At 58.3% G+C, this 108,012-nt stretch carries 112 protein-coding genes, 1 rRNA gene and 1 pseudogene; 56 read left to right on the top strand and 58 right to left on the bottom strand.

The genetic code is table 11. From position 1 onward, the window contains the following. Window positions 1-280, bottom strand: a 280-nt coding sequence (locus HL45_RS15890) for an aminopeptidase P family N-terminal domain-containing protein (RefSeq protein ID WP_368085945.1), incomplete at its 3' end; no start/stop codon positions are given. A 123-nt stretch (window positions 281-403) separates the two neighbouring features. Between HL45_RS15890 and HL45_RS15885 the strand changes: the two genes are divergently transcribed. Both HL45_RS15885 and HL45_RS15880 read left to right on the top strand, forming a co-directional pair. Continuing rightward, a complete protein-coding gene (locus HL45_RS15885; protein WP_084157047.1) occupies window positions 404-1,654 on the top strand; it encodes an AI-2E family transporter in 1,251 nt (416 codons plus the stop codon). A 133-nt stretch (window positions 1,655-1,787) separates the two neighbouring features. Then, window positions 1,788-2,468: a DUF7504 family protein gene (locus HL45_RS15880; RefSeq protein WP_049972178.1), complete on the top strand. Its 681-nt coding sequence runs from the start codon at window positions 1,788-1,790 to the stop codon at window positions 2,466-2,468. A gap of 14 nt (window positions 2,469-2,482) precedes the next feature. On the opposite strand, the gene HL45_RS15875 is transcribed toward HL45_RS15880, so the two are convergent. Then, on the bottom strand, window positions 2,483-2,761 hold the full coding sequence (locus tag HL45_RS15875; RefSeq protein WP_049972177.1) for a hypothetical protein: 279 nt from the start codon (window positions 2,759-2,761) through the stop codon (window positions 2,483-2,485). A gap of 29 nt (window positions 2,762-2,790) precedes the next feature. On the opposite strand from HL45_RS15875, the gene HL45_RS15870 reads away from it, so the two are divergent. Then, on the top strand, window positions 2,791-3,072 hold the full coding sequence (locus HL45_RS15870; protein ID WP_049972176.1) for a hypothetical protein: 282 nt from the start codon (window positions 2,791-2,793) through the stop codon (window positions 3,070-3,072). 17 nt (window positions 3,073-3,089) lie between these two features. Here the strand turns inward: HL45_RS15870 and HL45_RS15865 are convergent, their stop codons facing one another. The 3 genes from HL45_RS15865 to HL45_RS15855 form a co-directional block, all read right to left on the bottom strand. Beyond that, window positions 3,090-3,830, bottom strand: a complete 741-nt coding sequence (locus tag HL45_RS15865) for a CPBP family intramembrane glutamic endopeptidase (RefSeq protein WP_049972175.1) — start codon at window positions 3,828-3,830, stop codon at window positions 3,090-3,092. Then, window positions 3,830-4,798 (bottom strand): NAD-dependent epimerase/dehydratase family protein, encoded by a 969-nt coding sequence (locus HL45_RS15860; protein ID WP_049972174.1) that lies wholly within the window; start codon window positions 4,796-4,798, stop codon window positions 3,830-3,832. The genes HL45_RS15865 and HL45_RS15860 overlap by 1 nt, the downstream gene beginning before the upstream one ends. A gap of 98 nt (window positions 4,799-4,896) precedes the next feature. After that, the gene (locus HL45_RS15855; protein ID WP_049972173.1) at window positions 4,897-5,577 is read right to left on the bottom strand and encodes an MBL fold metallo-hydrolase; all 681 of its coding nucleotides are present in this window, start codon (window positions 5,575-5,577) and stop codon (window positions 4,897-4,899) included. A 102-nt stretch (window positions 5,578-5,679) separates the two neighbouring features. Here HL45_RS15855 and HL45_RS15850 point away from each other — a divergent pair, with 102 nt between their 5' ends. Further along, window positions 5,680-6,123: a hypothetical protein gene (locus tag HL45_RS15850; protein WP_049972172.1), complete on the top strand. Its 444-nt coding sequence runs from the start codon at window positions 5,680-5,682 to the stop codon at window positions 6,121-6,123. On the opposite strand, the gene HL45_RS15845 is transcribed toward HL45_RS15850, so the two are convergent. Together HL45_RS15845 and HL45_RS15840 are read right to left on the bottom strand one after the other, a co-directional pair. Continuing rightward, window positions 6,120-7,220, bottom strand: a complete 1,101-nt coding sequence (locus tag HL45_RS15845) for a PQQ-dependent sugar dehydrogenase (RefSeq protein WP_049972171.1) — start codon at window positions 7,218-7,220, stop codon at window positions 6,120-6,122. The two genes, HL45_RS15850 and HL45_RS15845, sit on opposite strands and share 4 nt — an antisense overlap. Before the next feature lie 123 nt (window positions 7,221-7,343). Then, entirely contained in the window at window positions 7,344-7,805 is a 462-nt protein-coding gene (locus HL45_RS15840) for a hypothetical protein (RefSeq protein WP_049972170.1), read from the bottom strand. A 97-nt stretch (window positions 7,806-7,902) separates the two neighbouring features. On the opposite strand from HL45_RS15840, the gene HL45_RS15835 reads away from it, so the two are divergent. From HL45_RS15835 to HL45_RS15820, 4 genes are all read left to right on the top strand, one after another. Next, complete coding sequence (locus tag HL45_RS15835) at window positions 7,903-8,634, top strand: sporulation protein (protein WP_049972169.1); 732 nt, start codon at window positions 7,903-7,905, stop codon at window positions 8,632-8,634. A 113-nt stretch (window positions 8,635-8,747) separates the two neighbouring features. After that, window positions 8,748-9,083, top strand: coding sequence for a thioredoxin family protein (locus HL45_RS15830; RefSeq protein ID WP_211250881.1), 336 nt, complete (start codon window positions 8,748-8,750; stop codon window positions 9,081-9,083). Window positions 9,084-9,181: 98 nt separating this feature from the next. Beyond that, window positions 9,182-9,433: a Sec-independent protein translocase subunit TatA/TatB gene (locus HL45_RS15825; RefSeq protein WP_049972167.1), complete on the top strand. Its 252-nt coding sequence runs from the start codon at window positions 9,182-9,184 to the stop codon at window positions 9,431-9,433. 138 nt (window positions 9,434-9,571) lie between these two features. Then, entirely contained in the window at window positions 9,572-9,955 is a 384-nt protein-coding gene (locus HL45_RS15820) for a hypothetical protein (protein WP_049972166.1), read from the top strand. A gap of 1 nt (window position 9,956) precedes the next feature. Here the strand turns inward: HL45_RS15820 and ggt are convergent, their stop codons facing one another. Further along, the gene (gene ggt / locus HL45_RS15815) at window positions 9,957-11,627 is read right to left on the bottom strand and encodes a gamma-glutamyltransferase (protein ID WP_049972165.1); all 1,671 of its coding nucleotides are present in this window, start codon (window positions 11,625-11,627) and stop codon (window positions 9,957-9,959) included. Between the two features lie 86 nt (window positions 11,628-11,713). Here ggt and HL45_RS15810 point away from each other — a divergent pair, with 86 nt between their 5' ends. From HL45_RS15810 to HL45_RS15805, 3 genes are all read left to right on the top strand, one after another. After that, window positions 11,714-12,370 (top strand): DUF1028 domain-containing protein, encoded by a 657-nt coding sequence (locus tag HL45_RS15810; RefSeq protein ID WP_049972164.1) that lies wholly within the window; start codon window positions 11,714-11,716, stop codon window positions 12,368-12,370. Window positions 12,371-12,471: 101 nt separating this feature from the next. Beyond that, window positions 12,472-12,615 (top strand): hypothetical protein, encoded by a 144-nt coding sequence (locus HL45_RS22020; protein WP_233274812.1) that lies wholly within the window; start codon window positions 12,472-12,474, stop codon window positions 12,613-12,615. A gap of 140 nt (window positions 12,616-12,755) precedes the next feature. Then, window positions 12,756-12,965 carry a hypothetical protein gene (locus tag HL45_RS15805; RefSeq protein WP_049972163.1) on the top strand — a complete coding sequence of 70 codons (210 nt, stop codon included), beginning with the start codon at window positions 12,756-12,758 and terminating at the stop codon, window positions 12,963-12,965. 8 nt (window positions 12,966-12,973) lie between these two features. On the opposite strand, the gene HL45_RS15800 is transcribed toward HL45_RS15805, so the two are convergent. From HL45_RS15800 to HL45_RS15780, 5 genes are read right to left on the bottom strand one after another with little or no spacing between them, the layout of a single operon-like run. Beyond that, window positions 12,974-14,287 carry an ABC transporter ATP-binding protein gene (locus HL45_RS15800; protein WP_049972162.1) on the bottom strand — a complete coding sequence of 438 codons (1,314 nt, stop codon included), beginning with the start codon at window positions 14,285-14,287 and terminating at the stop codon, window positions 12,974-12,976. Beyond that, the gene (locus HL45_RS15795; RefSeq protein WP_049972161.1) at window positions 14,284-15,342 is read right to left on the bottom strand and encodes an ABC transporter ATP-binding protein; all 1,059 of its coding nucleotides are present in this window, start codon (window positions 15,340-15,342) and stop codon (window positions 14,284-14,286) included. The genes HL45_RS15800 and HL45_RS15795 overlap by 4 nt, the downstream gene beginning before the upstream one ends. After that, window positions 15,339-16,337 carry an ABC transporter permease gene (locus HL45_RS15790; protein WP_049972160.1) on the bottom strand — a complete coding sequence of 333 codons (999 nt, stop codon included), beginning with the start codon at window positions 16,335-16,337 and terminating at the stop codon, window positions 15,339-15,341. The genes HL45_RS15795 and HL45_RS15790 overlap by 4 nt, the downstream gene beginning before the upstream one ends. Next, window positions 16,334-17,287 carry an ABC transporter permease gene (locus HL45_RS15785; protein ID WP_049972159.1) on the bottom strand — a complete coding sequence of 318 codons (954 nt, stop codon included), beginning with the start codon at window positions 17,285-17,287 and terminating at the stop codon, window positions 16,334-16,336. Before HL45_RS15785 ends, HL45_RS15790 begins: the two co-directional genes overlap by 4 nt. Then, window positions 17,288-18,964, bottom strand: a complete 1,677-nt coding sequence (locus HL45_RS15780) for an ABC transporter substrate-binding protein (RefSeq protein ID WP_049972158.1) — start codon at window positions 18,962-18,964, stop codon at window positions 17,288-17,290. A gap of 163 nt (window positions 18,965-19,127) precedes the next feature. Here HL45_RS15780 and HL45_RS15775 point away from each other — a divergent pair, with 163 nt between their 5' ends. Next, window positions 19,128-19,853 (top strand): helix-turn-helix domain-containing protein, encoded by a 726-nt coding sequence (locus HL45_RS15775; protein WP_049972157.1) that lies wholly within the window; start codon window positions 19,128-19,130, stop codon window positions 19,851-19,853. Here the strand turns inward: HL45_RS15775 and HL45_RS15770 are convergent. Then, the gene (locus HL45_RS15770) at window positions 19,809-20,996 is read right to left on the bottom strand and encodes an MFS transporter (RefSeq protein ID WP_084157053.1); all 1,188 of its coding nucleotides are present in this window, start codon (window positions 20,994-20,996) and stop codon (window positions 19,809-19,811) included. The genes HL45_RS15775 and HL45_RS15770 overlap by 45 nt on opposite strands. A gap of 109 nt (window positions 20,997-21,105) precedes the next feature. Continuing rightward, the gene (locus HL45_RS15765) at window positions 21,106-21,504 is read right to left on the bottom strand and encodes a DUF7344 domain-containing protein (RefSeq protein ID WP_144240107.1); all 399 of its coding nucleotides are present in this window, start codon (window positions 21,502-21,504) and stop codon (window positions 21,106-21,108) included. Between the two features lie 92 nt (window positions 21,505-21,596). Between HL45_RS15765 and HL45_RS15760 the strand changes: the two genes are divergently transcribed. From HL45_RS15760 to HL45_RS15750, 3 genes are all read left to right on the top strand, one after another. Further along, on the top strand, window positions 21,597-22,253 hold the full coding sequence (locus HL45_RS15760) for a helix-turn-helix domain-containing protein (protein ID WP_049972154.1): 657 nt from the start codon (window positions 21,597-21,599) through the stop codon (window positions 22,251-22,253). A gap of 119 nt (window positions 22,254-22,372) precedes the next feature. Next, complete coding sequence (locus tag HL45_RS15755; RefSeq protein WP_049972153.1) at window positions 22,373-24,094, top strand: thiamine pyrophosphate-binding protein; 1,722 nt, start codon at window positions 22,373-22,375, stop codon at window positions 24,092-24,094. An 83-nt stretch (window positions 24,095-24,177) separates the two neighbouring features. Further along, window positions 24,178-25,143 (top strand): NAD-dependent epimerase/dehydratase family protein, encoded by a 966-nt coding sequence (locus HL45_RS15750; protein ID WP_049972152.1) that lies wholly within the window; start codon window positions 24,178-24,180, stop codon window positions 25,141-25,143. A 330-nt stretch (window positions 25,144-25,473) separates the two neighbouring features. Here the strand turns inward: HL45_RS15750 and HL45_RS15745 are convergent, their stop codons facing one another. The 3 genes from HL45_RS15745 to HL45_RS15735 form a co-directional block, all read right to left on the bottom strand. After that, the gene (locus HL45_RS15745) at window positions 25,474-26,154 is read right to left on the bottom strand and encodes a hypothetical protein (protein WP_049972151.1); all 681 of its coding nucleotides are present in this window, start codon (window positions 26,152-26,154) and stop codon (window positions 25,474-25,476) included. Between the two features lie 263 nt (window positions 26,155-26,417). After that, the gene (locus HL45_RS15740; RefSeq protein ID WP_049972150.1) at window positions 26,418-27,014 is read right to left on the bottom strand and encodes an HD domain-containing protein; all 597 of its coding nucleotides are present in this window, start codon (window positions 27,012-27,014) and stop codon (window positions 26,418-26,420) included. Window positions 27,015-27,559: 545 nt separating this feature from the next. Continuing rightward, window positions 27,560-28,270 carry an EthD domain-containing protein gene (locus HL45_RS15735; protein WP_049972149.1) on the bottom strand — a complete coding sequence of 237 codons (711 nt, stop codon included), beginning with the start codon at window positions 28,268-28,270 and terminating at the stop codon, window positions 27,560-27,562. 321 nt (window positions 28,271-28,591) lie between these two features. Here HL45_RS15735 and HL45_RS15730 point away from each other — a divergent pair, with 321 nt between their 5' ends. From HL45_RS15730 to HL45_RS15715, 4 genes are read left to right on the top strand one after another with little or no spacing between them, the layout of a single operon-like run. Next, a complete protein-coding gene (locus HL45_RS15730; protein ID WP_084157041.1) occupies window positions 28,592-29,842 on the top strand; it encodes an ABC transporter substrate-binding protein in 1,251 nt (416 codons plus the stop codon). Window position 29,843: 1 nt separating this feature from the next. Next, on the top strand, window positions 29,844-31,817 hold the full coding sequence (locus tag HL45_RS15725) for an ABC transporter permease (protein WP_049972148.1): 1,974 nt from the start codon (window positions 29,844-29,846) through the stop codon (window positions 31,815-31,817). Continuing rightward, a complete protein-coding gene (locus HL45_RS15720; RefSeq protein WP_049972147.1) occupies window positions 31,817-32,569 on the top strand; it encodes an ABC transporter ATP-binding protein in 753 nt (250 codons plus the stop codon). Before HL45_RS15725 ends, HL45_RS15720 begins: the two co-directional genes overlap by 1 nt. A gap of 3 nt (window positions 32,570-32,572) precedes the next feature. After that, window positions 32,573-33,286, top strand: coding sequence for an ABC transporter ATP-binding protein (locus HL45_RS15715; protein WP_049972146.1), 714 nt, complete (start codon window positions 32,573-32,575; stop codon window positions 33,284-33,286). Between the two features lie 39 nt (window positions 33,287-33,325). Here the strand turns inward: HL45_RS15715 and HL45_RS15710 are convergent, their stop codons facing one another. Continuing rightward, window positions 33,326-33,793, bottom strand: a complete 468-nt coding sequence (locus HL45_RS15710) for a VOC family protein (RefSeq protein ID WP_049972145.1) — start codon at window positions 33,791-33,793, stop codon at window positions 33,326-33,328. A 118-nt stretch (window positions 33,794-33,911) separates the two neighbouring features. Here HL45_RS15710 and HL45_RS15705 point away from each other — a divergent pair, with 118 nt between their 5' ends. Beyond that, window positions 33,912-35,186, top strand: a complete 1,275-nt coding sequence (locus HL45_RS15705; protein WP_049972144.1) for a M24 family metallopeptidase — start codon at window positions 33,912-33,914, stop codon at window positions 35,184-35,186. Window positions 35,187-35,447: 261 nt separating this feature from the next. Here HL45_RS15705 and HL45_RS21835 read toward each other — a convergent pair whose 3' ends face one another. Beyond that, entirely contained in the window at window positions 35,448-35,576 is a 129-nt protein-coding gene (locus HL45_RS21835) for a hypothetical protein (RefSeq protein WP_267879601.1), read from the bottom strand. Window positions 35,577-35,698: 122 nt separating this feature from the next. On the opposite strand from HL45_RS21835, the gene HL45_RS15700 reads away from it, so the two are divergent. Continuing rightward, window positions 35,699-36,703: an LLM class flavin-dependent oxidoreductase gene (locus HL45_RS15700; RefSeq protein ID WP_049972143.1), complete on the top strand. Its 1,005-nt coding sequence runs from the start codon at window positions 35,699-35,701 to the stop codon at window positions 36,701-36,703. A gap of 86 nt (window positions 36,704-36,789) precedes the next feature. Then, window positions 36,790-39,321 carry a penicillin acylase family protein gene (locus HL45_RS15695; RefSeq protein ID WP_049972142.1) on the top strand — a complete coding sequence of 844 codons (2,532 nt, stop codon included), beginning with the start codon at window positions 36,790-36,792 and terminating at the stop codon, window positions 39,319-39,321. Between the two features lie 33 nt (window positions 39,322-39,354). Here HL45_RS15695 and HL45_RS20905 read toward each other — a convergent pair whose 3' ends face one another. Continuing rightward, on the bottom strand, window positions 39,355-39,501 hold the full coding sequence (locus HL45_RS20905; protein WP_158413707.1) for a hypothetical protein: 147 nt from the start codon (window positions 39,499-39,501) through the stop codon (window positions 39,355-39,357). Window positions 39,502-39,533: 32 nt separating this feature from the next. On the opposite strand from HL45_RS20905, the gene HL45_RS15690 reads away from it, so the two are divergent. Continuing rightward, on the top strand, window positions 39,534-39,728 hold the full coding sequence (locus HL45_RS15690) for a DUF5786 family protein (RefSeq protein WP_049972141.1): 195 nt from the start codon (window positions 39,534-39,536) through the stop codon (window positions 39,726-39,728). A 46-nt stretch (window positions 39,729-39,774) separates the two neighbouring features. Here HL45_RS15690 and HL45_RS15685 read toward each other — a convergent pair whose 3' ends face one another. Beyond that, complete coding sequence (locus HL45_RS15685; RefSeq protein ID WP_233274810.1) at window positions 39,775-41,043, bottom strand: MFS transporter; 1,269 nt, start codon at window positions 41,041-41,043, stop codon at window positions 39,775-39,777. Window positions 41,044-41,329: 286 nt separating this feature from the next. On the opposite strand from HL45_RS15685, the gene dpsA reads away from it, so the two are divergent. Then, on the top strand, window positions 41,330-41,875 hold the full coding sequence (dpsA, locus tag HL45_RS15680) for a DNA starvation/stationary phase protection protein DpsA (protein ID WP_049972139.1): 546 nt from the start codon (window positions 41,330-41,332) through the stop codon (window positions 41,873-41,875). Between the two features lie 15 nt (window positions 41,876-41,890). Here the strand turns inward: dpsA and HL45_RS15675 are convergent, their stop codons facing one another. Continuing rightward, the gene (locus tag HL45_RS15675; RefSeq protein WP_049972138.1) at window positions 41,891-42,184 is read right to left on the bottom strand and encodes an amphi-Trp domain-containing protein; all 294 of its coding nucleotides are present in this window, start codon (window positions 42,182-42,184) and stop codon (window positions 41,891-41,893) included. A gap of 82 nt (window positions 42,185-42,266) precedes the next feature. Beyond that, window positions 42,267-42,434, bottom strand: coding sequence for a hypothetical protein (locus HL45_RS21300; protein WP_162833889.1), 168 nt, complete (start codon window positions 42,432-42,434; stop codon window positions 42,267-42,269). A 158-nt stretch (window positions 42,435-42,592) separates the two neighbouring features. Here HL45_RS21300 and HL45_RS21665 point away from each other — a divergent pair. Further along, window positions 42,593-43,198, top strand: a pseudogene (locus tag HL45_RS21665) (histidine phosphatase family protein). A gap of 30 nt (window positions 43,199-43,228) precedes the next feature. Here HL45_RS21665 and HL45_RS15660 read toward each other — a convergent pair. After that, the gene (locus tag HL45_RS15660; RefSeq protein ID WP_049972182.1) at window positions 43,229-43,642 is read right to left on the bottom strand and encodes an EamA family transporter; all 414 of its coding nucleotides are present in this window, start codon (window positions 43,640-43,642) and stop codon (window positions 43,229-43,231) included. Window positions 43,643-43,840: 198 nt separating this feature from the next. Between HL45_RS15660 and HL45_RS15655 the strand changes: the two genes are divergently transcribed. The 3 genes from HL45_RS15655 (at window position 43,841) to HL45_RS15645 (ending at window position 45,971) form a co-directional block, all read left to right on the top strand. Next, complete coding sequence (locus HL45_RS15655) at window positions 43,841-45,196, top strand: PGF-CTERM sorting domain-containing protein (RefSeq protein ID WP_049972135.1); 1,356 nt, start codon at window positions 43,841-43,843, stop codon at window positions 45,194-45,196. A gap of 152 nt (window positions 45,197-45,348) precedes the next feature. Beyond that, window positions 45,349-45,675, top strand: a complete 327-nt coding sequence (locus HL45_RS15650; protein WP_049972134.1) for a HalOD1 output domain-containing protein — start codon at window positions 45,349-45,351, stop codon at window positions 45,673-45,675. A gap of 59 nt (window positions 45,676-45,734) precedes the next feature. After that, window positions 45,735-45,971 carry a hypothetical protein gene (locus HL45_RS15645; protein WP_233274809.1) on the top strand — a complete coding sequence of 79 codons (237 nt, stop codon included), beginning with the start codon at window positions 45,735-45,737 and terminating at the stop codon, window positions 45,969-45,971. 41 nt (window positions 45,972-46,012) lie between these two features. Here HL45_RS15645 and HL45_RS15640 read toward each other — a convergent pair whose 3' ends face one another. Together HL45_RS15640 and HL45_RS15635 are read right to left on the bottom strand one after the other, a co-directional pair. Further along, window positions 46,013-46,429: an SPW repeat domain-containing protein gene (locus tag HL45_RS15640; protein ID WP_049972132.1), complete on the bottom strand. Its 417-nt coding sequence runs from the start codon at window positions 46,427-46,429 to the stop codon at window positions 46,013-46,015. 124 nt (window positions 46,430-46,553) lie between these two features. Next, complete coding sequence (locus HL45_RS15635) at window positions 46,554-48,611, bottom strand: S9 family peptidase (RefSeq protein ID WP_049972131.1); 2,058 nt, start codon at window positions 48,609-48,611, stop codon at window positions 46,554-46,556. A 190-nt stretch (window positions 48,612-48,801) separates the two neighbouring features. Here HL45_RS15635 and HL45_RS15630 point away from each other — a divergent pair, with 190 nt between their 5' ends. From HL45_RS15630 to HL45_RS15600, 8 genes are all read left to right on the top strand, one after another. Beyond that, window positions 48,802-49,770, top strand: coding sequence for an ornithine cyclodeaminase family protein (locus HL45_RS15630; protein ID WP_049972130.1), 969 nt, complete (start codon window positions 48,802-48,804; stop codon window positions 49,768-49,770). 321 nt (window positions 49,771-50,091) lie between these two features. Then, window positions 50,092-50,925 carry a ParA family protein gene (locus HL45_RS15625; RefSeq protein ID WP_049972129.1) on the top strand — a complete coding sequence of 278 codons (834 nt, stop codon included), beginning with the start codon at window positions 50,092-50,094 and terminating at the stop codon, window positions 50,923-50,925. Next, window positions 50,922-51,332, top strand: a complete 411-nt coding sequence (locus HL45_RS15620; protein ID WP_049972128.1) for a hypothetical protein — start codon at window positions 50,922-50,924, stop codon at window positions 51,330-51,332. Before HL45_RS15625 ends, HL45_RS15620 begins: the two co-directional genes overlap by 4 nt. 320 nt (window positions 51,333-51,652) lie before the next feature. Beyond that, the gene (locus HL45_RS15615) at window positions 51,653-52,207 is read left to right on the top strand and encodes a class I SAM-dependent methyltransferase (RefSeq protein WP_049972127.1); all 555 of its coding nucleotides are present in this window, start codon (window positions 51,653-51,655) and stop codon (window positions 52,205-52,207) included. Between the two features lie 190 nt (window positions 52,208-52,397). Beyond that, window positions 52,398-52,589, top strand: coding sequence for a hypothetical protein (locus tag HL45_RS20040; RefSeq protein WP_084157037.1), 192 nt, complete (start codon window positions 52,398-52,400; stop codon window positions 52,587-52,589). Between the two features lie 11 nt (window positions 52,590-52,600). Next, window positions 52,601-53,521: a molybdopterin oxidoreductase family protein gene (locus HL45_RS15610; RefSeq protein ID WP_084157035.1), complete on the top strand. Its 921-nt coding sequence runs from the start codon at window positions 52,601-52,603 to the stop codon at window positions 53,519-53,521. Between the two features lie 60 nt (window positions 53,522-53,581). Next, the gene (locus HL45_RS15605; RefSeq protein ID WP_049972126.1) at window positions 53,582-53,944 is read left to right on the top strand and encodes a DUF6176 family protein; all 363 of its coding nucleotides are present in this window, start codon (window positions 53,582-53,584) and stop codon (window positions 53,942-53,944) included. A 154-nt stretch (window positions 53,945-54,098) separates the two neighbouring features. Beyond that, window positions 54,099-55,091, top strand: coding sequence for a S1C family serine protease (locus HL45_RS15600; protein ID WP_084157033.1), 993 nt, complete (start codon window positions 54,099-54,101; stop codon window positions 55,089-55,091). A 253-nt stretch (window positions 55,092-55,344) separates the two neighbouring features. On the opposite strand, the gene HL45_RS15595 is transcribed toward HL45_RS15600, so the two are convergent. The 4 genes from HL45_RS15595 to HL45_RS15580 all read right to left on the bottom strand — a co-directional run bounded on the left by HL45_RS15595 (window position 55,345) and on the right by HL45_RS15580 (window position 62,090). After that, window positions 55,345-56,586, bottom strand: a complete 1,242-nt coding sequence (locus tag HL45_RS15595; protein WP_049972124.1) for an orc1/cdc6 family replication initiation protein — start codon at window positions 56,584-56,586, stop codon at window positions 55,345-55,347. Between the two features lie 1,875 nt (window positions 56,587-58,461). Then, window positions 58,462-59,181, bottom strand: a complete 720-nt coding sequence (locus HL45_RS15590; protein ID WP_233274808.1) for a hypothetical protein — start codon at window positions 59,179-59,181, stop codon at window positions 58,462-58,464. A gap of 208 nt (window positions 59,182-59,389) precedes the next feature. Further along, a complete protein-coding gene (locus HL45_RS20035; protein ID WP_049972122.1) occupies window positions 59,390-61,132 on the bottom strand; it encodes a response regulator in 1,743 nt (580 codons plus the stop codon). A 232-nt stretch (window positions 61,133-61,364) separates the two neighbouring features. Further along, window positions 61,365-62,090 carry a ThuA domain-containing protein gene (locus tag HL45_RS15580; RefSeq protein WP_049972121.1) on the bottom strand — a complete coding sequence of 242 codons (726 nt, stop codon included), beginning with the start codon at window positions 62,088-62,090 and terminating at the stop codon, window positions 61,365-61,367. A 114-nt stretch (window positions 62,091-62,204) separates the two neighbouring features. On the opposite strand from HL45_RS15580, the gene HL45_RS15575 reads away from it, so the two are divergent. Continuing rightward, the gene (locus HL45_RS15575) at window positions 62,205-62,597 is read left to right on the top strand and encodes a VOC family protein (protein ID WP_049972120.1); all 393 of its coding nucleotides are present in this window, start codon (window positions 62,205-62,207) and stop codon (window positions 62,595-62,597) included. Window positions 62,598-62,641: 44 nt separating this feature from the next. Here HL45_RS15575 and HL45_RS15570 read toward each other — a convergent pair whose 3' ends face one another. Continuing rightward, window positions 62,642-63,340 (bottom strand): ferredoxin--NADP reductase, encoded by a 699-nt coding sequence (locus tag HL45_RS15570; protein WP_049972119.1) that lies wholly within the window; start codon window positions 63,338-63,340, stop codon window positions 62,642-62,644. Window positions 63,341-63,478: 138 nt separating this feature from the next. On the opposite strand from HL45_RS15570, the gene HL45_RS15565 reads away from it, so the two are divergent. Further along, window positions 63,479-63,850: a DUF4112 domain-containing protein gene (locus HL45_RS15565; protein ID WP_049972118.1), complete on the top strand. Its 372-nt coding sequence runs from the start codon at window positions 63,479-63,481 to the stop codon at window positions 63,848-63,850. Window positions 63,851-63,878: 28 nt separating this feature from the next. Here HL45_RS15565 and HL45_RS15560 read toward each other — a convergent pair whose 3' ends face one another. Both HL45_RS15560 and HL45_RS15555 read right to left on the bottom strand, forming a co-directional pair. Continuing rightward, a complete protein-coding gene (locus HL45_RS15560) occupies window positions 63,879-64,937 on the bottom strand; it encodes a TrmB family transcriptional regulator (protein ID WP_049972117.1) in 1,059 nt (352 codons plus the stop codon). A 34-nt stretch (window positions 64,938-64,971) separates the two neighbouring features. Next, a complete protein-coding gene (locus HL45_RS15555; RefSeq protein WP_049972116.1) occupies window positions 64,972-67,035 on the bottom strand; it encodes an alpha-amylase family glycosyl hydrolase in 2,064 nt (687 codons plus the stop codon). A 103-nt stretch (window positions 67,036-67,138) separates the two neighbouring features. Here HL45_RS15555 and HL45_RS15550 point away from each other — a divergent pair, with 103 nt between their 5' ends. After that, the gene (locus tag HL45_RS15550) at window positions 67,139-69,190 is read left to right on the top strand and encodes a glycoside hydrolase family 15 protein (protein ID WP_049972115.1); all 2,052 of its coding nucleotides are present in this window, start codon (window positions 67,139-67,141) and stop codon (window positions 69,188-69,190) included. A 31-nt stretch (window positions 69,191-69,221) separates the two neighbouring features. Here HL45_RS15550 and HL45_RS15545 read toward each other — a convergent pair whose 3' ends face one another. Further along, on the bottom strand, window positions 69,222-70,349 hold the full coding sequence (locus HL45_RS15545) for an ABC transporter ATP-binding protein (protein WP_049972114.1): 1,128 nt from the start codon (window positions 70,347-70,349) through the stop codon (window positions 69,222-69,224). Window positions 70,350-70,541: 192 nt separating this feature from the next. On the opposite strand from HL45_RS15545, the gene HL45_RS15540 reads away from it, so the two are divergent. The 3 genes from HL45_RS15540 to HL45_RS15530 are packed head-to-tail and all read left to right on the top strand — an operon-like array spanning window position 70,542 to window position 73,876. Next, entirely contained in the window at window positions 70,542-71,795 is a 1,254-nt protein-coding gene (locus tag HL45_RS15540; RefSeq protein WP_049972113.1) for an extracellular solute-binding protein, read from the top strand. Window positions 71,796-71,816: 21 nt separating this feature from the next. After that, window positions 71,817-72,809: a carbohydrate ABC transporter permease gene (locus tag HL45_RS15535; protein WP_049972112.1), complete on the top strand. Its 993-nt coding sequence runs from the start codon at window positions 71,817-71,819 to the stop codon at window positions 72,807-72,809. After that, on the top strand, window positions 72,806-73,876 hold the full coding sequence (locus HL45_RS15530; RefSeq protein WP_049972111.1) for a sugar ABC transporter permease: 1,071 nt from the start codon (window positions 72,806-72,808) through the stop codon (window positions 73,874-73,876). Before HL45_RS15535 ends, HL45_RS15530 begins: the two co-directional genes overlap by 4 nt. 13 nt (window positions 73,877-73,889) lie before the next feature. Here the strand turns inward: HL45_RS15530 and HL45_RS15525 are convergent, their stop codons facing one another. The 3 genes from HL45_RS15525 to HL45_RS15515 all read right to left on the bottom strand — a co-directional run bounded on the left by HL45_RS15525 (window position 73,890) and on the right by HL45_RS15515 (window position 75,897). Then, the gene (locus HL45_RS15525) at window positions 73,890-74,111 is read right to left on the bottom strand and encodes a hypothetical protein (RefSeq protein ID WP_049972110.1); all 222 of its coding nucleotides are present in this window, start codon (window positions 74,109-74,111) and stop codon (window positions 73,890-73,892) included. Window positions 74,112-74,195: 84 nt separating this feature from the next. Further along, the gene (locus tag HL45_RS15520; RefSeq protein WP_049972181.1) at window positions 74,196-75,188 is read right to left on the bottom strand and encodes an MBL fold metallo-hydrolase; all 993 of its coding nucleotides are present in this window, start codon (window positions 75,186-75,188) and stop codon (window positions 74,196-74,198) included. Between the two features lie 100 nt (window positions 75,189-75,288). Next, window positions 75,289-75,897 (bottom strand): DUF7344 domain-containing protein, encoded by a 609-nt coding sequence (locus tag HL45_RS15515; protein ID WP_049972109.1) that lies wholly within the window; start codon window positions 75,895-75,897, stop codon window positions 75,289-75,291. Between the two features lie 294 nt (window positions 75,898-76,191). Between HL45_RS15515 and HL45_RS15510 the strand changes: the two genes are divergently transcribed. The 3 genes from HL45_RS15510 to HL45_RS15500 all read left to right on the top strand — a co-directional run bounded on the left by HL45_RS15510 (window position 76,192) and on the right by HL45_RS15500 (window position 77,097). Then, window positions 76,192-76,566 carry a hypothetical protein gene (locus HL45_RS15510; protein ID WP_049972108.1) on the top strand — a complete coding sequence of 125 codons (375 nt, stop codon included), beginning with the start codon at window positions 76,192-76,194 and terminating at the stop codon, window positions 76,564-76,566. A 73-nt stretch (window positions 76,567-76,639) separates the two neighbouring features. Further along, the gene (locus HL45_RS15505) at window positions 76,640-76,825 is read left to right on the top strand and encodes a DUF7576 family protein (RefSeq protein ID WP_049972107.1); all 186 of its coding nucleotides are present in this window, start codon (window positions 76,640-76,642) and stop codon (window positions 76,823-76,825) included. 83 nt (window positions 76,826-76,908) lie between these two features. Further along, window positions 76,909-77,097, top strand: a complete 189-nt coding sequence (locus HL45_RS15500; protein WP_049972106.1) for a hypothetical protein — start codon at window positions 76,909-76,911, stop codon at window positions 77,095-77,097. On the opposite strand, the gene HL45_RS15495 is transcribed toward HL45_RS15500, so the two are convergent. Next, the gene (locus HL45_RS15495) at window positions 77,063-77,740 is read right to left on the bottom strand and encodes a uracil-DNA glycosylase family protein (RefSeq protein WP_049972105.1); all 678 of its coding nucleotides are present in this window, start codon (window positions 77,738-77,740) and stop codon (window positions 77,063-77,065) included. The genes HL45_RS15500 and HL45_RS15495 overlap by 35 nt on opposite strands. Before the next feature lie 92 nt (window positions 77,741-77,832). On the opposite strand from HL45_RS15495, the gene HL45_RS15490 reads away from it, so the two are divergent. Next, window positions 77,833-78,204, top strand: coding sequence for a hypothetical protein (locus tag HL45_RS15490; RefSeq protein WP_049972104.1), 372 nt, complete (start codon window positions 77,833-77,835; stop codon window positions 78,202-78,204). A 19-nt stretch (window positions 78,205-78,223) separates the two neighbouring features. Here HL45_RS15490 and tuf read toward each other — a convergent pair whose 3' ends face one another. After that, entirely contained in the window at window positions 78,224-79,489 is a 1,266-nt protein-coding gene (gene tuf, locus HL45_RS15485; RefSeq protein ID WP_049972103.1) for a translation elongation factor EF-1 subunit alpha, read from the bottom strand. Between the two features lie 196 nt (window positions 79,490-79,685). Between tuf and HL45_RS15480 the strand changes: the two genes are divergently transcribed. Then, window positions 79,686-80,765 carry a zinc-dependent alcohol dehydrogenase family protein gene (locus tag HL45_RS15480; protein WP_049972102.1) on the top strand — a complete coding sequence of 360 codons (1,080 nt, stop codon included), beginning with the start codon at window positions 79,686-79,688 and terminating at the stop codon, window positions 80,763-80,765. On the opposite strand, the gene HL45_RS15475 is transcribed toward HL45_RS15480, so the two are convergent. After that, a complete protein-coding gene (locus HL45_RS15475) occupies window positions 80,762-80,965 on the bottom strand; it encodes a hypothetical protein (RefSeq protein WP_049972101.1) in 204 nt (67 codons plus the stop codon). The genes HL45_RS15480 and HL45_RS15475 overlap by 4 nt on opposite strands. 106 nt (window positions 80,966-81,071) lie before the next feature. Here HL45_RS15475 and HL45_RS15470 point away from each other — a divergent pair, with 106 nt between their 5' ends. After that, complete coding sequence (locus tag HL45_RS15470) at window positions 81,072-81,302, top strand: hypothetical protein (RefSeq protein ID WP_049972100.1); 231 nt, start codon at window positions 81,072-81,074, stop codon at window positions 81,300-81,302. A gap of 31 nt (window positions 81,303-81,333) precedes the next feature. Here the strand turns inward: HL45_RS15470 and HL45_RS15465 are convergent, their stop codons facing one another. Next, the gene (locus HL45_RS15465) at window positions 81,334-81,609 is read right to left on the bottom strand and encodes a helix-turn-helix domain-containing protein (RefSeq protein WP_049972099.1); all 276 of its coding nucleotides are present in this window, start codon (window positions 81,607-81,609) and stop codon (window positions 81,334-81,336) included. A 119-nt stretch (window positions 81,610-81,728) separates the two neighbouring features. Between HL45_RS15465 and HL45_RS15460 the strand changes: the two genes are divergently transcribed. Together HL45_RS15460 and HL45_RS15455 are read left to right on the top strand one after the other, a co-directional pair. Then, the gene (locus tag HL45_RS15460) at window positions 81,729-81,926 is read left to right on the top strand and encodes an HVO_2901 family zinc finger protein (protein ID WP_076431659.1); all 198 of its coding nucleotides are present in this window, start codon (window positions 81,729-81,731) and stop codon (window positions 81,924-81,926) included. 136 nt (window positions 81,927-82,062) lie between these two features. Continuing rightward, entirely contained in the window at window positions 82,063-82,503 is a 441-nt protein-coding gene (locus HL45_RS15455) for a hypothetical protein (RefSeq protein ID WP_049972097.1), read from the top strand. Between the two features lie 54 nt (window positions 82,504-82,557). On the opposite strand, the gene HL45_RS15450 is transcribed toward HL45_RS15455, so the two are convergent. From HL45_RS15450 to HL45_RS15425, 6 genes are all read right to left on the bottom strand, one after another. Next, entirely contained in the window at window positions 82,558-83,640 is a 1,083-nt protein-coding gene (locus HL45_RS15450; protein WP_084157029.1) for a glutamate-cysteine ligase family protein, read from the bottom strand. Window positions 83,641-83,803: 163 nt separating this feature from the next. Next, on the bottom strand, window positions 83,804-85,636 hold the full coding sequence (locus HL45_RS15445) for an SLC13 family permease (protein WP_049972096.1): 1,833 nt from the start codon (window positions 85,634-85,636) through the stop codon (window positions 83,804-83,806). A gap of 327 nt (window positions 85,637-85,963) precedes the next feature. Next, on the bottom strand, window positions 85,964-88,399 hold the full coding sequence (locus HL45_RS15440) for an Eco57I restriction-modification methylase domain-containing protein (RefSeq protein ID WP_049972095.1): 2,436 nt from the start codon (window positions 88,397-88,399) through the stop codon (window positions 85,964-85,966). 113 nt (window positions 88,400-88,512) lie between these two features. After that, entirely contained in the window at window positions 88,513-88,785 is a 273-nt protein-coding gene (locus HL45_RS15435; RefSeq protein ID WP_049972094.1) for a DUF7521 family protein, read from the bottom strand. Continuing rightward, window positions 88,782-89,153: a winged helix-turn-helix domain-containing protein gene (locus HL45_RS15430; RefSeq protein WP_049972093.1), complete on the bottom strand. Its 372-nt coding sequence runs from the start codon at window positions 89,151-89,153 to the stop codon at window positions 88,782-88,784. Before HL45_RS15430 ends, HL45_RS15435 begins: the two co-directional genes overlap by 4 nt. Window positions 89,154-89,273: 120 nt before the next feature. Beyond that, window positions 89,274-91,904 carry a heavy metal translocating P-type ATPase gene (locus tag HL45_RS15425; RefSeq protein WP_049972092.1) on the bottom strand — a complete coding sequence of 877 codons (2,631 nt, stop codon included), beginning with the start codon at window positions 91,902-91,904 and terminating at the stop codon, window positions 89,274-89,276. Between the two features lie 208 nt (window positions 91,905-92,112). Between HL45_RS15425 and HL45_RS15420 the strand changes: the two genes are divergently transcribed. Together HL45_RS15420 and HL45_RS15415 are read left to right on the top strand one after the other, a co-directional pair. Beyond that, window positions 92,113-92,742, top strand: a complete 630-nt coding sequence (locus HL45_RS15420; RefSeq protein ID WP_049972091.1) for a hypothetical protein — start codon at window positions 92,113-92,115, stop codon at window positions 92,740-92,742. Between the two features lie 18 nt (window positions 92,743-92,760). Continuing rightward, a complete protein-coding gene (locus HL45_RS15415) occupies window positions 92,761-92,961 on the top strand; it encodes a hypothetical protein (RefSeq protein ID WP_049972090.1) in 201 nt (66 codons plus the stop codon). Between the two features lie 8 nt (window positions 92,962-92,969). On the opposite strand, the gene HL45_RS15410 is transcribed toward HL45_RS15415, so the two are convergent. Beyond that, window positions 92,970-93,326 carry an SPW repeat domain-containing protein gene (locus tag HL45_RS15410; RefSeq protein ID WP_233274807.1) on the bottom strand — a complete coding sequence of 119 codons (357 nt, stop codon included), beginning with the start codon at window positions 93,324-93,326 and terminating at the stop codon, window positions 92,970-92,972. Window positions 93,327-93,504: 178 nt separating this feature from the next. On the opposite strand from HL45_RS15410, the gene HL45_RS15405 reads away from it, so the two are divergent. Further along, window positions 93,505-93,990 carry an acyl-CoA thioesterase gene (locus tag HL45_RS15405; RefSeq protein WP_049972089.1) on the top strand — a complete coding sequence of 162 codons (486 nt, stop codon included), beginning with the start codon at window positions 93,505-93,507 and terminating at the stop codon, window positions 93,988-93,990. A 15-nt stretch (window positions 93,991-94,005) separates the two neighbouring features. On the opposite strand, the gene HL45_RS15400 is transcribed toward HL45_RS15405, so the two are convergent. From HL45_RS15400 to HL45_RS15375, 6 genes are all read right to left on the bottom strand, one after another. Next, on the bottom strand, window positions 94,006-95,001 hold the full coding sequence (locus tag HL45_RS15400; protein ID WP_049972088.1) for a ribonucleotide-diphosphate reductase subunit beta: 996 nt from the start codon (window positions 94,999-95,001) through the stop codon (window positions 94,006-94,008). Window positions 95,002-95,027: 26 nt separating this feature from the next. Then, the gene (locus tag HL45_RS15395; RefSeq protein ID WP_049972087.1) at window positions 95,028-97,535 is read right to left on the bottom strand and encodes a ribonucleoside-diphosphate reductase subunit alpha; all 2,508 of its coding nucleotides are present in this window, start codon (window positions 97,533-97,535) and stop codon (window positions 95,028-95,030) included. Next, complete coding sequence (nrdR, locus tag HL45_RS15390) at window positions 97,532-98,062, bottom strand: transcriptional regulator NrdR (protein WP_049972086.1); 531 nt, start codon at window positions 98,060-98,062, stop codon at window positions 97,532-97,534. Before nrdR ends, HL45_RS15395 begins: the two co-directional genes overlap by 4 nt. 329 nt (window positions 98,063-98,391) lie before the next feature. Beyond that, window positions 98,392-99,006, bottom strand: a complete 615-nt coding sequence (locus tag HL45_RS15385) for a class I SAM-dependent methyltransferase (protein WP_049972085.1) — start codon at window positions 99,004-99,006, stop codon at window positions 98,392-98,394. Between the two features lie 169 nt (window positions 99,007-99,175). Further along, window positions 99,176-100,948: a Rieske (2Fe-2S) protein gene (locus tag HL45_RS15380; RefSeq protein ID WP_049972084.1), complete on the bottom strand. Its 1,773-nt coding sequence runs from the start codon at window positions 100,946-100,948 to the stop codon at window positions 99,176-99,178. Between the two features lie 63 nt (window positions 100,949-101,011). After that, window positions 101,012-101,608: an AsnC family transcriptional regulator gene (locus HL45_RS15375; protein ID WP_049972083.1), complete on the bottom strand. Its 597-nt coding sequence runs from the start codon at window positions 101,606-101,608 to the stop codon at window positions 101,012-101,014. Window positions 101,609-101,811: 203 nt separating this feature from the next. On the opposite strand from HL45_RS15375, the gene HL45_RS15370 reads away from it, so the two are divergent. Then, entirely contained in the window at window positions 101,812-102,009 is a 198-nt protein-coding gene (locus tag HL45_RS15370; RefSeq protein ID WP_049972082.1) for a heavy-metal-associated domain-containing protein, read from the top strand. Between the two features lie 91 nt (window positions 102,010-102,100). Further along, window positions 102,101-103,105 carry a uroporphyrinogen decarboxylase gene (gene hemE, locus HL45_RS15365; RefSeq protein ID WP_049972081.1) on the top strand — a complete coding sequence of 335 codons (1,005 nt, stop codon included), beginning with the start codon at window positions 102,101-102,103 and terminating at the stop codon, window positions 103,103-103,105. A 95-nt stretch (window positions 103,106-103,200) separates the two neighbouring features. Here the strand turns inward: hemE and hemG are convergent, their stop codons facing one another. From hemG to HL45_RS15345, 3 genes are all read right to left on the bottom strand, one after another. Continuing rightward, window positions 103,201-104,511, bottom strand: coding sequence for a protoporphyrinogen oxidase (gene hemG / locus HL45_RS15360; protein ID WP_233274806.1), 1,311 nt, complete (start codon window positions 104,509-104,511; stop codon window positions 103,201-103,203). Continuing rightward, window positions 104,484-105,533 (bottom strand): ferrochelatase, encoded by a 1,050-nt coding sequence (gene hemH / locus HL45_RS15355; RefSeq protein ID WP_049972079.1) that lies wholly within the window; start codon window positions 105,531-105,533, stop codon window positions 104,484-104,486. Before hemH ends, hemG begins: the two co-directional genes overlap by 28 nt. Window positions 105,534-106,397: 864 nt before the next feature. Further along, window positions 106,398-106,718: a winged helix-turn-helix transcriptional regulator gene (locus HL45_RS15345; RefSeq protein ID WP_049972077.1), complete on the bottom strand. Its 321-nt coding sequence runs from the start codon at window positions 106,716-106,718 to the stop codon at window positions 106,398-106,400. 1,060 nt (window positions 106,719-107,778) lie between these two features. On the opposite strand from HL45_RS15345, the gene HL45_RS15340 reads away from it, so the two are divergent. Continuing rightward, window positions 107,779-108,012 (top strand): 16S ribosomal RNA (locus HL45_RS15340); the annotation flags it as partial.

Genomic DNA, 108,012 nt, shown 5'->3' with positions numbered 1-108,012 from the left:
CGACGTCGCCGACGAGTTCGAGCGGATCGTCCCCGTCACTCCACGTTCGGATGTCGGACACCCACGATTCGTCGGCGATTTGCTCGCCGTACATGTCCGGGACGACGAAAACGGGGTCACCGGAAACCGGGACGAACAGGAGGAGGTGTCGTTCTCCGGGGTGTTCTTCGAATCCGGAGACGTAGAAGAGATTCGTACTTGGGAACAGAACGGCGGCGTCGGCATCGACCGTTCTGAGTCGCTGTTGACACCGACGGGTTCGTTCCGCGAAAGCGTCCATCATGGATGATGCTGTCGCGGGGTGTGCGTAAATATCTCACTTATTCGGCGGTTCGTGCGGGATTGGTTTTTCGTGCTCTACCGACCCGGAGCCATATACGCCTGAGAACCGTAGCTCTGTGCGATGAGTGGAGAGGAGGGGCAACTGCGCGAGCGTGCCCGTCTGGCGTGGTGGGTCGTCGGCGTCGCTTTCGGAGTGGTAATGTTGTTCGTTTTCTACGCCTTCGCGGGGACGTTCGCACTCGGTCTGTTCATGTACTACGCCACGCGGCCCATTTACGACCGACTGGAAGCGCGACTGGGCTATCCGGGCGTCACCGCAATCGCGTCGCTGTTCGCAATTTTGCTCCCAATCCTCCTGTTGGTCGCCTACGCCGTGGCGGTCAGCGCGCTGGAAGTCGTGAGAATCGCGGGGAACTCGATTGCTGGCTACGAGGGCGTGCTTCAACCGTATCTCGACCTGTCGTCGCTGACGGTTCGCCCACAGCGAATACTCGAACTCGCACGCGAAAATCGAAGCGTGTTCACCCAACTTGGCGGGACGGAACTGCTCGGTGGCGTTGCAAACATGGCGAGCGCGTTCGGACTCACGCTTTTGCAGTTGTTCGTCGCGCTGGCGTTCGCGTTCTACCTGCTCCGAGACGACGACAAACTCGTTCGGTGGTTTCGTCACCGAATCGATGGCGAGCAAGAGACGGTCTACACCTACGGAAAGGCGGTCGATAGCAACCTCCAGACGGTGTACTTCGGAAGCATCCTCCACGCATTCGTCATCGCGCTCGTCGCCGGAATTGCGTACAACCTCGCCAACGTTGTTGCCCCGGCGGGCCTGTCGATTCCGCTCCCAACTTTACTCGGACTGCTGACGGGAATCGCCAGCCTCGTGCCACACATCGGGACGAAACTCGTCTACGTTCCAATCGCGCTGTTGCTCCTCGTTCGTGCGCTCGGCGACGGAATTACCGCCCTCTGGTTTCCGCTCGCGTTCGTCGTGGGGGTCGTCCTCGTGTTGGATGTCGCGACGGAAGCAATCATCAGACGCTACACAGGAGGAAGAACCGTACACGTCGGCCTGATGCTGTTCGCATACATTTTCGGCCCGTTGCTGTTCGGATGGTACGGACTGTTTATCGGGCCGTTACTGCTCGTACTACTCGTGCAGTTCAACCGTATCGTGCTTCCGGAACTGATGCAGGGGGAGTCGATTCCGGCGGCGTATGCGGGCACTGATTCCGTGTCCGGCGAACGCGCGGCGGTGGACGAATCGGAAGTTCGGGATGAACTGGACGGGCAGGACGAATCAGAAACGGAGTCGAACAAAACGAAGGCGAGGGAAACAGAGCCAAGCGGAACAGGGCCGAACGGGGGGCGATGAAAGCTGACCGAGGAAACTGCGGACGGACGGCCGTGCAGTATGCCGAGAATAACCGAAACATCATTAAAAGGATCCATAATTTTTCTTTAAATTAGTAAGAGCTTTATTATTATCCGTCGGAGTGTCAGTACAGATGCCATTCGTGCGAGAGGGCGGTCGGAACGAGGATGACTGCGACTTCGACATCGCGCTACAAGCCTTGAAACGACAGGGATGTACCCTGTTGGTGACGGGTGCGGTGCCGGAGTACGTCACCGCGCAAGCGACACAGCGACTGCTCGGCGACCCGCACCGTGACCGCAAACGACTCCTCGTGTTTACCGATGCGTCTCTCAAACACGTAGAGCGCAGTCTCCCGCCGAACGTGCGACGAAGCGACGAGAGCATCGAAATCATCGAATCTACCGGAGACGACCGTTCGATACCACCGGAAAGCCAATTCATCGGAACTAGCGACTGCGAGGTCGGCCGTCTGCAAGACGAACTCGCGCACGCAATCAGCCACTTCGATACCGTTGCCGACGGACTCGACCCTGCGGAACTCAGAGTCTGCATCGACTCACTCGAATCGATACTCGAAGCCAACGACCGTCCCGAAACGATTCGATTTCTTCGCGGGACTTCGGCGCTGGTTCGCGGCGTTCGCGGCATTCAACACGTTCATCTCCCCGTATCGGACGAATCGCCGGTAGTAACGGAACTGTCTCCGCTGTTCGACGCGCGTATCGAACTCCGAAAACGGGACACGCTGGTTGCAGAACAACGGTGGCACGTTCCGGGACACGACATCACGACGACGTGGTCACAGTTGTAGCGTAGCCGTGAGTATCAGTACTGTTCTCGTTCCAACTCCTCCAGATGGTGTCGGATACGCTTGAATTTGGAGACATCTACGAAAGCGTACTCCGCGCCGCCGAAGAAGGAATCCGGGATTTCGGAGTCGGTCAACAGCAGTTCGGGGTCTGCATCGACGTGGTTCACCTTTTCGAAGGGGATGACGCGAGCAAGCGGTGGGTCATCGTTAAGGCAGACCACGGCGTTTTTTTGCACGAGTACGGCGTCGTACTCCTGTGCCTCGTATTCGTCCACTGCGAAAACCGTCGGCATGGGTAGTTCGACGTGGAGTGGGATATTAAATGGACGCAACGGAACTCGACCGACGACTGCGCGAGGAGTTTGACCCGCCCGAGGGAGCGCGACGAGTAGTCGTTCGACAGGCGCGCGACCTCGTCGATTCGGGCGAGTATCGAACGGACGCTGGCGTCGAACTGACCGCGGAAGCAATTATTTCGAATCTACGAGACGCTCCCGAAGAGCAGTCGCTTCCCGAAAAGTGGAACTGGTGGATGGGGTCGCTGGGTATCGCATACGGCGGTTACACGGAGTTTCTCATCGTCCGATGGGAGCGAACGAACTGAGAAACGAAGGCGAGAAATCAGGAGGGAAGTTGGCCGGTCGTCATCAGATACGCCAGTCCGAACTGAAGTGCGTTGAACGCGCCGTGAATCAGAGACGGAACGACGAGATTTCTCGTGTACTCGTAGGCCGCACCGAGAATCGGCGAAAGGACGAACAGGATGCCGAGATAGACGAGGACACCCGTATCTTGGCCTTGCAGCGAAAAGACGTGGACGAACGCGAAGATGAGACTCGCCAGCGCGATGGCGGGCCAGCGGCCGAACGATTCGCGGAGTCGTTCCTGAACGACTCCGCGATAGAGCAGTTCCTCACCCGGGCCGATAAGCAGGAACGAGAGCGGAATCAGGAGGAGAAAAACTCGTGGGTCTTGCTCCCCGAGCGTGGCGATTTCGTTCTGTGCCGACTGGATGCCGAAGGTTGCGAGGACGATAGAGACAGCGATGAGGCCGCTGTAGAAGACGACGAAACCACCGACAGTCCAGCCGAAATCGCGGATGGTCGGAACTCGAACCTTGATGTAGTCGAACCCTCTGCCGGTGTATCGCAAATACGCCAGCGCGAACAGGCCGAAGGCGACACCTTGTCCCATGACGATTGAAACGGCCACCGTGAGAGACGGCCGGTCGAGGACCGGAACGCCGACCGCGAGAAGCACGCCTGCGGCGAACAGGACGAGAACGACGGCGAACGCATAGCCACCGAATCCGAGACCGATGGCGGCGAACAGCGCCCGCGAACGCCGATTCCACAGTTCCATTATCGTGCCCCCTCGAACCACGCGACAGTTCGGTCGATGCCCGTTTCGTAGTCGATCTGTGGTTCGAATCCGTCTCGTTCTCGAATCGCATTCCCGTTCATCGTCGTATCATGTGTGAAAACGTGAATAATTTCGCTCAGTACCTCGATTCGATCGCTGAACAGGGCACCGCTCCGAAGCAGCCACGTCGGAAGTCCCCTGACTCGTCCGTTCGTTCCGACCATATCGTAGACCTTTTGCGCGAAAGCGCTAACCGTCGTCGGTTCAGTTCCGACGGTGAATCGGCGGTCGGCCTCGACCCACCGCGACGAGTCCTCACGGAACGAATCGGCCACGGAAATCAGCGCGCGGGCCGCGTCCTCGATGAAGACGAACTCGTGTGGAACGTCTACAGGAGCGGGAAACAGCACGTTTGTATCGGCGATGGGACGTTCGAACAACGGGCGCGCGAGGTCGTTGGTCACACCCGGGCCGTAGAAATCCGGCAGGTGGACGACCGTCGCCGGAAACGGCGCTCGAAACAGCATCTCTTCGGCCTCGGCTTTGATTCTCGCCACGCGGGACGGGGGGTCGATTGGTGTGTCGGGCGAAATCGGTGGCGCTTCTGTCAGGGATTCTCGAACCGCAAACACCCACGTATTTCCGGGGTAGACGACGTGCGTGTCGGCATCACCGATGGCGGCGACCAGCAGGCGCGCCGATTCGAGCGTGTGATAGTAGTTCGTGAGCGGGACATTGATGCAGTGAAAAACTACGTCCACGTTCCGAACCGCCCGGCGCACGTTCAGCGGAGTGAGAACGTTTCCGCGAACGATTTCGACGCGAAGGCTCGGGAAGCGCTCGCGGAAGCGTCGTTTGCTTCGGACGAACACCCGTATCTGGTCGTCCGGGTTCGATTCCAGCAGTCGTTCGACGACGGCACTCCCCAGTGCGCCAGTCGCCCCTGTGACGAGATAGCGTACCCCCATTCGACTCTCCGAAGTATGATTCGGCTTCGAGGGTACTGACCTTTGTGTAAGAAAAGTTTTATTTTCGGCAAGGAGGAATTTCGATTTCGTGACGCTCGTCACAGCCGACGGACGAGGTTCAAAAGCACGTCCGAACCATCGCGCAGAATCGGCGTCCCGTGGCCCATACAGAGCACGTCGATTGTCGGAACCAATCCGGCGAATCGGCGGATACTCCGTCGAATTTCGTGAGTGTCGTAAGAGTCCCACCATTCCGGGGGCGTCAGCGCGCCGTTGCGCTCCCAGACGAGGTCGCCGACCAAGCCGACTTCCAAATCATCGTGAACGTAGACGGTATGTCCCGGATTGTGGCCCGGGGTGTGATACGCCCTGAATCCACCGATTTCTGCGCCGTCTTCCAACGGCAGGATTTCGAACCGCTCCGGAATCGGGACGAGCACGCGAGCGAGGCGATGGAACGCCCCCTTGTGGTGGAACAACGGCGGGTCGTAGGTTCCGGAAAGCAGGTCGGCATCGCGCTGGCCGACGAACACGGGCGCGTCGAGGTCGGGCAGGTTTCGAAGGCCGCCGATGTGGTCGATGTCGTAGTGCGTAACCAGCACGCGGTCGATGTCCGCGACTTCGTAGCCCGCGTCACGGAGTTCACGGCGCACGCCGAACCACGGCAGGCCCGCATCGACCAGCGTCACCTCGCCGTCGTCCACGAGAAAGGCGTTCGCACCGAAGACGGGAAAACCGAGTTCGAGCAACCAGACGCCTCTCGTGAGTTCCTGCGCCATACATCCGCTACGGCGGACAGTGACTTAACACCCGGAGGCCGAATCGGCGAGAAAAGCAACCGCGTCGAAACGCCTTCCCACGTCGAAGGCTAACCGTACGCCATGCGCGTCAAAGCCGTCGGTGCGGGCGTGCTGGTCGAACTCCTCGCGGTTGCGGTGGGTGCGACCCTCCCGCTCCCACCGGACGTCCGAATAGCCGCCGCACTCGCGCTTCTCACCGTCGGACTTGTCGGCGGCTACGTCGCCGGACGAGTCGCCGGTGGAAACTGGCGCGATGGTATTCGCCACGGCCTGTTCGCCGGAGTCGTCGGCGGTATCGCACTCGCGCTCGTTCTCGGCTACACCATGGCGACGCCGGGGAGTGAGGTCGGCGCGCTCTGGGGGTTAAACTACCTCATAGCGACGAGCGGAATTCCGACCGATTTGGCCGCGGTGTACGACCGACAACTCGGAATCCTATTTCCCGCATTGGCGGCGCTGCTGGTCGCAATCGAAGGCGCGGTCGCAGGTGGTGCGGCCGGAAGCGTCAGTGTGGAACCGCCCTAAGGCGTCCACCGGAATATTCGGTCGTCCTCGCTCGCCGGTGACCCGCGACCGTCTCGGTTGCTCGTGGTGAAGTAAAGACCGTCTGGGCCAGCCACGACGCTTCGGATGCGGCCGAACTCACCGTCGAACAGTCGCTCGTCCGATTCGACCGTTCGGCCGTCGGAATCGAACGTGACTCGGTGGAGGTGTTCGCCCGCCAGTGCGCCGAAGTAAAACGCCCCGTCGTAGAACGCGGCACTCGCGGGGGCGATTGTCGGAGTGTACGACGCGAGCGGGTCGGTGAATGGCGGGTCGTCGCTCTCGCCGGTAACGACCGGCCAGCCGTAGTTGTTCCCTGCCTCGATACGATTCACTTCGTCGTCCGTGTCCGGGCCGTGTTCGGTGCTGTAGAGGACGCCCGTTTCCGGGTGGAACGCGAGTCCTTCCGGATTCCGGTGGCCGTAACTGAACACCGCTCGTTCGCAGTCGGGAACCGACCCGTCAGGTTTGAGTCGCAGAATCGACCCGTGAAGTGTCTCAGGGTTCTGAGCCATCTCCGGTTCGTCCGCATCACCGACCGTCGCGTAGAGGTAGCCGTCCGGCCCGAAGGCGAGACGTCCACCCGTATGTCGCTGTGCGCCGGGAATACCGTTGAAAATCACGGCTTCGCGTTTGAGTTCGCCGTCTGCGAGACGGTAGCGAAGAATTCGCTGTGAAATTCCCTCGTTCTCGTACGTTTGGAAGAGAAATACGGTCTGCGTGGTCGGGAACTCCGGATGGAGCGCAAGACCGAGCAGGCCACCTTCGCCGACGACGTTCGTGTCATCGATTTCGGCGAGCAGTTCGACGCCGTCGGAACCGAGTCGGTTGACGCGACCGGTTCGTTCCGTAAAGTAGAGCGTTCCATCGGGAGCGAAGTCGGTACCCCACGGAACTTCGAGGTCGGTGGCGACTGCCTCAACCGCAGAGTCTTGCTGTGCGACTCGACCGTCGAGTTCACTGATTGGGGAGGAAGTCGTTTCGGGGTCTGCCCCGGAGGTTGTGTTGCCGGTTACGACGCCAACCGAGAGGAGGACACCCGTGCTGGCGAGAACCTTACGTCTGGTACTGAGTGGCACGAGGGGAACGATACAGCTTACCGAGTTTAATTTTTTGGCTGATTGCTTTGATTTATTTTATGAATTGTTGGAGATGTGCCGAGCCGTATTGCACTATTCCACACACATCTACGAACACGGAATCTACTTGAGTTCGACCGAAACCGCGGTTTCCGGGTCGTTCGCTCCGCGAACGTACCGATTGTGACCATCACGAACCACATCGAAAACCCGGAACGAAATTACTAATCGACCTGCCGAAACCGTCGCCCGGAGAACCGGGCCGCGACTGGTTATCGCAACGTATGGTGGCGCGGGAACCGGCGCGGCCTGCATCGAGAATCCGCCAGCGGATATCGCTCCGGAGAGAACCGTCGGGAACTCCGCCAGCAGACCGTATTCGCGGAGTGTGCGTGAAAGCGGTTCGACAACCGCCTCTCGGTCGGTCGTCGAACGTTTTCTGTTGGTTGTCACATTCGTTTCGTCAGCCGTCGCCTCGTCGTTCCACGACTCGGCGACGGAATCCGCACAGCAGAGGAGAGACGTGACAGTTTCCGTGTGCTCCGAGAGGACGTATCTTCGGGCGGCTAGTTCCGGGTCGGTCATCGTTCGAAAACGAGTTATGGGAGTACAAAGTCGTGCCGAACGATAGCTACCCACATTGAGAAAACTTATATCCGAAATGGACAGAACTACCGATGGAATGAAACGAATCCTTTCCCGCGTTGGAGTTGGCTCCGCTCGCGTCGATACCATCCTCCCCAAAACTACGCTCACCGCAGGTGAGTCGGTCGAAGCCGAAGTTCACGTCGAAGGTGGTACGACAGAACAGGAAGTCGATGCAATCTACTTCGCCCTGCTGACTCGATACAAAACCGATGACAGCACCAGAACTGGCGTCATCAACAAGTTCCAAGTCGCCGACCCGTTCACTATCGGCCCGGACGAGGAGAAGACCTTCCCGATTACCATCGACGTGCCCGTCGATACGCCCGTGACGGTCGGTCGGACGAACGTCTGGCTCGAAACCGGTTTAGACATCGACTGGGCGGTTGACCCCGACGACGAAGACCCGGTACAAATCGACCCCGGCCCGCAGCTTTCGACGTTCCTCGACGCGCTGGATTCCCTCGGCTTCACGCTCCGAACCGCCAAATGCGAGAAAGCGCCGGGAAGCATCTTCTCGGGCAAGTTCGTGCAGGAATTGGAGTTCGTTCCCCACTCCGGGCCGTTCTCGGGCAAACTGGACGAACTCGAAGTCGTTCCGACGGAAACCCAAAACGGATTGGAAGTTAAGTTGGAAATCGACCGACGAGGCGGTCTGCTCGCCGAAATGGCGGACATAGACGAGCGATGGACACAGCTTTCGTTTACGAACGAGAGCGTGAGCCAAATCGAATCGAAACTCCGTACCGAAATCGAGCGACACGCCTGACTGACGCGGTCAGCCGCGTTCCGTAAACATCCTCTATTAGGAGAGAACAACGATTCAGTCGTTCTCTCCTGAAAATCGAACGCGACAAATGCGGTCGCTTCGTATCCTCGACCGTGAGCGACAGCCCCGAAAAGCCGCTTCGAGTGGAAGATGGCGATGACCTCGCCGAGGTCATCGCCGACCACGACCTCGTGTTGGTCGATTGCTACACGAAAGGATGCACGCTTTGTCAGGCCATCGAACCGGTGGTCGGCAACGTGGCTCGCGTAACCGACGCAACGGTGGTGATGGTCAACCCCGGAAACGACCTCTCGCTGGTGGAAGAGTACGATATTCGGAGCGTTCCGACCCTCCTCCTGCTCGAAGACGGCGACCTCATCGGGCGAATGGCGGAGGGCTTTCAGGGAACTGAGGCAGTGGTGAAGTTCGTAGAAGAAACCACGAACTGACTGCTCGATTTCGTGCGTTACTTTTACACAATATGTATGTTATCATCTATCGAAGGGCAAAAAGCCTATAAATACCCACGTGTGATTGTTTATCACAGATGGTAGTTGAAACGATTCCGCTGTTCGGGCCAATTCCCGGTGGGATGGAACTCGCGGTGATTCTGCTCATCGCAGTCCTTCTCTTCGGTGCTAACAAGATTCCAAAACTCGCACGCTCGACGGGCGAAGCGATGGGCGAGTTCAAGAAAGGGCGTCAGGAAGTCGAGACCGAACTCCGCGAGATGCAGGAGTCCGACTCGACGACCGAGACGAGAAACGATTCGGCCGTCGAAGCGGACGCGGAAGTTTAAACGGGTTCGGGGGGACTGGGAACACCCGGCCCGACGGTGTTTTTCGAGGAAATTCGACGGTGAGTGACGACGATACGAAGACGGCAATCTCGCCGCCCGACCACAACGGAAAAGTCACTCACCCGCCAACAGAAGGGTATGGCCGACGACACGACAGAGGCAGACGGCGAGGAATCGAGCGAGAGTTCAGCGGAGTCGGGGTCGGGACTCAAAACGCTCTTGCTCCTCGGATTTTCGTTCATCGCGGGCTACCTTTTCGCAAAGAAGGGGAGCAAGCCGAACCTGCGCGAAGAACTCGGCGACCTCGGGCGGAGCGGCGGGCCGATGGAAATCGAAATCGAAGATACGGACAGCAGTTCCGAGGCGGAAGACGACGAATGGGACGTGGAGGAAGCGGAAGACGACGAAGGTGAAGAGGCCGAAAGCGAAGACGGAGAGGAGACGGAAGAAACAGCGGACAAAGCAGAAACTGAAGAAGAAGAGACAGAAGACGACGAAGAAACCGAAGACGACGAAGAGTAACTCAGTAACCGGTTGCAGTCCCGTCTTTTCTCGGTTCGGTTGCGCCGGAGATCACGCCGTTTTCGTTTCGCACGATTTGCGCGCCGCCAAAGAGCGACGGCGGAAGCACTCGCACGTCGTGTCCTTTTCGGACGAGTTTCGACGAGAGATTGCCGTCAGTTCGTCCTTCGACTGCGAGCGTCCCTTCTTCTCGGTAGCGCCAGCGCGGGTAGTCCAGCGCGGCCTGTAGCGGCATGTCGTAATCCACGATGTTCGAGATGACCTGCGCGTGGCCCTGTGGTTGCATGTACCCGCCCATCACGCCGAAGGCGGCCCAGTCGTCTTCGCCGAATTTGACGAGTGCGGGAACGAGCGTGTGAAACGGTCGCTTTCCGGGTTCGAGGCTGTTCGGATGGTCTGGGTCGAGCGAGAACGACGCCCCGCGATTTTGGAGGGCAATTCCGGTGTCGCCAGCGACGAGTCCCGAGCCAAATCCGGCGAATCGGGAGTTGATGTAGGAAACGACGTTGCCCTCGTCGTCCGCAACGCAGAGCAGGACGGTGTCGGCGTCTTCCGCGTGGGCATCCGGAACACCGAAGCTCACGTCGTGGTTCGCCGTTTCACCGACGTGTTCCGCCCGTTTTTTCGCCCACGAATCGGAGGCGAGCGGCGGGATTTCCTCGTATTCCGGGTCGGTGATGTATCGGTGACCGTCGTGGAAGGCGAGTTTCATCGCTTCCGCGAAGGAGTGAACGCGCTCCGGCGAATCGAGTGGGTGGTCACCCGCACCGATTTCCTCGGCGATGTTGAGCGCTTCGAGGGCGATGAGTCCCTGATTGTTCGGCGGGAGTTCGAAAATCTCGGCTCCTCGATACGTCGTCGAAACCGGGTCGATGAACTCGGGTTCGAACTCGGTGAGGTCGTCCACCGTCAGGAAGCCGCCCTGTGACTGCACTTCTTCCGCAATTTTCTCGGCGATGTCGCCTTCGTACAGCACGTCCGCACCCTCCTCCGCGATTCGGCGAAGGCTTTCGCCGAGTCGCGGCAGTGTCATCGTTTCGCCGACTTTGGGAGCATCGCCGTCTTCCAAAAATGCTTCCCGCGCGTGGTCGGAGGTAAAGAGGCTCTCCGCACCAGTCCAGTGGGATGCGATAACTTCCGAGACGGGGTAGCCACCGATTGCGTAGTCGATAGCAGGTTGGAGCGTCTCACCGAGCGAACAGTTTCCGAGTCGTTCGACAGTCGCCTCCCACCCCCGCGCAGTTCCGGGAACAGTTACCGCGTGCGGACCGAGAAACGGCATTCCGAGGTCGTCCGTGTCGTCGGTGTCATCGACTGCATAGCCGCGGTTTTCCGGATACCATTCCGTCGGGTCGTCGTGGGTTTCGATGGCGGAACGAACGTTTTCGATGGTCGCGTCGGCGGGCGCACCGCCGCAACTTCGCATCGCGCCGACCTCGCCGTCTGCGGTTCGATAGAGTGCGAATACGTCTCCGCCAAGTCCGGTGCTCGTCGGTTCGACGACGTTGAGTGCCGCGGCGGTGGCGACTGCGGCGTCGAACGCGTTGCCCCCCTCCTGAAGAATAGAGACGCCTGCCTGCGCCGCAAGGGGTTGGCTCGTTGCGACGATTCCGTTCGGCGCGTAGGCGGTAGAACGTCGAGACGTGAACCGGTCTAAATCTGGTTTCGTCATACCATGCCATACTCGGAAGGAGGCCTAAAGTGCCCACCAAATAGTTTCGGGGGCGGGCTTAGGAGAGGCTGGTGCAATGAGAACGTATGACGTTCTCGATTTGCGTCCGTGAGGAAACAGACGAGGGAACCAGTTTCGGGGTCGCCGTTTCGACCGATGCACCGGCTGTCGGGGCGCTAGCGCCCTGTATCAACCACGATGGCGTTATCAGCACGCAGAGTTTCGTCAACGTGCGACTCGGACGGCGTGGCATCGCGCTCCTTCCCGATATCGCCGTGGACGACGCCTTGGAGGGACTGCTCGAACAGGACGACCACAGCCATCTCCGACAGGTTCACGGACTCGACGCGCGCGGCAACTCCTTCGCCTATTCAGGCGATGGCTGTGATGGCTGGTTCGGGCATCAGGTTCACGAGGAGCACGACCTGACTGTCGCCGGAAATATGCTCGTCGGCGAGGAGACGCTGGACGCAATGGTTGAAACCTTCGTCGCAGAGGACGGCGAGGACGACCTCGTTTCCCGACTCATCGACGCGCTGGCCGCCGGAAAGGAAGCAGGTGGAGACAAGCGCGGTCACACGTCCGCGGCGGTGATGGTGAAGGCTCCGCAGACGATGGCCCATCACGATTTGCGGGTCGATGCACACGAGGAACCAATCGCGGAACTCAGGAGTGTGTACGAAACCGCGAAAGCCGCGAGTGACGGATTCAGCGAGTCCTCGAAGGAGCGGATTTTCGACTGAAAATCCGCAAACAGGCGGATATTCGTTAGACATCAATTGTCATACTCATCAACTATATTTATAAATAAAAATAATATATTCATCTCGAATACATCGCTCTCATGGATTTACAACTCGACGGAAAGCGGGCCTACGTGATGGCGGCAAGTAGCGGTCTGGGTCGCACAGTCGCGGAAGAACTCGTCCGGGAGGGTGTACCGTGTGGTCATTTCGTCTCGGAATTACGGGTTCGTTTTGCCGGTTGACGGCGGATGGCACCGGCACTCGTTTTAGCTGATTGGAGGCGGAAGTACGCCGTATTTTCCGAAACGGATCGTGTCGGTCAAACATGCTAAATTTCACGCAAGATTTATCCCGCAGATACGCCTCTTGCTGAGTGTTAGCGATGAGCCTGTTCAAAAATCTCGGTCGAAAAGTCGAGGAGTTCAAGAAAACCTCCGAGTCCGTGGCGGCCGAGGAGGCGAAGTACGAGTGTGAAAACTGCGAAAAGCGGTTTTACATCGGGAAATCCGAGTGTTCAAACTGTGGTGGCCGCGTGGTTTCACTGGCCGATGAATCGGAATCGGCCAGTTCCGACGAGGAGCAAACAGAGTAGAACTCCGGCTAATTTCCGGACTCGACGCGATGACAGGCTGCGATATGACCCTCATCAGCCGACACTGACTGCGGCGTTTCCCGCTCGCACGGCGAGGGAAAGGCCGTAGTTACGACATCCTCCGCCCGCTCGCGCTGTTCAGTTGCCAGCGCGTCTACAGCCTCCCAAACTGCATCCGCCGCGTTCGGCGGCAGGTCTGCCGGAGAGCAGGGAAGCAGCTGCTCTGCGAGATACGACGCGACGGTTTCGTCGTCGGTATTTTTGCCCTCCGCCGAAAGCCGAGTTTTGGCCGCGTCGGGGTCGAGTTCGCCCGACAAGACGCGGTTTCGGAACGTAAATGCGGCCCGGAAATTCTCCTCGGTTCCGGCCCACTCTTCCGGCGGAATCACCATCGGACAGCGCGTGTGGAACCGGCATCCGGATGGCGGGTTCAGCGGTGAGGGAACCGTTCCTTCGAGGATGATTCGCTCGTCGCGGTCGCCGGGGTCGATTCGCGGCACTGCCGATAGCAGTGATTTCGTGTAGGGGTGCTGTGGATTATCGTACAGTTCCTCGACGGGCGCGGTTTCCACGATTTTGCCGAGATACATCACCGCCACGCGGTCGGCAACATGGCGAACGACGCTCAAGTTGTGCGCGATGAAGACGAGCGACAGACCGAACTCGTCTTGCAGTTCGGAAAGTAGATTGAGGATTTGGGCCTGCACGGACACGTCCAGCGCGGAAACCGGTTCGTCGGCGATGATTAGTTCGGGTTCCAACGACAGCGCGCGAGCGATGCCGACGCGCTGTTGCTGGCCGCCCGAAAACTGGTTCGGGTAGCGGTCGATGTGGGCCGGTTTGAGGCCGACTCGCTGGAGTAGTTCTTTCGCGCGTTCCAGTCGTTCCTCGCTGTTTTCCCCGATTCCGTGAACCTCCATTGGTGCGGTGAGTATTTCGCCGACCGTCTGGCGCGGGTTCAGCGAGGCCAGCGGGTCTTGGAATATCATTTGGAGGTTTCTACGGAACGGGCGCATCTCGCCCGCCGACAGTTCGGAGATTTCCTCGTCGCGGTAGGTTACCGACCCCGCCGTCGCGTTGTGGAGGTTGAGAACCGTCCGACCGAGGGTCGATTTGCCACAGCCAGATTCGCCGACAATTGCGAGCGTTTCGCCCTCGTGAACCGTGAGGTCAACACCATCGACTGCTCGGACGCTCCCCGTGTCGCCGACCAATCTATCGAGGACGCCGCTGGACTGGTCGAAATGTTTTTTCAGTCCGCGCACGGTCAGGAGCGGTTCGCCGTCGGTTCGTTTTTTCTGTCTGGTCGTCTGCATGCTCATAATCGTTCCTCCTGTGGCCCGCGGCGGAGGCAGGCCGCGACGTGGCCGTCGTCTTTCGTTCCGTACTCCGCCGAACTTCCGACCGGTCTGAAATCAGGGTCGATTTCGTAACACTCCCGCGTCGCCTCCGGACAGCGCGGTGCAAAGTGGCACGCGAAGGGAATATCGATGAGGTCGGGGACGTTCCCCTCGATTGGTTGCAGTGCCTCGGTCGGTGCATCGAGTCGAGGCGTGCTGGCAATGAGTCCCTGCGTGTAGGGATGCTGTGGATTGCGGAACAGTTCTCCCGTCTCCGCACGCTCCACGATTTTTCCGGCGTACATCACGTTCACGCGGTCACAGACCTCCGCGACGACCGCGAGGTCGTGCGTGATGAGCAAAATTGCCGTGTCGAATGCGTCTTTCAAATCCCGGAGTTCGTCCAGAATCTGGGCCTGAATCGTTACGTCGAGCGCCGTCGTCGGTTCGTCCGCAATGAGCAAATCCGGTTCGGCGGCGAGCGCCATGGCAATCATCGCCCGCTGGCGCATGCCGCCCGAAAATTCGTGCGGAAAGTCGGTCGCCCGACTTTCCGGTTCCGGAATCTCGACGCTTTCTAACATCTCGATGGCCTTCCGCCACGCCTCGCCGTTTTTCGAGGAGCCGATGAGTTTGCGTTTGAGTTCGGCGGGGAGGCTAATCGACTCGCCGACTGGTTGGTGGAGGCGAACCATTTCCGCAATCTGCTCGCCGACGGTCAGCGTCGGGTTGAGGCTATTCATCGGGTCTTGGAACACCATGGAAATCGTCCCGCCGCGGATTTCCCTGCGCTCCGATTCGGGCAGTTCGAGCAGTGAATCCCCGTGTAGTCGGATGTCACCACCCGCGATTTCGCCCGGCTCTTCCACGATGCCCATGATTGTGTCAGCGAGGACGCTCTTTCCAGAGCCAGACTCGCCGACGAGACCGACGATTTCGCCGGGTTCGATTCGCAGGTCAACCTCGTTCACGGCGTCAACCGTTCCTCTCGGCGTCGGGAATCGAGTGTGCAGATTTTCGACTTCGAGGAGGCTCATCTGCTCTCTACCTCCCCTTCGCTCACGTCAAACACGTCGCGCAGGCCGTCGCCGAGCATGTTGAACGCGAGTACCGTCAGCATGATTGCGAGGCCGGGCATGACGCTAATCCACCACGCATCGCCGATGAACTGCCGTCCGTCCGAGAGGAGCAGGCCCCACGTCGGGGTCGTCGGCTTGACGCCGAGTCCGAGGAAGGACAGGCCAGCCTCCGCGAGGATTGCAAGCGGAATCATCAGCGTCGCCTGCACGATGAGCGGCGCGACCGCGTTCGGCAGGATTTCGCGGGTCATGATTCTGCGGTTGCTCATGCCGATTGCGCGGGCCGCCATGACGTACTCCTCCTCGCGGAGCGACAGCACCTCACCCCTGACGAGGCGGGCGAAATCGTCGATGTACGCGATACCGATTGCGATGACGACGTTCGTGACGCCCAACCCGCCGGAGAGGGCGATGATACCGACACCTAAGATAAGTTCGGGAAACGCCCACTGGAAGTCCACGTAGCGCATCAGCACGCTATCGACCCATCCGCCGTAGAATCCGGCGAGGAGGCCAATCGCCGTGCCGAGCGTGAACGCGACTGCCACCGTCGCAAGCGCAACGAGAAGGGAAACGCGCGCGCCGTAAATCATCCGCGAGAGGACGTCGTGGCCGAACGAATCGGTTCCGAGTGCATGCCAGACGCGTTCAGTTCCGGGGTCGTCATCATAGTTTCCTTCCGAATAGCTGTTTGGCTCCTGCATGAAGCCGAACGTGGCTTCCGGGTCGTGGGGTGCGACGTAGGGTGCGAACACCGCCGTAAAGATGAACAGGACGACGACGATGGCCCCGAACAGGGCCATCTTGTCTTCCAGTATGCCCTCGACGACTCGCTGTCGGGTGGTTTTGTGTTCTTCGTACTGTTCTTCCTCCTGATATTCGGGTGGAACGTCGGACGGCCCGGGTTCGGCGGGCGTGTTCGGGCCGACGCCTGGTTCAGTGTGTTCCGTCATTGTGAGCCTCCGTAGCCGATGCGCGGGTCGATAACCGTGTAGATAAGGTCAACCGCGAGGTTCGTGAACACCATCACGGCGGCGACGATGAGGATGACCGCTTGCGTCACCGGGTAGTTTCTGTCGAGCATCGAATCGACGAGCAGTCGCCCGAGACCTTGGATGCCGAAGACCAGTTCGACCGTGACACTGCCGACCAAAACCAGTGCGAGTTGGATACCTGCGACGGTAATCACGGGAATCATCGCGTTCTGGAGCGCGTGTTTGTACAGCAGCACGCGGTTACTGACGCCTTTCGCGCGGGCAGTTCGAATGTACGGCTTGGTCAGCACTTCCAGTAGCGACGAGCGCATCATCCGCATCACGACCGCGGCGTATGGCAATCCGACCGCGATTCCGGGGAGCAGGATGCGCTCGAACCACGGCACGAAGCCCTCGCTCAGTGGGGTATAGCCGTACACCGGAAGCACGCTGAACCAGACGCCAAACACCAACGCCAGCAGGATGCCGACGAAGAAGGCTGGCATGGAGACGCCAAGGAACGCCGCCACCGTGGCGACGTAATCGACACCTTCGCCCTTGCGAGTCGCGCTGATGATACCGGTCGGGACCGCAATGCCGAGGCCGACGATGATGGCGAGGATACCTATCGAAAGTGTTCTCGGCGCGGCTTGTCCCATCAAGGTTGTAACGGATTGACCGGTGCTGAGGCTTTGGCCGAAGTTCAGTGTGGCCATGTCCAACAGCCAGTCGAAATACTGCACGTAAAGCGGCCTATCGAGGCCGAGTTCGGCGCGGAGGGCGGCCACGGCCTGCGGCGTGGCCTCCTGTCCGAGCATGGTTCGAACCGGGCCGCCCGGAATCATGCGGAGGCCGAAAAACACCGTGGTTGCAACGAGCCACATGATGAAGCCAGCGTGAACTACCCGTTTTGCGACGTACTGGCGCATCTACTCCTCGACCCACGTTGTGTGGAAGTTACGCAAGAAGGGGATGTGGGTGAAACCCTTCATGGTGGAGCGTTTCGCGGCGATGTCGTTCTGGTGCATCAGGTAGGCGTGTGGAACCTGCTTGATGAGGTGGTCTTCTAACTCGTGAAGCGCCTGTTTACGTTTCTCGCGATCTAACGCCGTGCGCTGTTTCGAAAGCAGGTCGTGGGCTTTTTGATTCTCGAAGTTCACCCAGTTCCAGACGCCGCCGTCGTCCGGTTTGCGGTAGAAGTTCCAGAGCGACTGGTCGGGGTCTGGGTCGCCGACACTGCCGCTGATGGTCGTGTCGTAATCGCCGGTTTCATAGCGCTCCCAGTAGGTCGAACTGGTCACCTGTTCGATGCTGACGTCGAACCCGGCTTTGTTCAACTGCTGGCGCATCGCCTTCGCGGCGCGAAGGCTACTTTGGTCAGTGAGGATGTGGAACGACGCCCCTTCCGCACCGGCCTCTCGGAGGAGTTGTTTCCCGGCCTCGGGGTCGTACTGCTGGTCGGTCGGTTTGTCGTCGCGCCAGACCCAGTTGGTCGCCTTGTTGATAGGCCCGGTGTCGGGGAGCGCGTTGCCGAAGTAGGCCGCGTTCACAAAGGCCTCGTTGTCGATGGATTTGGCGATACCCATGCGGGCTTTCTGCGAACTGAACGGCTCTCTGCGCTGGTTCATGGCGAAGCCATACCAGTTGATACCCGGCGCGTCGAGTTTTTCGACGCCGTTCGCTTGCTCCACCTTCGAGACGTTCTGGAGCGGAATGAGGTTCGCAAAGTCGATGTCGCCGCTCCGGAGCGCGTTCACGAGGGTCGCGGGTTCCGGAATCGGCCTGATGTCGATGCCGTCCAAGTAGGGAAGCGCGTTGCCTTCGCTGTCCGTTTCGAAGTACTCTTCGAAGGCATCGAGAGTGACGCCGGAACCGATTTCGTGTTCCGTCACTTTGAACGGGCCGGTACCGACCGGTTTCGTTTTGTACGCTTCCGCGCCCATCTCCTCGATTGCATCCTTGCAGACGATTGTCGCCGCGCGACCGGGGCCTCGCGTGAGGTAGATGAGGGCGGGAGCCATCGGTTCCGCAAAGTTGAGTTCGACCGTGTAGTCGTCTTGGACGACGACGCCGTCGTCGTCCAGCGGTTTGAGCGATTCCAACTTCGAGGCCGCGGGTGCTTCCTCGGAAATCGTTCGGTTGATGGTGTACTCCACGTCCTCGGCGGTGAAATCCGACCCGTCGTGGAATTTCACGCCCTCGCGGAGGTTGAACGTGAACTTCGTTCCGTCGTCGCTGACCGTCCAGTCCTTTGCGAGGTCGCCGCGAATCGTGAGGTCTTGTTTCAGCGTGACGAGGCCGTTAAACACGTTTGCGGCCACTTGAAAATACTGTCCGACGCTGATGAACGGCGGATCTAACACGTCGATACTGCCGGTGAACCAACCGGCGCTGAGTCGGCCACCGCGCTGACCCTCCGAGGGGACGCCGGTCGTTCCGTCGCCGTTTCCGCTCCCGTCACCACTGCCGCCACCGCCATCGCCACCGTCACCGGTACAACCGGCCAAACTGGTGATACCTGCCGCGCCGAGGAGTTTCATCGTCGTCCGGCGGTCGACCACCGGCCCGCTCACGTCTTCGTCCGAGATTTTGCCACTAGTTCCCATAGTACATTGGTACACACAAGCAAACCCACTTCGTTATACACCCGAATATATCCGCATTCCAAAATTGTCGGATGAATTTGCGATACAACAATAGTATAATCAGTTACTATTTTAACTATCTCAATGCGAAGCTTCACTTCGTTCGGTTTCGTAAACTACGCGCATGCGAGAAGTGACGCTCCGGATTCGCCACCACGGCGAACCCGAGAGCGACATCAGCGCCGACTATCCAACAATTACGATTCGCTCCGTCTCCTCGATGACTGGAAGTGCTGCCGAGCGAAAACGCATCATCGAGCTAACCGGCCCGGAATCCGCCATCGCTGGATTCCTCGATGAGTTCGCCGCCGCACCGGCAGTGTTGAAAGTGGATCCGTTGACGCCACTCGACGTTCCCCGCGTCCTCGTGGCCGTCACCATCGACAGCTATCAGTGGGACAGCATTTCACAGCGGTTGACCGATTTGGGCGTCCACTACCGAACTGGGGCAACCATCACGGCGGGGTGGGAGCAGTGGACGCTATTTTTGGATGAATCCGATGATTTGAACGAAATCGTCGTCTCGCTCGAACGAGCAGGCAACGACACCGACCTCGTCAGGAATGTCGAAGTTGACCAAGTAGGAGAACAAGAACAGTTGGAGTTCTCCCGCGTGCTGTCCGAACTAACCCAAAGACAGCGCGAGGTGCTCGGAACGGCCATCGGACTCGGCTACTATCGCCCGAAAAAGGAGACGAGTATCGAGGACATCGCCGACACAGTCGGGATAGCATCGACGACGGCGTGGGAGCATCTCGCCCGTGCGGAGGGGAAAGTGATGGACGAAGTTGGAAAGCATCTCGCCTCAACTGGCGCTCGGGCCTCTGAACGCCAGCAGAGTTCCGAGTAGGGACGCCACGACTGCGAATCCAGCAAGGACGGCGAAGAGCACGGTCGAGGAGAAGTACTGGAGAACGACGCCAGCGATTGTCGCGCCGAGCGCGCCGACACCGAAGACACCGAGATAGGTGTAGCCGTAGGAAATCCCGCGTGCTTCGGGTGGCGTGTACTCTGCAACGGTCGCCTGATAGAGCGGTTGCACGACGAACAGACAAAATCCGAGGACGAAACTGACCGCGAGCAGTGGCGCGAGTCCGGCGTTCGAGGCGGGCACGAACACGAGTGCGATGACCGCCAGCAGTCCGAACGCCACCGCGATTGCGCGGGCGTTCTCGACCCTGTCGGTCAGTTTGCCGCCGACGTACTGTCCAGCCATTCCGACAGTCAGCAGACCGGCGTAGAGGTATCGTGCCGGTTCCAGCGATTCCCCGGCGAAATCGACAGGAGCGAACATCGGCAGGTCACCGAGCAGGTCGGGGAGGAACGTCAGTACGCCGCGGTAGTACAGTCCGGACATCATGACGACGCCGAAAACGGCGATGAACCATCCGGCGAACAGGGTTCGGGACGTGCCGAGGAAGTCGGAAAGGGAGGAAACCCCGCCGTCGGCGCGGGTTTCCTGTCCCTCGACCGCCGCGGATTCGTCGATGTCGGTTCGAAACGCGAGAAACGCCGCGATGAGGGCTGGAACCGCAAGGATTCCGACGACGGTTCGCCAGTCGAACGCGAGCAAGAGGAGCGTCGTCGCCAAGGGGCCGAAGGCGATGCCGAAGTTTCCGGCCATGCCGTGATAGGCGAACGCGCTTCCGCGTTCGCTGACGCCTTTGCTCAACAATGCGAGTCCGGCGGGATGGTAGACGCTGGCCGAAAGCCCCCACAACACGAGCGCCAACGCGACCACTGGGAGCGTTGGCGACACCGAGAGCAGGAGGAACGACCCGGCCATCCCGAACAGACAGAGGACGATGAGGCTACGCGAGCCGTAGGAATCGGAGAGGACACCCCCCGGGAGTGCCCCGAGTCCGAACAGTGCGTAGCCGACGCCCACGACGATACCCAGCGTTCCCGTCGTGGTGCCGAACTCCGACAGCCAGACGGTGAGGAAGATGGGAAAGGAGAGTTCGTAGGTGTGAACCATCGCATGTGCGAGCATTGCGAGTCCGACGATGGTTCGGTCGTTACTGTTCACAGTGGGTGTTGGTTCGGTATCGGTTATAAAAGGTCGCCCGAATCGAATCGGGGGCACGCCCAAATTACCGGTTCTATCCTGAAATCCGGCGGTTTTCCATCATCCAGTCAGCGAGGTTGTCAACGGGAAACTCCCCGTATCGCGTCGTCTTACTTTCCATATCGTATTCGATGATACCGAAATCAGCCAGTTTCGGCAGATGAGTGTGATGAAGCGCGATTGCGATACGGTCGTGGCGTGTCGCCGCTGTCTCGTCTACCGTCACGTCAACGTTCGGCGTTCCCGATACGAACTGACCGACGAGTTCCTCGAACGAAAATATCTCGTCGTCCGATTCGACCATGTAGACACACAGGCGACGCCGCCGTTCATTGCTGAGAATTTCAAACAACTTGTTGATTGTCTTCGTCTCGATGTTCACGTTCTCTCTCCATCCTCTATCACTCTCGCAGGCGGAATAACGAATCTGCATCAATATTCGTAGTCTTTTTAACCCTTCACTGTCAATTGTTAACAGAGGACACCGGATAGCAATCTCCGGAGATAAAAGCTGGGGAGATTAGAATGATACTCGTCGAATTTCGGCTCGATTATCCGGTTTTGCGGGATGCGTTAAGCCGTGCTCCCAAAATGAAGCTTACGTGGGAGCAATCGGATCGAACCGATGAAGGCCGACACAAACTTCTGTTCTGGACGGAAGGCGGCAATTTCAAGGCGTTCGAGGACGCGCTCGAAGAAGACTCTACCGTCACAACTCCATCCCGAACGATCGAACTTGGCGAACAGCGGTTGTACCAGACCAAATTGAAAGAAGAAGCACGACGAACGAGTATCTATCCTCTCTTGGTCAACGAAGCGAGTATTTTACAACGAGTTACCGCGACGCACGACGGATGGGAGTTCCGCGCGGCGTTTCCCGACAGGAAAGCATTTAGCCGGTTTCGTGATTTCTGCCGAGAGCACGAAATAGGATTGGTCGTCCACCGCTTTTACGAGGAGCGAGAACATCCCGACACGCCCCGGTTTGGACTAACTGGCGTACAACGAGAGACGCTGATTATGGCCGTCGAATGCGGGTATCTGGAAATTCCGCGAAAGAGTTCGCTCGCGGATTTGAGCGACGAGTTCGACATCTCCGAAACGGCGGCGTCGGAACGGTTCCGCCGTGGAGTGAAAACGCTCATCGAGTGTACGGTGTATTCCGACAACGAACAGTCCTAATCACGAAACGCGGTAGCCAGAAGTCCACACCGGAAACGCGGCGCGGCGTGAGGATAGAATAGTATCCAACCGTCGTAACCGACAGAACAAAGAGACGGGAGTGGATGGCTTCGACTAGCATGACAGGTGTTGACGACACCGACGGGGAAACGACGAGCGAATCGCTGGTTTCCGTACTCGAATCGCTGGGCGTAGAGTACGTTTTCGGCTACCCCGGCGGACGAGTTATCGAACTGCTAGACGACCTCCCAGAATCAAGCGTGGACGTCGTCCGACCCCGCGACGAACGCGAGGGAAGCGTTATGGCCGAGATGTACGGTCGCCTGCACGGGAAACCTGCGGTTCTCGCCGGACAGGGGCCGTGGATTGGAAGCCTCGGCGTCATCGGACAGATGGAGGCCCGACTCGCCTCCTCGCCGATGGTCGTCCTGACCGAGGCGAGCGAGCGCGGCGATTACTCCACACTCGCACCGTACCAGCAGTCCCGCGGCGACTACGGCGGCCTCTCGCTGCCGAAAATTCTGGACGGCGTGACGAAAGAACACTGGTTCCCAAGAACGCCGACCGAAACCCTTCGGAGCGTGCAGTTGGCGTTCAAACACGCGACGGCGGGTCGGTCGGGACCAACGGCCGTCATTTTGGACGGGAACGCGATTACCGACGACGTGCCGAGCGACCCGGTGCCGCCGGTGTGGGACAGCAAAGAGCAAGTCAAAAATTGGGAGTCGAAACCGACCGACGGCGACGTAGCGAAAGCGAAGGAGGCGCTCGAATCCGCCGAACGTCCAGTCATCGTCGCCGGAAACGGCGTTCACTCCGCGAACGCCTACGACCAACTCGAATCCGTCGCGGAGGACTACGATGCAGTGGTCGCAACGTCCTATCTGGGCAAGTCCACGATTCCGGAAACCCACGACCTCGCGACGGGTGTCATCGGGTCGTTCGGTCACGAAGGTGCGAATCAGGTGGTTAGCGAGGCCGACACCCTCCTCGTCGTCGGGTGTCGGATGAACCCGATGGACACGAACTGGCAGGCGTCGTCGTTCATCCGCCCGGACGAGCAGACCATCATTCACGCCGACATCGACACCCGAAACGCGGGGTGGGTGTACCCCGCCGACGTAGGACTGATTGGGGATGCAAAAGAGAGCCTTCAGGCCCTTTCTGACGCCGGAAGCGCGAGCAACGACTGGGCACAGAAGCGCGCCGAGAAGGCGCGCGAATCCTTTTTCACCGAGAAATGCGAGAGCGACGCCTCGCCCATCAAACCACAGCGCGCAGTCAAGGAAATCGAGGCGTTGGTTGACGAGGACACCATCGTCACGGCTGACTCCGGCAACAACCGATTCTGGCTGTTGAACTACTTGCAGACGCCCGGCATTCGCACCTACTTCGGCAGTGGCGGCGTGGGCGGAATGGGCTGGTCTGCCCCCGCCGCGGTGAGCGCCGCCATTTCGACCGACAAGGACGTTATCAGCGTGGCTGGCGACGGCGGGTTCACGATGACGATGACCAGCGTTGAGGTTGCCGTCGAATACGGCGTTGCTCCGACGTTCGTCGTGCTGAACGACACCAGTCTCGGCATGGTGCGCCAGATGCAAGAAGAAGACGGCGACATTGCGGGGGTCGAGTTCCACGACACCGACTTCGTGAAAGTGGCGGAGGGCTTCGGTGCCGATGGAACCCGCGCGACGACGCCGGACGAACTGGCCGACGCGCTACGGGAAGGAAAGGAAAGCGACCTACCCTTTGTCATCGACGCGCGAATCGACCGCGAGGAGGACATGGCCGAGCAGTTGCAGTCCTCTTTCTACGCCGAGGTCGGCGGACTGCACGAGTGATATTGAAAATAGTCATATCGACAGGCAGCGGTTCCTGACAACGGGAAGAAAACCTTTTCCTCTCACCCCGTGACTGAAAAATCATGGCGCAAAGCGAGACGGTACTCGTCACTGGTGGGACTGGCTTCATCGGGTCGTACACGGCAAAAGACCTCGTGGAACACGGCCACGACGTGGTCGCATACGACCTTTCGACCGACACGCGCATTCTGGAGAAACTCGGTGTCGCCGACGACGTGGAAGTCCGTCGCGGCGACCTCTCCGACCCGACGGACGTGATTCGAGCGGTAAAAGAAACCGGGGCGACGCGAATCGTTCACCTCGCGGCGCTCCTCACGACCACGGCGCGCGAGAACCCGCGGCTCGCAATCGACGTGAACGTGCAGGGAACGAACAACGTGTTCGAGGCGGCGCGAACCCTCTCCGACCAAGTCGAGCGCGTGGCGTGGGCATCCAGCGCGGCGGCGTTCGCTCCGCCAGCAAACTACGACAACGGCTGGGTTACGGAAGACGACCTCGTCTACCCCGACACGCTCTACGGCGCGACGAAGGAGTTCAACGAACATCAGGCGAAGGTGTACTTCGAGGATTACGGCCTCTCGCACGTCGCCCTGCGGCCGACGGTTGCCTATGGTCCCTACCGCGAAACCGGTGGCTCTGCGTTCCTCGCCAACATCATCGAAAAACCCGCGCTCGGCGAATCGTTCAGCGTGGAGTACGGCGACCAAGTCATCGACTGGCAACACGTCGAGGACATCGCGCAGGCGTTCCGCCTCGCGGCATTCGCACCCGAGAAGGACATCGAACAGCGTGTCTACAACGTTCGCGGAACCGTGGCCACGATTCGAGAGGCCGCGGAAACGGTCGAGAAAATCATGCCCGACGCTGATTTGGAGGTCTCCGACGAAGGCGAACTGCCGTGGACCCAAAAACTCGACATGACCGCGATTCAAGAAGAGTTGGGCTACGACCCGCAGTACGACTTGGAAAGCGGCTTCCGGAAGTACATCAACGTCCTTCGGGAGGAGAACGGACTGGAAGCGGTCTGAACCGGCGGATAATCGGAGACGCTGCCGCTTTTTTGAGATTGTAGAGATACGGTAAATTCGAGTACGAGGCTGCCGTTGGAGATTGTGGAAATCAGTTTAGAAACCCATCTGGGAATATATCTGGAAATATATCTGGAAACCTGTGTAGATAGCTGTCTGGAAAACTGTTGCGAGAAGAATCGAAATGGGGTGACGATTAGCTGGCGATTCGACTCAATCGGGTCGGTCGCGTTATTGAATTTGTACAACCCACTAGCACTCGATGGAGCGGTTATAAACCGAGAAATGGGAAAGCAGCACACAACAAACAGTTTCGTTCGGTTGTTGTACTTATTGACAGTTGCAGTTGGTTCCCTGTTGATAGCAGTTCGTTCCGTAAATTCCTTCGTCACAGCACTGTTCTTCGATTTCGGTGTAGACGGCGTGGCACTGCGGGTTACTACTACCCGGATTGAGGCAGAACCAGTCACACTCGTCATTGGTACAACTCGTTTCCGTCCAACAAACGACTTCACCCTGCGTGCTGACATCCTTCGTCGGGTCAACGACGGTTTGTGTTTCGTCGGCTTTTGAATAAACGACTGCATAGCTTCGGTCGAGTTGCGGTTGAACGTAAAGACCGATTCCGTAATCGTCCGTATCTTTCGAAATCATGATGTGTGCAGTCGTTTTTCCATCCTTCCGGAACGCAGTCACTCCGGTACCTTCTTCTTCATCTCTGGCGCTCAAGCGAGCACCTTCGGGTGCTTCACCGAGGTCGAACTCGTCCACGGAAGCAGTCGAGATGTATCCCGCTTCCGCGAGTTGCGTGATGACATCTCTCGTTCGTTCTTCGACGGTAGAGCGGAGTGTTGCCGAGGTGTACCGAGCTTTGAGTGTCTGTACCTCGTCCTTCGCAACTTTTCGCCCGGACTGTGCAGAACCGACACCGGCACCGCCGACGGCAGTAGCCGCGATACCTAGTGATTTGAGAACGGAGCGTCGATTGATTCTGTCATTACTGTTTGACATCTTCGATTCGAAGTGTTCTTATAGATATATAATATTTTCGTTTTCGATATTAATTTATAAAATATATATTTTAATATACTTCTGATTAGAAATAATTGGTGAAATGTTCAGTCGGGAAAATACAGCTAAAGTCACAATATAAAATTTCTATGAAGTATACATATATTGCCATCCGGGTAGCTTATCAGAAATAGACGTACCGTTCAACTGAGGACTGTTGTGCGGAATGACACTGTCCAAGTTCGTCCTCACCGACGAAAACGTTACTTCTGCGTCTGGCTGTACTCCTTCACCCACTCTTTCAGCGTAATCCCCATCGCGGACTGGGTAATCGCGTTCGAACTCGCCGAGTTCGCGCTTTTGACCAGTTCGGCTTCAAGGGTGCGCTTTGGAACCTCGCCGAGGAAATGCGGAATCGCGCGCTGAACCGCGAGCGGGCATCCGACTTCGTGGGCCAATGCGTACCCGGAAATCGAGTGCGGAATTTCATCGCTCGCGTAGGTCTGGTCGGGCGAGAGCAGGGTTTCGTCGTCCACGAAATCGACGTATTCGTAGCACTTGCCGACGTCGTGGAGCAGACACGCCGCGATGATAACGTCCTCGTCGGGGTCGGCACCGTGAAAATCGCGCTGTTCTTCAGCGGCACGCATGGCGATTCGGGTGACTCCGCGGACGTGTTCGACGTTCGTCACCTCGTGGATGTTCCACGCGTAGGGGATGTCGGCGATGTCTTTCCACCCGCCGCGTTCAAGGCCCAACGTCCATGCCTCGATGACTTGCTCTCGCAGTTCGTCGTCCTCGATGGACTGAAGTTCGGGATAGGCGTCTTCGACCTGTTCGCGGTAGTTTGGAGTGGTCATATCCTGTTGTTTGTGGGCCGGTACCTAATGGTTCGTGCATTCGAGGAGAGGTGGAATAGAATGATTGCGATGGAATCGAGAACTGTGGTATAGAACCGTGTTTGTGAGACTGCTGGTAACAAATCACAACTCCAATGAAACCGCACCGTCCCGCAACCAACCACAGACCTCCCCAACCGACTCATGCGCTCACTTCGTTCGCGCAATCGTCCCTCGCGCGAAAACTGGCAGGCCCGAGGACATTTCGTCCGAGGGCCTGCCGACGCGCGCGCCAGTGGGTTTGTGAAGATGCAGGTGCTATTTGATTTTCATTGTGGCGCGCGAAGGCGACGGTAGTCGCCCGCGCGAGGGATGACTGACTGAGCGGAGCGAAGAAAGGAATCGGTTGGGGAGGATGTGGCTGTCGCGGTGCGGATGCGGTTATTTGTTGACGTGATTTGCCACCAAGATATTAGGAATTAGTCAATTATTTCGATGAAAATTCGACCGGAGTGGGCGACTACTAACGATGCACAAAGAAAACGCCCGGGCGAAAAACCTAGTCGCTACTCTTTCTGAACGGTTTCTTTGCCGATAAACCGCGGCCTGTCCTCCAGCGCGAGGAAGTTGTTCACGTCTTCGCGGGCCTCTTTCGCCTTGCCTTTGTCCGGGTCGTAATCCCGAGAACCTTCACTTCCGAGCGCGTCGTGCAGCGCGTCCAAATCCTCGAAGTAGAGTTCCGCGATGCCGTCGAATTCGGATTCTTCGGGTGTTACCGGAAGCACGGTATCGTACTTCACGACGCCGTCGATTTCGCGGGCGATTTCGGTGTGATTGGTCTGCCAGTACTCCACAAACTCCTCGTGGGACATCCCCTCCTGCCGGACGAGGAAGGCGGAGTGTTTGTACAAGCCGTCGGTGTCGCCATCGACTTCGTCTTTCTGCGTGACGACTTCGCCGATGAATCGCGGGCGTTCTTCCAGTGCGAGGAAGTTGTCTACGTCCTCGCGGGCCTCTTTCGCCTTGCCTTTGTCTGGGTCGTAGTCGCGCGAGCCTTCGCTCCCCAGCGCGTCGTGCAGCGCGTCCAAATCCTCGAAGTAGAGTTCGGCGAGGCCGTCGAACTCGGCGGCGTCGGGCGTGACGGGGAGAACGGTCGAATATTTCGTGACGCCCTCGATTTCGCGGGCAATTTTCGTGTGATTGTTCTGCCAGTAATCCACGAACTCGTCGTGCGTCATCCCGTCCTTGCGAACCAGCAACGCGACGTGTTTGTACATACCACCCGAAGGCAGGATTCGACGTGTGATAAAACACGCGAAGTATGTCGATTCGAGTGAACGTAGGCGATGGGAGAACGAACTGTGGCGTGAACGTAGACGGTGAAACGGACATCGGTGTGAAAACTGACACCGTCGTATCCGATGTTTGACGGAAGAAAACAACGCGGAGAAACGATAGCAACACCAAACAGCGGCAGAGAACACAATATCCGAACTATCTCGAATCCGAGTAAAAGCAATAGGACAATTCTGTTCACATGAAAACAGTCAATCAATTATATACAATCATTTATTATCCACCCCTTGTTCCTTGTTGCCATGGCGGATAGAAATCCGGGGCAGGAGAACAGATTCGAAACGACTCGCCGCGCCGTGTTGGGTGCGGTCGGGGCGGGGGGACTCGCAGGTGTCGCTGGCTGTCTCGGCGACATCGGTGGTGGGGGAGGCGGCGACGACACGGTAAAATACGGGATGCTCAACCCGATGACGGGGCCGTATGCCGGACTCGCCGAGGAACAGCGGAAGGGTGCGGAACTAGCGGTGGAAAAGGTAAACGAGAGCGACGACTACGATTTCACCATCGACGCAGAATACGGCGACACCGAGGCAAACCCCGAAGTTGGCCGTCAAGAAGCCCAACGGATGGTCGAACAGCACGGCGCGTCGTTCATGATGGGTGCGATTTCGAGTTCCGTTGCATTGGGACTCAACGAGTTCGCAAGCGAAGAAAGCGTCATCTACTCCCCCGGTGCGGCGGCCATTCCGATTACGGGCGAAAACTGCAACGAATACGTGTTCCGAAGTGAGACGAACACGGCACAAATCGCAGAAGCCTGTTCGGAATGGACGCTCAACAACCTCGGAAGCAACGTCTGGTTCCACATCGCGGATTACGCTTACGGGCAATCGGTGCTTCGGGAATGGCGCTCGCGGATGGAAGATTCGAGCGCGAACTTTTCGGAAGCGGGCGTCACGCGGGCACAACTCGGCGCGAAAAATTTCGATTCGTTCATCAGTCAGATGAAAAACTCCGACGCCGACGTGGTCGTCGTCGGTTCAACCGGCGGCGACCTCATCGAGTTCCTCAATCAGGCGAGCGCGCAGGGACTCACGGGCCAAAAAGAAATCATGACCACGACGGGGTCGTTCCAAGTCGTTCGCGGCGCACTCGGCGAGAAAGCCGACGGCATCTACAGCGGAACGCGATACGTGCCGCAACTCGACTCCGGCACGAACCAAGCGTTCGTTGATGCCTACACGAGCGCGAACGAGGGCGAACCCGGAAGCTTCGCACGAGTCGCCTACGACTCCATCACGATGGTCGCAAACGGTATTAAAGAGGCCGGAAGCACCGACCCGGACGACGTCGTCGAGACGCTTCCCGGGCTAACGATGCCATCGCTGCTCGGCGAAAACGAGTTCCGGAGCTGTGACCACCAAGCGAAAAACCCGGTCTGGGTCGGACAGAACGTCTACAACGGTGGCAACATGGCCGACGTGGAACTCATCACCGAGGTCAACGGCGACGATGCCATCCCGGCCTGCGACCAAACCGGCTGTCAGCTCTGATATGGCGGGAGCAGTTCTCGAACAACTACTAAACGGTCTCACAATCGGGGCGGTGTACGTCCTGTTGGCTGCAGGTCTTTCCATCATCTTCGGCGTGATGGACGTCATCAACTTCGCTCACGGCGAGTTCTTCGCGCTGGGCGCGTACCTCGCGTTCGCCATCGTCGCCGCCGGTTCCGGCGGCGCGATATTCTGGGTCGCGCTCCTCGTTGCGCCGCTCCTCGTCGCACTCATCGCGACGGTCATCGAACGCGGTACCATCCGACCGCTGTACGGCAGAAATCCGCTGTATCACATCCTGCTCACGTTCGGATTGGTGCTCATCTTCAAAGACACCATCTCGTTCATCTGGAGCGACAACCCGAGGCAGTTCGCACAGCCACCCCTGCTTCGAGGCCCGATGGACGTGCTCGGCTTCAGCTACTCGAAGTACAGCTTCTTCATCATCGCCGTCGGCGTCGTGATGGCCGTCGGAACGTGGCTCCTGTTGAATCGCACCCGATTCGGACTCGTCGTCCGCGCGGGTGCACAAGACCGAGAGATGGTTCGTCACCTCGGCATCGACATCGACCGCTACTACACGCTCGTCTTCGCCTTCGGCGCGTTCCTCGCGGCGCTCGCCGGAATCGTCCTCGGGGCGAAACAAAGCGTCAACCCCGGAATGGGCAACTCCGTCATCATCCCCGCCTTCGTCATCGTCGTTCTCGGTGGCTTGGGCAGTTTCCGCGGTGCGGTCATCGGCGGCTTCGGCGTCGGCATCATCGAGACGTTCTTCCGAAGTCCGCCGTTCGGACTCGACGCGGTGCTTCCGAACCTCGAAGGGCTGGTCGTCTTCTTGCTGATGATTGGCGTCCTGCTCGTCCGACCGCAGGGCTTGTTCGGAAGCCCCGAATGGGAGGCGGAGGGCGGTGGCGGCAAACTGCTGACCGGCGGTGGCGGCGGCGTGCTGGACGACCAAACCCGATTCCGACTCGGCGCGGCCGTGGTCGGTCTGCTCGCGCTCGCACCCCTCGGAATCGGGGTGCTCTACACCTCGTACGAGGTCAATTCGCTTCTGCTTACCATCCTCGTCTGGGCGCTGTTCGCGCTCAGCCTCGACTTCGTGATGGGCTACGCCGGACTCGTCTCGCTCGGCCACGTCCTCTTTTTCGGACTGGGAGCCTACGGTACGGTTCTCACGGTCGAAAACGGGATGCCATCGGTCTTCGTCGCGCTCGGGGTCGGAATCATCGTCGCGGCAGTCGCCGCGTGGGTCGTCGGCCACCTCTCGATTCGCGTTTCGGGCGTCTACTTCTCGATGATTACCCTCGGCTTCGCGGAGTTGTTCTTCCAACTCGCGCGAAAAGCGGACTTCACCGGCGGTAGTGACGGCCTGTTCGGCTTCGACCCAGTGTACGGCCTCATGGGCGGGCCGGAAGTCGGCGACGTCGCCTTACTCGGCGACATCGAGTTGTTCTACTACTTCGTGCTCGCCGCCGTCATCGGGTCGTATCTGTTCGCCCGACGGATGATGAACGCGCCGTTCGGAAGCGTATTACAGGGCATCCGCGAGAGCGAGGAACGCGCCTCGTTCATCGGCTACGACGTGACCGCCTACAAACGGCGGGCGTTCGTCATCAGCGGCGGCCTCGCGGGACTCGCCGGAGGACTGTTGGCAATTCACACCGGCGGGGCATCGCCGTCTGTTCTCGCGTGGATAAAATCCGGCGAGGTCATCGTGATGACCATCCTCGGCGGAATGGGAACCCTGTACGGGCCAATGGTCGGCGCAGGTGTCTTCTTCGGTCTGCGAGAAGTCCTCCAATCGTTCACCGCGCAGTGGCAGGGCGTCCTCGGACTCATTTTCGTCCTGTTCGTCATCTACGTCCCGCAGGGCCTCGTTTCGGTTCCCGGGATGTTCTCCCGGTACACGAATCAGGAGGCTGGCGGCGGCCCGGAACCGGTCGCTGACGCCGACTCGGAGGTGGGCAACTGATGGCGCTGCTCGAAACCGAGAATCTGACCCGTCAGTTCGGCGAACTCGTCGCAACGGACAACGTGAATCTCGCCGTCGAAGCGGGCGAGTTCCGGAGCGTCATCGGCCCGAACGGGGCGGGAAAGACGACGCTGTTCAACCTGATTACCGGCGCGCTCTTTCCGACCTCGGGACGAGTCATATTCGCGGACGAGGAAGTGTCGACCCTGCCGCCGCACGAGCGCGTTCGGCGCGGAATCGGGCGGTCGTTCCAAATCACGACCGTCTTCGGCGGCCTTTCGGTTCGGGAGAACGTCCGACTTTCCGCACAGGCGGTAGCCGGAGAGTCGATTACGGCGGGCAGTCAGATGTTCCGCCCGGCGGACAGTTTCCCCGAAATCAACGAGCGCGTCGAGGACGTGCTTTCCCAAATCGGACTCGGGACGCGGGCGGACGAACAGGCTGCTGCGCTCGCCTACGGCGACCGCCGCAGACTGGAAATCGGGTTGGTTCTGGCGACCGACCCGCAGGTCGTCCTACTGGACGAACCCACTGCCGGAATGAGCGTGGAGGAGACGCAAGCGACGATGGCACTCATCGACGAGGTGCTGGCCGACAGGACGCTCCTGCTCATCGAACACGACATCGACCTCGTCATGAACGTCTCCGACCGAATCACGGTGTTGAATCGCGGGCGGGAACTGGCCACGGGAACGCCGCAGGAAGTCGCGGAAAACGACGAGGTGCAAAAAGCGTACCTCGGAGGTGTGTGAATCATGCTCTCAATCGAAAATCTACGCGCGGGCTACGGCGAAACGGAAGTACTGTCTGGCGTCTCGCTCGACGTTCCGGAGGGCGAAGTCGTCGCGCTTATCGGGCGAAACGGCGTCGGGAAGACGACGACGCTTCGAAGCATCACGGGCGCGCTTCCACCGACGGCGGGAACGATTCGGTTCGACGGCGAGGACATCGCCGGACTCTCGCCGGTCGAAACCGTCAAGCGCGGTGTCGCGCTGGTGCCCGAAGAACGCCGGGTGTTCCCCGGTCTATCGGTGCGGGAAAATCTCGCCGTCGGAAGCCTCGGCGGCGGCGACGCCACGCACCGAAAAACGGTCGAAGAGGTGCTGTCTGCTGGCGCGTTCGAAAATCTACAGGAGCGCCAAAACAGCCGCGGCACCGACCTCTCGGGCGGTGAACAACAGATGCTCTCCATCGCTCGGGCGCTGGTCTGCGGTGCGGAGTTGCTCATGCTGGACGAACCGACAGAGGGGCTTGCACCCCTCATCGTGGAACGAGTCGAAGCCCTCATTCGCAACCTGAACGAAGAAGGAATCACGGTACTGCTCGTGGAGCAGAACGTCGCCGTCGCGCTTTCCTTGGCGGACAGGGTGTATCTGCTAGACCAAGGCAAAATCGTCTTCGAGGGAACGCCCGAGGAGTTGGAAGCAGACGAAAAGCTGATGAACAAACACCTCGGAATCAGCGTATAGCGGTCGTTTTCGAGTTCTTCTTTCTTAGCCCTGAAACAACTATCCGACTCGACTCTCGTTGATGAACAACTCCTGTGGCGAAAGCCGTTCTTCGTGATAATCGTCGTGGTACTCCATCAACTGGAACAGCACGCCGGTCGGATTTCGCGGCGAGACGAACGCCTCCGTCCACGTGTCGAACTCCGCCCGGTCGATGACGCGAATGTCGTTTTTCTGGAGTGATCCGATGATGGCATCGATGTCCGCGACTTCGAGCGTGACGTGGTGAAGACCCGGCCCGTTCGCGTCGAGGAAATCGGTGAGAAAGGTGTCGGCGGCGATGGGTTCGATGAGTTCCAATCTGGATGCGTCGCCGAGTCTGTAGTATGCCCAGTTAAAGCGGTCTTCGACGGACTCAATTGAAATCCGCTCGCATCCGAGCGCGAAGAGGATGGGTTCGGCCTGCTCGACGGATTCGACGGCGATGCCGACGTGGTCTACCCGAATCGGCATGTCATGTGTTTGCATTGGCTACGAAAACGAAAGCAGGTGTCTTGAATCAGTAGGCGGAACGCATCGCGAACAGCGACAATTCATCACGGACGTTTCGGGAAATTTCATAACGGCGCTCCGAGTAGCCTCCTGCATGGGATTCTACCAACGCGATTTCATGGAAGGAACGCGCGGGACGATGGGCGTCGATTGGGAGGAGCGAATCGACATGCAGCGGATGCGCGAGGAGCGAAAGGAGCGCGCCCTCGAACGAATGCAGGAGGCTGGACTGGGGAGCATGCTCCTCATCAACGACCCGAACGTTCGGTACGTGACCGGACTGGCCATGACGGGCGGGTCGGGCGCTGACCACTACACCCTGCTGACCGAAAACGGCGACATCGTCCACTGGGACACCGCAGACCACGCGAGCAACCAGCGATTCAACTGCCCGTGGCTTTCCGACATCCGCTACGCCTGTCCCGGATTGGGGAACGTCCCGCGGGCCTCGGGCCGCGATTCCGCCCGTAACTGGTTGAAGGACAAGATGGCCGGACTCGTCTACGAGGCGATGGAAGAGTACGGCGTGGCGAAAGAACCGATGGGCATCGACATCGGCAACGGCGCGCTCATCTCGAAGTTCGAAGACCGCGGCGTGGACGTGCGCACCGAGGAATGTGCGAAGGTGATGGAGAGCGCGCGCAAGGTCAAAACGCGCGACGAAATCGAATGTCTGCGGATGGTCGCCGCGCTCTGTGAGGCCGGATTCCAGCGGATTACGGAAACCGCCAAGCCCGGCAAACGCGAATCCGAGGTTTGGGGCGAAGCCACGCGCGAACTCTGGAGTCTCGGCGCGATGGTACAGGGCGGCTATGTGACTTCGGGACCGAACACGTGGCCGAAGCATCAGGCGAACACGACCGACCGAATCATGCGTCCCGGCGACCTCGTCTACGCCGACTTCTACAACATCGGCTTCATGGGCTATCGCTCCTGTTACTACCGAACCTTTAGCTTGGGCGAACCGACCCAAGCCCAACAGGACGCCTACGAAATCGCCCGCGACAACCTCTACGACGTGCTGGAGCGCATCGAACCCGGCGCGACCACAGACGAGATTTCGCAGGGCTTCCCCGACATGGAAGGCGAACACGCAGACTGGTACGACGCCACCGACCACTGGCAGATGACGACGAACCACTGGGCGCACGGCCTCGGCCTGCAACTGTACGAAGTCCCGCTCATCTGGCGCGGCATCTCGCCCGACCACCCCATCGAAATCGAGGAAGGCATGACCATGGCCGTCGAGACGATGGAACCCGCAGACCGGCAGGGCGTGCGCGTCGAGGAGATGGTCGTCGTTCGGGAGAACGGCGTCGAGATTCTGAGTCAGTGGCCCGTCGAGGAGATTACCGAGATTAGCCACTAAGCATACAGAAAGACGATTTAAACGGGTATTCAGTATCGTTTGTGGATTTTTCGTTGTTGTTTGGAAATGGGATTCCGACTTTGATTTGCCGAGGCGGTGGCAGAAAGATAGATTGGTTACAGTGTTACTAGCTGATACCAACAACAAATAACCCCAACCACAATGAGAGAGTCATATAGAACACTGCTGAGTTGTCGCCCGAAAAGTGCACAGGGAAAGTAGTTCGCGCTATCGAATAATCGACGAAAACCACCGCTAATACTACGCGACGTAATACAACAAGGCGAACAGCAACACAATCATTCCAACGAGCACCACTGCGGGTTTGAATATGTTGAGAATCGAGTCATCCGGCTTTTTCGGGCCGGTGCTGGTGCTTGGACCATTCATATGGTTCTAGAACCAACGAAATACGGTATAAGTCTTGTGTGGATAAAAATTCAGCTCGAAACAAAACCGGCGTGAGATTCATCCTTATAAACCATTAAGGCGACGGCCTGCGATTTGCGACCATGAAGCTCGGGACAGGGCTGTTCACCTGCCAGCGACGACCGGACGACGACCGCTCGATGACCGAGATTTACGACGAAATGCTCACACTCGGCGAGACAATCGATTCTGCCGGACTCGACAGCATGTGGGTGTCGGAACACCACTTCGCCGAGGACGGCTATCTCCCGGCGACGATGCCCTCGCTCGGGGCACTCGCCGCCCGCACCGAGAACGTTGAACTCGGGACGTGCATCGCGCTCGCGCCGCTTTACGACGGCGTCCGACTGGCGGAGGACGCCGCCACGGTGGATTTGCTCGCGGATGGCCGTCTCACGCTCGGACTGGCAATCGGGTCGAATCCACGCGAGTTCGAATCGTTCGGCGTTCCACGAGAGGAACGAGTGGAACGCATGAGCGACCTGACGAAACTCCTGCGAGCGTCGTGGTCGGAGGGGGAACTCGACTACGACGCGGAGTTTCACGACGTGTCCGCCGACGTGAGCGTGACGCCGAAACCTGAATCCGACGTTCCGGTCATGTTCGGTGGGTCAGTCAAACCCGCGGTTCGGCGCGCCGCGCGGGTCGCGGATGCGTGGTGTGCGCCCTCCTCGATTTCCGTCGAAGGCGTTCGCAAGCGCAAGGAGGACATCGAGCGCGTTCGGGAAAAAGAAGGCATCGACGGCGATTTCTCAGTCTACGTCCTTCAGCACGGCTTCATCGCCGACTCGAAAGAAGAGGCGTGGGAAGCGATGAAACCGGGGTACTTCTACATCCAGCGACGGTACGCGGAAATCTTCTCAGGCGAATCGGTGGACGAGTTGGACGACGAGCGAAAACAGGAGTTGAAAGAACAGGCAATCTTCGGCACGCCGGAACAGGTCGCGGAAGAACTGAACGAATACCGCGATGCACTGGGCGACGACATCCATTTCATCTTCCGCACGTACCATCCCGGCATCGGCACCGACACGATGGTCGAATGCATCGAGCGACTGGGTGAGGAAGTCAAGCCGCTCGTCTCCTAATTATTTCTCGAATTTTCGAGATATATTCCCATTTTTCCGGATACTATAATTATAAACCATAATATTTGGATACAGTATACGAACCCATGACCACCAGACGGTCGCTGCTAAAACTCGGTGGCGGTATCGCGGCGGGAACAATCGTCAGTTCGAAATCGCTCGGGTATCAACGGGACGAAACCAAAACAGACGAGGTGATGATAAAGCGCGACGAATACGGCGTCGCGCACGTGTACGCTCGTGAAGCGAACGACGCCGCACCGACGTTTTTCGGGTACGGCTACGCGACTGCCGAAGACCGATTGTATCAACTCGAACTCTCGCGGCGGTTCTACCACGGGACGGTCTCGGAAGTCCTCGGAAGCGACTGGGTCGAGTTCGACAGAGCATCGCGGCGGACGCATTTTACCCAAACACCCCTCGAAGAACAGATAGCGACCCAACTGGATGACGAACATCGCACCGTCATTTCGGCATTCGCCGAGGGCATCAACCGATACATCAAAGCGGTGAAAAGCGGAGAGCGGGAGTGGCACAAGGGCTTCGTCGAGGCAGGATTCGAACCCGACGAGTGGACGATGGAAGACGTTGCGGGCGTCTTCGTCGGCACGATGGCGTACTTTTCAGGATTTCAGTTGGAAACGCTGGGGTCTGCGGTTCTCGAACGACTTCGTGAAACCTACTCCGAGGAGAAGGCGATGGCCCTTTTTCGTGACCTCCAGTGGGGTGACGACCCCGGAGCGCCGACCTCGACCGATCAGTCCGGAGACGGGTACGTCCCGCCCTACGAAAACGCGGGAACGACGCCAAGCGGCCGAAATGGAACCGATTCGATGGACGGCAGCGTCGTCGGTGGGCGAAGCAACCGCGTTACCGGCGGCGATTTCAGAATCCCGAACGATGCCAGCGCGGTACATGACGCCGAGATGGAACGAATCGGAACCATCGCACAGGGATTGGACGGACTCGGGCTACCCATCAAGTTGGGGAGCAACGCCCTCGCGGTTCATGGAGACGTGACGGAAAGCGGCGACTCATTGCTGATGGGTGGCCCGCAGATGGGCTTTTCCACGCCCTCCGTAATGTACGAAATCGGCCTTCACGGCCCTGATTTCGATATTTCCGGCTCGACCGTGACAGGCTATCCGTTCGTGATGTTCGGCCACAATGGGGACGGAGCGTTTACGAGTACGGCGGGAATCGACAACTCGATTCAGACGTTCGTGGAATCCATCGTTCCGCGCGAAGAATCCGCCGACCAGTACGAGTTCCGCGGGGAATTGCACGATGTGAAGGAACGAGAAGAAACGATACCGGTTGCCGATGCACCGGACGAAACCATCACGCTTCGATGGACGCATCACGGAACCGTGACGCAGTACAGTCCAGATACGGGCGAAGCACTCGCACAAACGCGCGGGTTCGAAGGACGCGACATGAACTGCTGGCGAGCGTTCTACGATGCGCAGTTCGCAAGCGACGTACACGAGTACGGAGAGGCCGCCCAACAGTGTGATTACGCCCTGAACTTTATGTGGGCCGGTGAGGACGACATCGGCTATTTCCACCTCGGTCGGTACCCCGACGCGGAGAACGTCCCGTGGGACACCAGACTTCCGGCGGACGGCACAAAACACGAACTGACCGAGGACGACTATCTCCGAGCGGCGGACGACGAGGTTCCGTACGCCATCAATCCCTCTTCTGGATATTCGGCGCAGTGGAACAACAAGCCCGCGCCGGACTGGGACAACGGCGACCTGAGTTACTCGTGGGGAACTGACCACCGTGTTCAGCGAATCATCAATCTCGTCGAACGCCACATCGAGCGTGGGGGCGTCCGATACGAAGACGTGAAAGACATCGTCTACGACATCTCGTTCGTCGATTTGCGTGCGATTCGGTACAAAGACCACCTCCTCGATGCGCTGAACGGAGCGACGCTATCGAAGACCGAACGCGCCGCCGCGAACGCGCTCCGAAGATGGAACGACTATCGACAGGGTGACGGGGCGGAATTCGGCGGGTCGTATCCGGTCGGGTTCACCGTGTTCGACGCGTTCTTCCCGCGTCTGTTAGAAAAGATCTTCAGTCCGGAGTTCGGTGACGCATACGACCAAGCGAGCTATTTCCTCGACTATCGATACGGCCACGGAACCCTAATGCGGGCGCTCCATCCGGAAGAAACTGCACTCGGAACGGCGGTGGATTACTTCGACGGTCAACCGGACTGCGTGTTTCGGGATGCATTCCGCGAAACGGTCACCGCGCTCGAAGAGGAGTACGGGTGCGACGTTTCGAACTGGCAACAGTCTGCGGAGGTCGACGAACTCGACAACATGGCTCTGTTCGGCATGCCGATTGGGGTTGGCGATGCCGGCGATATGCCGTTTTTGAATCGTGGAACCGAAAATCACATCGTCCGAATGGGTGCAGAAATACGCGCCGAAAACATCCTTCCACCGGGAAATTCCGGCTACGTCGCTCCCGACGGAACGACGGACGAACATTACGACGACCAACTAGAGATGTTCGTCGCGTTCGAGTACAAAGACCTCCTGTTTACCGACGATGAAGTAGACGAGGCGACGGAGTCGGAGAAAACAATACAATCATAAAGGCGACGACCATACCCCATCGTTTCCGTTGTTCTACATCTGCGCCGGATTCGAGAAGTAATCGAGCGGCGTGAGCAGTTCCGTACTCCCCGAAACGAGCACGCCGTTCATCACCTCGGCGTGGTCGTCGTCGAAATGATGAATGTGTCGATCGACTCGAAGAGCGCCCGAATACCGCATGCCTTTAGTGAGTTCGAACGATGCATTCAAATATGGGTTTTGGAAGCTACGACGAATCTGAGCAACAGAATCGAGAACAGGACTCCAACATGGACGAGTCGAGCGCCGTCAACGTCCACGAAAACGACCATCAGGGCGAAATTTCGTTCGACAGCGATGCCTCCAGCGACGAACTCATCGCCAAACTCGGCGAGATGAAAGACGACGAGACGGAAGACGAGTCGTAGCGTCACCCGCTCAGTTTGCGATTTTCTTTGTTTTCGGTGAAGGTACTCAATCCGACGAGATGCCAGTTTCCGCTCCGGCGGAACTGACTGGCGATTCGAGCGCGTAGAAAACGACAACACAAGCGAGGAGGAAACCGCCTAGCGCCGCAAGTGCAACGAGCGGTGTTCGAACGTCGGCGACGACACCGACGAGCGGTTTGAGCGGAAGTCGAACGAGCGCGTACACCATCGAAACCGCACTGAGCACGGTTGCCCGACCGATGGATTCGATGTGGTCGTTGACGTAGCCGCTCGCAATCGGTTTCATCACCGTGTTCGCGGATTTCATGACGAAAAACAACGGGAACGCCGAGAGCGGGAAGAACAGCGGAGCGACGAAGAAAATTCCGACCAGAGAGGGAATGAGGAGCACTGCCCAACGGGTCGAAAGAGAGTTCTCGATGGTTCCGGCGTAGTAGCTAGCGATGGCGGCGACCACGCTGAACGCGGTGTAAAGCGGCCCGAGTCCTTCCTGCGGCAGTGAAAGTCGTTGTGTCGCAGTCGGCTGAATAAATTCGTCCGCCGCGTTGATAACGGCGAAAAACAGCGCCGTGTACAGGACGAACGAGCGAAGCGGTGGTTCCGATAGCTTTCGCCGGATGACCGGAATCGCGTCCACAATCGTGAACTCGCCGTCATCGTCATCGACAATGTCGTCATCGTCGTTATCGTCGTCGGTGTCGTTGCTATCGGTGCTGTCGTTATCATCACCATTTGCGTGGCGGCCCGATGCGGGCAAAGAGAACAGAACGAGAACTCCGGTGAGAAGCAGGAAGCCACCCGCCACGAACGGCAATCGAGGGTCGAGGCTGTAGAGGAATCCGGCGGTGAGCATCGTTCCAGCACTCACCCACTGGTTTACCGACCCACCTCGTCCTCGGACGCGAGTGTATTCCGCTTCGCAGAGTCGGTCTTGAAGTGCATCGTAGAGCCACGCATCACCGCTCCCCGACTGGAACGCGATTCCGAGTGCCCACAGAATCCAGAGCACTGCGAACGCGGCAAACGTCTGCGCAACGACGAAGCCGAATACCGAGAGCGCGAGCGGGATAGTTCCGAGCAGAAGGCTCCAGCGACGACCGATGTAATCGCTGACGTATCCTGACGGGATTTCACCGATAACGATGAACGCCGCCGAGACGCTTCCGAGAAGACCGATTTGGGTGTAGTTCAGGCCGCGGTGTAGGAGGAAAATCGTAAACACAGGCCAAAAGAACCCGAAGCTCATCGTCGCTTGGAAGAGATAGTATTTCAGAATCAAAGGTGGCGGACGCATCCAAGTGTCGTGAATCATGGATATATCGAGGTGAATATTGAGCGGTAGACGAACGTGTTCTCGTAATAACCGTCCTTGGTAATGGCAAAAAGTATTAGTCGATGTTAATTTTAGTTAGGTGATTGATGCTATTGGGAGCGGGGGAACCGCCGAGGTTAGAACAGCGATTTGAACTATGCAGAGCCAAACTGAAATTCGAAGAAATACTATTGATTTTTAGGTGGACTGAAAAATTATTTCCGTTTTGGGAACTTATAAGGTGGTGAAGCACTACTCTAGAGATGCAATGAGTACCCAGAAAACCGTTCGACAAGAGGCCGGAACCGTCGAAGAAAACCCCGTGCGTCTCGACCAGGAGAAAGCAGAACAGATAGTCGATGCGCTCAACACAGACCTCGCGGATGCCTACGTGCTGTACCACCAGCTCCACAAGCACCACTGGAACGTCGAGGGTGCCGAACACCTCGACATCCACCTGTTCTTGCAGGAGGCCTACGAGGACGTGGAGGAGGCCGCCGACGAACTCGCAGAACGAGCGCAAACGCTGGGCGGAGTTCCCCACGCGAGCATGACCGCGCTCTCCGAGGCCGCGACGGTGGAACCGGAGGACGAGGACGTGTACGACATTCGAACGTCGTTCGAACACGACCTCGGAATGTACGGCGACATCATCGAGAGCTACCGCGAACACATCGAACTCGCTGAAGGCCTTGGCGACTACGCGACGTCGGAGATGCTCCGCGAACACTTAGAAGACCTCGAAGAACACGCCCACGTTTTGGCCCACTACCTCGAAGACGACACGCTCGTCCTCGAATCCGCGCTTAAATAAGCGCAAAGAACGGTGCTACCGAACGTCCGGTGCCTCGTCGCCGGGGCGTCCGGGTATCTCTACTTCTATTTCGAGTTCCGGTTCGCCGACGCCGCTGAAGTCGATTTCCAGTCCGACGGGGTCACCGAACGCGAAGGGAAGTTCCCACTCGTCGGTAAGGATGGTTAGTTCGTCGTCGTCGCGGAGTTGCTCGCCGAGTTTGACGAGGAACGTGCCCACTTCGCTCGCGCTCAATCGGTACTCCTGTTCGAAGTCGCGCCCAGTTCGAATCGTCGCTCGGTCGTCGTCGGTTTGGGTGTCGTTCGACATCGAAAACAGTGTACGCCACGCCGCAAGGAAAACTCGTCGGGCGGCGCTCGGCGGTGGAAAACTCCGGAGCTGCCGGGAAGAGCTATCGAATCAAATCGACGGTGAGGTCGCTCGAAATCCAGCCGTCGGTGTTGCCCGATTCGAGGAATACGACCTTCTCGGGACAACTACGACAGGCGGCAATTTTCGGACGGGAGGGAGCATCGGAAATCTCCCTTCCATCAGACTGAGACTCGGTTCGTGCAGGCATCGAAATGATTTAGGCAGACCTAAAATAAAAAGGTACGGGTTTTCGCTTCTCCCATGTCAACCGTTTCGCCCCAACGAGAGATGTAAAATTCTCATAATATCGTTCAATGGACGACTACAAATGACGACTATCGTCGCAGTTCGCCACGGCGAAACCACGTGGAACCGCGAGGAGCAAATGCAGGGTGGGCACCCACCCTACTCAGTGAACTCGGACGAGAACAGGCCAACCAAGTCGGGGAAGCACTCGGAGAGGAATACGCTATCGACCGCATCCTTTCTTCCGACCGTCATCGGACGAAGGAGGTGACGGAACTGCTTGTCGAACACGTAGACGCACCAGTTACGTTCGAATCCGCGTGGCGCGAACACGACATCGGGGTTTTCCAAGGCCTCCTCCAAGACGAGATGTTCGAGCGGTTTCCCGAGTACGGACTCTGGGTGGTCGGCCCGAAAGCGGCGCACGAAAAATAGGACAGTGGCGAAACTCTCGCCGCTGTTCGCGACCGTGTGGTCGAGCGGTGGAAGAAATTCTTGGTCGAGTGTAAACCGACGGAAACAGTCCTCATCGTCTCTCACGGCGACCCCATCCGTCTGCTTCTCGGACACGTGAAAGGTCTCGACATTGCTCCAGCTATCATGGAGCAGTCACAAGCGCACTCCTCGATCAACGAGTTCCGCTACGACCACGAAACGGGTGTGACGGAAGTAGTTCGTGAAAATGACACCAACCACTACGAGCCGGTATCCGACGCGCCAGAATAGTATCGCAGAATACAGTTTATAATTGCCGATTCACGTCGCCAGTAGCGCGACCGCGCCGATTGCGAGGCCGATACCCGCCATATCACGCATACTCACCGATTCGCCGAGGAAGACGGCCCCGAGAACCGCGGCGACGATGAAATACAGTGCCGTGATGGTCGTCGCAATCGCCGTGCTTCCGTACTGAAGCGCGGCGTAGTAGCTTATCGACCCAATGCCGGAGAACAGGCCGCCAGCGATTGCGAACGCGACTCCCGAGTCGGTGAGCGTCACCGGGCCGGATTGGACGGCAATGTAGAGGATTGCGACGCCGACGCCGATAGCGTAGGAAATCGCCATCGCAACCTCCGGTTCGAGGGTCTGCGTGGCGTAGTCGGCGAACACGGCCCACACGCCCCACGCGAGCATTCCGAGCAGAGCGAAGAGAACTGCGGTACGAACCATACACTCGGCCACGAACCCCACGGACGAATGGGTTCCCATTCCGGCGTTTCAGGCGGTTGCTGTCGATGGCCAGCAGGTACCTGTTGGCAGATAGACGACAGCTACTAGCGAGCAGAGAACCGCTATAGAAGGACAGAAAGCGCCTGCTTTCGGCGTATGGCGGTCATAACAAATGGTGGACATCACGACCACTCGCGCATGGCACGTACCGCGACACTCGTGTTCGTTCTTTCCGTCGTCATCTCGGCGGGGGCAATAGCGCTCCCGGGCGGCGCGATAGAACTGCAAGCGGAACCGGAACCGACCGAACGCTGGAATCAAACCTATGGTGGTTCTGGCGACGACATCTTCAACGACGCTGCGCGAACCGAGGACGGCGGGTACATCCTCGTTGGAGAAATCGAAAACTCCGGAACCGGCATCGACGGCTGGGTCGTGAAAATCGACGGCGAGGGCGAACAGGAATGGGAACGAACGCTCTCCGGGCCGGGAACCGACCGCTTCTACTCCGTCGTGACGAACGACGACGGCAGTGCGATGGTCGCCGGACGAACCGACAGCGGCGGAACTGCGACGGGGTGGGTCGTCGAACTGGGCACGAACGGCGAAACGCAGAACGAGCGAACGCCCGGAACGGGCGCGTTTTACGGACTCGAACGGGACGGAAACGGCTACGTGCTCGCAGGATGGACGAGTGACGGGGGAACGAAAGGATGGCTGTTGAAACTCGATGGCTCGGGCGAGAGGGCGTGGGAGGAAACCTACGCCGCGCCGAGCGACTATTCATCGGGCCAGTTCAAGGGAATCGTTCCGGCGTCGAACGGCTATTTCGTCGCGGGCGAAGTCGAAGGCGGTAGTCAAGATGCGTGGGCGATGCGGGTCGGAAACGACGGCGAACGACGCTGGCAAAAGACGGCAGGCGGTTCGGACAGGGAAGCGATTTGGGCCGCGACGGGTGGCGACGAAGGAATCGTTCTCTCCGGTGAATCCGAAAGCGGTGATTCGCGGGACGGGTGGGTGCTGAAATACGACGCGAACGGTGAACTCGTGTGGGAAAACCGATACGGCGGAAACGACGTGGATTGGCTCGATTCAGCGATGCAAACGGACGACGGCAGCTATCTCTTCACCGGCGGGACGTTGACCGGCGGAATCGGGAGCGCGGACGGATACGTGGTGAAAACCGGCAGTGATGGCACTGTCCAGTGGGAGAGCGCCTACGGAAGCGCGCAGTGGGACAAGCCGTTTCCCGCGGTGAACGCACACGGTGGCGGCTATCTCTTGGCGGGACAGACGGGCGGATTCGGGGCCAAGGGAATGGATGGCTGGGTGCTCCGTCTCGGTTCCGACGGACAGGTATCAGAATCGAGTGGAACGACGGACGGTGACGACGCCGACGGTTCGAAAGCGAGTGAAACCGCCGAAGCGAACGATTCCGCATCGACCGCACAATCGGGGGGCGAGCAAATCGGAACGAGTCTTCCCGGATTCACCGGTATTGTCGCAATCGTTGCGGTTGCTCTGTCCATCCTGCTCTGGCGACGACGTGAGTAGGTCGAATGTGGAAATCCGGAATTGGAAATCCGAACCGTGCGGGATTTCGATACGAGAAAAGAGGAGAAGCGGCAAATTGTTTCATCGTCAATCGAGATTCTTTTATCCTTGAAACCAGTCTGACTTGCTATTAACTGAGTCGTGGCGAGACAATGAAAGGAGAGACACTGACAGAGAGGGCGAAAAAATTGGATACCGACGAACGTATCGCCTACCGAATTACCAGCGATACCGACAGAGTGAGTACGAGAGTGATTCGCGGTATCGAAGAGATCGTTGGAGCGGACGACGACCGACGAACGTGGCTCTACGACAGCGTGGACCCAGACGCACTCGACGCACTGTTCAGCCAGAAACACAGCGGAGGAAATCGGGAAGACGGAAAGGTCGTCTTTACCGCGAAAGGGTGTGAGGTCGTCGTTCACGGGGACGGCGAGATTCATATCTACGCGTCGGAAACTCACGACGCCGACGAGTAGTCGGAACGTTTCGAAACGGTATTGATGACGCGCCCGTGAATGGCGTCAAGAACCGATTGATGACCGACAAAGCAACCGTTTCCTTCCGCGAACTGTGTCGCGAATTACCCGTTCAGACCGGCTTGTTCAGCTTCGGGCCAGTGGCAATCGGATTCGCCCAGTTGTGGAACGGCTTCGCCCACGGAACGACGGTTTCGTTTCACGCGCTGTTCGCGGTCGTCATGGTCGCGTTCGCGGTGCTCGTCACGCGCTATCATCTCGCTACGTATCGACTCGATAAGTTAGAGCGAACGTAGGCGGGCGGTTTGCCCACCGATTTTTTGCTTGCGGTCACTCCTCAGGCAGTTCCAGCAGGCGCGCCAGCCCTCGCTTCTCGACCTGCGTAGGCGTTGTACCCTGCGATGACGGCGACGATGGCTCCCGAGATGATGTCGCTCCAGAACGCCGCACCCACAGTCATGACGAACGGAACCAGAATCATCCACAGCCCCAACAGCGCGACGAACGACGAACTACCGATGCTGGCCGTGAGTCCTTTGGTCATGCGATAGTAGTTGTATCCGGCGACGAGGAAAATCGCGGCCCCGATGATGATGTTGTTCCAGTAACTCGTTATCGACATCGCCGGATAGATGAACGACGAGATGAATATCCACGCTCCGACGAGCGAGACGAACCCGCTCAGCCACTTCAGATTCGACGTGTCGGTGTCCGTGGTGCGTGTCGTTCGCTCCCTCGTTTCGGTTTCACTCATGGTTTTTCCTCCGTGTCGAAGTAGATTGAGCGAGCGAATAAAGCGAGCGACCGTTCACAAACTAATGATCCATTACGGGTGACGAACGGTAACTTTTCAGCCACAAAAACGGCTGTTTTGAACCTTACACTCGCCCGGGGTCGTGGGTTTCGAACCACTCGGTCAACTGTTCGAGGCGGTGAATCGCACGGTCTGGGTCGCCGATGTTGTGGTGTTCGTCGGGATACACGACGAGTTTCGCGGGAACGCCTTGCTTTTTCACGCTGATGTAAAGCTGTTCGGACTGGGATGGCGGGCAGCGCCAGTCGTCGCCACCTGCCGTGACCAGCAAGGGTGTCTCGACGTTGCCGACGTCGGTGATGCTGGATGCGGAATCGTAGGTTTCCGGGTTCTCCCACGGCAGGCCGAAATCGTTGTCCCACCATTTGTGGGCGTCATCGGTGCCGTAACACGAGCGTAAATCGTAGATGCCGTGTTCCGCCGCGGCACCCGCGAATCGGTTCGTGCTCGTGACGAGATAGCCCGTCGTGATACCGCCGTAAGAGAATCCAGTGACAAAGGTGCGGTCGTCATCGACCCACCCCCGTTCGACGAGGTGTTCGACGCCGGACGTCACGTCATCGACTTCACACGACCCCCACTCGCCGCGGAGGACTTCGCTGAACTCCCGGCCGTAGGAACTGCTTCCGCGGTAGTTGGGACGGAGGACGACGTATCCCTTGTCGGTCCAGTACGCGTAATCGAATTTGAACTCGGGTGCATCGTAGGAAATCGGCCCGCCGTGGATGGAGACGATAAGAGGGTGCGGGTCGGATTCTTCCGGGTCGAAATCGGCGGGGAAGTAGACGATTCCCTCGATGGAGTCGCCGGATTCGTTTTCGTAGACGACGCGCCGACAACCGGGCATGGCGTGAGAGCCCTCGAACGACTCGTTGAGAGTCGTCAACCGTTCGGGTTCGCCGGATTCGAGGTCGTCCGCGTCCATCGCGTACAGGTCACCGACCGTGTCGGGTTCGGTAGAGAGCAGGGCGACCGTTCCGCCCACGTGGTCGAAGGTTTGAACCGTCTGGTAGTCTCTCTGCGATTCGAGGGTGAATTCGGGGTCGCTTCCGTCGGCGAAACAGCGGACGAGTCGGTTGCTCCCCTCGTCGCCGATTGGAGCCAACAAGGTGTCAGAATCCAACCAGCGGACGCGATTCGCACGCGCTACGGTTCGGTCGAGCGACTCGGTAATCGACCGATACTCATGGGTTTCGACATCCGCGACGAACACCTGCGTCGGGATGTGCCAGTTGATTGCGTCGCTTGCGACGAAGGCGAGTTGAGAGTCGTCTGGACTCCATCGCGGTGCGCTTGCGAGGAGGTCGGTGTCGGTGATCTGTCGGAGATTTGCTCCGGCGGGGTCGATGGTGTAGACATCCACCGCACTGGAGTCGTCCGGACGCTCAGTTCGGTTCGAGAGGAAGGCAATTCGTTCCTGACCCCACGCGGGTTGCAATCCCGAACCCGGTTCGTGTGCGCCACCGCCGTAGGCGTCGTCAAGTCGGCGCTCTTCGCGGGTCGCTACGTCCACGATGAACAGATAGGTCGTTACGTCGTCCAAGAAGCCTTTTCCGTCGAATCGGTGCTGAAGCCGGGAGATTTCGACCGGCCCGCCATCCCGGCGTTCCGCGAGATACTCGGCTTGTTCCTCGGTCGGGTCGCGCGCGGAGATGACGATTCGCTCGCTCTTCGGTCCCCAATCGAACTCGCGGACGCCCTCGTCGCGGGTGGTCACCTGTCGGGCGTCGCCGCCACGCGCGAGGTCGAACACCCACACCTGCGATTTCGGGTCGTCGTCATCAGCGGCGTTCTCGTCCCCCGCCTCATCTCCTTCCTCCTCGTCCGAATTACCGGTATCGTTCTGAACGGAAAGCGCGGCGTCCTCGTCGCGCGCCGCCAAAAACGCCAGTTTCGACCCGTCGGGCGACCATTTTGGTGACCCTGCATCGGACGCACGGGAGAGTCGATACGGGGAATCGCTTCCGTCCGTCGAGACGACGAATAAGGAGGTTCGTCGGTCGTCTTCGTCGCGGTCGAACTCACTCGCCACGAAGGCGAGTCGGTCGCCGGAGGGCGACAGCGCGAGGTCGGCAACGAGCGTCAAATCGTAGAAATCGCTCGTTTCAAATGTTTCAGTCATCGGTCGCACATCTCGGGCGAGGCATATAATTGTACGTTCGCCAGCAAGTCACACGCAAAACCGCCGGACTGTGACCTCACGCAACGTTTCGCTCGGAAACCGTTTCCCTATCTTCGAACCGCATGCCGGAATCATCGGTAATATTCGTTCCACCGCGGTAAAATAAGACGGCTCGGAACAAACCCGGGGTATGGTTCGAATCCTTTCCGACAGTGACGTGGGGTCAGTCCTCGACGTGGAATCCCTCCTTCCAATCGTTCGGGACGCGTTCATCAAACAAGGCCGGGGCGAAGTCGAACGACCGGAGCGCCCACATTTTCCCGTCGGTGCCGGGCTCGCAGATGGTCCGCTCGGAACCGGCCTCGTCATGCCCGCGTACATCCACGGGGCGGCCCACTACGCCACGAAACTGGTCGGCGTGCACGAGAAAAACGCCGAGCGGGGACTGCCGACCGTCAACGCACAAATCGCGCTCACGGATGCCGAAACGGGCACACCCTCAGCCTTCCTCGCTGGGACGAAAATCACGAACGCGAGAACGGGTTGTATCGGCGGCCTCGCCGCGAAGGAACTCGCGGCTGACCGCGTCGAACTCGCGCTTATCGGTGCAGGAACACAAGCACGGTGGCAAGCGCGCTGTATCGCCGCCGTGACAGATCTCGAAATAATCCGGGTGTACTCCCCGAGTGATTCCAAATACGACTGTGCCGAAACACTCGAATCCGAACTCGGCGATCGAGTGGAAACGGTCGAATCGGCCGACGACGCCGTCTCGGAATCGAACGTCGTCGTCACCGCGACAACCGCCACCGAACCGGTATTCTCTGGGGAAGTTCTCGCAGACGGAACGCTCGTCGTCGCCGTCGGTGCGTACACCGCCGAAACCCGCGAACTCGACCGAACGACGATAGACCGCGCCGACCGACTCTTCGCCGACGTACCGGAAGAGGTGATAGAAATCGGCGACCTGCGAGCGACCGGCTGTACGGAAGACGACCTCGTGTTGTTTTCCGACGTGTTCGAAGACAAAGGACGCAAATCCGAATCGGAAATCATCGTGGTCGAGAGCGTCGGAACCGCGGTGTTGGACGCCGCCGCGAGCGAGCACGTGTACGAACGTGCGAGCGAGAACGGTATCGGCGAGGAAGTCGAACTGTAAGGAGTTCCCGAGAGATGTCTAGCAAGATAGTTGGATAGATATATGGACAGATGACTATCGCAGGAAGTCGAAATCAACCATAGCGATGAGGATGCATATAGAGATTTCTGAATAGCTATCCAGAAAGATAGACACATTTCTAAAAACAGGCTCTCCAACTCAGATCACAAATAAGAGGAAATTCGGGCTCCCTACAGCGGTTATCTAGAAAGATAGCTGAGAAGATTTCCAGAAAGGTAGCTATCCAGATAGCTATTTGTATAGTTTGACTCAGGTGTCTGACGAGAATTTATGAGTGGTAAGCGTATAACGACCGACTGTATGAAACGAGCCATCACACTGTGGAGCGAATCCGGCGGGGTCGGTAAGACGACCATGGCGACCAACGTGGCCGCCGCGCTGGGACGGCGAGGCGAACGAGTTCTCGTGGTTGATTTAGACCCCCAACTGGGAAGTTTGACCGACCACGCCGGCTATCAGGAATTGAAGACGGGCGACCGCGACCATCTCGGTCACGTTCTGCTGGACGATGAAAAGGACATTCGTTCGCTCATCGTCGAAACCGCGGATTTCGACCTCGTTCCGTCGCACGAGGGATTGGCAAACATCGAAAGCGAAATGGCCGCCCGAAACACTTCGCTTCGGGAGTTCCAACTTCGTTCCGCGCTGAAAACCGTCGCGGGCGAATACGACTACTTCATCATCGACCCACCTGCGACGTTGAACGTCCTCGTGGACAATGCGCTGGTCGCGGCGCGGAACGTTCTCATTCCAATCGAGCTTACGCGGAAAGGGAGCATCTCCATCGAAGGGCTAGAAGACACCCTCGACAGCATGGAACGTGGATTTCAGAAATTCGACGATAGTTTCAAACTCGGCATTCTCGCCGTCGTTCCGAACGAAGTCGGTGACTCCAACATCTACCGCGACACGCGGGACGAATTGGAAGCAAGCGGAAAGCCGGTGACCCCCTTTGGTGTTCGAAAACGGGACGTGTTGAAAGAAGCGTGGAAAGGACAGATGAATCTGTTCGAGTTCGCGGAAAGCGACGAAACCCGTGACCTGCGAGAGTACGAAAAAGACCTGCTTGCGAACTTCGAACAGTTGGCACGAATCGTCGAACAGGGAACCGTGGACGTGGAGGTAGAAGCATGACCAAAGACGACCGTTACGGCGCGACCGACGACGACTACGGCGACGATTATGGAGAGTATTCCGGCGAAACGGAATCCAAGACGGGAACCGAATCGAGTACAGGAGATTCGAAATCGGAGTCCTCGAATGCAGGTGGAAACGCCGAAACCGACAGCAGTGCGGAAACTGACACGCTGCCATTCATTTTTGCGCGACGAACCGTGAAAGCAGACCGCGAGGCGATGCCTGTGTACGTTCAGGACACAACCGCAGGAGAGATCAGCGACCTCGAACGGGAGTTGAGTCAGCGATTTGATGGTGACAAAGTGATGGCGCTGGACGTTCGAGAAGCTCTGATGCGTGCCGGGTTGGAGAACATGAATGACGTTCAAAGAGTGATGGAAGAGTGGGGGTATGGGCGTCGATAGGTCGTAGCTATCTTTTGGTTATCAGGTTATATTTCTGTATAGGTTTCCAGATAGTTTGCTAGATATATAAACAAATAGCAATCCAGAGATATAGATAGAAGTATAAATATAAAACCTATAGAAAATTGTGGAGAAGGTCAATCGAAGACGGTTTTGTGAATTAATATTGTAAATGTCGTGCAAAGAGGTAGCGCTCATCCGATTTCTAACTCGGTGCAGATGAATGACAAAGCAGTCAGGGACAATCGACGCTTACGAAACTCGTTAAACGAGTCGCCTGAAACACTCTTTGTCCTCCGCTTCGTTGAGTCGAATACCAGATGGGCTTTCATACATTCGACCCCGAAAAAGCCGAAAAGCTCGAAGACGCGGAGCGATACCGGTACGTCTCCCGCGAGGAGTTGGTTAGTAGTCTCAACCTCTCCGGCGAGGAGACCGTCGCAGACCTCGGGAGCGGAACCGGGTTTTACACGGACGATGTTGCCCCATTCGCCGGGAAACTGTTCGCCATCGATGTGCAGGACGCAATGCACGAGCACTACCGCGCGAAGGGAGTCCCCGAAAACGTCTCGCTCGTCACGGCGGACGTCGCCGATGTGCCGTTTTCGGACGGCGAACTCGATGCCGTGTTTTCCACCATGACCTTTCACGAGTTCGCGGGCGACGAGCAACTTTCGGAGGTTGCGCGTGCTCTCAAACCGGGCGGTCGGTTCGTCGTCGCGGACTGGACTGCCGAGGGGCGGGGCGAAAGCGGCCCACCAGTTGATGAACGGTACGACCTCGAAGCGGCGCGCGACCTGTTGGAAACTGCTGGGTTCGAAATCGAATACGAATCGGAGCGTCCCGAAACGTTCCTTCTCGTAGCGAGTATCTGAGATGCGTCGCCGGTTTGGGGAAGACGAACAGCGATAAATTACATTCCGCGATATTGATCATACTTATCCGATTTGCAGCCCGTCGAATTGGGGTGAGAGTCGGGACGGAGTTCGGAAACATCCACGGGAGATTCTTGTCATAGTTCGGAAAATCGTTTTTTAAGACGATACGCTCGATGCAGGTGGGACAATGAAACAGAACGATGGCGCTACCGACGATTCGGCACGGACGGGAACCCGACGCTCGCGGCGGGCATTCCTCGGAACGACTGCGACGCTCGGCGCAATCGCACTCGTCGGTTGTACAGGCAGCGACGACGGCGGAGACGGCGGGATGACGACGGAAATCCAAGAGTCGAACCGCCGGCCAAACCGGGACTGACGGAAGTCGAGATGACCCACGGGTTCGGCGACGGGATTCGCGGCGCGTTCGTCTTCGGCGAAAATATCGGTGCGACCGAGCCGAACGAGAACCGCATCTCGCGGGAACTCGATTCGTTCGACTGCCTCGTCGTGCAAGAGATTTTTCCGAACGAAACGACTGCACACGCGGACGTGGTTCTCCCGGCCAGTTCGTGGGCCGAGAAGGCCGGAACCGTGACGAACACCGACCGGCAGGTTCAACGAATGCGTCCAACCACCGACCCTCCGGGGAACGCACGCACCGACCTCGACATCCTTTGTGAATTGGGTAGACGACTAGCGAATCTGACCGACGAACCGTTCGAATACGACGGTCCGGAGGCGGTTTTTGCGGAGTTAACGCGACTGACACCGCAGTACGCAGGAATGAGCTATGCGGGAATCGGCAAGGGAAGTCAACGCTGGCCGTTTTCGGAGGGTGCAGACGAAGACAGTAGAGGTGTCGGTGTCCTCCATCGCGAGCGATTTTCGAACGGAAAACGACGCGCACCGCTCGTGCAAGTCGAATATGTCGAACCAGCTGCTGAAGGCGATGGGGACGAGTCGCTCGTTTTGACGACTGGACGAGTTATCGAGCATTTCAACAGCAGCGTCGTCACCCGTCGGAGCGACGTGCTGACGCATCTCAAAAGCACAGATTCGCTACAAATCCATCCGGATGATGCCGGTGAGAGGGGTATCGAAGACGGGAATCACATCGTCGTAGAGAACGAAAATGGGCAAATCGAGGCAACTGCGGCGGTTACATCGTCGATTCGTCCCGGCGTTGTCTTCCTCACGTTCCACTTCACCGAGTGGCTAGTCAACCGACTGACCGGCGACGAACTCGACCCGGAGTCGAAGATTCCGACGTACAAGCATGTGCCGGTTTACGTGGAGCGACTGGAGTGAAAATAGATAGGCGAGGATCAAGACACAAAATATACATATTTTGTGGTTATCTGTCCGCGTATGACCGACGTATTCCTCCTGAAACAAAAAATCAAATCGGGAAAGACGGAGCGCTGTAAGGAATTAATTGCAGAGTTAATGAACCGCGTTGATTCGGACATGAGCGATATATTGGAAACAGAAGGGGTGTACACCGAATCAGTCTTCATTGAGCAAGGAAGCGACGACGATTATCTCGTGTGGTATTTCGAGGCCGAGGATGTGACCCGCGTTGGCGAAATGTGGGAAGAACCGGCGGAAACGGGTATCGAGGGCGAAATCGAGGATGGAAAATCGGTGCTAGCGGAAGTGCTCGAAAATCCAGAGGAGTGGGGGGAAGATGATTTCGAACTCCTCCAGCACTTGATAAATCCCAACCGATAGTGGTGGTTCGTACTCTCGGCGAGGAGCGAATCAGTACGAGCCTTGTTACTCGGAAGTTCGTGTTGAATGGAACGAATGACACACTTAACCGCGATCGACCCTAACGCTAGGTGAACCCGGCGGATAGAACTTGTTTCACCCGCCGAAACGGAGTATGAACGAACAGAACACATACGAACAGTTGTACGAGGAAACGATTCCGTCAGTCGTCTCGGTCTACGTCACGCCGCAGAACGTGGCAGAGGGGATACAAACTGGTGCAGGGTCGGGATTCGTGTACGATTACGACGGGCACGTCGTCACCAACCAGCACGTCGTCGGAGGGGCGAATGAGGTAGAACTCCGATTCAGCGACGGCGATTGGCGCACCGGAACCGTCGTCGGGCGGGATACCGACACCGACCTCGCGGTCGTGCAGGTCACGGAGTTGCCGAACTACGCACACCCACTTTCGATTGCAACCGACGAGCCAAAACCGGGCCAGCGGGTCGCCGCACTCGGCAATCCGATGGGGTTGGATGGAACCATCACGGCAGGTATTGTCAGCGGGACGAACCGCTCGCTTCCGACCGGAAACGGGTTCGCCATCCCCGACACGGTACAGACCGACGCCGCGATCAACCCCGGCAACAGCGGCGGCCCGCTGGTGACGCTCGACGGCGAAGTCGTCGGGGTCAACCGAGCACGGCAGGGCGACGGCATCGGTTTCGCCATCTCCGCGGCCATCGTCGCGCGAGTCGTTCCCGACCTCGTCGAGGACGGTCGCTATCGGCACCCGTACCTCAAAATATCGACCATCGACGTTTCACCGCTCGTCGCCGAAGCAAACGGACTTGCGGAACCCAACGGCGTCCTCATCGTAGACGTGCGTCTCGGCCCTGCAAGCGGCGCGTTCATCGGCTGCGAAGCGGGTCGCGAACTGCGCGGGCGTGAAATCCCCGTCGGTGGAGACGTTATCGTCGGTGTCGATGGACGGTCGATTCGCTCGCACGAAGAACTGATGCGGTATCTCATTACCGAAACACGACCCGGAGAAGGGGTCGAAGTGGCGTTAATTCGAAACGGAAAGCGAATTACCGAGTTGGTGACGCTCGGTGAACGGCCCAGACGTTCCAGTCGAGAACGTGTCGGAATCTCTGTGAAATGAATTTGTTTTGAAGAGATATGACGTCGCCCAAAGTGGAATCTCTGTGAAATGGGATATTACCGTGAAGTGGAATCTCTGTAAAACAGAGCAGGATGTGAGGAAAGTATGGGGAGAGAGGAACAGCGGAAATAGTGGGGTTAATTCGAGTGATAGTTATCGCGGAAACAGCGGAAATAGTGGGGTAGAATGGGTTCAGTGTGGGGTAGAGCGAATGCGGTTCGAAGAAGTCGTGTACGCCGGTGAAATCAGATTTTCAGGTTTCTCGGTCATCGAGAAGCGACTGATAGTACGGTCGAATGCTCTCGTGCACTCCGGCGAGTTCGATGGTTTCCTCCAGTGCACTGACCACGAGTTGTAGGTCTTGTTTCAGCGCGTGTTCACGGTATTTACCACCGGACATTCCTTCGTTTTTCTCGGTCGAAGAGATGACGCCGAGCATTGCGAGGTCTGCAAGGTGGTCGCGCATTCGTCTACTCGTCAACGCCTCGGTTCCGATGTGACTACACAGTTGTTCGTAGCGCGGACGAATATCCCGCGACCGAGCAGGCGTGTTCCCCTCGGCTTCGATGGACGTGAGTGCGTACAGAATGAGTCGCGCGTGCTGAGTGAGGTCGGCGACACCCTCCATGATTCGGTCGCGTTCGAGTTTCCGCCGTGCCTCCTGAACGTGCGTATCCACGACCTGTTCTGCCGCGTCCTTTCGCGCTAAGTCGCCCGCTTCGAGAAGCAAATCGAGTGCCTGTCGAGCGTCACCAGCATCTTGCGCCCCGTAAGCCGCACAGAGTGGAATCACGTCGTCCGCGAGGGCGTTTTCGTGGAATGCGACTTGGTCGCGCTGGTGAAGGACCTTCTGGAGTTCACTGGCGTTGTACGGCGGAAACGAAACTTCCTTCTCACAAAGCGAAGAGCGAACTTTTGCCGAAAGAGAGTCGCGGAACGAGAGGTCGTTGCTGATGCCGATGAGGCCGATTTTGGCGTGTTCGAGGTAGCCGTTACTCCGGGCGCGTGGAATCTGATAGAGAATAGAGTTGTCGTTGATGTGGTCAACCTCGTCTAACACGATGATGATGGTTCCACCGAGTTTGTCGAGTTCGTCCCAGAGAAAGCTGTACACCTGTGCCTGCGGATAACCCGTGTTGCTGATTTGGTCGGCGGGGTCACGAAGCGTGTTCACCAGTCGAACTGCAACCTGGTAGCTCGAATTGAGTCCGTCGCAGTTGATTTCGATGACAGAAAGCGAAATGTCGTCGTATCTGGCGGCGTCCTCTTGGAGTTGGTTCAAGAGGAATCGCGTTGCGGCAGTTTTCCCGACCCCACTTTTTCCGTAGAGAAAGATGTTCGACGGTGCTTCCCCGTTGATAATCGGTTGGAGAGCGGCGTGGTACTCTTCGAGTTCGTCGTCCCGCCCGACAAGATTGTTGGGCGTGTACTCTTCTAGTAATGCGTCCCGGTTTTTGTAGAGAGAGTTGTCCCGGTCGAAACTAAACGATGACATTGCAGCATTGTTTCACGGAAGAGCATATAAAAGTGGGGCGTCCGCTGTTTCTTCTGTTTGTCGATGTATAAATACCCACTGGTTTTATCGGAGAGTGTTGTTTCCGATGTTTTCGTACTTCTCGTTCGGCTGCCACAGACCGTTCGACTGCTACTGGACGTTTGTGATTTTTTAACCAATTCACGACGCAACGATTCGCGGTTTCATCAATCCGGTTCACGCTGTTCATGTTCTCCGCTTTCATGCTCTCCACTTCTCCGTTTCCACCACGCCGTCCGTTTTTTCCACATTATTTTCCTCTCTTTGATTCCTCCTCTTCTATTCTCCCTCTTCTATTCTCCTTCCACGCTAGTTCCGCGTCCTCTGCCCCACCAACGACGGAATACGTAGAACAACGGAAACAGTGGGGGTGTCGAATAGATGTTTTTGTCGAATAGCAGAAGAAGAGACGCTTTTGCGGTGGAAAACGGAGGGTTTCAAGAACGTGGTTGTCGTGAAGATACTGTTTTATTTATAAAGACACACCCACCCCACTATTTCCTGTGTCTAGTTGGGTGGAGGTGGGTGGGGTGGTGAAAAGTCGCTTACTAGAGCGACAGTTTTATACAAAGAGATATAGAACAATACCCGTACTGGGTAAACACAAAGATAGCTAGACTTGCTTCAATAGATATGTATTCTAGAGGTTCGACTATAGTTTTCCGAGATTTATATTTCTCCTGTTCAATAATATAAACAAAAAGTATGAAACTCATTACAGTGATAACTGGCCATTAGTTCATCGAGGAACGGACAACCGGGGGAATAAATGGATCTTATCGGAGTTCATTACACGTTCCGGTAGTTTTGCTCCGTGTTCGACAACTCCCCATACCCACCCCCGCTCTCACCCCCACCCACCTTCATCCCAAAAACAGCGGAAATCATGGGGTGGGTGTTATTGTCGATTGTTAACACACGTCTCTCACTACATGCTTCGTGAACTGCTACAACCCTGTATTTGACCCGTATCCGATATTCTATTAGGTCGACTCTTGTCTGGCTACAGAAATTGATGCTCCTAAAAGTACGAGATCATATAATATATTTAGCATTTGTAATAAAAATCCGGTATATATAGATTGTATACTAACGCGACCATAGAAATCTGCTCCTCCGAGAAGCTTTGAATCACTGAAACCGCCCCTTTATCAAGCTAGTTCACTCCTTCGTTGACCACCTAAACGTGATCTCACCCGACTGAACAGCGGAAATCATGGGGTAGCTTCCGTCTCTCCTCCTTCTTCGTTTTCTTCCCTTTATACGTTCGACAACGGAAATCATGGTGTTGAGACGAAACGACGCTATTCGAAGAACAGCGGAAATCGTGGGGTAAGGAGGTCTGACCTGACGAACTGTTTGACGGTGGGCAACCATGTCGCTGAACTACGCCGATGGAAGAACAACCACCGTTCTACCTTTTTGGTAGCGGCCGTGCTCCCGGCGATCTACTCATATTATGGCTTTATTTGGTACGTCTGGAACCGAGCCGAGGAGCGAACCGTTCTGATGCCGACGAACTTCTGGTTCGTGACGCCGGATGCTTTTGTGAACTCTCACGAATGTTAGAAATGCCCTTTCCGGCTGTCTCCAACACGGACTGTTGCGAATCCTTCCGCTACTATCGACCCGAAAAACAGCGGAAACAGTGGTGTCTGGGGACTACTCTCTTGTATGATACCTCTTTGCTCTCTACGGCTATTCGATATATCTCTGTTATAACTCACACTACATAAACTGAACAAATGTAACATCATGTTGAAAACAGTAGAATACACCCGGAAGCAATGGATTGTTTCGTAAAAACAGCGGAAATAACGGTGTACCCGTGTTAAATTAGTTCTGCTCGACTTCCAGAATGCGGGCGTCACAGCCTCCACAGGTCGCCGCTACGACTTCCATCGAGCGACAGCAGGACTCGACGGTTTCCTGTTCTGCGGTAATCATCTCGCCACATTCCGGGCACGTTTCGAGAAAGATTCGGAGGCCGCTCAGGATTCGACTCTGATTGTCCACGGTGAGTTCGTCCCAGTCGCCGTAGCGGTCGGACAGTTCGCGCGCTGCGGCGAGGTCGGCGACCAGTGCGGCGTGGGATTCCCACTGTCCGAGTCTTCGGCCGTCGATTCGAGCGAGGAAAGCGCTCTCGTGCTCCTCAAACTCCAGTTCCTCTTCGTCCGCATCGAGAATACGACTCAGGTCGCTCTTTTCCGCACCTTCTTCGAGGACGCGTTCCATGTTCTCCTGCCACGCCGTCTGGAACTCGTCATCGAGACAGAGATCGTCGATTTCCGCACAGGGTTCGATGACGTTTGCTTCCGTGAGCACCTCTTCCGGTTCACGGTCGGACTCTTTTGGTGCCTGCGTTGGCGTTCCCATCTCGCTTTTGTCGAACATTCGGAGCAACCAATCGGGGAAGTACGTTTTCGTCAGTGTCGGCGTTCCGGGGACGAGATACCCTCGGAGGTAGATGGCCGCCATACTGAACGCAAAGAAGGTGATACCGACTGGTATCGCCGCAAACGTCAGCACTGTGCTGACGACTACGGCAATTGTCACGTTTACAATCGTGCAGGGAGTACAACGATTCTCTCCCACGTATTCCGGTTGTCTGAACCGGTCGATGAATCCCGGTAGTTCCGTACTCATTTCGTTCCTACTATTTTGCTTCATCATTATATACTTATTGTTGAACTAGTTCGGAAGCAGGTAAAAACCGTCGGACGACGGGAAACACCATTCAATCGCATCCAGAAACCAAGCTTTACTACTTGCTCGGCGATTCGGCCCGTCGGAGCCGAATCGTTACGACACTTCCGCGCGGTTCGTTGGTGCCAAACGTGAGTTCGCCGTCGAACTTGCCGACGACCCAGTTCGTCAACCACAGGCCGAGTCCGCTCCCGTGTTGGAGCGCGGTTTCCCTCCCTTCGATGAGAACTAATTGTTCTTCTTTCGGGATTCCCGGCCCGTTGTCCGAGATAATTATTTCTACCCCGCTTTCTCTCTCGGAATCCATGGCTGCCACCGAAAGCGTCACGACTGGTTCATCCCGGTCGTTGTGTTCGATTGCGTTCTCCACGACTTCGTTGACGACGGTATCCAGCGTTTTGTCTCCGTAGACCCACGCGGTGTCGGGCAGTTCGGTCGAGAGAACGACGTTTGGATACGACTCTTGGAGGTCGGAACAGGCGCGTTCGATGATGCTCGTGATTTCTACGGCTTTCCCGGTTTGACCACTTCTGTCGAGTGTCTTCCCGACTTCGCGGGCCTTCTCGCTGATGTCGATTAACTCGGTCGCTTTTCGCTTTATGATTTCCGCGTTCTCCGTCGTTTTCGGAACGGCTTCCTTGATGTTGTCCGCGTGCCCAAGTACGACGTTCAGGTCGTTCCGGAGGTTGTGCCGGAGAATGCGGTTGAACACCTGCAATCGCTGTTCTCGTCGTATCAACTCCTGTCGCGTTCGAACCGAATTTATCGCGTAGGCCATGCTGTTTCCGAACTTCGAAAGCACTTGTCGCTCCGTTTCGTCAAACGCATGTGGATGGTCGGCATAGACGTTCAGAACGCCGTAAAGGGAATCTTCGTACCGGAGCGGTATGGCTGCCTTGGAGTGATACCCGCGTTCGAGTGCTTTTTCGCGCCAGTGTTCTAGCGAGGAATCGGATGCCTCTGGCTCTCCGGTGCGAACTGTCTCTTGTCTCTCTTTTGTGCAATCTGTGCCGATTCCATTACAATCTGCATCGGTTTCATCAGAAATAGCCGCTTTCGAAAATCCGTCACCCGCAATATCCTGCGTCGTCTGTATTTCGCCGGTTTCTACTGCACGGGAAATCGGATCGTCGGGTTTCAACGCGCGAGAAATCGGCTTCGACTCGCTTTCTTCGGCGTCGGTGTGAAACACTGCGTCGAGATAGCCAGCTTCGGTTCCAGCGGAAAAGCGCGGTGCGATTTGCCCGTCCTCTACTTTCCCGACCCACGCGAACAGATAGGACTGGGAGTCGGCGAGGCGTTCACAGACCGATTGTTCGATGTCCTCTCGCGTGGACGCTTCGAGGAGCGACTGGCTCACGTCCCAGATAAGGTCGTTGATGGTTATCTGTCGCCGAACTGCTTTCTCCGCGCGGCGGTGGGAGACTGCGTTTTCGATTCGATTGGCGAGCGCGACGAACTGCCGTCGTCCGTCGCCTTTCTGGAGATAGTCGGTGACTCCGGCCGAGATGGCCCTGCTGGCGGTGTTTTCGCTTCCCCCGCCGGTCATGAGAATGAACGGTAGTTCCGAACGTATCTCTCTGACGGCATCCAGCAGTTCAAGCCCGTTCATTTCCGGCATCTCGTAATCACTAACGACGCAGTCGAACTGCTCCTCTTTCAGCCGGTTGAGGGCGTCGCTTGGGGCGTTTTCGGTGTGAACTTCTACGTCGTCGAGTTCCTGTTGGAGGATGTCCGACGCAACTGTTGCGAAGAACTCGTTGTCCTCGACGTGAAGCACCCGAATCGGGCGACGTTCCATTCTACACTACTGGTCTTGTATGTGACCAATAAATAACTTTGTCCTGCTCTTCTCTTTTCACCCATTACCATCAAAAGTCTGTCATAGATACTGTCTATTAATCTATATAAGGTGTCACTTCACAAACTTTCACCGCCTCTGTTCACGATTCAACAAAATTTGTTATTTATCGTCCCTTCTCTTTCTCCTCTTCCCTCCACACCTCCCTACTCCTCTTTCTCCTCTTCTCTCGTCAGTCGCGTCGTTCCGGCCCGACCGGAACCTCACCGAACGACGGAGCGTCAATGTTTTTCGGGGCCGCCCATTCGACGGCGTTTTCGAGAACCTGTCGTATCTCCGTCTGCCGATAGATTGAATACGTTTCGTGACCTGGGCGGAAGTAAAAAACACGACCCGACCCCCGCCGGTAACAACAGCCACTTCGGAACACTTCGCCGCCTTCGAACCAACTCGTGAAGACGAGTTCGTCCGGCGCGGGAACGTCGAATCGTTCGCCGTACATCTCCGCCTCGGGTACGACGACTTGCTCGTCAATTCCGCTCGCAATCGGGTGGCTCGGTTCCACCGTCCAGAGTCGTTCGCGCTCGCCCTCGTTTCGCCATTTCAGGTCGCAGGTCGTCCCCATGAGTCGCTTGAAGATTTTCGAAAAATGGCCCGAATGGAGGACGATGAGGCCCATCCCATCGAGAACGCGCTCGCGGACTCGCTCTACGACCTCGTCCGCCACCTCCTCGTGGGCGGCGTGTCCCCACCACGTCAGTACGTCCGTCTCATCAAGCACGGCCTCGGTGAGGCCGTGCTCCGGTTCGTCCAGCGTAGCGGTTTTCACGTCGAAGCCGCGCGATTCGAACAGTTCCGCGAGAACTGCGTGGATTCCCTCCGGATAACACTCTTCTGCCGCTCCGCCCTCTCGCTCGTGTCGAAATTCGTTCCACACCGTGACGTGGATTTTGCTCATGGGAGACACCTCTCCCGAGAGCGATTCACTGTTTCGGAATCTCGGTATTTTGGAACGTGGTTCGACAGTAGTGCCACCACTGCCGTTTATTCTCTCTCCCTGCGAACTCCAATCATGGAACCACGAATCAGCATCGTCACGCTCGGCGTCGCCGATCTCGACGAATCCATCCGGTTCTATCGAGACGGCCTCTCGCTCCCGATGGACGACCGCGAACCGGACGCTGAAATCGCCTTCTTCGAGATGTCGGGGATGAAACTCTCACTCTACCCCCGCGAACTGCTCGCCGAGGATGCGACGGTTTCCCCCGGCGTCGGCGAGTTCGACGGAATCACGCTCGCGCACAACGTCGAATCGAAGGACGCAGTGGACGACGTTCTCGGCGAAGCGGTTTCCGCAGGCGGCGAGCTCGTGAAACCGGCGCAGGAGGCGGATTGGGGCGGCTACTCCGGTTACTTTGCCGACCCGAACGGCCACCTCTGGGAAGTCGCGTGGAATCCGTACTGAGAGCTTTAACCTCCCGTTGGTACGACTCACTACTCCCAACGTTCCTACTCCTCCGACACTTCGTCGTCTTCCCACCCTTCGCTGTAAACGCGTTCGTCGGAAACGCCGATGTCCGCGAGTTTCTCCTTCGTATCTACGACCATTCCCGGAACGCCGCAGATGTAGAAATCGGTTTCTCCGGGCGACGAAACAGATTCCTCGATGTGTTCTTGCACGTGTCCCGTCTTTCCAGCCCAGTCTTCTTCAGAAAGCGAGTAAACCACGGTCAGGTTTTCGTGCGCCGATTCGAGTTGGTCGAGCGTTTCCCGGAACATAACGTCTTCCTGCGTTTTCTCACCGTAGAGGAACGTCGCTTCGCCGTCACCCTCCCGAAGATACTGTTTCACCATCGCCATCATCGGCGTGATTCCGGTGCCGGTCGAGACGAACGCCGCGTCGGAGTCCATATCCCGAAGGTAGAGATTTCCGTCCAAGTCCTCGATTTGAATGGTGTCTCCGGGTTCTCGGTCGTGCATGTACACTGACGCGGTGCCGTCGTCGTACTTCTTTATCGCCAGCGAGATGCTGTCCGTTCCGGGTCGCGTCACCGCGGTGTAGGGCCGAACCACCTCGTCGCCGTCCTGTTCGAAATGGAGGTGCGTGTGCTGGCCGGGTCGGAAATCGAACTCGTCGTCATCGACGAGTTCAAATTGCTTTACCCGCGGCGTCATCTGATGAATGGACGTTATTTCGACTTCGCGCATGACCAATCTCTCATCGCTAACTCCTGTAAATGAACTGGCCAACACGTCTGCACGAGTTCTCCGCCTCCACTCGCCGAGCAGAAGTTCGCCGAATACGCAAGCAGAGTGCATAACCGATTCGGATGGCTTATTTACTCTATGACTCAGTATGCAGACCTCTCCGACGTTCCTCGAAACAAACGCGGTTCCATTCGACGAGTGCGAAAACTAAGCAATCTACTGGACGAAGCGTTTCGCGTCCCCGGCACGAACTTCCGGTTCGGACTCGATCCAGTGATGGGAATTTTGCCGGTCGGCGGCGACGTGGCATCCGCCCTGATTTCCCTCTACATCGTCTTCGAGGGCTATCTGATGGGCGTCCCTCGGCACACGCTCGCCCGGATGCTGGTGAACATCCTCATCGACACCTTCGGCGGGTCTGTCCCACTCCTTGGGTCGTTGTTCGACGCCGGATGGAAAGCGAACGTTCGAAATCGGAAACTGCTCGAAAAGCGCGTCGAAAACGTCTAACCTTCCGGTTCGAACACGCCAACTCGAACTACGCTTCGAGTTCGAGCGTTACGTCTTTCGCCTCGAAATCCTCGATGAACGACCCGGAACCGCCGATGCTCACCTCTCCCTCTTCGGTTTCGAGGACGAGCGCGGTTTCGACCGGAAACGCGTTCGACGCCGGTTCGACGAGTCCCTGACGAACATCGACGATTTTTCCTTCGACGGTCATCGGGCCGTTTTTCTCGCCGACTGGTCGCGCGCGAACACGCGCGAGAATCGGGTGATTTCCCCGGAGGTGAAGCGTCGCGTGCAAAACTGCATGGCGGAAGTCGTGGAACGTCCGCGGAAGTTCCGCCGGAGCGGTCGCGTACACTTGGTTCGCCATCGGCCAGTAGTTGCCGAGAAACGACCCGACGAGGACGGGAACGAGCTGTTCCTGTGCGAACGTAATTGCTTGCTTGTCGCTGTTCGAACGAACTATCATCTCGGTCGGTGCGACGAGGCCGAACCGTTGGTCAACCGTCAATGTCGTCGGCATCGGTTCGCGCCACGCACGCGCGGCGCTGGCGATGCCTTCGAACTCCGATGTGTCGATGTCTTCGTGGTGGATGCCACTGACGACGAGCAGGACGAGGACGCCGCGCTCGACCGCCGCACCGAGTTCGTTCGCCACCTCGGGGAGGTGTTCGTAGGGAATCGAGAGCGTGATTTCCTCGTTCGCTTCCGCCAGTCTGTCTTCGATTCGCTTGATGACGGTGACGCGGGATTTGATGACTTCGAACTGGTCGGGATCGCTGGTCGTCGCGGAAAACCGCTCGTCCAGCGCCGGGTGCATCGTCTCCACTCGGTCGGACAGCGTTCCGATGACCTGTTCCGGCGGATTCGCGCGAATCATCGTCGGCACGACGTGGTCGTTGACTTCCACGAAACCCCGCTCGGCCAACTTTTCGCTGGTGCTGTAGACGTAACGTTTCGAGACGCCAGCGTCGTCCGCGATGGTGCTGGCTTTCGCCTCGCCCTGTTCCAAAATTGCGAGATAGGTATCGACTTCCTTCTCCGAAAGACCGAACTGCCGAAGCAGGTCAGAGAGCGTACGGTCGTCCATTCGTTGTCGGGTCTTCTCCGTGAAAGTATAAACTTCACTCGGTGACGCGAGCGACGACGACGCTTTGGATCGTGAATTTCGTTTTACCATTCCTGTCTTCTGCGGTCGAAATCCGCTCGCCCGTCACGAGATTCTTTGCTTCGATTTCGGCATCCACGGTCATCTCTCGCGCTGATTCGCCGAAGTTCAGGACGACGACTGCGCGCGAGTCCCCGGACTCGCGCGCGAACGCGACGACGTTCTCCGAGTGGCATTCAAATTCCACCTGCTTCACTGTTCCATCACGCAGAACTGGATATTCGTCGCGCAGTTCGCTCAGCGCGCGGTGGAACTTCGTCAACTCGTCGTCGCCGTGTCCCCACTGCATCGTTCCGCGGTACTCGGTCATGCCGCGCTCCTGCCCGTAGTAAATCATTGGCGCGCCGGGAAGCGTGAACGTCGCGGCAGTCGCGGCTTTGAGCGCATCTTTTCCGCATTCGTCCAGATAGCGCGATTCGTCGTGGTTTTCGACGTAGCGGAGATGTACTGCACTATCGGGGAATCCGACGCGCTCGGCGTCTTCCAGCGCGTCGAAAATCGCGGTGGCGGGTTTGTCACTCTGTCCGATTTCGCGCAGAGTGTGATACAGAGTCGTGTCGTAGTGCATCGTGAATTCGCCTTCGTGGTAGTCGGGGTCGCGCGGAATCGTCTCGTCCAACAGGAGGAAATCGTCCGGAACGCGCTCCGCGACTTCCTTCCAGAACTCGTGCGGAACGCCCCACGCCACGTCGCATCGGAAGCCATCGACCATTCCGGCCCATTCGTCAACCACGTCGAGGAGGAATCGGCGTACTGCGAGCGAATCGAAGTTGAAGTTCGGAATCTGCTCCCAGTTGAAGTAGCGTTGCGCGCGCTTCTCGCCAGTCTCTTCGTCAGTCTCCCAGACGTACCAGTCCCTGTATTCCGGCACCTCTGCCGCGCTCATTTGGAACGCGGGATGGTCGCGCGAGGAGTGGTTGATGACGAGGTCGAAGATGACTCGAATGTCGGCCTCGTGACACCGAGACACGAAGGACGCGAACTCCTCGCGCGTGCCGAGGTCGCCCGCCGTTTTGAAGTAGTTCGTCGTGTGATAGCCGTGGTCGGTCGGACTCTCCAGAATCGGCGTCAACCAGACGCAGTCCACGTTCAGCGATTCGAGGTAGGGAATCCGTCGCTCTAGTTCCGCAAAGGTCGTCTCGACCGTTTCCCCCGCGAACGACCGAACGAAAATCTCGTAAACGGTCGGCGATTCGGCCCACTCCGGGGCGTCGTTGGGCCTTCGGAGTTCGAGGGCGTTTGTCGTATCTGCACTCCCACGGATTTCCACGCAGTCGGCGACGCTGTGGCGTTCGCCGACTGCGACCGCGTGAACCCGAATTTCGTCCTCGATTTCCTCGCGAGAAAGTCGGAGGCTTCGCTGGTCGCGGACGACCGAGACGCCGTCTCGGTCGTCCGCCGTTTTTCCGTGTTCCAGATAGAACTCCACTGCCAACTCTCCGTCCGAGAATTTGCTGTTCGGTGCCGAACTCGCTTCTGCCGAAATCACGATTTCGTCGCCGTCGAGTTCGCTATCGACACGCACCCGTGGACGCCCCGGGCCCGGTATCGTCAAGGTGTCCTGCACCTGCTCCGTAAGGTCGTCGTTCAGCAGGAATCCGTAGGGGTGGTCGCCCGGCGGAAGTCGGGTTTCGAAGACGTAGCTCCCGTCCTCGAAGGTCGGGCGGTCTGCGCCGGTAATGTGCTCGTTGAACGGCCCGGCGATGCAGATGGAATCGAGTTCCGCCTGTGGTATCGGGAGGTCGCTGACGGGCAGTTCGAACCGCGCGGTTCGACGCTCGTCGGGAAACGCGCGCACGAGTCGGTGGCTGTCGTCTTTTTCTCCGGAGAGGCAAAGCCGATAGACGCCGGGTTCGTCCGGTTCGAAGTGGATAACCGGTGAATCGCCGACTGTCGCTGAACTCCCGTCCGGCCGACTTTCGACCGACCATTCGTGCTCCGATTCCGGATTCGGGTCGCGTGGCGCGAGTTCGACCGCCTCGCCGACGGAAGTAAACCGCGGTGGAGCTGATTCGTGCATACTCGACACACCTCACGCAGGGGGTAACAACGTTTGGATTTTTGTTAATCTGTGAACGATTATTTCACCAAGTATTTTAATAACACTCCCCGTGGTGTAACTGATGACGCTCCGCGACACCCTCGCAGACTACAAGCGCCATCGCGGGAGTGCAACACGCTTCCCCGGTGAGCGCAGGACGCCTGCAGGCCGGTTTTCCGGTCTTGACGCCCGACTCGTTCACGTTGCCCCGGACGGTTCGCTCCGCGACTACTCCTATCCCCTGTCCGGACAGCACGGAATCGACCGCTCCCGGTTCGGGATTCGCTGCGACGGCGAGACGTCGTGGTTCGACAGCGACGAAATCGCCTCGACACAGCGATACGACGGCGAAACAGCGCTCGTCGTCACCGAACACGAGGCAAACGACTGGTCGGTGACGCAATACGATTTGACGATTTCGGACGCTCACGTCACGCACTTCGTTTCGGATGGTTTCCCCGTCGAATCCACCGAACTGGTCGCCTACCTCGGTTTCGTCCCCGACGGCCGTGACGACCGAATCGGCCAATTGCGACACGGCGACGTAATCGAACTGTTCCACGCCGACGAACACGATTACCTCGCAACCAGCCCTGTACCGGAAGAAATCCACGGGCAGGTGCCGACCGACTTCGCCTCTCTCGTCTCCGACCGGGCAACAGAAGTTCCGCAGACCGACGAGGCCGGACGATACGAGGAGAGCAGACTGAGCGGCGAACTCGTCGTTCCGGTCACGCTGAATGGCGACGAAGACGACGAAGGCACGACCCTCGTTTCGCTTCTCGTAGACCGCGACGAAACGTCGCGTGAAGTCGCTCTCGACCGTATTCGAGAACTCACAGCGCAATTCGACTCGGCCGAGGAAATTCAGACCGCCGCGGCGGAGCAGGTTCCGAAACGTCCCAACACGCCCGAAACCGAAGCCGTCGTTTCCGACCTGCGTGTCCTCTCGCTCCTTTCGGCTGAAACCGGTGCGCGAATCGCCGGGCCGGATTTCGACCCGTTCTACGCCTACTCCGGCGGGTACGGCTACACGTGGTTCCGTGACGATGCGGAAATATCGCGCTTCCTTCTCGCGTCCGACAGTCACTTCGACCTCTCGCTTTCGGACTGGCACGCCCGGAGCGCGCAGTTCTACTGCGACACCCAACGCGAGGATGGAACGTGGCCTCACCGCGTTTGGCCGCGCGACGGCACCATCGCCCCCGGATGGGCCAACGCCCGCGTCGAAGCAGGCGACGGCGCGGATTATCAGGCCGACCAGACGGGAAGCGTCATCGCGTTCCTCGCAAACTATCTCCGTGACGGTGACATGGATTCGGAACTCGAATCCAACATTCGGAAGACCCTCGACTCCGCTCTCGGCGGACTGGACGACACCCTCGAATCGGACGGGTTGCCGGTTCACTGCCAGAACGCGTGGGAGAACATGACCGGGCGATTCGCCCACACCGCCGCGACGTACCTCGAAGCCTACGCCGCACTTGCAGGTGCGCCCCTCGACACAAAACTCAGAGAGCGCGCGAAATCGCAGGCGGAAGCAGTTCTGTCCGGACTCGACAATCTCTGGACGGGCGAATTTTACGCACTTCGACTGGACGACGGTGAGATTGATGCTCGCCTCGATTCGAGCGCCCTCGCGCTCGCTGGCGCACATCGCGCCTACTCCCGAGTTGCCGACCTCGATGCAGAGCAGGTTGACCGCCTCGTTTCCCACACCGAATCCGTTCTGGATGGACTCTGGCGCGACCCAACGGAAAGCGACGTTCGCGGCCTCGCGCGATTCGACGAGGACGATTGGCGAAAGCGCGAGCAGGCTGAATCGAAAATCTGGACGGTTTCGACCGCTTGGGGTGCCAATGCCGCGGGGGAACTCGCCCATCTGCTGTCGGCGCGCGACGACGCGCGCGCCGACGAGTTCGCGCGCCGATCGCGCGAACTCCTCTCGCTTCTCCTGCCCGACGGCCCGCTCTGTGCCGATTCCGGCTATCTGCCCGAGCAGTTCTTCGACGTGGGTGCCGCGGACAGCGCGACACCGCTCGGATGGCCGCACGCGATTCGACTGGCGACGGTGGCGTCGCTGGACGAACAGGATGTACTGGAAGCAGAAGAAGCGAAAACGGCGCTGGACTGAAATCGGCGTCCGACTCCGATAGATTCGAACCTCAGACCGACGCTTTCGCGGTTTCTTTCTCGTCGCTCACGACTTTCCCGTTCTCGCTGTCGAAGACGTGCACATCGTCTTCTGCAAACGTTACCTGAATCCTATCGCCCGGGGAGGGTTCCACGTCGGAATCGACGCGGGCGATGAAATCCTCGGTGAGGTCGAGGTAGAGGTAGTTGTCGCTCCCGATTGGCTCCACGACTTCCACCGTCGTTTCGAGGACGTTTCGTTCCTCGCCTGTTGCAGGGAACACGTCCTCGGGGCGGATACCGACCGTGAACTGCTCGTTCGTGTTTTCGATTCGCCCGGAGAAAGAAGACGAGAGGCGACAGGAAAAGTCGCCTTCGCCATCTCTGAGCACGATTTCGCCGGAATCGTTGGTCGCGCGAACGTCGATGAAGTTCATGCTCGGCGACCCGACGAATCCGCCGACGAAACTGTTCGTTGGATTTTCGTAGACAGTGGTCGGCGCGCCCATCTGTTGGAGTTCGCCGTCGCGGAGGATGACGATTCGGTCGCCCATCGTCATCGCCTCCTCTTGGTCGTGCGTGACGTACACCGCGGTAATCCCGAGTTCCTGTTGGATGCGCTGGATTTCGGTGCGCATTGTGGTGCGAAGTTTCGCGTCGAGGTTGCTTAGCGGTTCGTCGAACAGGAAGATGTCGGGTTCGCGCACGATTGCGCGGCCGAGGGCGACGCGCTGTTTTTGCCCACCGGAGAGTTCGTCGGGTTTGTCGTCCAACAAATCCTCGATGCCCATCATCTCGGCGGCCTCGTAGACGCGCTCGTAGCGCTCGTCTTTCGAGAGGTCGGTGCTCATCCGCAGGCCGAACGACATATTTTCCTCGACGGTTTTGTGCGGATAGAGCGCGTAGTTCTGGAACACCATCGCCACGTCGCGGTTTTTCGCGTGAACGTTGGTCACGTCGTCGTCGCCGATGTAGATGTTACCGGAGGTGGCGCGTTCCAGTCCAGCAATCATCCTGAGGGTCGTCGTCTTTCCACACCCCGACGGGCCGACGAGGGTGACGAACTCGCCATCCTCGATGTCGAGGTTCAGGTCGTCCACCGCGACGATTTGGCCACGGTCGAACTCCTTTCTGAGATTCTTTAGCCGAAGATTTGCCATTACTTCGTGTGGTGTCGTGCCACGGTAAAGTCCTTTCCCATCGTACTAAATTCGTGATGTGATTTTTCATACTATTTTTGAGCGGGCGAAAAACGGCTGATGAAAGCGTAGTGTGAGTCTGTCTTATTCAAAAGGACACGAAAATACCTAAGGATTAAATACGTGAAGTCATATTTCATAACGGATAAACCAATGTCATACCCACGGCGACGATTCATCCAAACTGGCGGTGCATTGGCTGGTGCAACCTTGGCTGGCTGTATCAGCGTAAACGACGATAATTCGGGCGACGACACGTCAGGAGACGGTTCGGGGAATGGCGATTCCTCCGGTGCAACTGCGCAACTCTGGCACGCGCGCTCGAAAGGACCGAAAAAGAATCTCGAAGAAAACGTCGGGACGTTCAAGAGCGAGACGAACCACACGATACAACTCTCCGAGATTTCGGAACTGGAAAAGAAGTTGGAGAACGCGATTCCGGCGGGCAAAGGCCCCCACATGTTTCAGTGGGCACACGACTGGGTCGGCGAGTATCAGGGAATCGACTTCCTCTCCGACCAGAAGAGCAACCTGTCCGTTGACCTCGAATCGACGTACACGGACGCCGCCGCGAAGGCGGTCCAGTTCAACGGCGAAGTTCTCGGTCTCCCGTGGGCCGCGGAGACGGTCAGCCTGCTCTACAACAAGGAACTGGTGGACGAACCGCCGGAGACGGTAGCCGACATGCAGTCCATCATGGACGACCATCACGACCCCGGCAACGGAAAGTACGGCCTCTCGTTCCCCATCGACCCGTACTTCATCAGCGGCTACGTGCAGGCCTTCGGCGGATTCTACTACGACGAACAGAACGACGAACTCGGTCTGACGAACGAAAAGACGCTGCAGGGATTCCGCTTCGTTCGCGACAAACTGGTGAAATACATCCCGAAAGACCACGCTTACGACCCGCAGGCAGCGGTGTTCAACGAGGGTAACGCCCCGTTCGCAATCAACGGACCGTGGTTCCTCGGCACCGTCCGTGATTCCGATCTCGATGTCGGCGTTGCGCCGCTTCCGAAACCGGACGGTGGAGAGCCGAAACCGTACACGACGGTTAAGATGTGGTACTTCTCGAAGAAGATGAACGACGGCGGAAAGAGCGCCGAGGCGGCGCGAAAATTCGCCGAGTGGCACACCACGAACACGGACGTTCTCTCCGCGCTCGCCGACCAACACGGATTTATTCCGGTTCATCAAGACCTCGCCGGGAGCGACGAACTGTCTGCTGCGACTAAAGCGTACTCTCAGACAGTCCAGATGGGCGAACCCATTCCGACGCACAAGCACATGGCGAGCGTTTGGGACCCACTCAAAAACGCCTTCACCAAGGTTGCCAAGGGCAATCAGGACGCCAAACCGGCGTTCCAGCAGGCCGAGAAGACTATCAAACAGAACTGGGACTAACAGTTTCCATCCACTATTTCAATGAGTATTCGCTCGACGTTCTCACGCGGCGCGCAAGCGCTCGAAAATCCGGTGTTCGACCGGGACGACCTGCCCTTGCTCCTCGTACTGCCAGGGCTGTTTCTGTTCTCGGCGTTCATGTTCTACCCAATCGCGTACTCGGTGTACCTCTCGTTCACCGACGCGACGAACGTGACGCTGTTCAGCGAGTCCTTTTCGTTCGTCGGATTCGACAACTACATGCAGGTGTTGTTCGGCACGCCGCATTTCACCCTCGACCTGTTCGGCTATCGAACGCAACTCCCCATCAACGCGAGTTTCTGGAACTCGATGGGCGTCTCGTGGCTGTTCGTGTTCACGAGCGTGACGCTCAAAATCGGGCTGAGCATCGCTATCGCGCTCGTCCTGACCAGCGAACACGTCGTCGGTCGGCGCTACATGCGCTCGTTCATCATCATCCCGATGGGCCTGCCGTCCATCTTCACCATCACCGTCTGGCGCGGCATCTTCAGCAACGCTCAGTACGGGTTGGCGAACCAACTGCTCGAAATAATCAACCTTCAGCCAATCCTCTGGCTCGACGAACGCTGGACGGCGTTCCTCGCCTACAACATCACGGAAGCGTGGCTGGCCTACCCGTTCATGGTCATCATCATCGTGAGTGCCTTGCAGGACGTTCCTGAGGAACTCCACGACGCGGCGATGGTTGACGGCGCGGGATTCTTCAATCGATTCCTGCATGTCACGCTCCCGTCCATCAAACGGCCCGTCCTCTTCGCGTCGATTCTGACGGCGGCGGCGTCGTTCCAACAGTTCCTCATCCCGTTCGTGATGAACAAGGGCGGCCCGCTCCGCCAGAACGAACTGCTCATCGTCTACGGCTATCGTGAAGCGTTTCGCTTCGACCAGTACGGTATGGGTGCCGCCATCATGACGCTGACGCTCGTCGTCATCAGCGGCTTCATGTTTCTGAACGTGAAGCGCGGCCGCCTCGCGGAGGGGGTCAACGAATGAGCGCCGACGGCATTTCAGGAAAACTAGCCGAGGACGTGAAACACGTCCTCGGCGCGCCGGTTCGCGCCGGGGAGACGGTTCGGTACACCATCGTCGGCCTGCAAAACGGCGACGTTCCGCCGCGACGAGTGGTCGCGAAAGTCCTCGCCACCTCATCCGCACTGTTGATGATTGGCGCACTCCTGTTCCCGATTTACTGGATTTTCCTCGCCTCGCTGTCGGGCGACGGCGGGTCGCTGTACTCGTCCAGCGGGATTCGTCTCTGGCCGAAAAATCCGTCGCCGGACGCTTACCTCTGGGTTCTCGGCGGGATGGAAATTCCGAGCACGGAAATCGCCATCGGTCTGCTCGATTACGAAATCGCGCTGAACACGCCGGGCATCTCGACCACCGTGGACTGTGCCCAGTACGGTGGCTGTTCGGACTTCCCGGTGTTCCTCTGGAACAGCCTCACGGTTGCGATTCCGACGGTCATCTTGACGATGTGCATCGTCGTTCCGGCGGCCTACGCGCTGTCGCGCCGGAAGTTCATCTTCCGCTCGAAAATCCTGTACGGCTACGTCCTGTTCACGCAGGTCGGCGGCGGGCTGGGCGTCGCCGCGCTCATCGCGCTGTACGCCACGTTCGTTCAAGTCGGACTGGACAACAGCAAACTCGCGCTGTCGGCGTACTACGCGGCGACTGCCGTGCCGTTCAATACGTGGCTGTTGAAGACGTACATGGACAGCATCCCGACCTCCTACGAGGAGGCGGCGATGATGGACGGCGCGTCCTCGTGGCGCATCGTGTGGGAAATCATCCTCCCGCTGTCGAAGGCCGGACTGGCCACCGTGCTGGTGTTCAGCTTCCTCGCTGGATGGACGGAGTTCATCGTCGCGCAACTCCTGCTCGACGCGGACAAGTACACGCTTCCGGTGGGACTCTACAGCCTCGTCGGCAAGTATTCGACGCCGTGGGCGCGGTTCTCGGCCTTTGCGCTGACCTTCGCCACGCCCATCATGCTGGTGTATCTGTTCGCACAACGGTACATCGAGAGCGGCCTGTCCTTCGGCGGCATGGAAGGGTAAGGAAACAGTTTCTTTATTTTCTCGTTGCATCCGCCACAATCGTGTGAAGACCGTAGGCAAACTGCTTGAATCCATAGAAAGCGAACGTGGCCCAGACGAGCAGTGCCGGTACGGCGGTAAGCCACGGGTTGAGCATGATGGCGAATACGGACGCTGAAATAGTTCCGACGGAGAGGAGAGCGATACCGACGATGCCGTTGATGGCGGCATCGGTGGCGGCGGACTGGCGGGACATGCTCGGTTATCGAATTGAATAGCATAAAATGTATTTCATTAGTCGCTTCGGTCGCGGAAACACCCTATGCGAAGCTATTGCCGACTATGGACTGACCGCCGTGACTTCCCCGAACAGCGCGTCCAAATCCGGGCGCTCGACCAGTTCGTACTCGTTTTCGACGCGGCGGACTGCGTCCGATTCCGCGAGATGTTCGAGGTGGGCGTAGGCTTCGCCCGGCCCGTGGAGGACGTGGATGCCGTCGAGTTGTCCGAACAGGTGTCTAGCAATCGACCACGGGTTGGCCGACCCGTGGTCAGTCAGCACGTCGAGAATGTTGCCCGCACGCTCGCGGTGGTGCGTTCGAATTTTCCGCGCTCGTTCGGCGGGGGTTTCCATCACGTCGCCGTGGCCCGGCCACACGCGGTCGTAATCGGAATCGATGAAATGGGAAAGTGTGTCCAGATACGCGGCCAGTGGATTGTCGAGTCGAACGTCGGCACCGCCGACGTTCGGCGTGATGTCGGGGAGGAGGGCGTCCCCGGAGAACAGTTCCCGTCCTGCGTCACCGTCGAAGGCAAAGCCGACGAGACCCTCGGTGTGCCCCGGAAGGTGAACCGTTTCGAGTGTGGTGCCACAGTCGAGTTCGTCGCCCGCCGAAAGTCGCTCGATGGTGGGTGCCGGGCCGTCGAGTCGGCCGACCTTCTCCGCCGTCGCCAACACCGCTTTTTGAATCGGCTCCGGAAGGCCCCACTCGCGGAGGAGGGTTCGCTGGCGCGCTTCGAACGCGTTCCACGCCTCGTCCTCCTGGGCCACCAGTGCCGCGTCGGCCTCGTGAACGAACACCGTCGCATCACTTTCTTCCTGTACTGTTCCGGCGAGCCCGGCGTGGTCGGGGTGCCAGTGGGTGAGGACGACCTGTTCTACGTCCGCAAGGGACTGGCCGTAGTCGGCCAGTCCCGACCGGAGCGCGTCGAGGGTTTCGGGCGTTCTCACGCTCGTGTCGATGAGCGTCGTCGGTTCGCCCGCCGCGGTGCCGAGTACGTAGACGCTATTTTCCCCCTCGAACTCCGTGTTTCCGAGTCGAATCCGATTCACAGTTGGAGTCATCTGTGGGATATAATGTCACTTTTGTTCTTCCTTCGAACGATGCTGCTATTCGGACATTGCAAAGCAAATCGCAAAACGCTGTGTCGCGTTACGAATCGCCTGTTAGAATCTGTGCGAGCGAGAGCGCCCCGAACGCCGAAACGAGGAGTGCGCCCCAAACGAGATCGGGGACGAGCGAGAACGGTCGGACGCCAACCCACGCCGAAGACACGAGTGCGATTCCGACCGCCGTGAGACGTCGGTAGTATCGAAGCCACGGCAGTTCGGTGTCGTCTGAACCGTCTCTCGTATCCTCGTCGGTTTTGTTCTCGTCTGTGACTTCGCCGGGGGCGTTGAGATAGGGGTCGAACTGGTCGGCCAGCGGGCCGCGTTCGACGATTCCCCGACTTTTGTTATAGTCGATGATGCCTTCGTTGTCGAGTTTTGGGAGGTGCGATTGATACAGCGCGATGTATACGCGCTGGCGCTCGTTGGAGGAGAGTTTTCGCACCGTCGTGTCGTTTTCCCACGCCGCGACCTGTTCTGCGAGGTCGCGCATTTCGATGGGGCCGTCGGTGTCCTTGAGATAGCGAAGTGCGTCCCGGCGGCGCTGTGTCTGGAGGATGTGGAAGATTTTGTCGCGCGACAGCGGTTCCGGTCGGTCTTCGACCGCACTTTCGAACTCGTCTACCGGTGATGAGTCGCTGCTCACGCTCATCGTTTGTCCCGGTAGTTGTCGCTTACCCCTCGATTCGCGTCGTTCAAGCCGGGATTATCGTCGTTGGTTCGTACCGATGTTCCCACTCGTCTCGGTAATCGGTCGTTTCGTTGCTCACGTGCCATGTGATTCAATATCTCTGGTGGATTTTAAAAAGGTACTGGGTCTGGGTCAATGGGAATGGTTTAATTTATAAATATATTTGAGGTGGTACTATGTGGAAGGTGAAAATTTCCTCTGTTCCGGGATAGTCATCGGGCTTTTAATATTTGGAAATCGAAGCTTTCCACGACGATGGCACACTTTAACAGGGAATCGTACCGGCACGGCGTTCGCCAACTCGCAGGCGATGTCCACGAACGAATGGGTGCCGGGATGAGCATGCGCTCCGCCCTGTATCGCTCGCTCGGAGGATGCGTCTTCGACCTCTGGAACCGCGAGATGTCGCTTCGCATCTGTGAACTGTCCGAGCGGGAACCGGAAATCGACGTGGTGAACGACGTCGTCGCTGAGGACGAACACGACACGCACGCCGATTACGAGGTGTATATTCGCGCTATGGCGCTCTCCGTCCTCGCACAGGACGTGCGCCACGTGGTCGAAAACACGGTCAACGCCGACGCAACCCCCGCGGAACTGCGAGGCAATCGGCGCGAACTGCTCGAATAGATTCGTATCCCGAACTTCAGTCAGTAGAAACTCCGGGCAGTAGATTTACTCACGAGGCTGTTGTGCCCCCGCTATGACCGACGCTGACAACGAGGAGTTTCAACCCTGTGCCAACTGCGGAACGGTGGTGAATATCGTGGAGCATCATCCGACGGTCGTCGTGAAATACGGTGCGACGGCAAACGACATCGAACGGGTGACGCTTCATTTCTGTAGCGAAGACTGTCTGGACGAATGGACGGGACCGTTTCTGGACTGAGGAGTTGGTTCACCCCGAGTAATCCCCGAATCCGGTGGAAACGTTCTCAGGGCTTTAGGCTCCCCCGAACGCACTCATCTCGTATGGACGTTCAAGTTCCAGAATCGCGCATAAAACAGGTCGGAATCGGTGTCGGTGCCGCCGTCGGCGTCGTCGCGCTTTTGCTCGTCGTCCTCCCACTCGCACTGCTCGCGGTCGAGATACTTGCCGGAATCGTGGTCACAATCGTCTCGACAGTTACCGAACCTCGTAGGGGTCGTCGTCCGGCATGAACCGACCCAAATCCACCGTCTGTTGGTAGTCTCCGGCAAGAATCGTGTCTAGTCGCGCTTCAAGCTTTTCCGCGTCTCCGTCCTCCCACTCGCGTGGGTCACGCACTGGCACGACGAGAAAACCCCGTCCTTTGATTTCCTCTGCGTGAAGCGCCGTCATATCAGGTGTTCCGCCGTCGAATCCGTACTTTCCGGCTTGCGCGGTGAACTCCCAGAAGACGTGTTGGGTTGCCTTCTCGCCAACCGGGAGCAGGATGTGGGCCGCAATCGCCCTGAGTTCGGCGTCGAAAAACCGCTCCATGTCGCCGTACTCCGCCGGAGTCGGTTCTCGGCCACCCGGCAGACAACACATGTGGAGGTAGCTCATGAACAGGTTCCGAATTGCCGGTTCGTCGCCGTAGGCGTCGCCGAGCAGGCCAACGTCGTTCAGCACTGGCTGGAGTTTCTCACCGACTTCTGTTCCGGTGAACGGGACGTTCGTTTCGTTGCCACCGTGGACGCCGGGGTGGTCGCCAACGAGGTGAAAATCCGCGTTCGCATCGCCATAGCCGAACACCGCACAGGTTCCGCCGGGGACACATTCATGCTGACAGGGCGGTCGCATTCCGAACGGGTTGCTGATTCTGTCCGTGACGTTCTGCACGGGATTTCGTAGGTTAGTAGCGGTTAAAGGCAGTACGGTTTGGTGCGAATTTGGCCGGTCGGTTTAGGGACATCGGGGATGAACTCCCGTGGATGTCACACTCGAACAACGAATCGCTCGAACTGACTCGACCCGAGGCACGGGTCGTCATTTCGGCGCTTTCGGAACATCGAACGCGAGGCGGAACGCCCGACGAGCAGGCGTTGAACGTCCGCGAACACCTAAAGGAGGAGTTCGGCTTCGAGGAGGACGAATCGACCGACGTGCTGTTCGAACAGTACGGCGAGGGGTTCTTCTCGGACACGAGTTCCGAAATGGTGACGTTTTCGGAGCGAGAGGCGGAAATGATCGCTACTGCGCTTTCACGGGTCGAGAACGACGCTCCCGACGGAAATCGAGAAACGATTCGAGATGTTCGCAGTCGGTTCGAAAACGAATTCGATGTGAATGTCGGAGCGAACTGATTGTCCCGCGCCGAACTGCTTACTTTTCGTTCACTTCCAGTACTCGCCCCGCGGCAATCGTCTGGCCCATGTCCCGCACTGCGAAACTGCCGAGTTCGGGAATATCCGACGACGGTTCGATTGAGAGCGGTTTCTGCGGCCTGACGGTTACGACGGCGGCGTCTCCGCTCTGGATGAAGTCTGGATGTTCCTCCTCGACTTCGCCGCTGGCAGGATTGATTTTCTGGTCGAGTGCTTCGATGGTGCAGGCAACCTGCGCCGTGTGCGCGTGGAAGACCGGCGTGTACCCCGAGGTGATAACCGAGGGGTGTTGCATCACGACGATTTGGGCTTTGAACGTGTCCGCGACCTTCGGCGGGTCGTCCGCCGGGCCAGCGACGTCGCCCCTACGGATGTCGTTTTTGCCGACGCCGCGGACGTTGAACCCGACGTTGTCGCCGGGTTGGGCCTCCGGCACTTCCTCGTGGTGCATCTCGATGGTTTTCACTTCTCCGCTCACGTCGCTCGGTTGGAACGACACCGATTCGCCGACGTTCAGGATTCCCGTTTCGACGCGGCCCACCGGCACCGTTCCGATGCCGGAAATCGTGTACACGTCCTGAATCGGCAGGCGGAGCGGCGCGTCGGTCGGCGGCTCCGGCTCCGGCAGGTTGTTCAGTGCTTCGAGGATGACCCGGCCGTCGTACCACGGCGTATTGTCGCTTTGATCTACGACGTTGTCGCCTTCCAACGCCGAAATCGGGATGAACTCGGCGTCCTCCGTATTGAACCGCACTTGATTCAGCAGATCTTTCACTTCCGCGACGACCTCGCGGTAGCGGTCTTCGTCGTAATCGACCGAATCCATCTTGTTCACGGCGACGATGAGTTCGCCGATGCCAAGCGTCCGCGCGAGGAAGACGTGTTCCTGCGTTTGTGGCTGGACGCCGTCGTCCGCGCCGACGACGAGGACTGCGTTGTCGGCTTGGCTCGCACCGGTAATCATGTTCTTCACGAAGTCGCGGTGCCCCGGCGTGTCCACGATGGTGAAGTAGTATTCGTCCGTGTCGAACTCCTGATGCGCGATGTCGATGGTTACCCCTCGTTCACGCTCCTCCGCGAGGTTGTCCATCACGTAGGCGAACTCGAATCCGCCCTTGCCCTTCTCCTCCGCTTCTTTCTTGTGCTGTTCGATGACGTGCTCGGGAACGCTTCCCGTTTCGAAGAGGAGGCGTCCGACCAACGTCGATTTTCCGTGGTCTACGTGACCGATAATCGCTAGGTTCTGGTGTGGCTTGTCTGGCATCTCCCGTTCCCCCGTACTCTATGTTCTTCACTCTCAGCGACAAAAACAGTTGTGCCACCCTTTCACAGGATTTTGACAGCACGATTTCTCGCTTTATCCGTCAATCTGAATCTCTCTCCGTAATCCTGATTATCTCTGCAATCCTGATTTGCCGCTCCCCACCGATTTAATCCCGTGCCACCCGAACCGATTACACATGCGCGCCGCAGTGCTGAAAGCCTATGGCGAACCGCTTTCCATCGAGGATGTCCCGAACCCCGACCCGGAACCGCACGGCGTCGTCGTCGAAACCGAAGCCTGCGGCATCTGCCGAAGCGACTGGCACGCGTGGCAGGGCCACGGCGAGTGGGCCGACGACCGAGTGCCAATCGGCCAGATTCTCGGTCACGAACCGGCAGGCACCGTCATCGCTACCGGCGAACAGGTGCGCGGCATCGAACAGGGCGACCGAATCGCGGTGCCGTTCAACCTCGGGCGCGGCCACTGCGAATTTTGCCAGAACGGCCACGGAAACGTCTGTGAAAACGGGATTTCGCTCGGTTTCGAGGCGGACGCGCCCGGCGCGTTCGCCGAACAGGTGCACGTCCCCTACGCCGACTACAATGCGGTTCATCTCCCTGAAAACGTCTCTTCTGTCGAGATGGCGGGACTCGGCTGTCGGTTCGTAACGGCTTATCACGCGCTCGCCCACCGTGCAGACCTCACGCCGGGCGACTGGGTCGCGGTACACGGCTGTGGCGGCGTCGGTCTCTCCGCGGTTCACGTCGCGGACGCCCTCGGCGCGAACGTCGTCGCGGTCGATTTGGACGACGACAAACTCGCCACCGCGAGGGAACTGGGCGCGGACGAGACGATTCAGGCCGAATCGGCGCACGCCGATTCGGCGGACGTTCCGGCAGAAATCCGCAATCGCGTCGGCGAAGGTGGTGCGCACGTCTCGGTGGACGCGCTGGGTATCGCGGAAACCTGTCGAAACTCCATCGACTGTCTCCGAGAGCGCGGACAGCACGTCCAACTGGGTTTGACCACCGACGCGGAACGGGGTGAAGTGTCTCTGCCGACCGACGCGATGACGATGCGCGAAATCACCTTCCTCGGGTCGCGCGGGATGCCACAAACTCGGTACGGTGAACTCCTTCGGATGCTCGACCGGGACGTGCTTTCGCCCGGAAAACTGGTCAGCAAGACGGTTTCGTTGGAGAACGTACCGGACAGACTCGACGCCATGAACGACTTTGGAACGTCGGGAATTGAGGTCGTGGAGTTTTCGCGCTAGCCGTCGCTTCGATACTCGTCCAAACAGAGCGCGAAGAAGACGAGTCCCATCGAACAACAGATGATTCCTGCGACGATGAGAACCCGCTGACCGTACGGGCCGGAAACTGTCCGAAGGTTCGAGAAAATGACCCCGCCGACGGCGACGAACAGCGCGCCGAACGCGACGAAGAGGAGCGTTTTGACCCGTCGGGTGTTCATGCGTTCGTCTCGTTGCACCGCTGCCTAATCGATGTTTCTTTCACACCTACGAGACAGGATGGTGAAAACAAAACTTATTTTACAATTATGCTCCGTACCATCCAGTATGCTCTCCCGAACAAGTCTCAGCCTCGCCCGTGCTGTCCTCATCGGCCTGCTGCTGCTGGCGACGCCCGGCGTCGCGTTCTTGCTTATTGCGAACGCCCTCACTTCCGACACGGGACTCGTCGGATGGTTTCTCACGGTTGTCCTTCCACTCGTACTGCTCGGAGTTGGTCTCTATCTGCTGACCGGCGACAGACCGAACTGGCTCACCTCGGTTGGAAGACGGGCGTAGAAGAACTCCACTGATATCTATCCGACTTTTCCTACACCGGCGCTTTTTCCAGACAGCTCACCTGTTCCCAGTCGCGGCTATCGTCCAATCGGTAGAGTCGCTGACGGGCGTCCGGAATGTACACTTCTTCCGTGACGGCACCGACTTCCGTCAAATTCTCTAGCGCACTCCTGACGGTTCGCGCCGACAGCCGTGACCGCTCGACGATTTCTTTCTGTGTGTGGGCACCACTGTATTCTAACACTTTGAACACGAGCTTTGCGCTCGGTGGCAGGTCACACAGGCTCGTCAGGGTCTGCTTTTCCATGGACTGACCGACGGACGCCACCCACTAAACGGCTCGCTAACGCACAGGTAACCCGGTGTCACCCATGTCACCCGCCGAAAAGCGTAGGTTCTATGATTGAGGACTGTGAATGGGTAAGTATGCAGCCTGAACTTGCAAGTCGGGAGCGCGCAACTGACATCGACCGGCTCTTCTGCAGGGAGTGTGGGGAGCGTTTCGAGGCGGATACGGCGACCGACGACGGCTGGCGGTATCGATGCCCGAACGAAGATTGTGATGGCTCGGGTATCCGCGAAGACCTCTATCCGGTAGAGGACGTACTGCCGTCGCACCGATAATCGACCGACCTTCGATTTTCACGCTCCCGCGTTCTTGCTATTCGTTTTTATCGTCCGTTTTTTGCTCCCCGTTTCTTTCTCCGGCGGACGGATGGAAACCCTTTAAGTCACCACACTGCACGAAAACTAACATCAGATGCGGTCCGACGGACTCGTCATTCAACTGCTTGCGACGCTCCTGCTCGTTGCCGGACTCGTCCTCACCGGCTACGCACTCCTCCAGCCGCCGCAAAGCGCCACGACGTACACGCTCACCGTCGAACAGGTGAACGAAAACGAACCGGGCGTGCGCTCTTCGTCGGTGCAGTATGGCGAACTTTCCGACGAGGCGCGACTCGCATTCGGACGCGCGAAACTACAAGAGTCGTACGAAATGGAAGAAGAACCCTCCGACCAACTTCGAAATTCGTTCGTCATCGACGGTGACCTCGTGTATCGCATCGAAGTTAGTGAACGAGAGCACATCACCGAACGGATGGCAACCCTGTTCGGGGGAACGACGACCGCGCTCATCGGCGCGTTCGTTTTCATCTCGTGGCTCGACGTGGTCAGCGGATTCCGGTCGGAGTCGAACTAACCGCTTAGCCAACAGTGTTGGTTTCGAGCGGCACTTTTTCCGTTCCCGAGCGATTTACGCATTTCCGAGCAGTGCTTCGACGTCCTTTTCGAACTCGTCTGCGTACTCGCGTCGGAGTCGGAGCGCCTCCTCGCGGGGAAGCGTCCAGCCGTTTTCGATACGCTGTGAAATCGGGTGATAACGCGAGACATCGAAGCCCATCGTGGTCAGATAATCCTGCACGCGGAGCGATGCAACGCCCTCCTTGATGGCCTCTTCGCTGAGTTCGCGCAGTTCTGCATACGGTGGTATCCCGATTTCTTCCGTCCGCACGCCGGTTTCTCCGATAGTCACCTCCTTGTACTCGGTTTGTTGAAGGAGATTCGTCATTTCACTTACGAGCCGAACGATTTGGCTCGGGAGCGCAGTGTCGGGTGCGCGCCATTCGACCGTGGGCGATTTGTGGCGAAGTCGAACAGGTGTCAACACCGTGTCGTCGCGGTGGAAGTAGTTCCCGAACGTTTCCGGGTCGATACCGCTCTCCCGCGCGAGGACTTGCAGCGTGTGGTACTGTTCGTCGATACGGGCTTCCCACTGGCCTTCGGTTTCGACGTACTCCCACAGGTCGCGGTAGCGAGCGAACGTGGTGTGCGATTCGTAGCGATACACCGCGGCGCGTGACGAACACGCCATCCTGTTTCCGCTGATGTACGGTGAGGAACAGACCAGCGCGAGCGCCGGGTCGAGCGCGGTGAGAAGGTTCAGTTGCCGAACCACGTTGCCACGGTCGAAATGGACGTGCGTCCCCGCACAGTTCATCGCGTACTCCATGTCGTCGCCGTACATGCTCTGCAACAGTCTCCCGCGCTCCGACGTGATTTCGAGCGACTCCCGCGTGAGCGGCGTTCCGAGTGGAACGAGCGACAATCCTCTGTCTTCCGCCACATCGCAGACGGTCTGAAGCGTTCGTCCGAACTCGCGTCGGAGTTCTTCCGCTCCCGATACGGGCGCCGTCTGTACCTCTATCAGCGGCGCGACGAATTCCGGCACGACGTACTCGCTCACGTCGAGCAGTTCGTTCAGCAACTCGCCTGTCTCGGTCGCTAACTCACCCGACTCGTCGATAATCCAGTACTCCGCTTCGACTCCTATTTTCATGTCCCAACCCCCGTCGGCGACGGCTGTCTAGCTTCTTTGCCCCGAAATCGAACGTCACCGAACGATGACCGTAGTACGCCACCCGACGGCTAATAACTTACGCGAATTATTTCGTCATAGATTCGGTTGCACGCTCTTCGACATTCTTTCCGCTAGATTCGATTCAGAGCGGCCAAAACGCGGCGATTCCGAGCACCGTCACGACCGACAGGAGCAGTTGGAGCGGCGCGCCGATTCGGAAGTAGTCCGTGAATTTGTACCCGCCCGGCCCGTAGACGAACAGATTCGTCTGGTAGCCCACCGGCCCGAGGAACGACGTGGAGGCGGCGAACGTCACTGCAAGGACGAACGCGAAGGGGTTCGCGTCGATGCGGAGCGCCGCTTCGACGGCGACGGGAATCATCACGACGACGCTGGCGTTGTTGCTGATGACCTCGGTGATGAGGCCGGTTGCGATATAAAACACCCACAGGACGGCGATGACGGGGAGGAAATCCGCGCTGGTCGCAACCAGCACGCCGAGGAGTTCGGCCCCGCCTGACGATTCGAGGGCGATTCCGAGTGGGATGACACCCGCAAGGAGGAAGATGACGTTCCACTCCACCGAATCGTACAGTTCGTGGGCTTTCAGCACGCCGGTTACGACCATCGCAACGACGCCTGCGAGGGCGCTGACGAGAATCGGGTAGATGCCGAGCGCGGCGACGAGGACGACGCCCGTGATGATGGCGAGGGCCGCCGGAATTTTCTCGGTTCGGTAGTCTGGGTCGGACACCTGATGGGCGACGATGAAATCCCGATTCGCGGCGAGGCGGTCGATGCTGTCCCCGGAGGCTTGCATGAGGAGGGTGTCGCCGACGCGAATCCGAACTCGGTCGAGGCGCTCGCGGATAAGTTCGCCGCGGCTTCGAAACGCGAGGACGGTCGCGTTGTAGCGTTCGCGAAACGTCGAACTCGAAAGCGTTTCGCCGACGAGTTCCGAACCGGACGGAATCACGACTTCGACAAGCGTCTGTTCCTCACCGGGGTCGAACGTTTCGTCCGTCGGCGTGCCGACCAACGTCAAATAATCGAGCGTCACCAGCGACCCGAGGGTGGAGCGATCGGTTCGAAGTTTCAACACGTCGTCCGCGCGAATCGTCTTCTGGGCGATGGGTTCGATGAACGTCTCGTCGTCGCGGACGATTTGGACGATGTCGGCGTCGAAAATCTCTGCGTCGATGGCTTCGTTGACGGTCTTCCCGACGAGCGGCGACCCCTCGTTGACGACCACTTCGGTCAGATACTCCCCCATTTCGTACTCCTCGATGTAATCTTCTTCCGGCGGGACGCGCTCCGGCAGGAGTCGATGGCCGACGAACAGCAAGTACAGACTCCCCGTAACGAGGACGATGACGCCGAGCTGGGTGAACTCGAACATCGAAAACGAGTGGAGTCGCGGGTCGGGCGTCGTCGCGGCCAACCGCCCCGCGACGTTGCTGGCGAGGATGTTCGTGGAGGTGCCGATGAGGGTGAGCATCCCGCCGAGCATGGAGGCGTAGGAGAGCGGAATCAGCAGTTTCGAGGGCGAGGTTTTCCCTTCGTGAGCGAGGTCGGTGATGACGGGAACCAAGATTGCAACAACTGGTGTGTTGTTCACGAACCCCGAGGCTGGCCCCGCCACGCCAATCGTGGCGAACAACTGCTTTTTGAGGTCGGTGCCAGCGAAATTCGCCAACTTGCTTCCGAGCAGTTGGACGACCCCGGTTTGGCTCACCCCGGAACTCAGGATAAGCATGGCAAGCACGGTAATCGTCGCCTCGTTGGCAAAGCCGGAAATCCCCGTTTCCGGGTCGATGCCCGTCCACGGTTCGAGGACGATTAGTGTGACCATTATCAGAATTGCGGTCACATCGACAGGAAGGAGTTCGGTTGCGAACAGAATGAGCGCGAGAAAGACGACGGCGAACACTACCAGCATGTCAGTCGTCACTCCGGCAACCCCGACCTGCAACATGGCTTACTATACGAAGGGTTCCCTGATAACGATTTTCTGTTGCGTGTCCGATTTTCGAAAGTAGGTTTCCGAACGGTTTGCGGTGCTAATTTTCACATCGTCGTTTCCGCGTACCCTGCGCTATCTGTGAATGGAAAGTCCGATTTTGCGATTGCTGTGCGACTCCACGCCCGCTCTGTGATGAAATTGGTAGTGGCGAGAGGACGATTGCAGTCGTGACCTCTGTGCTCATCGTTCCTCCAAAACCACTGTCTCGCAGGCGTGACCTGATGTAGAAATTGCAAACCGAACTCCGTCCGAAGACTATTTTCACTTGAACCTGTTTTTCTATCTCACCAACTTCTCTACTGTCTCTACTTCCTCGACTGAAAGCCCGTAGGCCCGAGACACCAGTCGGTCGATGGCGGCGTCCGTCCGCGCGATGTTTCGCTCCAGTTCCTCGACTCGCCGATTCGCCTCGATGAACTCGCGGGCATCCTCGGGGTTCGGAACACGAAGCGACTCCAGTCTGTCGAGCGGCGAGATGGTTTTCGTCGCCCGTGTGGTGAACCTCTCGCTCGCGGTGGCATGCGGGACGTACCATTCGAGCAACTCACGCCGTTCTGCATCCTCTTCGACCACCAACGCCGGAATCGGGTCGGTTTCGGCGAACCCCCACGAATCGGTTTTTTCCTTCTCGTCGGGCGAATTTTTTCTCCCGTCCTCGGGTTGGTATCGCGCCGTCGCGGAAATAACGAGTTCGCGGTCATCTTGCTCACCGCCTCTGTCCTCGCCTCCACCGGTATCCCTTTCGGCCACCGACACAGTTCCGACTCGGAGCCCATCCCGCGTTTCGTTCGTCTCGGACAGCATCGAATCGGTTCGGAGTTTCCGCGCCAGCTCGCCCAACTGCGGGCCGTTTGCGTCCGGAAGTCGAACCTCGATACCGTCGCGTTCGCGCCGAAGGTCGCACATTCGGGTTGCGAGTGCGACCACCGTCTTTCGTTCACGCTCCCCGATGTCCGCGGGAATCGGCAATCGGCGCGCGAACATCGGTTTGAACCTGAGGTAGCCCCCGCTGACGTGGGTGCCGCCGTACACCTGCTGGAACCAGCAGGTCGCCACCGTCGAGTTGATGACCGCGAGGAGGTAGCGAAGCGGCAGGTCGGACTCCGACCGAACACTGTACAGCGTGTTCAGAGCGTACAATCCCTCGTCGTCGTAGGCCGCGACGGGGCGCTCGCTGATGTCCCGAAGGAGCAGTTTGTCGTCCTCGAACACCTCCCGGTCGCGCAGGCTTCCGTACTCGCCGTCGCCGATGAGTGCAGGGTCGAATCGAATCCAGTCCCCGTCCCATTCCACCCCGTACCGCGAGACGTTCCCGCCGCTCACGAGTCGCTCACAATCCGAACCAGGGGCGTCCACGACGAGTTTGTCCCGCACGTTTCCGGTGTGGATTCCCTCGGTTTGACTGACGTGCGACCCCAGTTCGTCGTTCTCGCGTCGGAGTCGTTCCGCAATCGGGACGAACACCGGGTCGATACCGACCGGAATCACCTGCCCCCCGAGTTCGTCCACGAGCGACCGCGAAAGACGGGCTTCGACCGTCGTTTCGCTTTCTGCCTTCCCGATTCCTTCGCCCTGTCGCACCCGAATCGTTTCTGTCGGGCCGGTGCCCGACTCGACGGTGGCTACAAGGGGGTAGACGCTGGCGTCGGCGAAAACCGACACTGCGGAGACGTCGAGCAGTTCCACCAGTCGATGCCGGTCGAGCAGGTGGTCACGGAGGGTTCGCCCGTATCGCGCCGTCGTCCATTTGTTCGGGACGATGCAGGACACCCGCTCCCCGAGTTCTGCCATTCGCTCTACGAACGGGACGTAGAGGTCGAACGCGCCGGTTACGGTGTCGAAGCGCGATTTGAGGGCTTCCTTTCGTTCGTTCGAGATGTGCCGACTGCGGACGTAGGGCGGATTCCCGACCACCGCGTCGAACCGCCGATTCTCTCCTGCATATCGGCTTTTTTCAGTAACGAGTTGGCACGGGCTGGGCCAGTTCGTCGTTTCCGCCAGCGAGTCCCCCACTCGAAGATTTTCCACGGGCCAGAATCCAGTTTCGATCCACACCGACGACCGGGCGAGTTCCACCGCCAACGGGTCGATGTCCACGCCGAAAACGCAGTTCTCGGCGATTTTCTTTCGCATTTTCTCCGAGTGGTCGCCACGCAGTTCGGCCAGTTGATCGATGGCGCAGGTCAAAAAATGGCCGCTTCCCATCGCCGGGTCGAGCACCGTGGCCTCGGGATTTCCATCGATTGCCTGCGAAACGGCGTATTCGACCACGTCCTCGGGCGTGTAGTACGCGCCGACGGACGCCCGTTGGGTCGCGTCGTCGGTGAGTCCCACCTCGCCGTCGGAAACGGCCGGTTCGCAGTCGAGCAGTCGCTCGTACAGTCCCCCGAGTTGGCGCACTGTGAGGCGGTCGTACTTGACTTTTCTAACTGCCGATTCGAGTCGTGCCGTCGCCTCCGGCGACAGCGACTCGAACCGATTCCGCCGTTCTTCGAGTTCATTTCCCTGTGCAAACGGTGGCTCATCGCGTCCTCGCTCCGCCGCAAATTTCGAAACGAGTGCGCGAAATACGCCGACGAGCGCGGCGTCGAACGCCGCACTCGGGGTCGTTTCGGTTTCGCCGAGCAAATCATCTAGAACTAGTTCGAGTGCGTTTCGAACGTGCCCGTCGAATCGCTCCGCAGGTGGCCCGTCAGCGCCGCGGAGTTCGTTCATTGCTTCTATCTTACTTTGCGGTCGGATAAGCTTTCACCCAGCTTACAGTGTGGGTTCTCCAAAGCGCAAGGAAGGGAAGATAGGAATACTCGCTCGCATATTTACTCACGCAATCACTCGGCGTACAGCGAGTACGCAATCGCGGCGAAGCCAATCGCGGTGAGCGCGCTCTCGATGACCAGAACGAGGTCGCGGTCGATTTGGAACGCTTGGTCGGCGATTCCGGCGAGGAACGCGCCGAGGGTGACGATGCCGAACCCGATTGCCAGCAATCGAAGTGCTTTGGATCCGGTTCGACGGTACGCTTTGAACGCGAAGTACGTTATCACCCCTCCGAGGGCGAGCGTGAGCGTTTTGAGCACGATGACGATTGGTGAGACGTTCATGTTTCTTTTCGTACCTCCGACCACAGTCGTTCGAGTCGCTCGTCGGTCGTTCGCGGCGGGCGCTCTATCGTCACGTCGAACTCACAGTCGTCGGTCAGAGCAATGTTCACCGATTCAACGGCGAGTTGGTATCTGGACGTGTGATGGCCGTCTTCGCGGATTTCGGTTAACTCCCTAACGAGCGATGCCGCAGTGAGCAAATCGAGCTTTCGGTAGAGCGTCGAGAGCGGGATGTCGGTTTTCTCGGCGAGTTCGCGCGCGGTCTGCGGGTCGTTTAACTCCATAATTATTCGTCGGCAAGCGGGGTCGTCGAGGGCGGCGAGTACGTCCTGCAACTCGGGCGCGTCGTCTGCCAAATCCCGCACCATTCGATTCCATCTTCCGCGCGTCGATACATAATTGGTTCGACTACTGGCATCGTTTTCATTCCGCGAGAATCACCGAAAATCCGGAGACGGTGCGGGGACTAACCCCGCCATTTCCGCTGTTCAGCGACGGAGGCCGAAGAGTTCGTAATCGTGGTCGGGTTCGTATCGTCTGAACAACAGGCTGTTGCCCAGCACGCTCACGCTGGAGAAGGCCATCGCGGCCGCCGCGAGCGCAGGTTGCAGGAGTCCGAGCGAGGCCAACGGAATCATCGCCGTGTTGTAGCCAAGCGCCCAGAAGAGGTTCTGCTTGATTTTCGAGAGGGTTCCCGCAGAGATTCGGATGGCCTTCACCACGTCCCGCGGGTCGTCCCGCATGAGCGTCACGTCCGCGGCCTCGATTGCGACGTCGGTTCCGCTCCCGATGGCGGTTCCGACGTATGCGGAAGCGAGTGCTGGCGCGTCGTTCACCCCGTCACCGACCATCATCGCCCGTTTGCCGCCAGACTGTACGTCCTCGACAACGTCCGCCTTCTCGTCCGGAAGGACTTCCGCGCGGACGTTTTCGGGGTCGATGCCGACCTGTTCGGCCACTGCTTCGGCGGTTCGCTCGTTGTCGCCCGTGAGCATGAGAACGTCCAAGCCGCGAGATTTGAGGTCGCTCACGGCTTCTTTCGCGCTCTCTTTCACCTCATCGGCGTCCGCGACGACGCCGACGAGGTAGCCGTCCACGGCGACGAGCATGGCCGTCTTCCCCTCGCGTTCGAGACGTTCCATCACGTCGCTCGCGGGACTCGGGTCGATTCCCTCGTCGCGCACGAGTTTTCGGTTGCCGACGATCACCTCGCCGTGATTCGTCTTCGCGCGAACTCCGTGGCCCGGCACGTTTTCGAACGAACTCGGCTCTTCCACGTCGATGCCGCGTTCTCGCGCGCCCTCGACGATTGCTTGCGCGAGCGGGTGCTCGCTTCCGTGTTCCGCGCTGGCCGCCGCGGCGAGGACGAACTCCTCCGTGAGTTCGTCCTCCGGTTCGAGTTCGTCTGCCAGCGTTTCGATTCCGCCGTCAGTCGTCGGTTCGAGAGCGACAACGTCGGTCAGATGCATCTCGCCCTCGGTGAGGGTGCCGGTTTTGTCGAAGACGACGGTGTCGGTGTCCCGAACGCGCTCAAGCACGTCGCCGCCTTTGAACAGGACGCCCGTTCGCGCGCCGATTGCGGTGCCGACCATCGTGGCCGTCGGGGTCGCAAGCCCCAACGCACAGGGGCAGGCGATGAGCACCGCGCTGGCGAAGACGACGACGGCGAACTCGAATCCCGAGACGCTTCCCCCTGCGACTTCCGGCCCGCCCGCGACCGGACTCCACAGTGGAAGTGCGTTCACGAATCCGGCGAGGACTTCGGGGAAGAGATACCAGACCACGCCCCAAAACAGCGCGTTGGCGATGACCGCCGGAACGAAATAGGCGCTGATTCTGTCCGCGAGGTTCTGGATTTCTGGTTGGCGGGCTTGGGCCTCCTTTACCATCTGTACGATTTGTTGGAGAGCGGTTTCGCCCCCGATCTTCGTCGCGCGAACCGTGAGTACCCCGTTTTCGTTGATGGTCGCGCCGATGACTTCGTCGCCTTCTTCTTTCTCGACCGGCACCGATTCGCCGGTCACCATCGACTCGTCAACCGCGCTCTCGCCGTCCACGACGACGCCGTCGGTCGGAATTTTCTCGCCGGGCCGAACGCGGAGTCGGTCGCCGACTTCGACTTCGTCCAATGGGATTTCGCGCTCTTCGCCGTCCTCGACGACTACTGCGGTGTCGGCTTCCAGTTCGAGCAGTTCGCGGAGGGCGTCGCTGGCCCTCCCCTTCGAGCGCGCTTCCAACCAGTTGCCCATCGTGATGAACACGAGGATGAGCACCGCGCTGTCGAAGTAGGTGCCGCCGGGGATGAGCGCGAGCATGACGGCCACGCTGTAGAGGTAGGCCGTGGTCGAACCCAACGCGATGAGCACGTCCATGTTCGCCGTCCGATTTTTCACGAGGGCTTTGTAGGAGTTCTCGTAGAACTCCTTGCCGAGCAGAATCTGGACGGGGGTCGCCAGTAGGAACTGGACGACCTGAATATCGACGCCGAACAGCGTCTCTCCCAGTAGTTCCGGGAAGAACAGGTGTTCGAACATGAACGCGACGAGCGGAACCGCGAGCACGGCCCCGAACAGCGTCAGTCGAAACTGCTTTCGAATCTCGGCGTCGCGCGCCGCCTGGCGCGCGTCGCCCGCATTCCCGTTGCCAGTTTGGCTTTCGCCCCTGCTTCCACTCTCGCCATCGGCACCTCTGACCTGTCCTTCTTCTTGAACCGGCGCGTATCCCGCATCCTCGATGGCCGCATAGAAATCTGAAACGGTCGCCTCGGCGGGGTTGTACTCGACGCTCGCCTCGTCGGTGGCGAAGTTGGCGTCGGCGCTGATGACGCCGGGAACCGATTTCAGCGCCGTCTCCACCGATTCCGAACAGTTCGCGCAGGACATGTCGGTGATACCTATCGTCGTCGTCGCGCGAACCGGGTCGTAGCCAGCGTCCTCGACGGCCGCGTAGATTTCGGCCAGCGAGACGGCTTCCGAATCGTACTCGACGGTGCCTTCGTCGGTGGCGAAGTTGACGTTCGCCTCCTGCACGCCGTCGAGCGATTCGAGTGTCTCGGTGACCGTCCCCGAGCAGTTCGCACAACTCATCCCCTGAATATCGAGTTGCATTTTTTGCGCCATGATTGTCTCCTTACGTTCATCTAGGGGACGCTTCTTCATTCACATTGTCCTTTAGAAACGAGCGATTCAAAGCGCCAATATCTTGGATAATTAGGCGAACATCGAATATCGTTCTCCATCCGAATCCATTTCCTCGAAATCCGTTTCCTCCCGCGGTTCGTTCTATCTATCCGTGGTTTTTAAATCAATACGAAGTCAAATTCGACTGATGCGTCGCGCCCTCCCCGTACTCGTCCTTGCGCTGTTGCTCTCCACCGCAGGATGCAGCTCGTTTCTCGGCATCGACGGACGGAATCCGGACTCTGAACCCCAAACGACGACTGCATCACCTTCGGGCGAACTCGCGCCCGGCCTCTCCGAAGACGGCCTGACGAACCGATTCGACCTCGTGGATGCCCACTCCCGCGTTTTACAAGGAGGTTCCTACACGATGCGGGTTCGGAACGTCGGGAAACTCGATGGAAACGTTTCGTATCGGTACAACGCGACCGAACACCGCGGGGAGAACGGTAGCCACTACGATTTCTCGGTTCGGCAGACGATGAACTCCTCGTCGCGTGCCAACTCCACGGTCACCTTCCGAGGCGGTGCGTGGTCGAACGGCGAACTACGACTTTCGATGCAGGAGAGAAACAACAGTACGTCGTACAGACGTACCTCAGTCGGCCATCTGAATCCGTCGCAGAACCGTCCCCCGCTGTACTCCCAAACTCGGAATCGACTCCAGTCGCTTTTGCTGGCGGTCAACGTGACGAATGTCGAGCGAATCGACACTCCCCCGGGAACACCACGGTATCGCGTCACGGCGTCAGAACTCACGAATCCGGATGCTCTTTAGACGTACTATTTCGACTCTGTGGAAAACGCTTCGCTCGTCTTCGTCGTAGATACATGGGGACTGATTCACTGGTACGAGTTCGAAGCGACCGGAATAGCCGACGACCGGCCTGCACGGATCACGGAGTCGATGCGGATTTCGGACATCGGACGAACGACCGTTTCGCGCCCGTCGTGGTACGGACAGGCGATGGAAATGGAAAACAGCTCTCGGCGATAGACCGGCGCTCACCGGCGATTCGCTTGTGCCTGTTCCGACAGCGATGTGGTTCGTGCGTTTCGCATGACGCGCCCACCGAGTGCGGCCAGTAGGACGCCGACGACTGCGTCGCCCCAGAGCGGAAGCGGCCCGGCAGTCGGAACGACGAAGGGCCGCGTCACCTGCCAGAGGCCGAGCAAACCGAGGAGTCCGCCCGCGGCGACGCTCACCCGGCGGTTTCGCCACGAGCAGACGAGTCCGTAGAGAGCGAGGAGCAGGACGGTGACGCCGACGAGCATGTCGTTCCAGAAGTTCGACGCGAACATCGCCTCGTAGACGACGAACGGAGCGCACAGCAACCACAGAGCCAGCGGTATGCCCGCCAAAATCGCTCTGTTCCCTCCCCTCGCGTTCTTCCTCATCCTGTTTTCCCCCTCGTTTCCCGCATCATTCTGTATTCTCCACGACGCTTCGGCGGATAAGTCGAACGGCTGTGTCAGCAATTTAACTTTCATTATTACAAATTCACTTGATTTATCTGTGTCGGTCGTGTAGGCGCTTCTGATGCGCGAAACTGCGCCACTTTCGGAGTCGCACACCGTGATGAGTGAAATCCTGATGCCGAACGACGCGAACAACCTCGGGCGAGCGCTCGGTGGGTCGGTTCTCCACTGGATGGACATCTGTGCCGCCATCTCGTCCCGGCGATTTTCCCGGCGACAGGTCGTTACGGCGTCGATGGATCACGTCGATTTCCTCGGCCCAATCGACCTCGGTGACATCGTGACCGTCGAAGGCTACGTCTTCGAAACCGGACGGACAAGCATGGACGTCCTCGTGAACGTCGGCGCAGAACGCCCGTGCGAGAACGAGAAACAAGACACTGCAACCTCGTTTTTCACGATGGTCGCGTTGGATGGAGACGAGCAACCGGCATCTGTTCCGGACGTTTGCTGTCCGAGCGACGAACAGGAAACGCTCCGCGATGACGCCCTCCGGCGTCGTCGCAAACGCAGGGAAGCGCTGGGTTCGCCGAAAAAATCGGTGTAAATCCTACATTTTGGCCTACGACCAGTCTAGCGACCCGCCGCTTTGATACTCCGTAACCTGCGTTTCGAAGAAGTTCTTCTCCTTGTTGAGGTCGGTCTGTTCGGACATCCACGGGAACGGGTTGTCGGTTCCGTACTGTTTGGGGAGGTTCAACTGCTCCAACCTGCGGTCGGCGATGTGTTCGACGTAGTCGGCGAACTGTTCCGCGCTCATACCGAGAATTTCGTCCGGGCAGGCCTCGTAGGCGTAGATTTTCTCCAGTTCGACTGCTTCGGTGATGAGGTCGATAACTTCGTCGCCGAACTCGTCCGTCCAGATGCCGGGGTTCTCAGTTCGAATTTCGTTGATGAGGTCGATGCCGAACCCGAGGTGAAGCGACTCGTCGCGCATGATGTACTCGAACTGCTGGCCGATACCGACCAACTTCGACTGGCGCTTCAGGCCGAGCATCATGGCGAATCCGGCGTAGAAGAAGATTCCCTCCATGATGACGTAGAAACCGATGAGGTCGCGGACGAATTCGCGCACGTCCTCGTCCGTCTCGATGGTGAAATCGGGCCGATTGATTGCTCGCGTGAGGTCAACGACGAACTCGTCTTTTTCCTCGATGGACGGAACTCGTTCGTACATTCCGTAGAGGTAATCAGGTTCGAAGCCGAGCGAATCACAGCAGTAGATGAACGTGTCCGTGTGAATCGCCTCCTCGTAGGCCTGTCGCAGGAGATACTGGCGACATTCGGGGGCGGTCACGTACTCGTACAGCGCGAGGACGATGTTGTTCGCGGTGAGCGATTCGGCTGTCGAGAAAAAGCCGAGGTTCCACTCGATGAGTTGGCGCTCGGCGTCCGTGAGGGCATCGCCATTCCACTGGGAAATGTCGTCCTGCATCGGGATTTCCTGTGGCACCCAGTTGTTGTTGACGCCCGCTTCGTAGTACTCGCGCGCCCAGTCGTAGTCGATTGGCAGTATCTTGTTCGGGTCGTGTTCCGCGTCGTTGTTGATAATCGGCATGGGTTGTGAAAATCGTCTGTCTCGGTTTACTGGCAGGCGTCGCAGGTGGGGTCGGAGACGGTACAGAGTTCGTTTTCAGCACTTTGCTGGTCGCCGGTTCGTCGTCCGCCATCTGTTTTGGCCGATTCGGACTGCGAACCGTTCCGGTGCTGACTCTTCCCGTACTCGGCCATGTCCAGCGTCGATTTCTCTATTTGGGACGCGCCGAGGGTTCGGAGGTAGTAGGTCGTTTTCAGGCCCAACTCCCACGCGGTTTTGTAGATGTCGTCGAGAAGCGTGCCGTCCGTGGACGGGAAAAAGACGTTGTGCGAAACCGACTGGTCAATCCACGTCTGGCGGTGTGCAGTCAGTCGGAGTTGATGACGCGGGTCGATTTCGAACGCGCCGCGGTACAACTCCTGTCGGCCGTCCGGGATTGCGTCGATTTCCTGAATGGAACCGTCGTGATATTTGATTCTGTCCACCATCTCCTCGTCCCAAAGGCCTTCTTCCTGTAGGTCTGCGACGAGTTGGTCGTTGATAATCGTGAAATCTCCCGACATGTTGGATTTCACGTAGAGATTCGAGTACAGCGGTTCGATGGAGGGCGTCGTCCCGTTGATGGTCGAAACCGTCGCGGTCGGCGCGATTGCCATCGTGTTCGAGTTCCGCATTCCGTGTTCTTCGACGTGTTCGCGGACGACGTACCAGTCGAGCGACTCTTCCCTCTCGGTCGGAATCGTTCGTCCGCGCTCGGATTCGAGCAGGTCAACCGTGTCCTGCGGGAGCAGTCCCCTGTCCCATTTCGACCCCTCGTAAGAAGGGTACGACTCGCGCTCTTCGGCGAGTTTCGAGGAGTTCAAAATCGCGTGATAGGAGACGAACTCCTGCCAGCGGTTCGACTTCTCGATTGCCTCCTCGGAGTTCATCGGTATCTCCAGTTCCATCAGCGCGTCGTGGAAGCCCATCGTGCCGAGTCCGACCGGTCGGTGTTGCATGTTCGAATATTCGGCTTGGTCGGTCGGATAGAAACAGAGGTCAACCACGTTGTCCAGCATCCGCATCGCGGTTTCGATGGTTTCCGCGAGATGGTCACGGTCGAGCCTCGCGGGCGAGTCCGCCCGCTCGGTTTCCGCGGAACTCCGTTCCGCGCTCTCACCTTCCGAAACGTGCGTGGCGAAGTTCACACTTCCCAGATTACAGACGGCGTGTTCGTCCTCGCTCGTGTTTAGGGTAATCTCGGTACAGAGGTTCGAGGAGTGAACCGTCCCGGCGTGGTCTTGCGGCGAGCGAACGTTGCACGGGTCTTTGAACGTTATCCACGGATGGCCCGTTTCGAACAGTCGGGTGAGCATCTTGCGCCAGAGGTCTTGGGCGTCAACTCGTTCGTATTGGCGGAATTGCCCATCCTCGGCCTGCTGTTCGTATTCGAGATATCGCTCTTCGAACGCTTCACCCGACAGGTCGTGGAGGTCGGGCACCTCGTCGGGACTGAACAGCGTCCACTTCTCTTCGTTTTCGACGCGCTTCATGAACAGGTCAGGAATCCACGCCGCCGTGTTCATGTCCGGCGTGCGCCGACGCTCGTCGCCCGTGTTGCGCTTCAGGTCGATGAACGCGGGGAAATCCATGTGCCAGCAGGCGAGGTAGCCACAGGATGCGCCGCGACGTTTGCCGGAGCGGTTGATGGCCGCCGTTACGTCGTTGCTGATGCGGAGAAAGGGCACGACGCCGGTCGATTCGACGCCCGTGGATTGGATGAGCGCGCCGCCAGCGCGGAGGTTCGTCCAGTCGTTGCCGAGGCCGCCGCTCCACTTCGAAAGCTGTGCGTGGTGTTTGTAGGAGTCGAAGATGTGTTCCAAATCATCCTGTACCGTCGTCAGATAACAGGAGGAGAGCTGTGGGTGGGTCGAACCGCTGTGGAACAGCGTCGGCGTCGAGGGCGTGAACTCCAGTTTCGAAAGCACGTCGTAGAACTCCTTGGCCCGTTTTTGCGGGTCGTCCTCTTCGATTGCGAGTCCCATCGCAACGCGCATCCAGAACGCCTGTGGCAGTTCGAGATGCTCGCCGTTCTCTTCGGTTTTGAGGAAGTATCGCTGATAGAGCGTCTCCATCGCCATGTACTCGAACTTCTCGTCGCGGTTCGGTTCGAGGTACTCCGCGAGGTTTTCGAGGTCGAATCGCTCGACGAGTCGGCTATCGAGTAGATTGATTTCGACCGCACGTTCGAGATTGGCGACGAAAGTGGCGCGGTACTCGCGGTCGAGTTCGTAGCCCGTCAGGTCGTCGCCGACAATTTCGCGGTAGTATCGCTGGCGGAAGACGCCCGCCGCGATGGTTTTGAACGCGGGTTCGCGTTCGACTCGTGCGGTGAGCGCCTGAAGAATCGCTCGATAGACCTCGTCGGTCGATGCGCCGTCGTAGAGGGTGCGCTCGATTTCGGTGCAGAGGTCGTCGCGCTCGTCGTCGGAGAGAATCGTTTCGTCGCCCGTGCGTGCCCGGTCGAGAATCGACCGGACGTCTTCGGTGGTCGTTGCGGTAGCGTGTTGGCTCATGTTGTATCGGATTGGTCGGTTAAATCGGCTGATTCGGTCAAATCGGTCGAATCGATTGAACTGGATGCATCGAGTTCGGAATCGAGAACCGCGTCGAGTTCGCGGAGGAACTCCTCCGGTTCGGAGAAGGCCTTGTACACCGAGACGAATCGGATGTACGCCACTTGGTCTAGCTCGCGCAATCGCTCGGAGACGAGGTCGCCGACCAGACTGGACGAGACGATTCGAGTCTCACGAGATTGCAAGTCGGATTCGACCGCTTCGACCAGATTCGTCACATTCTCTTCGGGTACGTGGCGCTTCTCGACGGCGTGGTCGATTCCTGCGCGCAGTTTCTCGGAATCGAATGATTCGATGCGTCCATCGCGTTTCTTGACTTGGAGGGAGTCCCATTCCGGACGCTCGTAGGAGGTAAACCGGAACGAACAGCGTTGACACTCGCGCCGTCGCCGCACCGACGTTCCGTCGGCGCTCGTTTCCGTGTCGATGACTCGCGTGCGCTCGTTCCCGCAGTCCGGGCAGTTCATAGTTGTCACTACGTGGGCCTCCAGCTTGAACCCCTCTATGTGGGGTGTCGATATTTTAGCCGCAATATGTGGTGTCTGGTCGTGTGTGTATAAAGGTTGCCCAATTAAATTGGAATAATACAACTACAATTGTATTACCTGTCCTCATGGACGAGGACGCATGTAAAATGAGTTGCGGATATGGATTTTTGGTACTGTTGGAAATCTCGGCAGATGATACGAACTGCATGATGAATATCGGGGAGACTGTTAGAGACGGTCGGAATTTGGTCTAAAATGGAGTGGCTCAATACATCGATAGATTAGAATCGTGTGCTGGTCACCAACGCTCAGACTCGTTCGATAACCGAGAGTAAACCGGGGAACGAGGTCTCGCGCGTCTCGAACGCCACTTCCTTCGTTTCCAAGACGCTCCATTTCCGGGCGAATGCGGAAGATACGTCGTCAGGAGTGAGAGGATTCGGCCCTCCATCCTCCGGGGCACCTGCACCAAATCCGATGAGGAACACATGGCCTCCTATCGAGACGATACCTGCGAGTTCACGGGCGTACTCCCCGCGCTGTTCGTTCTGAAATGCGTGAAACAAACCACTGTCCAGCACGGTGTCGAACGTTCCGATGTCGTCGGAGACGTCAAGTGCATCTGCGACCCGAAACGTCGCGTCGAGACCCCGTTCTTCGGCCCTCTCTCGTGCTTGTTCGATTCCCTTCTCGGAGAAGTCTATGCCCACGGCTGTATGCCCCTCCGCTGCTACCCAGAGTGCGTGCGTTCCGGTCCCACATCCAACGTCGAGGACGCGACCTGATAGCCCGTCACTCCTGACAGCGTTCACGAGGGCCGGCTGTGGCTCACCGATATCCCATGGAGGGGTGGTCTCGCTTTCGTATACCTCGTTCCACCACTGTGCCGGGTCGTTCACGTCGGATTCTGACTCGTTCGGCATGGGTTGGTACTCGATTCAGTCAAAAATGATAATCCTGTCGAAATGAAACGGACACTGGATGACCGTGCTGGTATCTGTTTGTAGATTCTCCACGCATTCCCGTGGATCCAAATGACGACCCCCGACAAGAACTATGGAACGAATATTCGCTCACTCGAATCGACCCCGCTCAGCTCGACTCGTGAATCTTTTCGCCCCGGTTCAGCCTATCCGCGATGACGTAGGTCTGTTCCGCCTCCCGGCGCGTCGGGAAGTGCGCGCCCATGTAGCGGGCCAGCGAAATCAGGGCCAATTCTTTCTCTTCCTCGTCCTCTCGCAGGTCGAACTGCGCAAACGAGGCTTCCAAGTTCTGTAACGTGTGGAATCCGGCATCTTCGCGGAGGAGTGCCCGACCGAGGGTTTCTTTCAAGTCGTCGGGGTCGCCGCCCGCCGAGAAATGCTCCGCGACGATTGCCCCGGCGGCGTTGACGTTGCCCTCCTCGTCGAACGTTTCCAGCAGTTCTTCGCGAAGGTCTTCGGGATTGGCGTCCGAGGAGTCGATGGTCGGCACGGGCGTCGGCGGCGTGTTCAAGAATCGGTCGAGGTAGACGCTCATCGCACCCGCGAGGACGCCGCGATAGAGCGCGATCGAACTCGCGCGTTTCGCGGCTTGTTGAACCGCGTTGTTGTAGGTGAGCGTGTGGTGGACGGTGTTCCAATCGCTGAACTCGTTCGCGGTGCCGAACTGGGCGACCCGCATCAGGGAGGCAAACGAAACCCTGTCCGCCAACTCTTCGCAGGTCGCCCCTGCCCGAATCGCGTCTTTCAGCGCGTCGAGAATTTCGTGCGGGTCGTCGGAGAGGAGGATTTCCGTGAAATTCTCCGGTTCGTTCCACGTTTTTTCATTGCCCGCATCGACCAACTTTCCGAGTTGGTCGAAACGGTCGAACAGCAGTTCAGCCAAATCAATCGGCTGCGTCCACGAAGAGAGTTCTTCGCTCCGCTGGGCGTCGGTCAGGCGCGGGATGACGCTCGGAAGAACGGTGTCGGCGTGTTCCCAGCCGATGTGGTCTAGCAGTTCGAGCGATTTGTTGACGAAATCGAAGCTGTGTCCGGCGTCGAGATAGAGGTGGTCGGTCGCCGCGGTGTACAGAATTTCCGCGACTTGCCCCGGTTCGAGGGTGGCAATCGCGGTTTGTAGGCAGCGCTCCGCACCGTCGCGGTCACGCACCTCGACGCAGTCACGGAACCATTTTTTAAGTCGGTCTGCCGAGACGTCTTCCGTCTCGAACGACGGTTGGTCGAACCGCGGTGATTCGCCCTGACAGTCAGAGGCCACGTGCCGCAGGCCGGTGTAGAGCGCCCGCTGTCTGTCGTCAGCTCTGAGGTCGGGGAGGACGTTCGCCATGCAGGAATGAATCGTCAAGCCCGAACTCCATCCCTGTTCTCGATACCGAGTGCCGAACGCCGCGCCGATTCGAAGCGGTTCCGAATCCGGAACGTCCGCGTTCGAGAGGCCGATAACTGATTTCGCCACCACGAGCCGAAGATTCTCTTCGAGGCCGGTTTCGAGTCGTCCCGTCCAGTGTTCTTCCGGTGGTGCGTCGCGTTTCGGTGCGATGTTCACGTAGACGTCGCCGTCGCGCTCCTCGATTGGGAACGCCTGCACGTCGTCGGCCCACGGGTCGAACGTGTCGCCGCAGGACAGTTCGAATCTGGCGTGATGCCAGTGACAGGTGAGGATGCCGTCTTCCACGCTCCCTTCGGTCAGCGGAAAGCCCATGTGCGGACAGCGGTTGTCCACCGCGCGAAATTTGCCTTCATGGTAGAACAGGGCCAACGACTTTCCGTTTCGGTTCACCAGCAGTCGGCCTTCCTCTCTGAGTTCGTCGGCGTCCGCGACGCGGACGAACGATTGGTCTGTACCCGGCTCACCCGAGTCGCTCGTTTCGTCTGTTGCCATGGATGTTGACTAGTCACACGGCATCAAAACGGTTCGCTGAAACGAATTATTGTATCTATTCTATCAGTTTGTCGCACCCTCTTGCAGACGCTCGTATCGGTCGGAGAACTGCGCCTTGCAGGACGAACAACAGAAGTGATAGAGTTCGCCCTCGATTCGGGTCGATTCACCTTCTTCCGTGACGGTGTTGCCGCATTCCACGCAGTCCGGCGCGAAATCGATAGTTCCGGGTTGTGGATTCCATTCGTCGTCCACGAGTAGTTGCACGTCGTACTCCCGAACCGCCTCTTCGCCGATGGCATTCGATAACAGTGTCTCGATTGCTTGCTCCTGCAAATTTGCCTTGCAGACGATGTGGGCGTCGGCAGTGACGAAGACGTGTTCGACGCCGTCGAACGACGCGAGTGATTCCCGAATGCCACCGACGTGACCGGGCTTGGCGTTGACGGTGACGAGGAGGGACAGTCCGTCGGAAAGGATGTCGTGATTCAAATCCGCGGTGAATCGGCGGATGACCTCGATTTCTTGCAGTCGCTCGACGCGGTCGGAGACGGTCGGCGGTGACAGACCGACTGTTTCGGCGATTTCGTTGTACGGACGGCGAGCGTCCTCTACCAACAACCGGATTATCTCCCGGTCGGTGTCGTCGAGTTGTCGCATTACACTCCCTTTGGAGTGGTAGAATAAAAACAGTTTTCGTTATCACACACCATTACCGGATTGACCTGTGTATTCCTCCATACCGGTTCAATTTCCGCTTATTTAATAAATGAATTATCCTCTGTTAGTAACCTGTGTTAAATTCTCCGGCTACTCTCACACCTTCCGAAACTGAAAAAACCCATGGGGAACGAGTAGCGTGCATGACAACCACGATTCAGGTGGATGGAATGAACTGCGGCCACTGCGAACAGAGCGTCGTCGATGCGCTGGAAGACCTGTCCGGCGTTTCTGATGCGAGCGCCGACCACGAGGCGGGAACGGCCACCGTCGAAGGTGACGCGGATACCAACGAACTGGTTTCCGTCGTCGAGGACGCTGGCTACGACGCCTCGGCGTAGTCGTTCGAAATTCGCTTTTCGATTTCGTATTTTTGCGACGAACGTCTTCTAGAGTCGAAATGCTTAGACGGTCACCGACCAATTTCGTCTCATGAGCGACCTGTTGGTTCGTGCGGCACGCGGCGAACGCACCGAGCGCCCACCGGTTTGGCTGATGCGACAGGCTGGCCGGTACATCCCGGAGTACCGCGATATCCGCGAACAGTACAGTTTCAAGGAGGCAATCAAAAATCCGGAAGTCGCGGAACGTATTACGTTGCTTCCGTGGGAATTGTTCGAACCCGACGGATTAGTGATGTTCTCGGACATTCTCACCGTCCTCGAACCGCTCGGCTTCGACTACCACATCGAAAGCGGCGTCGGCCCCGTCGTTTCGAATCCGGTCACGAGTCCGGACGACGTACCGACGGAGTCCGGCGACGTAACCACCGAAATCGACTATGTCGGGAAACTGCTCACCCGACTGCAGGACAGCGTCGGCGACCAGACGAGCATTATCGGCTTCGCTGGCGGGCCGTACACCCTCGCGTCCTACGTCGTCGGCGACGAACCGACTTCCCGAAAACCGATTCGCCGGTTTCGAGCTAACCATCCCGACGCCTTCCGCGACCTGTTGGAGGCGTTCACCGACGTGGTTTGTGAGTACGTCGAATATCAGGTCGAACACGGCGCGGATGTCGTTCAAGTGTTCGACACGTGGGCGGGCGTGCTGACGCCGGACGACTACCGGGAGTTCGTCCTGCCGCTTCACCAGCGCATTTTCGACGCTATCGACGTGCCGTCCATCGTCTTCGCGCGCCATCCCGGCGGCAAACTCGACCTGCTTCAAGAATCCGGTGCCGACGTGGTCGGATTGGACTGGACAATCGACATGGCTGACGCTCGGGAGAAACTGGGTGATACACCCGTTCAGGGCAATCTCGACCCTTCCTATCTGCTCGGCGACCCGGAACTCGTCCGAGAGAAAACCCACGAGGTCATCGAGAGAGCGGGCGATTCGGGACACATCCTGAACCTCGGCCACGGAATCGACCGAACCACGCCCGTCGAAAATGCGAAAGCGTTCGTTGACGCGGCGAAGGAAGTGGAGCGCTAAGGAGAACCGACTGCTAGTTCATCCGAATCACTGACTCGAACTAGCTTTGTTTTCGGTTATAAGTCTCCGCCGAGAACGGTTGGCGTGTTTCGTCCCTATTTTCGACCTGCTGGCCGAGTCGCGCGCGACTCGGCCAGCGCCGCCGCCACCTTCTTTGCTTCCCGAATCCGACTCGGAACGCCCATTCTGGCGGTGTAGTTCGTTGCAAGGTGGATTCCATCGGGTGTTTCGAACTCGTCGAGTGCGTCCCACGAGGTGTCGTAGGCCGGGAATCCTCGGCCGAGTCGGGCAACACTCACCACGTCCGCATCCGCGTCCATCACGTCGTTGAACTCTGTTCGCGCGATTTCGCCGAGCGTCTTCTCGCTTTCTTCGAGCAGTTCCGGGTTCTTCATTCCGCCGAGGAAAACCGTATACACTCCTTCCCTGTCGAACATGCTCGCATTCCACGAGACGCCGAGGGTATCGAGTCCTTCGTCGTGGCGCACCTGATAGCCGAATCCGTCGTGGTCGCAGTCGGCCCGGAGGTGAACCAGCGCGAGGGGGTTGTAGTTCAGGCGTGCGAGCGCATCCGCGGAATCGGCGAGGCCATCGAGGAGGTCGGCGCTCACTTCCGCGGCAGTGGTGAGGACTATCTCGTCCACGGCGAACTCTTCTGCGTCGGTTTCGAGCAGGTAGCCGTCATCCGATTTCCGAATTTCTGTGACCGCAGTTTCGAGGTGGACGTTTTCGGCGTGTGCGTCGTAGAGCGCTTCTGGAAGTCGCTGGACGCCGTCCTCGAACGAAATCGCGGGTGCGGACGTTCCGCCCGCCATCGCGCGCTTGAGAACCGGGGTGAGCAGGTCGCCGTACTTCTGTTCCATCAGGAGAACGCCGGAAAGCGCGTGCTTGACGGGCATCTCTTCGGGTTCGGAGCCGTAAATCCCGCCGAACAGTGGGCCGATGAGGTTTCTGTAGGCTTCCTCGCCGAACTTTCGGATGAACAACTCCGCCGCGGTTTCGTCGGGGTCTGCTGGGTCGGTTTCCCGTTCTTTCAGCACGTCGAGTTTGCCGCGCCACGAGAGCAGGTCGGTCGTGCCGAACTCCTCGATTGAGAATGGTGCTCGCCGGAGTTTTCCGTTGGCGTAGACGAACAGTTTCGTCTCTCCGGCCTCGATGACCTCGTCGTCCATTCCGAGGTCGGTGATGAGTTCATCGACCGGCTCTGTTCTGCGAAGTCGTTGTGGTCCCCACTCCAGCAGATAGCCATCGACTCGTCCGCTCCGGATGACGCCACCCGGTTCCGCCGCTGATTCGAACACGACGTACTCTACGTTCGCCTTTTCGAGGTGATGAGCAAGCGCGAGTCCCGTGATGCCCCCGCCGACGATACCGACCGTCATTGCTTGAATGGGGCGTTGAGACACATCGTGCCCGGCGTGTCCTTACACTGGCACTGGCGGAACTGGTAGTAGGATGGGTCGAAATCCGCGACGAACGGTTCTACGAGGTCGGCGAGGACGCCGGAAAATCGCTCGTCGTCGTGGGGAACCGGAACTCGGTAGAAATCCAGTCCGACCTCCTCTGCCTCCTCGCGGAGTTCGTCGTCCAGTTCCGAGAGCGTCTCGCTCTGTTCGTGCATGAAGCTGATTGGCTCGATGACGACGCGTTCTGCGTCTACTTCCGTAACTACGTCTTCGACTTCGGGTTCCGTCCATGGAATCCTCCGGTTGCCGTGGTTTTGAAAGCCGAGAGAGTAGGATTCGACGCCGAGTTCGCTAGCCATCACGGTACAGAACTCATCGACGTAGGTGTCGTAGCGACTGCCTTCGTCCAGATAGTGGGTTGGGGTTCCGTGCGCTGAAAAGACCAGTTCGGTGTCTTCGTCACCGAGGTCGAGTCCTTGCTCGTCGGCGTACTGCTGGATGTTGCCCGCTCGAATCCGGTTGTAGGTCGGATGTTTGTGCCAGCCGGTGACCTCGTGAACCGGAACGTCCCAGTCCAATTCGGCGACGGCGTCAGTCATCTCTTCGAGCGAAGCGACCGTTGTGGAGGCTCCACAGAGGGGATAGATGGGAAGCCCGACGAGTTCGTCCACGCCATCTTCGTGGGCTTGTTCCACCGCGTCGGCGATGAAGGGTTCGGTGAACTGCATGCCGACGTAGGTTTTCGCATCGAGGTTTCGTTCATCGAGTTCGGCCTGTAGCGCGTCGGCCTGTGCTTTCGCCTGCGGGTCGAGCGGAGAGCCACCGATTTCCTCGTATTCTTCGATAAGGCTCGACACGCGCCGTTCGGCGAGTTCGCGGGAGCGCTCGCGCGCCTCTTCCTCGGTGGTGTCGCCTTCCAAATCGGCGTTGTTCATGAAGATGCGCTCCAGATAACCGAGCACGTTCTCTCGCGTCGGTTTGGCCGGTTCTCCGAAGTTGAGTACGACGACGCCGGTTGTCATAATCGGTTCTCAGGACGGATACGCCGAATAGTTGTCGCTTTCGGAATGGGATTCGTTCGCACAGACTCTATTAGCCCTGCTGTAGGTGAATGTTTATCACCAATCCGTTACTACCAGTGAACCGATACCAGATGACACTGATGGATATTCTCGGGAGTATCGAATCCCGTGAGAAGACGCTCACGGTGTTCAATTCGGACGTTCCCAACACGCCTTCCAAGACATCGAGACTCATTTCGCGGTACAGAACGTCGCGGTTCGACAGGAGCAAACGGAGGACAGACTACCACGGGATTTCGCCGTCCTCCACAAGGGTGCAGAATATCTCGCTGCGTCTCCTCTTTCCGATCGCCGAGAGGCCCTCGCATTCGAAGGGAAACTGCTCGATACGACCGATTTCGACTCGCTTCCGCACCCCGAGGTGCTTACGCACGTTGACGATACCGTGTTTACATCCTACTGTAAGCGCCGAATGATTCTCGCGAGCGACTCTCGCTTCTGCGCGACTAGTGGAACCTGTACGAAAAAATCGTAGAATCGGGCTGTGAGGCACACGTCTACGGTTCCCTCGACTGTGACCTTCCGGAATCTTCGCTTGCGATTCACGCAACTGAGGAAAAAGAAATCAAACAAACGTGGTTCGTGGTCTTCGACGCCCCCGATGGAGCAACCGACTGTGCTCTGTTGGCGGAAGAGCGCGAACCGAACCGATTCTACGGATTTTGGACGTATGACTCCGACATCGTCGGCGAAATCCGCCCCCGTCTCCGGGAAGCCTACCCCTCGGCGAGGAGGCTACGCTATCATCTCGTTCGTAGCCCGATCGCAACTGCTCCACGTTCTCGCTCTGTGAGGTTTACGAAATTACAGCCACTCGTCGGCCCACGTTCCTATTTCGTCGAAAACAGGGGCGAGCGAATGTCCCTTGTCGCTCAAACTGTAGTAGGTCGCAATCGGTGCATCGGCCTCTGTTCGACGGCTGACGAACCCCATCTCGCCGAGGTCGTCGAGCACGCGTGACAGTGTCCGAGAACTTGCCCCCGTGGAGCGTTTGAGTTCGTTGAACCGCTTTTCACCGTCTTGGAGGTCGTGGAGGACGACGAGTCGCCACTGCGACCCGATTTGTTCGAACGATTCGACGACGCAACAGACGCTTTTCTCGTGGTCTGCTGATGTTGATGACATTCAGATACTCCGGTTACGGCTATATCCGTGAATCTATATATTGGTTCGGGTTCGAATCAGGTGACGAATTGATACTACAGTTTCTGGATTCGTGGATTCCAGCAGAACGCGCGCGAGCAGTTGTTCGGCATGACTGTTCTTCTTTTGGACGACTTTTGGCTGATTTTTGTGACGCGACAGAAGTAGATTCCCGAAAACGCTGTTCCGTTTGAGTTGGTACGAGGTATCCTCAGACCCGTACGTTCATTGTAACTGTATTCGGCTGAAATCCGTTGCTAAAACTCACTGAACGGAAATTCATCGTCCAATACATCTCTGATACAATATATTATAGTGTACTTTCGCACGCGTATGGAACCATTACAAACACACTGTCGTGGTCGTTATTCTGCGATTACCATGTGTGACGTGCTGAGACTTCCCAAAGAACATCTCATTCGACGGGCTTAAATGTATGCCTGCCATTCGTACAAATGCGAAGGTCGCACGGTGGTCTCCCATCGGGTGACCGCCTGACTCCCATGCCATCGCGGCTGAAAGTCGGAGTCGGGCGAAAGAAAACCCAATCCAATGCCCTTAAGTGTATAGGAGCATTCGGATGTAATGTCGGCGGCGTCCCGCGGTTTGGGACGCCCAAAACACATCCAATCCGGTGCCTTTAACTATACAAGGCGATTCGGATTGGATGTGACACGCGCCCTCGGCGACACTCGCCGAGGACGAGCGAAATCCGACGCCCTTAAGTACAAACGGGGCGTCGGATATGAACGCGAAGAAAGACTCCACACGCGATCTGCGAAGCGTTCAAACCGCTTCGCAATCTCGGACAACGAAGGTTCGAAGGGTTTAATACCCTTCTCCGCCTTCAATCAAGTCCGAAGGAAATGAGGATTCCACCCCTGCGGTCAGCCGTACACGATGGAATCTGATGTTAGCCCTGGTAGTTCGGTGACACCCGTCCAGATAGTTGGTTCGGGGTCGTCGAACGACGGACACATAGCACACAATGCATTACGCATAGTGTCTCCGCCAGACCCACCGAGCTTTATGCTCGGAAACCATTCCGGTTGATCCTGCCGGAGGCCATTGCTATTGGAGTTCGATTTAGCCATGCTAGTTGCACGAACTTAGATTCGTAGCGGAAAGCTCAGTAACACGTGGCCAAACTACCCTATAGACCAGCATAACCTCGGGAAACTGAGGCTAATACTGGATAACGCCCCCACGTTTGAACACAGGGGGCCGGAAACGCTCCGGCGCTATAGGATGTGGCTGCGGCCGATTAGGTAGACGG

Origin of the sequence: Haladaptatus cibarius D43, from assembly GCF_000710615.1 — an archaeon.
Lineage (GTDB): Archaea > Halobacteriota > Halobacteria > Halobacteriales > Haladaptataceae > Haladaptatus > Haladaptatus cibarius.
This window is presented reverse-complemented; position numbering and strand designations above follow the sequence as displayed.

Excerpts from the sequence above, each read along its gene's own strand:
- HL45_RS15605 (WP_049972126.1), top strand. The coding sequence starts at position 53,582 with ATGACCGACGTATTCCTCCTGAAACAAAAAATCAAATCGGGAAAGACG.
- HL45_RS15690 (WP_049972141.1), top strand. The coding sequence starts at position 39,534 with ATGGGTTTTGGAAGCTACGACGAATCTGAGCAACAGAATCGAGAACAG.
- HL45_RS15635 (WP_049972131.1), bottom strand. The coding sequence starts at position 48,611 with ATGACTGAAACATTTGAAACGAGCGATTTCTACGATTTGACGCTCGTT.
- HL45_RS15655 (WP_049972135.1), top strand. The coding sequence starts at position 43,841 with ATGGCACGTACCGCGACACTCGTGTTCGTTCTTTCCGTCGTCATCTCG.
- HL45_RS15535 (WP_049972112.1), top strand. The coding sequence starts at position 71,817 with ATGAGTATTCGCTCGACGTTCTCACGCGGCGCGCAAGCGCTCGAAAAT.
- hemH (WP_049972079.1), bottom strand. The coding sequence starts at position 105,533 with ATGACAACCGGCGTCGTCGTACTCAACTTCGGAGAACCGGCCAAACCG.
- HL45_RS15720 (WP_049972147.1), top strand. The coding sequence starts at position 31,817 with ATGGCGCTGCTCGAAACCGAGAATCTGACCCGTCAGTTCGGCGAACTC.
- HL45_RS15475 (WP_049972101.1), bottom strand. The coding sequence starts at position 80,965 with ATGAACACCCGACGGGTCAAAACGCTCCTCTTCGTCGCGTTCGGCGCG.
- HL45_RS15465 (WP_049972099.1), bottom strand. The coding sequence starts at position 81,609 with ATGGAAAAGCAGACCCTGACGAGCCTGTGTGACCTGCCACCGAGCGCA.
- dpsA (WP_049972139.1), top strand. The coding sequence starts at position 41,330 with ATGAGTACCCAGAAAACCGTTCGACAAGAGGCCGGAACCGTCGAAGAA.
- HL45_RS15600 (WP_084157033.1), top strand. The coding sequence starts at position 54,099 with ATGAACGAACAGAACACATACGAACAGTTGTACGAGGAAACGATTCCG.
- HL45_RS15420 (WP_049972091.1), top strand. The coding sequence starts at position 92,113 with ATGCGTCGCGCCCTCCCCGTACTCGTCCTTGCGCTGTTGCTCTCCACC.
- HL45_RS15505 (WP_049972107.1), top strand. The coding sequence starts at position 76,640 with ATGACCGACGCTGACAACGAGGAGTTTCAACCCTGTGCCAACTGCGGA.
- HL45_RS21835 (WP_267879601.1), bottom strand. The coding sequence starts at position 35,576 with ATGAATGGTCCAAGCACCAGCACCGGCCCGAAAAAGCCGGATGACTCG.
- HL45_RS15865 (WP_049972175.1), bottom strand. The coding sequence starts at position 3,830 with ATGGAACTGTGGAATCGGCGTTCGCGGGCGCTGTTCGCCGCCATCGGT.
- HL45_RS15660 (WP_049972182.1), bottom strand. The coding sequence starts at position 43,642 with ATGGTTCGTACCGCAGTTCTCTTCGCTCTGCTCGGAATGCTCGCGTGG.
- ggt (WP_049972165.1), bottom strand. The coding sequence starts at position 11,627 with ATGACGAAACCAGATTTAGACCGGTTCACGTCTCGACGTTCTACCGCC.
- HL45_RS15645 (WP_233274809.1), top strand. The coding sequence starts at position 45,735 with ATGACCGACAAAGCAACCGTTTCCTTCCGCGAACTGTGTCGCGAATTA.
- HL45_RS15550 (WP_049972115.1), top strand. The coding sequence starts at position 67,139 with ATGACGCTCCGCGACACCCTCGCAGACTACAAGCGCCATCGCGGGAGT.
- HL45_RS15730 (WP_084157041.1), top strand. The coding sequence starts at position 28,592 with ATGGCGGATAGAAATCCGGGGCAGGAGAACAGATTCGAAACGACTCGC.
- HL45_RS15515 (WP_049972109.1), bottom strand. The coding sequence starts at position 75,897 with ATGAGCGTGAGCAGCGACTCATCACCGGTAGACGAGTTCGAAAGTGCG.
- HL45_RS15825 (WP_049972167.1), top strand. The coding sequence starts at position 9,182 with ATGGTAGTTGAAACGATTCCGCTGTTCGGGCCAATTCCCGGTGGGATG.
- hemE (WP_049972081.1), top strand. The coding sequence starts at position 102,101 with ATGAGCGACCTGTTGGTTCGTGCGGCACGCGGCGAACGCACCGAGCGC.
- HL45_RS15435 (WP_049972094.1), bottom strand. The coding sequence starts at position 88,785 with ATGAACGTCTCACCAATCGTCATCGTGCTCAAAACGCTCACGCTCGCC.
- HL45_RS15480 (WP_049972102.1), top strand. The coding sequence starts at position 79,686 with ATGCGCGCCGCAGTGCTGAAAGCCTATGGCGAACCGCTTTCCATCGAG.
- HL45_RS15800 (WP_049972162.1), bottom strand. The coding sequence starts at position 14,287 with ATGAGCATGCAGACGACCAGACAGAAAAAACGAACCGACGGCGAACCG.
- nrdR (WP_049972086.1), bottom strand. The coding sequence starts at position 98,062 with ATGAACTGCCCGGACTGCGGGAACGAGCGCACGCGAGTCATCGACACG.
- HL45_RS20905 (WP_158413707.1), bottom strand. The coding sequence starts at position 39,501 with ATGCGGTATTCGGGCGCTCTTCGAGTCGATCGACACATTCATCATTTC.
- HL45_RS15500 (WP_049972106.1), top strand. The coding sequence starts at position 76,909 with ATGGACGTTCAAGTTCCAGAATCGCGCATAAAACAGGTCGGAATCGGT.
- HL45_RS15470 (WP_049972100.1), top strand. The coding sequence starts at position 81,072 with ATGCTCTCCCGAACAAGTCTCAGCCTCGCCCGTGCTGTCCTCATCGGC.
- HL45_RS15425 (WP_049972092.1), bottom strand. The coding sequence starts at position 91,904 with ATGGCGCAAAAAATGCAACTCGATATTCAGGGGATGAGTTGTGCGAAC.
- HL45_RS15875 (WP_049972177.1), bottom strand. The coding sequence starts at position 2,761 with ATGCCGACGGTTTTCGCAGTGGACGAATACGAGGCACAGGAGTACGAC.
- HL45_RS15545 (WP_049972114.1), bottom strand. The coding sequence starts at position 70,349 with ATGGCAAATCTTCGGCTAAAGAATCTCAGAAAGGAGTTCGACCGTGGC.
- HL45_RS15795 (WP_049972161.1), bottom strand. The coding sequence starts at position 15,342 with ATGAGCCTCCTCGAAGTCGAAAATCTGCACACTCGATTCCCGACGCCG.
- HL45_RS15885 (WP_084157047.1), top strand. The coding sequence starts at position 404 with ATGAGTGGAGAGGAGGGGCAACTGCGCGAGCGTGCCCGTCTGGCGTGG.
- HL45_RS15430 (WP_049972093.1), bottom strand. The coding sequence starts at position 89,153 with ATGGTGCGGGATTTGGCAGACGACGCGCCCGAGTTGCAGGACGTACTC.
- HL45_RS15745 (WP_049972151.1), bottom strand. The coding sequence starts at position 26,154 with ATGTCAAACAGTAATGACAGAATCAATCGACGCTCCGTTCTCAAATCA.
- HL45_RS15725 (WP_049972148.1), top strand. The coding sequence starts at position 29,844 with ATGGCGGGAGCAGTTCTCGAACAACTACTAAACGGTCTCACAATCGGG.
- HL45_RS15835 (WP_049972169.1), top strand. The coding sequence starts at position 7,903 with ATGAAACGAATCCTTTCCCGCGTTGGAGTTGGCTCCGCTCGCGTCGAT.
- HL45_RS15810 (WP_049972164.1), top strand. The coding sequence starts at position 11,714 with ATGACGTTCTCGATTTGCGTCCGTGAGGAAACAGACGAGGGAACCAGT.
- HL45_RS15540 (WP_049972113.1), top strand. The coding sequence starts at position 70,542 with ATGTCATACCCACGGCGACGATTCATCCAAACTGGCGGTGCATTGGCT.
- HL45_RS15760 (WP_049972154.1), top strand. The coding sequence starts at position 21,597 with ATGATACTCGTCGAATTTCGGCTCGATTATCCGGTTTTGCGGGATGCG.
- HL45_RS20035 (WP_049972122.1), bottom strand. The coding sequence starts at position 61,132 with ATGGAACGTCGCCCGATTCGGGTGCTTCACGTCGAGGACAACGAGTTC.
- HL45_RS15460 (WP_076431659.1), top strand. The coding sequence starts at position 81,729 with ATGCAGCCTGAACTTGCAAGTCGGGAGCGCGCAACTGACATCGACCGG.
- HL45_RS15740 (WP_049972150.1), bottom strand. The coding sequence starts at position 27,014 with ATGACCACTCCAAACTACCGCGAACAGGTCGAAGACGCCTATCCCGAA.
- HL45_RS20040 (WP_084157037.1), top strand. The coding sequence starts at position 52,398 with ATGAAACAGAACGATGGCGCTACCGACGATTCGGCACGGACGGGAACC.
- HL45_RS15765 (WP_144240107.1), bottom strand. The coding sequence starts at position 21,504 with ATGCAGATTCGTTATTCCGCCTGCGAGAGTGATAGAGGATGGAGAGAG.
- HL45_RS15620 (WP_049972128.1), top strand. The coding sequence starts at position 50,922 with ATGACCAAAGACGACCGTTACGGCGCGACCGACGACGACTACGGCGAC.
- HL45_RS15755 (WP_049972153.1), top strand. The coding sequence starts at position 22,373 with ATGACAGGTGTTGACGACACCGACGGGGAAACGACGAGCGAATCGCTG.
- HL45_RS15370 (WP_049972082.1), top strand. The coding sequence starts at position 101,812 with ATGACAACCACGATTCAGGTGGATGGAATGAACTGCGGCCACTGCGAA.
- HL45_RS15820 (WP_049972166.1), top strand. The coding sequence starts at position 9,572 with ATGGCCGACGACACGACAGAGGCAGACGGCGAGGAATCGAGCGAGAGT.
- HL45_RS15595 (WP_049972124.1), bottom strand. The coding sequence starts at position 56,586 with ATGTCATCGTTTAGTTTCGACCGGGACAACTCTCTCTACAAAAACCGG.
- HL45_RS15650 (WP_049972134.1), top strand. The coding sequence starts at position 45,349 with ATGAAAGGAGAGACACTGACAGAGAGGGCGAAAAAATTGGATACCGAC.
- HL45_RS15855 (WP_049972173.1), bottom strand. The coding sequence starts at position 5,577 with ATGGCGCAGGAACTCACGAGAGGCGTCTGGTTGCTCGAACTCGGTTTT.
- HL45_RS15580 (WP_049972121.1), bottom strand. The coding sequence starts at position 62,090 with ATGAGCAAAATCCACGTCACGGTGTGGAACGAATTTCGACACGAGCGA.
- HL45_RS22020 (WP_233274812.1), top strand. The coding sequence starts at position 12,472 with ATGGATTTACAACTCGACGGAAAGCGGGCCTACGTGATGGCGGCAAGT.
- HL45_RS15770 (WP_084157053.1), bottom strand. The coding sequence starts at position 20,996 with ATGCTCGCACATGCGATGGTTCACACCTACGAACTCTCCTTTCCCATC.
- HL45_RS15860 (WP_049972174.1), bottom strand. The coding sequence starts at position 4,798 with ATGGGGGTACGCTATCTCGTCACAGGGGCGACTGGCGCACTGGGGAGT.
- HL45_RS15705 (WP_049972144.1), top strand. The coding sequence starts at position 33,912 with ATGGGATTCTACCAACGCGATTTCATGGAAGGAACGCGCGGGACGATG.
- HL45_RS15640 (WP_049972132.1), bottom strand. The coding sequence starts at position 46,429 with ATGAGTGAAACCGAAACGAGGGAGCGAACGACACGCACCACGGACACC.
- HL45_RS15685 (WP_233274810.1), bottom strand. The coding sequence starts at position 41,043 with ATGCGTCCGCCACCTTTGATTCTGAAATACTATCTCTTCCAAGCGACG.
- HL45_RS15345 (WP_049972077.1), bottom strand. The coding sequence starts at position 106,718 with ATGTCATCAACATCAGCAGACCACGAGAAAAGCGTCTGTTGCGTCGTC.
- HL45_RS15870 (WP_049972176.1), top strand. The coding sequence starts at position 2,791 with ATGGACGCAACGGAACTCGACCGACGACTGCGCGAGGAGTTTGACCCG.
- HL45_RS15695 (WP_049972142.1), top strand. The coding sequence starts at position 36,790 with ATGACCACCAGACGGTCGCTGCTAAAACTCGGTGGCGGTATCGCGGCG.
- HL45_RS15880 (WP_049972178.1), top strand. The coding sequence starts at position 1,788 with ATGCCATTCGTGCGAGAGGGCGGTCGGAACGAGGATGACTGCGACTTC.
- HL45_RS15675 (WP_049972138.1), bottom strand. The coding sequence starts at position 42,184 with ATGTCGAACGACACCCAAACCGACGACGACCGAGCGACGATTCGAACT.
- HL45_RS15710 (WP_049972145.1), bottom strand. The coding sequence starts at position 33,793 with ATGCAAACACATGACATGCCGATTCGGGTAGACCACGTCGGCATCGCC.
- HL45_RS15565 (WP_049972118.1), top strand. The coding sequence starts at position 63,479 with ATGACTCAGTATGCAGACCTCTCCGACGTTCCTCGAAACAAACGCGGT.
- HL45_RS15840 (WP_049972170.1), bottom strand. The coding sequence starts at position 7,805 with ATGACCGACCCGGAACTAGCCGCCCGAAGATACGTCCTCTCGGAGCAC.
- HL45_RS15615 (WP_049972127.1), top strand. The coding sequence starts at position 51,653 with ATGGGCTTTCATACATTCGACCCCGAAAAAGCCGAAAAGCTCGAAGAC.
- HL45_RS15395 (WP_049972087.1), bottom strand. The coding sequence starts at position 97,535 with ATGAGCCAACACGCTACCGCAACGACCACCGAAGACGTCCGGTCGATT.
- HL45_RS15735 (WP_049972149.1), bottom strand. The coding sequence starts at position 28,270 with ATGTACAAACACGTCGCGTTGCTGGTTCGCAAGGACGGGATGACGCAC.
- HL45_RS15510 (WP_049972108.1), top strand. The coding sequence starts at position 76,192 with ATGGCACACTTTAACAGGGAATCGTACCGGCACGGCGTTCGCCAACTC.
- HL45_RS15715 (WP_049972146.1), top strand. The coding sequence starts at position 32,573 with ATGCTCTCAATCGAAAATCTACGCGCGGGCTACGGCGAAACGGAAGTA.
- HL45_RS15560 (WP_049972117.1), bottom strand. The coding sequence starts at position 64,937 with ATGGACGACCGTACGCTCTCTGACCTGCTTCGGCAGTTCGGTCTTTCG.
- HL45_RS15375 (WP_049972083.1), bottom strand. The coding sequence starts at position 101,608 with ATGCGACAACTCGACGACACCGACCGGGAGATAATCCGGTTGTTGGTA.
- HL45_RS15525 (WP_049972110.1), bottom strand. The coding sequence starts at position 74,111 with ATGTCCCGCCAGTCCGCCGCCACCGATGCCGCCATCAACGGCATCGTC.
- HL45_RS15630 (WP_049972130.1), top strand. The coding sequence starts at position 48,802 with ATGGTTCGAATCCTTTCCGACAGTGACGTGGGGTCAGTCCTCGACGTG.
- HL45_RS15455 (WP_049972097.1), top strand. The coding sequence starts at position 82,063 with ATGCGGTCCGACGGACTCGTCATTCAACTGCTTGCGACGCTCCTGCTC.
- HL45_RS15490 (WP_049972104.1), top strand. The coding sequence starts at position 77,833 with ATGTCACACTCGAACAACGAATCGCTCGAACTGACTCGACCCGAGGCA.
- HL45_RS15790 (WP_049972160.1), bottom strand. The coding sequence starts at position 16,337 with ATGACGGAACACACTGAACCAGGCGTCGGCCCGAACACGCCCGCCGAA.
- HL45_RS15570 (WP_049972119.1), bottom strand. The coding sequence starts at position 63,340 with ATGCGCGAAGTCGAAATAACGTCCATTCATCAGATGACGCCGCGGGTA.
- HL45_RS15805 (WP_049972163.1), top strand. The coding sequence starts at position 12,756 with ATGAGCCTGTTCAAAAATCTCGGTCGAAAAGTCGAGGAGTTCAAGAAA.
- HL45_RS15850 (WP_049972172.1), top strand. The coding sequence starts at position 5,680 with ATGCGCGTCAAAGCCGTCGGTGCGGGCGTGCTGGTCGAACTCCTCGCG.
- HL45_RS15385 (WP_049972085.1), bottom strand. The coding sequence starts at position 99,006 with ATGCCGAACGAGTCAGAATCCGACGTGAACGACCCGGCACAGTGGTGG.
- HL45_RS15610 (WP_084157035.1), top strand. The coding sequence starts at position 52,601 with ATGACCCACGGGTTCGGCGACGGGATTCGCGGCGCGTTCGTCTTCGGC.
- HL45_RS15405 (WP_049972089.1), top strand. The coding sequence starts at position 93,505 with ATGCGCGAAACTGCGCCACTTTCGGAGTCGCACACCGTGATGAGTGAA.
- tuf (WP_049972103.1), bottom strand. The coding sequence starts at position 79,489 with ATGCCAGACAAGCCACACCAGAACCTAGCGATTATCGGTCACGTAGAC.
- HL45_RS15530 (WP_049972111.1), top strand. The coding sequence starts at position 72,806 with ATGAGCGCCGACGGCATTTCAGGAAAACTAGCCGAGGACGTGAAACAC.
- HL45_RS15440 (WP_049972095.1), bottom strand. The coding sequence starts at position 88,399 with ATGAACGAACTCCGCGGCGCTGACGGGCCACCTGCGGAGCGATTCGAC.
- HL45_RS15380 (WP_049972084.1), bottom strand. The coding sequence starts at position 100,948 with ATGGCAACAGACGAAACGAGCGACTCGGGTGAGCCGGGTACAGACCAA.
- HL45_RS21300 (WP_162833889.1), bottom strand. The coding sequence starts at position 42,434 with ATGCCTGCACGAACCGAGTCTCAGTCTGATGGAAGGGAGATTTCCGAT.
- HL45_RS15450 (WP_084157029.1), bottom strand. The coding sequence starts at position 83,640 with ATGAAAATAGGAGTCGAAGCGGAGTACTGGATTATCGACGAGTCGGGT.
- HL45_RS15575 (WP_049972120.1), top strand. The coding sequence starts at position 62,205 with ATGGAACCACGAATCAGCATCGTCACGCTCGGCGTCGCCGATCTCGAC.
- HL45_RS15780 (WP_049972158.1), bottom strand. The coding sequence starts at position 18,964 with ATGGGAACTAGTGGCAAAATCTCGGACGAAGACGTGAGCGGGCCGGTG.
- HL45_RS15400 (WP_049972088.1), bottom strand. The coding sequence starts at position 95,001 with ATGCCGATTATCAACAACGACGCGGAACACGACCCGAACAAGATACTG.
- HL45_RS15625 (WP_049972129.1), top strand. The coding sequence starts at position 50,092 with ATGAAACGAGCCATCACACTGTGGAGCGAATCCGGCGGGGTCGGTAAG.
- HL45_RS15785 (WP_049972159.1), bottom strand. The coding sequence starts at position 17,287 with ATGCGCCAGTACGTCGCAAAACGGGTAGTTCACGCTGGCTTCATCATG.
- HL45_RS15555 (WP_049972116.1), bottom strand. The coding sequence starts at position 67,035 with ATGCACGAATCAGCTCCACCGCGGTTTACTTCCGTCGGCGAGGCGGTC.
- HL45_RS15750 (WP_049972152.1), top strand. The coding sequence starts at position 24,178 with ATGGCGCAAAGCGAGACGGTACTCGTCACTGGTGGGACTGGCTTCATC.
- HL45_RS15700 (WP_049972143.1), top strand. The coding sequence starts at position 35,699 with ATGAAGCTCGGGACAGGGCTGTTCACCTGCCAGCGACGACCGGACGAC.
- HL45_RS15775 (WP_049972157.1), top strand. The coding sequence starts at position 19,128 with ATGCGAGAAGTGACGCTCCGGATTCGCCACCACGGCGAACCCGAGAGC.
- HL45_RS15445 (WP_049972096.1), bottom strand. The coding sequence starts at position 85,636 with ATGTTGCAGGTCGGGGTTGCCGGAGTGACGACTGACATGCTGGTAGTG.